Origin of the sequence: Streptomyces yangpuensis (assembly GCF_001005295.1) — a bacterium.
Classification (GTDB): Bacteria; Actinomycetota; Actinomycetes; order Streptomycetales; family Streptomycetaceae; genus Streptomyces; species Streptomyces yangpuensis.
This window is the reverse complement of the sequence record NZ_LBMK01000007.1, coordinates 1-115,343: the sequence shown is the minus strand read 5'-3', so window position 1 is coordinate 115,343 and position 115,343 is coordinate 1. Positions and strand designations below refer to the sequence as shown.

At 71.5% G+C, this 115,343-nt stretch carries 83 protein-coding genes, 3 pseudogenes and 1 riboswitch (1 of these 87 running past the window's edge); of the genes and pseudogenes, 39 read left to right on the top strand and 47 right to left on the bottom strand.

Translation table 11 applies throughout. The features are described 5' to 3' along the window. On the bottom strand, positions 1-1,005 hold the 5' portion of the coding sequence (locus AAT21_RS28265; protein ID WP_079026019.1) for a hydrogenase maturation protein. Its footprint begins 801 nt before the window's first position; 1,005 of the gene's 1,806 nt are visible here — the first part of the coding sequence; it begins with the start codon at positions 1,003-1,005; the stop codon falls past the left edge of the window. 500 nt (positions 1,006-1,505) lie between these two features. Between AAT21_RS28265 and AAT21_RS36195 the strand changes: the two genes are divergently transcribed. Then, positions 1,506-1,679 carry a winged helix-turn-helix domain-containing protein gene (locus tag AAT21_RS36195; protein WP_235439247.1) on the top strand — a complete coding sequence of 58 codons (174 nt, stop codon included), beginning with the start codon at positions 1,506-1,508 and terminating at the stop codon, positions 1,677-1,679. Positions 1,680-1,884: 205 nt separating this feature from the next. On the opposite strand, the gene AAT21_RS28260 is transcribed toward AAT21_RS36195, so the two are convergent. Beyond that, on the bottom strand, positions 1,885-2,220 hold the full coding sequence (locus AAT21_RS28260) for a hypothetical protein (RefSeq protein ID WP_046779781.1): 336 nt from the start codon (positions 2,218-2,220) through the stop codon (positions 1,885-1,887). A gap of 155 nt (positions 2,221-2,375) precedes the next feature. Beyond that, positions 2,376-3,572 carry a helix-turn-helix domain-containing protein gene (locus AAT21_RS28255; RefSeq protein ID WP_235439246.1) on the bottom strand — a complete coding sequence of 399 codons (1,197 nt, stop codon included), beginning with the start codon at positions 3,570-3,572 and terminating at the stop codon, positions 2,376-2,378. Positions 3,573-4,342: 770 nt separating this feature from the next. Here AAT21_RS28255 and AAT21_RS39765 point away from each other — a divergent pair. Both AAT21_RS39765 and AAT21_RS39760 read left to right on the top strand, forming a co-directional pair. Next, positions 4,343-5,242 (top strand): annotated as a pseudogene (locus AAT21_RS39765) (transposase); the annotation flags it as partial. Positions 5,243-5,381: 139 nt separating this feature from the next. Further along, positions 5,382-5,768 carry a transposase gene (locus AAT21_RS39760; protein ID WP_268768211.1) on the top strand — a complete coding sequence of 129 codons (387 nt, stop codon included), beginning with the start codon at positions 5,382-5,384 and terminating at the stop codon, positions 5,766-5,768. 359 nt (positions 5,769-6,127) lie between these two features. On the opposite strand, the gene AAT21_RS36190 is transcribed toward AAT21_RS39760, so the two are convergent. From AAT21_RS36190 to AAT21_RS36185, 3 genes are all read right to left on the bottom strand, one after another. Beyond that, entirely contained in the window at positions 6,128-6,700 is a 573-nt protein-coding gene (locus AAT21_RS36190; protein WP_079026018.1) for a suppressor of fused domain protein, read from the bottom strand. Positions 6,701-7,818: 1,118 nt separating this feature from the next. Continuing rightward, positions 7,819-8,049, bottom strand: coding sequence for a DUF7848 domain-containing protein (locus AAT21_RS28245; protein WP_046779779.1), 231 nt, complete (start codon positions 8,047-8,049; stop codon positions 7,819-7,821). Next, positions 8,046-8,243, bottom strand: a complete 198-nt coding sequence (locus tag AAT21_RS36185; protein ID WP_079026033.1) for a hypothetical protein — start codon at positions 8,241-8,243, stop codon at positions 8,046-8,048. Before AAT21_RS36185 ends, AAT21_RS28245 begins: the two co-directional genes overlap by 4 nt. Positions 8,244-8,399: 156 nt before the next feature. On the opposite strand from AAT21_RS36185, the gene AAT21_RS28240 reads away from it, so the two are divergent. Continuing rightward, positions 8,400-9,122 carry a GntR family transcriptional regulator gene (locus AAT21_RS28240; RefSeq protein WP_046779778.1) on the top strand — a complete coding sequence of 241 codons (723 nt, stop codon included), beginning with the start codon at positions 8,400-8,402 and terminating at the stop codon, positions 9,120-9,122. A 57-nt stretch (positions 9,123-9,179) separates the two neighbouring features. Here AAT21_RS28240 and AAT21_RS28235 read toward each other — a convergent pair whose 3' ends face one another. Next, on the bottom strand, positions 9,180-10,064 hold the full coding sequence (locus AAT21_RS28235) for a GntR family transcriptional regulator (protein WP_235439245.1): 885 nt from the start codon (positions 10,062-10,064) through the stop codon (positions 9,180-9,182). Positions 10,065-10,299: 235 nt separating this feature from the next. On the opposite strand from AAT21_RS28235, the gene AAT21_RS28230 reads away from it, so the two are divergent. The 5 genes from AAT21_RS28230 to AAT21_RS28210 all read left to right on the top strand — a co-directional run bounded on the left by AAT21_RS28230 (position 10,300) and on the right by AAT21_RS28210 (position 14,915). Continuing rightward, positions 10,300-10,626, top strand: a complete 327-nt coding sequence (locus tag AAT21_RS28230; RefSeq protein WP_235439262.1) for an SCO3933 family regulatory protein — start codon at positions 10,300-10,302, stop codon at positions 10,624-10,626. Beyond that, positions 10,626-11,954 (top strand): FtsK/SpoIIIE domain-containing protein, encoded by a 1,329-nt coding sequence (locus AAT21_RS34735; protein ID WP_052758020.1) that lies wholly within the window; start codon positions 10,626-10,628, stop codon positions 11,952-11,954. The genes AAT21_RS28230 and AAT21_RS34735 overlap by 1 nt, the downstream gene beginning before the upstream one ends. A gap of 171 nt (positions 11,955-12,125) precedes the next feature. After that, the gene (locus AAT21_RS28220) at positions 12,126-13,472 is read left to right on the top strand and encodes a replication initiator (RefSeq protein ID WP_052758019.1); all 1,347 of its coding nucleotides are present in this window, start codon (positions 12,126-12,128) and stop codon (positions 13,470-13,472) included. After that, positions 13,465-13,650: a helix-turn-helix domain-containing protein gene (locus tag AAT21_RS28215; protein ID WP_079026017.1), complete on the top strand. Its 186-nt coding sequence runs from the start codon at positions 13,465-13,467 to the stop codon at positions 13,648-13,650. The genes AAT21_RS28220 and AAT21_RS28215 overlap by 8 nt, the downstream gene beginning before the upstream one ends. After that, the gene (locus AAT21_RS28210; RefSeq protein WP_046779775.1) at positions 13,647-14,915 is read left to right on the top strand and encodes a tyrosine-type recombinase/integrase; all 1,269 of its coding nucleotides are present in this window, start codon (positions 13,647-13,649) and stop codon (positions 14,913-14,915) included. Before AAT21_RS28215 ends, AAT21_RS28210 begins: the two co-directional genes overlap by 4 nt. A gap of 158 nt (positions 14,916-15,073) precedes the next feature. On the opposite strand, the gene AAT21_RS37795 is transcribed toward AAT21_RS28210, so the two are convergent. Both AAT21_RS37795 and AAT21_RS28205 read right to left on the bottom strand, forming a co-directional pair. Beyond that, positions 15,074-15,541, bottom strand: a complete 468-nt coding sequence (locus AAT21_RS37795; protein ID WP_157879803.1) for an SUKH-3 domain-containing protein — start codon at positions 15,539-15,541, stop codon at positions 15,074-15,076. 5 nt (positions 15,542-15,546) lie between these two features. Beyond that, the gene (locus tag AAT21_RS28205; RefSeq protein WP_235439244.1) at positions 15,547-22,977 is read right to left on the bottom strand and encodes a ricin-type beta-trefoil lectin domain protein; all 7,431 of its coding nucleotides are present in this window, start codon (positions 22,975-22,977) and stop codon (positions 15,547-15,549) included. A 711-nt stretch (positions 22,978-23,688) separates the two neighbouring features. Here AAT21_RS28205 and AAT21_RS28200 point away from each other — a divergent pair. Both AAT21_RS28200 and AAT21_RS28195 read left to right on the top strand, forming a co-directional pair. Then, complete coding sequence (locus AAT21_RS28200; protein WP_046779774.1) at positions 23,689-26,691, top strand: DNRLRE domain-containing protein; 3,003 nt, start codon at positions 23,689-23,691, stop codon at positions 26,689-26,691. Between the two features lie 169 nt (positions 26,692-26,860). Next, positions 26,861-27,253: a hypothetical protein gene (locus AAT21_RS28195; RefSeq protein WP_052758017.1), complete on the top strand. Its 393-nt coding sequence runs from the start codon at positions 26,861-26,863 to the stop codon at positions 27,251-27,253. A 19-nt stretch (positions 27,254-27,272) separates the two neighbouring features. Here the strand turns inward: AAT21_RS28195 and AAT21_RS28190 are convergent, their stop codons facing one another. From AAT21_RS28190 to AAT21_RS28180, 3 genes are all read right to left on the bottom strand, one after another. Continuing rightward, entirely contained in the window at positions 27,273-28,289 is a 1,017-nt protein-coding gene (locus AAT21_RS28190; protein ID WP_046779773.1) for a TolB family protein, read from the bottom strand. An 8-nt stretch (positions 28,290-28,297) separates the two neighbouring features. Continuing rightward, positions 28,298-29,647 carry an MFS transporter gene (locus AAT21_RS28185; RefSeq protein WP_046779772.1) on the bottom strand — a complete coding sequence of 450 codons (1,350 nt, stop codon included), beginning with the start codon at positions 29,645-29,647 and terminating at the stop codon, positions 28,298-28,300. 122 nt (positions 29,648-29,769) lie between these two features. Further along, the gene (locus AAT21_RS28180) at positions 29,770-30,699 is read right to left on the bottom strand and encodes a glycosyltransferase family 2 protein (RefSeq protein WP_052758016.1); all 930 of its coding nucleotides are present in this window, start codon (positions 30,697-30,699) and stop codon (positions 29,770-29,772) included. Positions 30,700-31,071: 372 nt separating this feature from the next. Between AAT21_RS28180 and AAT21_RS28175 the strand changes: the two genes are divergently transcribed. The 7 genes from AAT21_RS28175 to AAT21_RS28145 all read left to right on the top strand — a co-directional run bounded on the left by AAT21_RS28175 (position 31,072) and on the right by AAT21_RS28145 (position 40,762). Beyond that, complete coding sequence (locus tag AAT21_RS28175) at positions 31,072-32,196, top strand: Gfo/Idh/MocA family protein (protein WP_235439243.1); 1,125 nt, start codon at positions 31,072-31,074, stop codon at positions 32,194-32,196. Between the two features lie 76 nt (positions 32,197-32,272). Beyond that, positions 32,273-33,268, top strand: a complete 996-nt coding sequence (locus AAT21_RS28170) for an SDR family NAD(P)-dependent oxidoreductase (RefSeq protein ID WP_046779771.1) — start codon at positions 32,273-32,275, stop codon at positions 33,266-33,268. Beyond that, positions 33,265-34,446, top strand: a complete 1,182-nt coding sequence (locus AAT21_RS28165; RefSeq protein ID WP_200904478.1) for a DegT/DnrJ/EryC1/StrS family aminotransferase — start codon at positions 33,265-33,267, stop codon at positions 34,444-34,446. The genes AAT21_RS28170 and AAT21_RS28165 overlap by 4 nt, the downstream gene beginning before the upstream one ends. Continuing rightward, positions 34,443-35,270: a NeuD/PglB/VioB family sugar acetyltransferase gene (locus tag AAT21_RS28160; protein WP_079026016.1), complete on the top strand. Its 828-nt coding sequence runs from the start codon at positions 34,443-34,445 to the stop codon at positions 35,268-35,270. The genes AAT21_RS28165 and AAT21_RS28160 overlap by 4 nt, the downstream gene beginning before the upstream one ends. Continuing rightward, complete coding sequence (locus AAT21_RS28155; RefSeq protein ID WP_046779770.1) at positions 35,267-36,382, top strand: DegT/DnrJ/EryC1/StrS family aminotransferase; 1,116 nt, start codon at positions 35,267-35,269, stop codon at positions 36,380-36,382. The genes AAT21_RS28160 and AAT21_RS28155 overlap by 4 nt, the downstream gene beginning before the upstream one ends. A gap of 31 nt (positions 36,383-36,413) precedes the next feature. Further along, positions 36,414-39,716, top strand: coding sequence for a DUF4082 domain-containing protein (locus AAT21_RS28150; protein WP_046779769.1), 3,303 nt, complete (start codon positions 36,414-36,416; stop codon positions 39,714-39,716). After that, a complete protein-coding gene (locus AAT21_RS28145; protein ID WP_046779768.1) occupies positions 39,713-40,762 on the top strand; it encodes a glycosyltransferase in 1,050 nt (349 codons plus the stop codon). The genes AAT21_RS28150 and AAT21_RS28145 overlap by 4 nt, the downstream gene beginning before the upstream one ends. On the opposite strand, the gene AAT21_RS28140 is transcribed toward AAT21_RS28145, so the two are convergent. Continuing rightward, positions 40,681-41,439: a hypothetical protein gene (locus tag AAT21_RS28140; RefSeq protein ID WP_200904477.1), complete on the bottom strand. Its 759-nt coding sequence runs from the start codon at positions 41,437-41,439 to the stop codon at positions 40,681-40,683. The two genes, AAT21_RS28145 and AAT21_RS28140, sit on opposite strands and share 82 nt — an antisense overlap. A gap of 80 nt (positions 41,440-41,519) precedes the next feature. On the opposite strand from AAT21_RS28140, the gene AAT21_RS28135 reads away from it, so the two are divergent. The 3 genes from AAT21_RS28135 to AAT21_RS28125 all read left to right on the top strand — a co-directional run bounded on the left by AAT21_RS28135 (position 41,520) and on the right by AAT21_RS28125 (position 45,473). Then, positions 41,520-43,562 carry an O-antigen ligase family protein gene (locus AAT21_RS28135; protein WP_079026032.1) on the top strand — a complete coding sequence of 681 codons (2,043 nt, stop codon included), beginning with the start codon at positions 41,520-41,522 and terminating at the stop codon, positions 43,560-43,562. Then, complete coding sequence (locus tag AAT21_RS28130; RefSeq protein WP_079026015.1) at positions 43,490-44,473, top strand: glycosyltransferase; 984 nt, start codon at positions 43,490-43,492, stop codon at positions 44,471-44,473. The genes AAT21_RS28135 and AAT21_RS28130 overlap by 73 nt, the downstream gene beginning before the upstream one ends. 94 nt (positions 44,474-44,567) lie before the next feature. Further along, positions 44,568-45,473 carry an RNA polymerase sigma-70 factor gene (locus AAT21_RS28125; RefSeq protein ID WP_046779767.1) on the top strand — a complete coding sequence of 302 codons (906 nt, stop codon included), beginning with the start codon at positions 44,568-44,570 and terminating at the stop codon, positions 45,471-45,473. 3 nt (positions 45,474-45,476) lie between these two features. Here AAT21_RS28125 and AAT21_RS28120 read toward each other — a convergent pair whose 3' ends face one another. The 9 genes from AAT21_RS28120 to AAT21_RS28080 all read right to left on the bottom strand — a co-directional run bounded on the left by AAT21_RS28120 (position 45,477) and on the right by AAT21_RS28080 (position 55,020). Next, positions 45,477-46,340, bottom strand: coding sequence for a glycosyltransferase family 2 protein (locus tag AAT21_RS28120; protein ID WP_079026014.1), 864 nt, complete (start codon positions 46,338-46,340; stop codon positions 45,477-45,479). A 27-nt stretch (positions 46,341-46,367) separates the two neighbouring features. After that, a complete protein-coding gene (locus tag AAT21_RS28115; protein ID WP_046779766.1) occupies positions 46,368-47,435 on the bottom strand; it encodes a hypothetical protein in 1,068 nt (355 codons plus the stop codon). A gap of 10 nt (positions 47,436-47,445) precedes the next feature. After that, entirely contained in the window at positions 47,446-48,894 is a 1,449-nt protein-coding gene (locus tag AAT21_RS28110; RefSeq protein WP_046779765.1) for an oligosaccharide flippase family protein, read from the bottom strand. Beyond that, positions 48,891-49,631 carry a YveK family protein gene (locus AAT21_RS36180; protein ID WP_079026013.1) on the bottom strand — a complete coding sequence of 247 codons (741 nt, stop codon included), beginning with the start codon at positions 49,629-49,631 and terminating at the stop codon, positions 48,891-48,893. Before AAT21_RS36180 ends, AAT21_RS28110 begins: the two co-directional genes overlap by 4 nt. 29 nt (positions 49,632-49,660) lie before the next feature. After that, entirely contained in the window at positions 49,661-50,791 is a 1,131-nt protein-coding gene (gene wecB / locus AAT21_RS28100) for a non-hydrolyzing UDP-N-acetylglucosamine 2-epimerase (RefSeq protein WP_046779764.1), read from the bottom strand. Between the two features lie 4 nt (positions 50,792-50,795). Then, positions 50,796-52,052: a nucleotide sugar dehydrogenase gene (locus AAT21_RS28095; RefSeq protein WP_046779763.1), complete on the bottom strand. Its 1,257-nt coding sequence runs from the start codon at positions 52,050-52,052 to the stop codon at positions 50,796-50,798. Next, entirely contained in the window at positions 52,052-52,822 is a 771-nt protein-coding gene (locus tag AAT21_RS28090) for a WecB/TagA/CpsF family glycosyltransferase (protein ID WP_046779762.1), read from the bottom strand. Before AAT21_RS28090 ends, AAT21_RS28095 begins: the two co-directional genes overlap by 1 nt. After that, complete coding sequence (locus tag AAT21_RS28085; RefSeq protein WP_046779761.1) at positions 52,819-53,988, bottom strand: hypothetical protein; 1,170 nt, start codon at positions 53,986-53,988, stop codon at positions 52,819-52,821. Before AAT21_RS28085 ends, AAT21_RS28090 begins: the two co-directional genes overlap by 4 nt. Positions 53,989-54,420: 432 nt before the next feature. Further along, complete coding sequence (locus AAT21_RS28080) at positions 54,421-55,020, bottom strand: acyltransferase (protein WP_046779760.1); 600 nt, start codon at positions 55,018-55,020, stop codon at positions 54,421-54,423. A gap of 342 nt (positions 55,021-55,362) precedes the next feature. Between AAT21_RS28080 and AAT21_RS28075 the strand changes: the two genes are divergently transcribed. Next, positions 55,363-56,271: an ion transporter gene (locus tag AAT21_RS28075; RefSeq protein ID WP_046779759.1), complete on the top strand. Its 909-nt coding sequence runs from the start codon at positions 55,363-55,365 to the stop codon at positions 56,269-56,271. A 19-nt stretch (positions 56,272-56,290) separates the two neighbouring features. Here AAT21_RS28075 and AAT21_RS28070 read toward each other — a convergent pair whose 3' ends face one another. The 5 genes and pseudogenes from AAT21_RS28070 to AAT21_RS39385 form a co-directional block, all read right to left on the bottom strand. Further along, positions 56,291-59,887 carry a pentapeptide repeat-containing protein gene (locus tag AAT21_RS28070; RefSeq protein WP_046779758.1) on the bottom strand — a complete coding sequence of 1,199 codons (3,597 nt, stop codon included), beginning with the start codon at positions 59,885-59,887 and terminating at the stop codon, positions 56,291-56,293. After that, a complete protein-coding gene (locus AAT21_RS28065) occupies positions 59,884-61,014 on the bottom strand; it encodes an AAA family ATPase (RefSeq protein WP_052758015.1) in 1,131 nt (376 codons plus the stop codon). The genes AAT21_RS28070 and AAT21_RS28065 overlap by 4 nt, the downstream gene beginning before the upstream one ends. Before the next feature lie 30 nt (positions 61,015-61,044). Next, positions 61,045-63,111: a VMAP-C domain-containing protein gene (locus AAT21_RS34730; RefSeq protein WP_052758014.1), complete on the bottom strand. Its 2,067-nt coding sequence runs from the start codon at positions 63,109-63,111 to the stop codon at positions 61,045-61,047. Beyond that, positions 63,108-64,385, bottom strand: coding sequence for a hypothetical protein (locus tag AAT21_RS28055; RefSeq protein ID WP_046779757.1), 1,278 nt, complete (start codon positions 64,383-64,385; stop codon positions 63,108-63,110). The genes AAT21_RS34730 and AAT21_RS28055 overlap by 4 nt, the downstream gene beginning before the upstream one ends. 90 nt (positions 64,386-64,475) lie before the next feature. Further along, positions 64,476-64,694: pseudogene (locus tag AAT21_RS39385) on the bottom strand (lipase); the annotation flags it as partial. 208 nt (positions 64,695-64,902) lie between these two features. Here AAT21_RS39385 and AAT21_RS28045 point away from each other — a divergent pair. From AAT21_RS28045 to AAT21_RS28030, 4 genes are all read left to right on the top strand, one after another. Continuing rightward, positions 64,903-65,862, top strand: a complete 960-nt coding sequence (locus AAT21_RS28045; protein WP_052758013.1) for a trypsin-like serine peptidase — start codon at positions 64,903-64,905, stop codon at positions 65,860-65,862. 376 nt (positions 65,863-66,238) lie between these two features. Continuing rightward, on the top strand, positions 66,239-67,528 hold the full coding sequence (locus tag AAT21_RS28040) for a bifunctional cobalt-precorrin-7 (C(5))-methyltransferase/cobalt-precorrin-6B (C(15))-methyltransferase (protein ID WP_046779755.1): 1,290 nt from the start codon (positions 66,239-66,241) through the stop codon (positions 67,526-67,528). After that, positions 67,525-68,274: a precorrin-4 C(11)-methyltransferase gene (gene cobM / locus AAT21_RS28035; RefSeq protein ID WP_046779754.1), complete on the top strand. Its 750-nt coding sequence runs from the start codon at positions 67,525-67,527 to the stop codon at positions 68,272-68,274. The genes AAT21_RS28040 and cobM overlap by 4 nt, the downstream gene beginning before the upstream one ends. Beyond that, entirely contained in the window at positions 68,264-69,022 is a 759-nt protein-coding gene (locus tag AAT21_RS28030) for a cobalt-precorrin-6A reductase (RefSeq protein WP_046779753.1), read from the top strand. The genes cobM and AAT21_RS28030 overlap by 11 nt, the downstream gene beginning before the upstream one ends. Before the next feature lie 60 nt (positions 69,023-69,082). Here AAT21_RS28030 and AAT21_RS28025 read toward each other — a convergent pair whose 3' ends face one another. The 3 genes from AAT21_RS28025 to AAT21_RS28015 are packed head-to-tail and all read right to left on the bottom strand — an operon-like array spanning position 69,083 to position 72,514. Next, positions 69,083-70,582: a precorrin-2 C(20)-methyltransferase gene (locus tag AAT21_RS28025; protein ID WP_046779752.1), complete on the bottom strand. Its 1,500-nt coding sequence runs from the start codon at positions 70,580-70,582 to the stop codon at positions 69,083-69,085. Next, positions 70,579-71,226 carry a precorrin-8X methylmutase gene (locus tag AAT21_RS28020; protein WP_046779751.1) on the bottom strand — a complete coding sequence of 216 codons (648 nt, stop codon included), beginning with the start codon at positions 71,224-71,226 and terminating at the stop codon, positions 70,579-70,581. The genes AAT21_RS28025 and AAT21_RS28020 overlap by 4 nt, the downstream gene beginning before the upstream one ends. Positions 71,227-71,230: 4 nt before the next feature. Further along, positions 71,231-72,514 (bottom strand): cobalamin biosynthesis protein CobG, encoded by a 1,284-nt coding sequence (locus tag AAT21_RS28015; protein WP_046779939.1) that lies wholly within the window; start codon positions 72,512-72,514, stop codon positions 71,231-71,233. Positions 72,515-72,933: 419 nt separating this feature from the next. Beyond that, positions 72,934-73,061: riboswitch (cobalamin riboswitch) on the top strand. A 40-nt stretch (positions 73,062-73,101) separates the two neighbouring features. Here AAT21_RS28015 and cobN point away from each other — a divergent pair. Beyond that, entirely contained in the window at positions 73,102-76,719 is a 3,618-nt protein-coding gene (gene cobN, locus AAT21_RS28010; protein WP_046779750.1) for a cobaltochelatase subunit CobN, read from the top strand. 139 nt (positions 76,720-76,858) lie between these two features. Here cobN and AAT21_RS28005 read toward each other — a convergent pair whose 3' ends face one another. From AAT21_RS28005 to AAT21_RS27995, 3 genes are all read right to left on the bottom strand, one after another. Further along, positions 76,859-77,080: a hypothetical protein gene (locus AAT21_RS28005; RefSeq protein WP_030966080.1), complete on the bottom strand. Its 222-nt coding sequence runs from the start codon at positions 77,078-77,080 to the stop codon at positions 76,859-76,861. Positions 77,081-77,175: 95 nt separating this feature from the next. Then, the gene (locus tag AAT21_RS28000) at positions 77,176-78,558 is read right to left on the bottom strand and encodes an immunity 49 family protein (protein WP_235439242.1); all 1,383 of its coding nucleotides are present in this window, start codon (positions 78,556-78,558) and stop codon (positions 77,176-77,178) included. A 1,586-nt stretch (positions 78,559-80,144) separates the two neighbouring features. Next, the gene (locus tag AAT21_RS27995; protein WP_052758012.1) at positions 80,145-84,932 is read right to left on the bottom strand and encodes a polymorphic toxin-type HINT domain-containing protein; all 4,788 of its coding nucleotides are present in this window, start codon (positions 84,930-84,932) and stop codon (positions 80,145-80,147) included. On the opposite strand from AAT21_RS27995, the gene AAT21_RS27990 reads away from it, so the two are divergent. Next, complete coding sequence (locus tag AAT21_RS27990) at positions 84,876-85,706, top strand: ATP-binding cassette domain-containing protein (RefSeq protein WP_412180353.1); 831 nt, start codon at positions 84,876-84,878, stop codon at positions 85,704-85,706. The genes AAT21_RS27995 and AAT21_RS27990 overlap by 57 nt on opposite strands. 110 nt (positions 85,707-85,816) lie before the next feature. Further along, positions 85,817-88,051: a terpene synthase family protein gene (locus tag AAT21_RS27985; protein ID WP_046779748.1), complete on the top strand. Its 2,235-nt coding sequence runs from the start codon at positions 85,817-85,819 to the stop codon at positions 88,049-88,051. Between the two features lie 57 nt (positions 88,052-88,108). Here AAT21_RS27985 and AAT21_RS27980 read toward each other — a convergent pair whose 3' ends face one another. The 7 genes from AAT21_RS27980 to AAT21_RS27950 all read right to left on the bottom strand — a co-directional run bounded on the left by AAT21_RS27980 (position 88,109) and on the right by AAT21_RS27950 (position 97,773). Beyond that, a complete protein-coding gene (locus tag AAT21_RS27980) occupies positions 88,109-89,341 on the bottom strand; it encodes a GNAT family N-acetyltransferase (protein ID WP_046779747.1) in 1,233 nt (410 codons plus the stop codon). Positions 89,342-89,422: 81 nt separating this feature from the next. Beyond that, complete coding sequence (locus AAT21_RS27975; protein ID WP_046779746.1) at positions 89,423-90,682, bottom strand: YncE family protein; 1,260 nt, start codon at positions 90,680-90,682, stop codon at positions 89,423-89,425. Between the two features lie 132 nt (positions 90,683-90,814). Then, a complete protein-coding gene (locus AAT21_RS27970; RefSeq protein WP_046779745.1) occupies positions 90,815-91,978 on the bottom strand; it encodes an XdhC family protein in 1,164 nt (387 codons plus the stop codon). Positions 91,979-92,085: 107 nt separating this feature from the next. Continuing rightward, a complete protein-coding gene (locus AAT21_RS27965; protein WP_046779744.1) occupies positions 92,086-93,549 on the bottom strand; it encodes an NCS2 family permease in 1,464 nt (487 codons plus the stop codon). 326 nt (positions 93,550-93,875) lie between these two features. Next, positions 93,876-96,272, bottom strand: a complete 2,397-nt coding sequence (gene pucD / locus AAT21_RS27960) for a xanthine dehydrogenase subunit D (RefSeq protein ID WP_046779743.1) — start codon at positions 96,270-96,272, stop codon at positions 93,876-93,878. Between the two features lie 2 nt (positions 96,273-96,274). Continuing rightward, the gene (locus tag AAT21_RS27955; RefSeq protein ID WP_046779742.1) at positions 96,275-96,877 is read right to left on the bottom strand and encodes a (2Fe-2S)-binding protein; all 603 of its coding nucleotides are present in this window, start codon (positions 96,875-96,877) and stop codon (positions 96,275-96,277) included. 2 nt (positions 96,878-96,879) lie between these two features. Continuing rightward, entirely contained in the window at positions 96,880-97,773 is an 894-nt protein-coding gene (locus tag AAT21_RS27950) for an FAD binding domain-containing protein (RefSeq protein WP_046779741.1), read from the bottom strand. Positions 97,774-98,027: 254 nt separating this feature from the next. On the opposite strand from AAT21_RS27950, the gene AAT21_RS27945 reads away from it, so the two are divergent. Both AAT21_RS27945 and AAT21_RS27940 read left to right on the top strand, forming a co-directional pair. Continuing rightward, positions 98,028-99,710 carry a PucR family transcriptional regulator gene (locus AAT21_RS27945; RefSeq protein WP_046779740.1) on the top strand — a complete coding sequence of 561 codons (1,683 nt, stop codon included), beginning with the start codon at positions 98,028-98,030 and terminating at the stop codon, positions 99,708-99,710. A gap of 180 nt (positions 99,711-99,890) precedes the next feature. Continuing rightward, entirely contained in the window at positions 99,891-100,673 is a 783-nt protein-coding gene (locus AAT21_RS27940) for a hypothetical protein (RefSeq protein WP_200904482.1), read from the top strand. A 196-nt stretch (positions 100,674-100,869) separates the two neighbouring features. Here AAT21_RS27940 and AAT21_RS27935 read toward each other — a convergent pair whose 3' ends face one another. After that, complete coding sequence (locus AAT21_RS27935) at positions 100,870-101,604, bottom strand: GntR family transcriptional regulator (protein ID WP_079026009.1); 735 nt, start codon at positions 101,602-101,604, stop codon at positions 100,870-100,872. 60 nt (positions 101,605-101,664) lie between these two features. On the opposite strand from AAT21_RS27935, the gene AAT21_RS27930 reads away from it, so the two are divergent. Both AAT21_RS27930 and AAT21_RS27925 read left to right on the top strand, forming a co-directional pair. Next, positions 101,665-102,525, top strand: coding sequence for a (2Fe-2S)-binding protein (locus tag AAT21_RS27930; protein ID WP_046779737.1), 861 nt, complete (start codon positions 101,665-101,667; stop codon positions 102,523-102,525). A gap of 263 nt (positions 102,526-102,788) precedes the next feature. Further along, complete coding sequence (locus AAT21_RS27925) at positions 102,789-103,847, top strand: DUF2637 domain-containing protein (RefSeq protein ID WP_046779736.1); 1,059 nt, start codon at positions 102,789-102,791, stop codon at positions 103,845-103,847. A gap of 39 nt (positions 103,848-103,886) precedes the next feature. On the opposite strand, the gene AAT21_RS27920 is transcribed toward AAT21_RS27925, so the two are convergent. Further along, positions 103,887-104,303 (bottom strand): ATP-binding protein, encoded by a 417-nt coding sequence (locus AAT21_RS27920; protein WP_046779936.1) that lies wholly within the window; start codon positions 104,301-104,303, stop codon positions 103,887-103,889. Between the two features lie 196 nt (positions 104,304-104,499). Next, positions 104,500-105,204, bottom strand: a pseudogene (locus AAT21_RS27915) (thiamine pyrophosphate-dependent enzyme); the annotation flags it as partial. Between the two features lie 176 nt (positions 105,205-105,380). Between AAT21_RS27915 and AAT21_RS27910 the strand changes: the two are divergent. Then, positions 105,381-105,590 (top strand): hypothetical protein, encoded by a 210-nt coding sequence (locus AAT21_RS27910; RefSeq protein ID WP_046779735.1) that lies wholly within the window; start codon positions 105,381-105,383, stop codon positions 105,588-105,590. Between the two features lie 188 nt (positions 105,591-105,778). Here AAT21_RS27910 and AAT21_RS40090 read toward each other — a convergent pair whose 3' ends face one another. Beyond that, positions 105,779-107,545 carry a protein phosphatase 2C domain-containing protein gene (locus tag AAT21_RS40090; protein WP_046779734.1) on the bottom strand — a complete coding sequence of 589 codons (1,767 nt, stop codon included), beginning with the start codon at positions 107,543-107,545 and terminating at the stop codon, positions 105,779-105,781. A gap of 397 nt (positions 107,546-107,942) precedes the next feature. On the opposite strand from AAT21_RS40090, the gene AAT21_RS27900 reads away from it, so the two are divergent. The 4 genes from AAT21_RS27900 to AAT21_RS27885 all read left to right on the top strand — a co-directional run bounded on the left by AAT21_RS27900 (position 107,943) and on the right by AAT21_RS27885 (position 110,458). Then, positions 107,943-108,920, top strand: a complete 978-nt coding sequence (locus tag AAT21_RS27900; RefSeq protein ID WP_046779733.1) for a helix-turn-helix domain-containing protein — start codon at positions 107,943-107,945, stop codon at positions 108,918-108,920. Between the two features lie 24 nt (positions 108,921-108,944). Continuing rightward, positions 108,945-109,427, top strand: a complete 483-nt coding sequence (locus AAT21_RS27895; RefSeq protein ID WP_046779732.1) for a DUF456 domain-containing protein — start codon at positions 108,945-108,947, stop codon at positions 109,425-109,427. Positions 109,428-109,520: 93 nt separating this feature from the next. Next, positions 109,521-110,138 carry a GNAT family N-acetyltransferase gene (locus tag AAT21_RS27890; RefSeq protein ID WP_046779731.1) on the top strand — a complete coding sequence of 206 codons (618 nt, stop codon included), beginning with the start codon at positions 109,521-109,523 and terminating at the stop codon, positions 110,136-110,138. A 110-nt stretch (positions 110,139-110,248) separates the two neighbouring features. After that, positions 110,249-110,458, top strand: a complete 210-nt coding sequence (locus AAT21_RS27885) for a hypothetical protein (RefSeq protein ID WP_046779730.1) — start codon at positions 110,249-110,251, stop codon at positions 110,456-110,458. A gap of 7 nt (positions 110,459-110,465) precedes the next feature. Here AAT21_RS27885 and AAT21_RS27880 read toward each other — a convergent pair whose 3' ends face one another. Beyond that, positions 110,466-111,026, bottom strand: a complete 561-nt coding sequence (locus tag AAT21_RS27880; RefSeq protein WP_052758010.1) for a hypothetical protein — start codon at positions 111,024-111,026, stop codon at positions 110,466-110,468. Positions 111,027-111,142: 116 nt separating this feature from the next. Further along, positions 111,143-112,309 carry a ribosome small subunit-dependent GTPase A gene (rsgA, locus tag AAT21_RS27875; protein WP_046779729.1) on the bottom strand — a complete coding sequence of 389 codons (1,167 nt, stop codon included), beginning with the start codon at positions 112,307-112,309 and terminating at the stop codon, positions 111,143-111,145. Between the two features lie 524 nt (positions 112,310-112,833). Between rsgA and AAT21_RS27870 the strand changes: the two genes are divergently transcribed. Then, a complete protein-coding gene (locus tag AAT21_RS27870) occupies positions 112,834-114,357 on the top strand; it encodes a hypothetical protein (protein WP_046779728.1) in 1,524 nt (507 codons plus the stop codon). Positions 114,358-114,540: 183 nt separating this feature from the next. Here the strand turns inward: AAT21_RS27870 and AAT21_RS27865 are convergent, their stop codons facing one another. After that, positions 114,541-115,014 (bottom strand): GNAT family N-acetyltransferase, encoded by a 474-nt coding sequence (locus AAT21_RS27865; protein WP_235439259.1) that lies wholly within the window; start codon positions 115,012-115,014, stop codon positions 114,541-114,543. Positions 115,015-115,343 lie beyond the last annotated feature (329 nt).

The window sequence follows — 115,343 nt, the reverse complement described above, 5'->3', positions numbered from 1 at the left end:
GGTGGTGGGGCGGGTGCAGGCGGTCCGGTACGCGTCCAGCAGGCGGCGGCAGTGCGCGGTGCTCATGGCGCCGCCGGGGAAGGAGAACGACAGGAAGCCCGTCCGCCCCTCCTCGTGGTAGCCGATGTCGGACCAGGCGGGCCGGTACGGCCCGGCGTCGGGCGGTGCGGGGAGTTCGGGCAGCGGCGGCAGCCGGTCGCCGAGGGCGAGCGTCGCGGGGAGCCGCGGGCCACCGGCCGGCCGTCCCGCTGCGCGGGGGGCGCGCAGCTCGGGGATCCAGACGGCCCCGTCGGCCGTGGCCCGGCAGACCGCGCCGGCCCGGGTGGCGAGCAGTTCGCCGGGGTGGCCGCGCAGGTCGTCCTCGCGGTGGCCGCCGTGCAGGTACCAGTCGGCGCCGAGCAGGTGGTCGCGTACGCCGGGCTGCGAGTCGGCGGCGCGCAGGACGCGCAGGACGCGTTCGGTGCCGTCGGCTGCCCAGTCGATGCGGCGGCCGTCCTGGCGCAGGAACGGGCGGGCCCGGCCGCCGGCCTGAGGCTGCGGAACGTACGTACCGGAGGCGAAGCGCTCCACGGCGAGCAGGACGGCCTCCAGCGCCGCGTCGGCGATCTCACCGCGGTAGAGGTCGCTCTTGCCGACGGGGGGCACGGGGCAGTCCGCCGCCGCCCAGACGTCCCCGGCGTCCATCTCGGCGTTGGCCTGCAGCACGGTGACGCCCCAGCGGGTCTCGCCGTCCTGGACCGCGTGGTCGAGGGAGGAGGGGCCGCGGTCGCCGACCGGACCCGGGTGGACGACGAGACAGGTGTACGCGGCCCAGACCTCCTCGGGGATGGCGGTGCGCAGCATCGGCGCGAGGACGAGGTCGGGGTCGTGGCGCCGTACGGTGTCGGCCAGGGGGACGTCGGGCAGGGCCAGTTCGACCGCCACCCGGTGGCCGTGGTCGCGCAGCTCGGCGTGGACCCGCTGGGTGAGGCTGTTGAACGCGCTCGCGACGAGCAGGACGTACACATGGTCTCCCGGCGGCGGCCCGGGGCCCACCGCGTCGCGGTGCCGGGCCTGATCGGCGGCTGGTGACCGGAGCGTGACCGGCCGCCTGCGATGCTCGTCCCCGCGGGGCGGGGGGTGGCCGAAGCGGAGCGGCGATGTCACCCGAAAGCGCGCCGGGGGGAGCCGCTCGGCTTACACGGGTCCCCTGCGGTGCCCCTGCGGGGTTGCTCGGCGGGTTTGCTTTGCGGGGCTCCGGCCAGGTCGTGTGGCGGGCCCCTGCGGGGTTGCTTTGCGGGAGTCCGGCCGGAGCGGTGGCCCCTGCGGGGCTGCTCGGCGGATTCCGGGCTTGCTTCGCGCGATTGGGATCGCCCTGCGCGGCGGGACACAGGCGTGGCGGGTCGGTCGGGGGGCCGGGCCCCTGCGGGGTCGCTCGGCAGGTTCCGGGGTTGCTTCGCGGTGTCGGGATCGCCCTGCGGGCCCCGGGTTGCGGGCACGGTGGAGCGGGGTCGGGGGGTCGGCGCGTGCTCCTTGTCCCGGCTGTACCCGGTGGTCGCGCCTCGTCCTGCGGGACCCTGCACCGGCTGGGCTGGTCACCCCAGGTCCCCGCGCACCGGGCCGTCGAGCGGGCCGAACAGGCCGTGGCCAAGTGGCGGCCGAAGCAGTGGTCACAGGTAAGAGGACTGCTCAGCGCCTGAGCGCGTGGCCAGTCTTCGAGGACGAGGCCGGCCAGGACCTGCGGCTCGGCCAAGATTTTCGTGATGCGGTGACGGAACGTCACACCGATCGTGTGCCGGCAGCCCTTTCCTCAGCTGCTTTTATGCAGGTGGGGAGGGGTTCTGCGGTCCACCGGAGTCCGTGGCTGTGCGTCGGACTCCGTGGTTGTTGCCGTCGCTCCTGCCGTCAGGGGCCTGGGGTCTCGGGCGGGTCAGGGATGCGGTTGCCGCGTGACTCGGCGACCCGGAGCGCGTCGGCCAGGGCTTCGGTCAGCCGGCAGGCAAGCCAGCGGTACTCGACGGCCGACAGCTCCTTGGCTCCGGGCGCCACGACCTGCCGGGCGTACTCCAGGAGTTCCTCGCCCATGTCGAGTTGTACTTCTTCGATGCTGTCGGCGAGTGAGGAGAGGTAGCCCCTGCCGTCGGTGCTGAGGTAGCAGGGGTTCCCGTCCTGAGTGGTCCATGGCAGTAAGCGGGGACCGGTCACGCCTGCTGCCGCGTCGTGCAGGTCTCTGCGGCGCATGCGGTCCGCGTCGGTCCTGGATGTGCTCACCGTGCACCCCCACCTGGGTCGCCGAATGGAATACGGCGACCGTAGGGGCCGACTGACCGTCACTCCATCCACGGGGCATGCCAGTTGGCAACGGAGGGTGCCGGAACTATCGCGTTGCGTGGCACCTATCCGACTACGGCCAGGTAGGCCGCCATGTCGCGCATCTCGGCGGTGAGGGTGCGCTTGCGCTTCTTCAGGATCTCCTGCATGGTCTCGGCGGCCATCCGCTGATGCCTCAGCCACTCCGGGGACGCGCGGCGGACTCCGGTCAGCTCGTCCATCGCTGCGGACAGGTCGTTGGTCCGAGCGTGGGCGCGGGCCACGTCCAGGCGGTGACGGTTCCAGTTTTCGCCGCTCGGCCGCCCGGCGCTCTTCCATGCCTTGGGTGACATGGCGTCCTCAGTGGATTTACGAACGACCGCGCGGGCGTCTCCAACGACCATGGCGTCTTCCACGCCCTTCATGCGGACGGTGAGCGGCCCGAAGGTCGTCCAGTGCCGGAAGAACGAGCCGGTGTACTCCCGTCCCACGGCGGATGCCGCCGTGTTCGCCACGCGATGGTACTGGCGGGCTTCCTGGGGCCGGTTATTGCGGCCTGCGGCAGCCGCGGCGCGCAGCGCCAGCCACCCCCATGCCGCGCACTCGTCCGGCGTCGCGCGGGACAGTCTCGGTTCGATCAGGTCGGCGGTCTGGGACGCGAGCTGTTCGGCCTCGTCCAGCCGGCCCTGGCGTAGGAGCAGCCAGCACATCCCGATCACGCCGGATGCCCCGGTGAGCGTGTCCCCGGCCTGGCGTGCGTCGGTGATCGCACCGGCTAGCGCGGTGTACGCGAGGTCGTACTGCCTTACCTGCGTCAGGTACCGCCCGGCCAGCTGCAATGCCTCGGCACGGGCCAGGAGCGCCTGGCTGTGCTCCTCGCCGCTGTCGAAGTACGCGACCGCGCTGTTCGCGTCACGCAAGAGCGCCGGCAATTGGGATGCGACGCTCTTGTAGCTGTCGGAGTGGTAGAGCACCACACCGTCATGAACGGTACGGCGGAAGCGGCGTAGATTCGGCTCCTCCTCCGCGCCCTCCCCGTCCGAGTCTGCGAGTCCCACGGGCGGGGTGAGGGCTGCGCGGAGCTGGATCAGGTTGACGCGGTTCGGGTCCTCCGAACGGCCCACGGGCTCCGGGGCGTCCGGCGCCAGAAGTGTTGCCGTGGTCACGCTCAGCGCGCGGGCGAGAGCGTGAAGCGTTTCCATGCGGACGGTGCCGCCCTGTTCCACCTTGCGTACCGTGCCCGGCGAGACGGCCGCGGCGTGGGCCAGTTCTTCCTGGCTCATCCCGGCCCGGCGCCGGTACTTACGGACGTTGTCCGCCAGTTCCGTAGTCATCAGCTATGCACCTCCAGCGCCACGGTACGCCGGTACGGCGAGTCAACCAGAGGCTATTTGGCAGATACCCGCCCAGGAACGGTTACGCACCGCCTGCTCACACTGCGGAATCGGTAGAGGCCGGTGCCCCGCCAGGATCAGGGCCTGATCGGGAGGGGCCCCTCGTCGGTCGGGCAGCTTCGCCATACCAGGGTTCTCCGGGGGCCGCCAAGGCTCACTCTGTGACGCGTGCGCTCGGCCTTGGCGGCCCCCGGGGGTTCCTGGTACGCCTCCGGTGACCGGGCGACGAGGGACCCCTCCCGCAACCCGACCACCCATCACCACGACGGGCCCGCACCCGCACTCGGCCTCCTCCCCCTCGGAGAGAGGGCCGGCCCCTGGGGCAGAGCCCCAGAACAGTCTGCTGTTGAGGGTTGTTGCGCGCCCGGACCGGCGGGGGCGCCGGCAAGCGGGGCGGAGACAGGAGCGGGCGGCGGCCCCGCCGGGCCGGAGCGCGCGGGNCCGGACCGGCGGGGGCGCCGGCAAGCGGGGCGGAGACAGGAGCGGGCGGCGGCCCCGCCGGGCCGGAGCGCGCGGGCCGCATCAGCAGGCCGCCTCCGACCCTGGGGTATTCAGCGGAATTGGGTGATCTGACGGCGCGGTAGCAGAAAGGGCCCGCTGGCCTGCAAGGATGCGAGTGTCTACGTCGTATCCGTTGCGAGAGTCAGGGCACCTTTCTGGTGAACGAGCCTACAGGGTGGGACCAGCGGCTGTCCGTGGCCGCCGACGGCAAAGGGCTGATCGGGGATTCCGGGGCGGCGCTGCTGCGGAGGCTGGCGGACCGTACCGGGCTGACCACCGCGTTGGCGCCGGTGCTGCCCGGGGCAGGCGGGCATGGCTGGCGCGATCGGGGTGTAGTGCTGGTGCAACTCGCCGTCGCGATCGTGCTGGGCGCCCGCAGCATGGCCGAGGCGGAGGCTGTGCAGGCCCACCACCAGGGGCTGTCCGGGCCGGCGGTGTCGGACTCCACGATGCGCCGCACGCTGGCTGACCTGGACGAGCAGGCGCTGGCCGCGCTCGCCCGGGTGCGGGCGGCAGTGCGCCGCCGGGTGTGGACACTTCTGTGCTTACGGCCGGGCGGCTTTCCGTGGCTGACCGTCGCCGGGAAGCGCCTGCACCACTGGATCGTGATCGACATGGATGCCACCATCATCACCGCCGCGTCGAAGAAGCATGGCGCCTCGGCGACCTGGAAGAAGACGTTCGGGTTTCATCCCCTCGCGGCGTGGTGCGCGAACACGCACGAATGTCTGGCGATGTGGCTGCGGACCGGCTCGGCCGGCGCCAACACGGTCGCCGACCACGTGCGGGTGCTGACCGCCGCTCTGGCCCAGGTGCCTGGCGTCTCCACCGCCAAGATCCTCGTCCGCGTCGACGGCGCCGGGGCCACCCATGGCCTGCACGAACACCTGCGGGACCTGAACACCCGCCGTCGCACGGTCCGCTTCACCACGGGCTGGACCATCACGGAAGAGGACGAGAAGGCCATCGCCAAGCTGCCCGAGGCCGCCTGGGAAACCTCCATCAGGCAGGACGGCCGCGTCCAGGAGGGCTACTTCGTGGCCGAGCTGACCGGCCTGAACCGCCGGGAGGGCTGGATCAAGGGCATGCGGCTGATCGTCCGCCGGGTCAAGCCGTCCGGCCGCCCTCAAGGACCTCACCGCGTTCGAGCGACGGACCGGGTTCAAGTACTCGATCACCGCGACGAACATCTCCAAGATGACCCGCATCCGCGGCTCGCACCAGATCCAGTGGCTGGACGCGCTGCACCGCCACCACGCCGTCGTCGAGGACCAGGTGAAGACGAACAAGGCGATGGGACTGCACAACCTGCCGTCGAAGTCCTGGCAGGTCAACGAAGCATGGATGCTCACCGCCAACCTCGCCGCCGACTTGGACGCCTGGCTGCGGCTGCTGACCCTGCACGACCAGGACGACCTCGCCGACGCCGAGCCCGACACGATGCGCCTTCGCCTCTACCACCTGCCCGCCCGCCTGGCGAAGCACGCCCGCCGCCGCTGGCTGCGGATCGAACGAACCTGGCCCGGGGCCGACGCCTTCATCCTGGCCTGGCAGCGACTCGCCAACCTCCCAGCGGTCACCTGACCGCCGGTACCCGCCCCGACGAAGACCAGGAAGGAGGGCGACCCGCACTACCCCGGGCCCGTGGAACCCCGGCGCAGCCGCAGCGACACGCGAAGACCCCGCCCGACACCGCCGGGAACAAACCGGGGTGAACCGATCACCTCACCGAGCAGCGATCACCGCTGACGGATCGAGGCCGAAACCAGGGCGAGGAAATACAAGAGCAGCAGCAGCGCAAAGAACATTCCTCGCGCTGCGTTGAATGATCACGTTCAGTTCACTCGGCGTTGATGATTCGGATGGGGCTCTAATCTCAATCGAGATTGGAATTAGAGCCCCATCCTCAAACCGCTCGAAGGTCTGAGCGGTTTGCTCACCACCTAGATGACTGAATGTCGATTCGGATCCAGGACATTCACCGCTTGCGCATCTAGCATGGACTCAAATTCTTCGAGCGACTCACGCTGGATGAATTCTGCCTCACTCTTGTGGATCGGTAGGAGCCACAAGAATCTGGCACTGCCAGCATCTATAGGGGCCCATTCGAGTTTAGGTCCGTACGGATATGGAAGGCTGACGAGAAGGTGATCCATGCGCGAATTAGGCATCCATGGCCGCCCGATGTCGACGACCGACCCAATGCTCAATTGGTGTACATCGAACGAATGGTAGTGGCTCACCATAGCCAGCGTTTCCGAATGGATAGAGGAGGCCGCCGGTGACATCACGAAGAACTCGATACCCTCGGCGTTGGGTGCATCGAGCGAACAGCCTAGCGTGACGTAAACCCACGCCTCCCCAGCGCGCTGGGGAAATACTTGATAGATGGAGAAGTGTGGCACTCGCTCCAGAATCGGGCCGCGATCCCAAGGTGCAGGTGCCAGAATGTGCCCATTCCAGAAACTCCGGACATGCACCTCGAGAGCATGTAGCCGTTTGTCGTCTTTGGTCATAGTCCCAGGTTTCTCTTAATTGCCTTGGAGACCTTCGTCATCGCAGCCCCTTGTGATCGCTGACACTTGCCACATGCTGAGCCGTCGATGCCTTCGTCCCTCGCATAGGCCCTTCTCTCAGCGTTCGTCATCTCTGAGCCTCCGCCTCGATAGTAGTGCAGAACCAGCGGCGGATTATGTTCGGGGACGGGGGAATGAGCCGTTCCAGCCCTCATCGTTGTACCGCATTCCGAGCACGGCTGTCCCTCGCCGGCAGCCCGGGCGGCCTGCCCGCTGGGACCGTTCGTCTGAGAGCCGCCGTAGTGCTTGGCGCGATTGTAAGGCTCAGTTGCAGTGACGGGATTTTCCAGGTCATTTGCAACACCGCTGGAATCAACCTCGAACCTCGGGGCGCCGCCACAGTTGTGAACGAGTACCGGAGTTGCACCCGCCAGCACATAGTACGTGTGCTGGCTGAGGTGCCGTCATCTGCGTTTCCGCAGGTCAGCGAAATTCGGCCAGTCCGTGGGTGTGCGTGTAAGTGCCCCCTTGTGCGCCCCTGTTGCCGTCGGCGTTGCCGTCAGACGGCTACGCGCGTGAGGGCGGCGGAGTGGGCTTTGGCCGGTGTCCTGTTCGGGTTGGGGTCGGGCATGGTCAGGGGGCCGTACGCTGGCCGGCAACTCGGGCAGGCTTTGATCCTGCCCGGAATTTGAACGAGTGGCCCCCTGGCCTTGCCCGACGCGGGCCCCGGGCCGAACAGGTGGGTAAAGCCCACGGAGCCGACCGATCCCGCCCACGAGCTGCGCACCAGCCGACTCCCCGACGCCGCCTCGCCGTCGGCCTCGCGCTCGTCGTGCGGACGCGTCCCAGCTTCTCCGCGCTTCCGGCACAACGCTGCGCTGTCTCTGCGCGGCCTGGTCGCTGGCCGGCCCGCGGTGGCGGAGCCGAGAGCGGGCCGGGTGGGCGGCCGTGCCGCGCGCGACCCGCGCCAGCGGGTCGCCTTGAAGACGTAGAGAAAGTTTGGACGCATCCCGCTTCGGCGGTACGCCGTGGCCGGTGGCTGTGCGCTCGGCTGGGCTGCTGGCCTGGTGCGATGGCCTGCGGGTTGTGAGGTCCCGTTCCGGCTGTCGGTGGTGGTTCTACTCGGCTCGGGTGACCTTGGCGTGGTCGGTGACGACGCGTCTGAAGAGGTCGTGGCCGGTGCGTCCGGTGTGGTGGAGTGCCCAGTCCTGTGCGGCTTGCTGTTCGTCGTGGGGGCCGGATTCGGCGTCGCAGCCGGCGGTGGCGCAGAACGTCTCGTAGGTGATGCTGCCTTCGGGGACGTGGCGGATGGTGTGGGCGATGTGCCGGTAGACGGCGCGGGGGCTCACTGGTGGCCCTCGGGGTGGCGTCGCATGTAGACGTTGCAGTCGGTGACGGTGGTCATGTCGCCGACCGCGCGGGCCCGGTCACGTACGTTTGCCAGTTCAGTACAGCCCGCACAGCCCTCGACGGGTCTCGGCTCCGGCTCTAGGCGCAAGGGGAGTTCGACCGGAGGGGTCGAGTACCTGGTCGGCTCCGTCACTTCGCATCGCCACCTCTCGAACGTCACATGGCCGACCCTTTGACAGGCCGGTGCTCTAGTTCAGTATTCGAGTGGCCGAAGCACTCCCGCTACGGTTCGTAGTGCACTAGTGTGCTGCCACTGACAGCACGTCAACTCCACGGAGGGGCACGCCTTATGCCCAGTCCCAAGACGTTCACGAAGATCGCGGATCACTTCCGGGAGCGCATCCTGGCGGGAGAGCTTGAGCCGGGCGCCAAGCTGCCGACCAACCGCGAGATCGCCGGGCAATGGCAGGCCGCGGCCGCCACGGTCTCGCGGGCCTTGCAGGCTCTCCAGGTGGAGAACTTCATCCGCACCACCCCGCGCGGCACCTACGTCGCCGATGACCCACGCTGGACGCTGTCGGCGCGGGACCGGCTGGCCAGGGTCCAGCGGGTGAAGTCGTTCCTGGCCGAGGGTGAGACAAGCCGGGTGACGGCGGCCGAGCTGATCGTCCCGCCGCTGTACGTGGCGGAGATCTTCGACCTGGAAGCCGGGGATCAGGTGGTCCGGCGAGAGTGGCTGGCCGGACGGGGCAAGACCCGGACCGTGTTCGCAGTGACCTGGTACCCGGCCCCGTTCGCCGCCCTCGTACCGGACCTGCTGAACACCGCCCCGGGCCGCAACCACGGACTGTCCGCCCGGGTCCTGGAAGCCACCGGGCGCACGATCACCCACGCCCGTGACGACATGCACGCCCGCCCTGCCGATGCCCGCGAGGCGAGCGCACTGGGGCTGCCGGTCGGCTCCCCGATCCTGGCTGGTGCTCACCGCTGGTCGGATGCGGAAGGAATCATCGAGTACGGGGAATGGTGTCTGCCGCCCCGGTTCACCATCGGCTACGAGTACCAGCCCTGACCGGTCAACGCGAAGCGTCCCTGAAAGCCAGCTGGCGGCCTTCGGGGACGCTGTCGTTCACACGCCCGTCTCAGGGCCGTCGCGACCTTCGAGACGTTCGACGCGCTCCTCCAGCTCCTCGATCCGCTCCAGGGCGCGTTCCAGCTTGTAGGCCAGATCTCCGACCCCGGCGGTTGGGAACTCCTTCACCGGGGTGTCGGGTGCTTCGGCCGACTCGTCCACCGGTTGCACGGTGACCGGTACTTCGGTTCCGAACTCGCCGCCCAGTACGACGTACGCGACTTCCCGATGCGATCCCCTGGTCTCGTGGATCTTCCTGACCCTGCCCTCCAGGGCGAGGAAGGTCAGGGCCTGATCGGCAGCTTCGGCGTCGCCTCCGATCGCATCGACTACTTCATCCACGGTCAGCGTGGCGCCCCTGGACAGTGAGCCGTCCCTGATCTTGCGAACCAGGCGACCGTGGATGAGCTGGGTGGCGAAGCCGTGGTCGTCCCAGTCGCGTACGTAGACCTCGTCACCGGGCAGCTCGCCCGGGAACCGCAGGAGGAAGTTGCCGGCCAGCAATGCGATGGCGTTGGTGACCACGTTGAGCGGCACCGCGTAGTGCTCAGCCAGCACCTCGCGGGCGGGAAGCCTGGCGCCGGGTGCCAGGGTGCCGGAGTAGATCTGCTGCTGGAGGTCACTGGCGACCTTCTCGAAGGCGTCCTCGAAGTCAGCCGAGCGCGTGACGAACGTGCCGCGCCCTTGGCGGGCGATGACCCAGCCTTCGTTCCGCAGGAGCCGGATGGCCTTCTGCACGGTCAAGCTCGACGCCTTGTAGGTCTGCATGAGCTGGGTCTGCGTCGGGAGCAACTGGCCTGGAAGCAGCTTGCCGTCCCGGATCTCCTGCCGCAGGTCGTCCGCGATGCGCTCGAACGTCAAACGCGCTTCGTCAGCAGGCATGTCCATCCCTGGTCCGGGTCCGATTCATCTCGCAGGGCTGCTCGCTGCTGCCGCATTTCACCAGCTCAGCCCATGGGGTCAGGGTAGCGGCCCTACGGATGGACCACCGCAGCAATGGATGGACTCGCTACGAAATGACTACGGATGGACTGAGGATTGATGTTACGGTGTGCGGCACGTGATCATCCACACGGGTGAATCGCATCCCTCTACCTGGAGGTTTGCCGTGAAGACCATGCCCATCGACCAGTCCCAGGCCCTGATGATCCTGGCCTCCGAGCCCCGGCCGCAGTTCAAGGACCGCGAGGGCCAGCAGCCCGCGATCGATCGGGGCACCGGCGCCCACCTGCACCTGGTGGACGTGATGTTCGCGTTCAACGGTCGCGCCGAAGTGATCGCAGTGAAGGTCCCGGAGCCGGGTCTCGGCAAGGGCCTGAAGGTCGGCCTGCCGGTGGTTTTCACCGGGCTTGTTGCCTCGGCCTGGGAAAACGAGATCAACGGCAAGGACCGGCACGGCGTCTCCGTTCGCGCTGACGCGATCACCGTCAAGGCAGGCGCCTGATGCCCGACAACTCCCTTGGGCTCGCGCTTCTGGTCGTCGCCGTGCTGGCCGCGTTCGGGCTGCTGGGCTGGTCCGGGTACTGCTTCGCACGCTGGTACCGGGCAGATGCCGAGACCCGGGTCAGTCTGCGGCAGGCGCGGCGGATGCGCTGGGGCTGGAAGCGGCTCGCGCCGATGCTCGGCTTGGCCGTCAAGGACGCCACCCCCACCGTGCTCCAGCAGTACGGGCCGCAGGAGCCGCCGACCAAGCCGCGCGTGCTGGTGCCCCGTCTTCACACCCGCGCCGACGCCTTCGGCGTCACCGTCACCGCCGACGCGTTGCCGCAGGTCGGGCTGAGCGCCTGGCAAGAAGCAGGCGAGGGTCTGTGCGACGCCTGGGGCATGCGCCGCATCCGGATCACCCAGCCGGAACCCGGAGTGATCGTCGCACGCGGCTTCCGGCGCGAGCCGCTGGAGGCAGTGATCCGCTCACCACTGCTCGGCGCAGACGGTTCCCCGGCCTGCCGACCGGGGCAGTTCGTCTCCACCGATGACGTGCTGCTCGGCTGGGACGAGGACGGCACCCCCGTCGTGCTGAACCTCGCCTACTCCGCCCACGCCCTCATCGCCGGCGCCACCCGCTCCGGCAAGTCGATCACCGTCAACACCCTGCTCACCTACGCCTCGCTCATGCGGGACGTGCGGCTGATCGTGATCGACCCCAACCTCGGTGCGGTCGCGCCCTGGTGGCGTACCGCGTACAAGGTCTCCGATGCCATCCATCCCGACGAGCCGACCGAGATCCTGCGCTGGGTGCGGGAGGAGATGCAGCGCCGGGAGCGGCTCTTCTGGTCCGGCCGTACCGACCGCATCACCGACTTCAGCCCGGATCTGCCGCTTCTGTTGGTGGTGATTGACGAGGTGGCGAACTACACCCGGCACCCGGACCGCAAGGCCCGCGAACGCTTCGAGGCCGAGCTGCTGGCCGTCGCCAGCCAGGGCGCCAAGTTCGGCATCCGGCTGTGGCTGCTCACCCAGAAGCCCTCCGCTGACGTGCTCACCACCGCCGTCCGCACCAACCTGTCCGCCCGGATCTGCCACCGAGTCGACACCGTCGAGGACTTCCTCCACCTCTTCCCCGACGGCCGGGACCTGGACATCACCGCCGCCGACCGCACCATGCCCCAGGGCGTGTCCATCGCCTCCGTCGGCGACATGCGCACCCCGGTACGGCTGCGCTCGGTCTACCTGCCCACCGAAGCCTGCTGGCAGATCAACGACCTCATGTGCACCGAAGGGCTGAAGGTCCGCGACTTGCCCGCCTCCATCGACCTGGACAAGGCCGCGTGACCCGCACCGGCCAGCCGCCCGAGCGGGCCAGCCCCGGCCCTGACCGAGTCCGTACCGCAGTGATCCCCGGCAAGGGCGTGTAGTCGCCAAACCCTCGCCCCTGCCGGGGCCTCCCTCCCATACCCGTCCACGGCACACGCGTGTGCCGCAGTGCAGAGAGGTCCCGCCAGCATGCCACCGCACCACCCGACCACCACAATCCCCCTCCCCGAACCGGCCACGGCCGCGCTGCCAACGTTCACCGGGTACCGGAACCTGTTCGGCCTGATACGACAGCTCTCCTCGCTCGGCGGCTGCTCCCAGCCCATCCGGCTCGAAGGCCAGCGCACCGAGATCGACACCTTCACCGGGGAGATCCTGCGCGAACTGAAGTCCAAAGAACTGCCCGCCAGACACCTCCTGGTGCGCTGCGGCAACCGCCGCACCACCCGGTGCCCCTCGTGCGCCGAGCTCTACCGAAAGGACACCTACCACCTCATCGCCGCCGGCCTGCGCGGCGGCAAGAGCATCCCCGACCAGGTCGCCACCCATCCCAGAGTGTTCGCCACGCTCACTGCGCCGTCGTACGGGCCGGTCCACGGGCGACGCGTCAACGGCTCCGCCCGCTGCCGCTGCGGACGCACCCACATCAAGGGCGACCCGCTCCTCGGCACCCCGCTCGACCCCGAACGGTACGACTACACAGGCGCCGTGCTGTGGAACGCTCACGCCCCGGGCCTGTGGGCGCGCTTCATGCTCCACCTGCGCCGCACCCTCGCCGCTGCAGCCGGATTCCCGCAGCGACTGCTCTCCAAGGTCGTCCGGGTCTCGTACGCCAAGGTCGCCGAGTACCAGCAGCGCGGGCTGATCCACTTCCACGCCGTGATCCGCCTCGACGGCCCCGCAGGCCCCTACACCCCACCGCCCGCCTGGGCCACCCCCGAACTCCTTGCCGACGCCATCCGGCTCGCGACCACCCGCGCCCGCATCGACGGGCCCAAAACCAACGGCCGTGCCCGCTCCTTCGCCTTCGGCAAGCAGATCGACACCAGGATCATTCGATCCACTGCCTTCCAGGGCGGGACCACGATCACCGAGGGCAAGGTCGCCGGCTACGTCGCCAAGTACGCCACCAAGGGCACCGAAGCCGCCACCGGCACCCTCGACCACCGGCTGAAGAGGATCACCGACCTCTGGTTCGAGTCCGTACCCGAGCACGCCGCCCGCATGATCCGCACCGCCTGGACCCTCGGTAACCGCGACGACCTCAAGCACCTGAACCTGCGCAAGTGGGCCCACATGCTCGGCTTCCGCGGCCACTTCTCCACCAAGACCCGCGCCTACTCCACCACCCTCGGCGCGCTCCGGGCCGCCCGAGCCGCCTGGCACCGCCGCCACACCCCTCCTCCTTCCCCGACCACCCTTGTCCTCGCCCACTGGGTCTACGACGGCACCGGCCTCACCCCCGACCTCGAACGCCTCGCCACCCTCATCGGCGGCGGTCCGACGCGCGAACAGGCGGTGACAACCAGTGCGTGACGACGAACTCCTCACCGTCCCCGAGGCCATGGCCCGCCTCAAGATCGGCCGCTCGGCCCTCTACGACCTGCTGCGCACCCGGCGCCTGGCCTCGCTGACCATCGGCCGCGCCCGCCGCATCCCCGCTCACGCCCTCACTGACTACGTTCAGCACCACCTGGAAGAGGCCGCCCGATGACCGCCCCCAAGCGCAACAAGGCCCGCGCCAACGGCGAAGGCACCATCTACCAGCGCAAAGACGGCCGCTGGGAAGCCGCCGGCTACGTCCTCGCCGCCGACGGCACCCGCAAACGTGTCCGCGTCTACGGCACCACCCGCAAGAACGCAGCCGACAAACTCACCGACAAGATCGCCAACAGCAACCGCGGCCTCCCCGTCGCCACCGCTGACAGCACCCTCGGCGACTACCTGACCTACTGGCTCAACAGCGTCGCTGTCCACCGGCTCCGCGAAAACACCCACACCCGCTACGCCACGTGCATCCGCCTCCACCTCATCCCCGGCCTCGGTACGAAGAAGATCGCCCGCCTCACCGCCAGGGACGTCCGCACCTTCCTCGACCGGCTCCGCACGACCTGCCAGTGCTGCACCCAGGGACTCGACGCCGAACGGAAGAGGTGCTGCGCGATCGGCGAGTGCTGCCAGAAGCGACTGTCTCCCTTGACCGTCACGTACGTGCACTCGGTCCTCAAGTCGTCGCTGGAACACGCCGTCCGCGAGGACGAACTGCCCCGCAACGTTGCTCGAAACGTTAAGACCGCGACGCTCCGACCGAAGCGATTCCGGCCCCTCACGGCGGCCGAGGCCCGTCAGTTCCTCGACGCTGCTCGGGCTGACCGGCTTCATGCGCTGTACGAACTCGCCCTGCGCACCGGCCTCCGCAAAGGCGAACTCCTCGGCCTCCACTGGGAGGACCTCGACCCCATCGCAGGCACCGTCACCATCCGCCGCTCACTCCAGCGCACCCGAACCGGCGGCCTCACCCACCTGCCCACCAAGACACGAGCTTCCGAACGCCGCATCGCTCTCCCCACCGAATGCGTCAACTCCCTCAAGAAGCACCAGGAGCAGCAGGAAAGGGAGCGGGAAGAAGCTGGCGCGAGCTGGAAGGGCATGGGCCTCGTTTTCAGTACCCCGACCGGCAGACCCCTCGACCCTGCCAACCTCACCCGCCGCTTCGGCGACTTCCTCGACCGGGTCCAACTCCGGCGCATCCGCTTTCACGACCTCCGACACTCAACCGCCACCCTGCTCCTGGAGCAGGGCGTTGACCTCGTCGTGATCAAGGAGCTGCTGGGTCACGCCCACATCGGCGTCACCGCCGGCGTCTACGCCCACGTACGACTCCGGCTCCAACGCCAAGCCATCGACTCCCTCGGCAACGCATTGGATGCAACCGACGACGAGGCTGGCGACCCACCCGCCACGGCGGTCATCCGCTGACGTTGCCGTCAGCGTTGCCGTCAAAGGCGCAGAGCCCTCATCGACATCACTGTCGATGAGGGCTCGTGCGTACTTTCTTCAGGGTTTTGCATCATCAGCCACCGAGGAGGCCTGAATGCAAATGAACCCAATTTCACCAAGGTGACGACGCATCGTCCCTACTGGAGCGTCCACTCACCCAATAGGATTGGACGGACTCCAGCCTTCATCATTGAGAACATTGCATTGCGATCTTCCCCATACCGAAAGACCGATGAATCGACCCCTGCATAGAACTTTCCGTCACTTCCCGAGTATACGGTCAGATGAAAGCTGTCCACTCCGACCGGGAACAGAGTGGTGCCAGCAACCTCTGCACATCGGCGAGCCACCTCCGAATCACGGGTGGTGCACACGGCAGACGGATCGAAATGTGTCCAGCTTGAGATCCTCTCTCCAGCGATATCTAGGGCTGGAAGGTGGTCGATCTTCAGGCCGAGGCATTCACCCAAGAAGCCGCTTGCCTCCTCATGAGAGGCAAAGCCGACACGCTCCAGACCTGCCACGATGGCATCCGTTTCACGACGTACCCCAGCCGCCTCCCAGCCGAACGAGCTGAGGAATTCCTCCAGCTCCGACTCGCGCATTCTTCTCATCTCGATAGGTCTGTCGCACCACGACGTACGAGGACACTCTGACAGGACAGGCATGCCGCTTCCGGAGCACCCGTTGAGCTGCGGACGGTCAAAAATTCAATGTCCGTCAACTGCAGGGGACGTTTCACTGCCGCTTCGAAATCGGCCCCGTGGATTGCGATCAGAGCATTGCAGGCCCGAATCTCTGCACAGTTGTCGGCACCTCGGCCAGCTATCTGACCGCCATCCGCGAGAGCAGAATCAATTTCAGGTTCATAAAATGCCGGACGAGACGAGTGACCAGAGTGGCCGGTTGCGATCAATTTGGTCCCCCGGAATCGGGCCGCTGCGCTCATCGTGGCATCTGCGGGTGCCGAATCTGCCGCGGATTTCGCCGCTTTTTCGATGCCTCCACAGTTGTGAACCAGCACCGGCGTAGCCCCCGCCAGCACATAGTACGTGTGCAGGTCGGAGACGGTGAGGTTGTGGACGGTCGTCTTCTGGGTCGCCCACTTCCTTACCGATGCGACCTGGACATGCGTGCCATTACCCGTGCGGAGCCACTGGCCTGGCTGAAGCTCAGCTGCATCCACCCATTTTGCGAGGCTGATAACCCAGAAGGGGTGCTTGTCCGTGGCCGTGATCAGGTCCGGTGCGGTGTCGGGGTCTCCGTCTGTATCGACCTTGATCTCGACGAGGTCCTTGGAGCCAGTGCCGAGAATGGTGGCCGTCACGTCTCGCGCGACGGTCTCGCCTGTCTCGGGGTCGGTGGCCAGAACCTGTTCGCCGATTTCGAGCTCTTCGATCGGCTTGCTCGTGCCATCAGCCATGAGGACGAACGTTCCAGTGGCGAAGCTATTGGCGATCGGACATGAGCCTCCACCGGGGCGGATCTTGCTTGCTGCAGCTCTCAAGGCGCCGCCCGCAGCTTTGAGGATGGGTGCTGCGGCTGCTCCTGCTGCGCCTCCCGCTGCGCCCCAGAGGGCGCCTTCGGCCATGTCGGAGAGGACGCCCATCGTGCTGTGGTCGGCCTTGTCGTCCATCATGTTCGCCACGGCGGCGCCTGCGGCTCCGGCGAGGGCGCCGCAGCCGACTGCGAGGGCGAATCCTGCTCCGCCGGTTGCGACGCCTGTGGCGGCTGCTGTGGCCACGCATGCAGTGCCGACTACAATTTCGGTGGTGATCGAGACGATCATCACCTTGTTCTCGTTCCAGAACTTGTTGACGCTCTTGACCGTCTTCTTCAAGTTGCACTTGGAGAAGATGCCGCAGTCTTTGCCCTTGTTCTTGGGACCTCCTCCGTTGCCCTTGGTGCTGCCGTATCCGCGGACGTACCTTTCCGCGGCTTGGACGACGTTCTGCGGGGAGGACTGGAAGCCCGGGTCGTCGTGGCCTGCGAAGTACTTGAGGCCGCTCGGGTCGGCGTTGGAGATCGGGTTGCCGTTGGAGTAGGTGTACCCGTTCATCTGGAGCGGGTCGGTGATGTCGATGACCGGGTCGACGGACATGAACCGACCCGTGGCCGGTTCGTACTCGCGGGCGCCGATGTGGGTCAGGGCCGTGGTGTTGTCGTCGTTTCCGGTTCCGAGGAAGGAGCGGCTGCCGGGCCAGTTGCCTGGCTGGGTGCCGCGGGGGTTTCCGTAGGGGTCGGACTTGCGGCGGGTGACCGTCTGGCCCGTTGCCTGTTCGACGCTGGTGGTCGCGGTGTTGTGGTGGTCGGTGAGCTGGGCGGAGAGGCTGTGGCCGGTGGTCTTGCCGTTGGTGCGGCGGACGGTGGTCGGGGCGCCGGGGCTGCTGTAGTAGCGGACGGCGTCCATGGCCTGGCCGGCCTTGTTGACGGTGATCTCGGCTTCGCCGAGGTAGAGGGTGCGGGAGCTGCCGGTTTCCTCGACGAGGCGGTTGCCGGATGCGTCGTAGAGGTACTGGGTGCCGGTGTTGGCGAAGGTCCACTGTTGGGCTGCGGCACCGGCGACGCAGGTGTAGATGTCGAGGTCGTTCCCCTCGGCGGGGTTGTCGTTGGGGACGGTGACGCAGGCCTGCGCCTTGGTGCTGTAGAGGGTCTTGTCGGCCCGGTGGGTGAACTTCTGGGCGTCGTCGGCGGGATCGCAGGGCTTCAGGACGGCTTCGCCGCCTTCAGCGGTGAGGCATTTCCCGAGGGCCTGGACGGTGCCGCCGGTCAGGCGCCACTGCTGGGCCTTGGACTCGTTGCAGGTCAGCAGCTGGACGGGGAGGGCGCCTGCCGCGTTGGGGGTGGCGGTGCTGTCGACGTCGAGGCACTTGCCGGCGAGTCCGGTGACGGCGACGGCTCCGATGCCCGGGCTGCTGGCTGAGGTGAGTTTGCTGCGGGGGTCCCAGGTCAGGGTTTGGGTGTCGCCGTCGATGCGGCGGGTCGTGGTGTTTCCGAGGGTGTCGTAGGCGTAGGTCGTGAGCGAGTTGACCGTCAGCCCGGGCTTGGTGGTGGTCTTCGCGGCCTGCGCGAGCGCGTGGGGCTGCTTCTTGTTCCCGCCACCGATGTCTATGCCGTAGGTGTAGGTCGTCTTCTCGCGAGTGGAGCCGTTGGAGGGGTCCTTGTCGAGAAGCTGGGTCCGGTTGCCGATCGCGTCGAACTGGTACTCCTGCCAGTAACCGTCACCATCGGGGCCTGCGGTGGCGTGCGTCGGATCCAGATCGGTGGGCTCCGTGCAGGTGCCCGTTTTGCCGGTCCAGGCCTTGACCAGCTGGCCCAGAGCGTCATAGGTGAAGCACTGGCGGTCGGGGTTCGGTGGCAGCTGCGCGTCCGCCCCGGGCCGGGTGTCGGTGATGGAGGTGGGATTGCCGACGGCGTCGTAGGTGTAGGTCGTGGCGGACAGGAGGTTCGGCGCGGTCTCGCGGTGGTTCTCGCTACTGCTGAGGCGGCCGGTGTTCGGGTTGAACGAGTTGGTGGTCCACACCCGGTTGGGGGCGCTGCCCGATGCGGTGCGCAGGACCTCGCCGAAGGGGCTGTAGATGGTTTCTGCGGTGTACCAGGCCAGGCCCGACATGGTCTGGGGCATGCCGTCGGCGTTGTACCGGGTGATCAGCTTCTCGGCGGCGAGCCCGCCTGGCGTTGCCGGGAGGGTCGTCGACTGGACCTTGCCCGTCGGGGTGTAGGTGGTGCTGTAGGTGTAGGTGCCGGCGAGTCCCTTGGTTCCGGGGAAGTCGGAGGTGCCGGTGATCTCCGGGATGGTGATCTTCGAACCGGTGGGCCGGTACTCGCTGTCGTAGCCGGTGACCTCGCTCGTGAGCGGGGTGTCGCCCACCCAGCGGATGGAGGCGACCGCCTGGCCCTTCGCGTTGGGCAGGGTGTCGTAGGTCCAGGTCGCGACCTTGGGACCGGCGATGGAGTTGTCGCGCAGTTCGGTCTTGCGGCCGAGTACGTCGTAGGTCGTGAACTGCGCCTGGCCGGCGGAGTTCGTGACGGAGGTCTGCTGGTCGAGGTTGTTGTAGGTGAAGGTCGTCCGGCCCGTGTCGGGGTCGTCGGACGCGGTCATGCGGCCACGTGCGTCGTAGGTGTACGACCAGGTGTTGATGTTGGTGGTGTCGGTGACCTTGGTCAGTTTGTTGCGCTGGTCGTAGGTGTAGCTGGTCTTGTTCGACGCGCCGTTGACATTGGTGGTGGTGTAGTGCTCGACCTGCGTGGTACGGCCGAGCGCGTCGGTGGTGGTCTTGACCGCGCGGCTGCCCTTGAGCGGAGTTGTGCCGTCGGGCGACATGCCGGTACGGGACCTGGTCCATTCACCGCCGTACTCGACGGTGCTGGAGTCCTTCGCGTCGCCTGCGTGGAAGGTGGTGGTGCGCAGCGTCCGGCCTGCGCCGTCGTAGGAGACCTTCGTGGAGTTGGGGACGGCGGTGTCGGACTCCGGGATGAAGATCTTCTTCTCGGGCTTGTTGTCCGCGAGGTAGCTGTTGTTCGTCCGGCGGACGGTGCCGTTGGCGTTGTAGAGGGTGTCGGTGATCAGGCGCCCGCCACCGAGGGCGTCGGTCTGGGTCTGACGGGGGCGCAGCAAGCCGTCGTAGATTTCGATCGACTGCTTGTAGGTGCCGTCGTCCTGCAGGGTGGCGGTGGTGATGGTCGGCGGGGTGTGTTCCTTGATCTCGTAGGCGAAGGTGTGGGCTGCGTCGTCAGTGCCCGGCTTCTGTGAGGGTGTCCAGACGGCCGTGGCCCGGCCGAGGGCGTCGTAGGCGGTGGTGACCTTCCGCCCGTTGGCGTCGGCCTCTTCCACCGGCACGCCGCGCCCGGGGTCGTTCTTGGTGGTGCTCGTGTGTCCCAGCGCGTTGGTACTGGTCACGGTGTACGCGGGCCCGGTGGGCGGGCTGTACACCGTCGTGACGGGGTTGTTGGCTGCGTCGGTGGCCTTGGTGGGACGGCCGAGCGTGTCGTACTCGGTGCGGGCAGTGGTGATCCAGCCAGTACCGGCCCCGTCGTTGGTGTCGGCCTGGTACAGGAGCCCCTTGCTGGGGGCGGCTCCGAACGCGTTGAGTGCGTCGTAGGAGTTACGGGTGTCCGAAATCAGCGCCCCAGTGGCCTTCTGGGAGCAGGCACCCGCAGTGGTCCTGACACCGGCGGCCAGTCCGATCACATGCGCCGTGGTGTTGTGGACGTAGGTCGTGCTGGCGCAGGTCTGGTCGCTGAGCTGCTCGCCGCCCGTGCCGTTGGGTGTTGCCACTTCGGACTGGACGGCCTGAATCAGCCCGTAGGACGTGTCGAACTGGGGGTCGTAGGTCTTGTCGAAGGTGTTGCGCTTACGGACGGTGCGGGTGGATCCGTTGCTGAGCCACTGGATCTGGTCCGTGCGCGCGGTGCCGGAGCGGTACGCGTACAGGGTGGTGTTCCCGGGGCGCGCCCGTTCGCCGCTCTTCTCGTGCCAGGGGTAGGTAACGGTGCGCGAGAGGGGGCTGCCGCCCGCCTTCGTGTATGTCGTGGTCTCCGCAGCGATCCCCTGGTACTGCGGGTAGTCCTCGGCGATGTCTGTGCCGTTGGAGTCCTTGACTGTGACCTTGGCGCGGCCGGCGTCGCCGGACATGCCGCGGAAGTACCGGGCCCGGCTTTGTGACTGCTGGGTCGCTTCGTATCCCGGTGTGGTGACGCCTCGCGTGGTGACCACGGAGGCGTAGCCGCGCCACTGGCTGTAGGTGCGCATCGTGGGCTTGGAGAACTCGTCGGTGTCCTTGGCCCAGGCTGCGCCGCCTTCGTAGTCGTACGTGGTGGTGACGTCGGGCTGGAGCGCGACCCGGTCCTTCTCGGTGACCTGGGTGACGACGTATTTGTTGAACCAGGCCAGCGGCGGGTTCTCCAGTGCCGAGTCCGGTGACCAGCGGACGGGGTAGCAGCGGCTGGTGTTGGCTTCGGGCTGCGGGCGAGGTTCCGTGGGCGAGCAGGGCTCGGAGTAGGTGACGTGGATGTCGCCGCCGGTTTCGGTGGCGATGTTCTCGATCCGCAGCCGGTCGAAGTCCGGCCTGGGGTCGCTCGCTCCGTCCTTGACGCGGTTCGGCATGTCCTTGCCGTTGGGGCGGAAGGACACCAGGGGAAGGGACTCACTCAGCTGCGCGCCGGCGGTGTTCTTCTCGGTGCTGTACCCCGTGCGCAGGATGGACTCCAGCCACAGCGGCGGGGAGGTGTCCGTGCGCTGCTCGGGGAAGTAGTGGGCCAGGCTCCACCTGTCGACGAACAGGAGGTCTGTGGAGCCTTCGGTGCGCTGGGCCTTGGTGGTGACGGCGGTCAGGCGCTTGCGGGTCCAGAACGTCGGGGAGCTGACGTAGCAGTCGCTTCCGGTCTTGCAGTGGAGTGTGGAGGGGGTGTCCCACCAGTACTGCTTGTCTCCGTAGTTCTTCGACTCGAACTTGGCGGGGGCGCAGGCGCCCTCCTTGAGGCACCGTTCGTCGACCGTGAACTCGATCTTCGCGGCGGGTGCGGCGGAGAGGTTGGTGTTGCGCAGGCCGTAGCTGATCTGGGTGGGGTAGCCCGCTCGGTGGTAGGTGACCGGTGCCTTGAACTTCTCGTTCTTGGCGTAGCGGCCGTCTTCCCTCGCCCAGTCGATGATCATGGCGTTGCCGTGGACGTCCTCGACGTAGTCGAGGTTCCACCGCCAGGCGGTCTGCTTGCTGCAGGAGGAATCGGCGAACGTCTGCGTGTAGCAGGGCTCGCCGGGGTGGTTGCCGTAGACGGGCACGGTCAGGACCGAGTCGGTGCCGGGGCGGCTGCCTGCGGATCCGTCGACGTCGTGGCGTCCGAAGAAGTAGCGGGTGCCGTCGCGGGTGGTGACGACCCAGTGCTCGCCACCTCGGGCTCCGTTGCTCTCGCCGGCATCCGTCTTGAGTTCGACGCGGGAGCCGTCGTCATTGGCCGGGATCCATTTGCCCGAGGCGTCGTGGACGAGCTCGGTGGTGGAGCCGCCGAGTGACATCACGACGTTGTCACCGGCCCAGCACAGGTCGCCCTTCTTCTTGTCCGTGGCGTTGTTGTTGTTCGCCCCGGTGGGGTTGGCCTCGACATCGTCGGAGCAGGAGCGGTAGCGCCGCTCGACGTAGCCCGGTTCGTAGTCCCAGCCGTCACCGATCCAGGAGGCCTGGCTGTTGGCCACAGAGGTCTTGCCATCGACCGCCTGAGAGGAGTAGGAGAAGGCGATCTTGGGTGTGGGCCCTGCGGGGGGCGCCGGAACGGTCAGCGGATACGTCCAGGAGAAGCCGCCGCCGCTGTTTCCTGCAGTCCAGGAACCGGAGGGCGAGAGCGAGCTCGCCTTGTAGCTGCCGGCCATCCCGGAGCCGCCGTCGGAGGCTGCCAGCACCACAGGGCCGCCACCACCGGTGACGGCCATGGTGCGCAGTCCCTGGCCGAAGGAGCTTCCAGGATCCACGGTCGCCTTGACGGTTCCCGTGGAGGGGTCGTTGGTGCTCGGTACATCCTTGGCGTCGGCGGGAGAGCATCCCTCCTGCACCGGCTTCTCCAGGAAGCATGTCGGCAGCTGCCGGAACTTCAGGCGCGACGCCCAGCCCGTGCCGTAAATGTCCTTGAACTTGGTGTAGTCAAGCTGAACATCGACCGGCGTGACAGCGGTGCCGTCGGCCGGCGGCGTGACCACGATGAGGGCACCATCGATGTCAGCAGCTTCGCTGGCCTCGCGCGAGTCCAGCGTCACCGTCCAGTTGCCCGACGGGTCAGATGACGCCCCGGTGCCCTTGCCGATCTTCACGGGCATGTTGGGGACCTGAACGAGCTCACTGCCGCTGAGTGGTACGGGTTCGGAGGCCGGGGTGGGTAGCGTCACCGCGTTGGGCTCGTACTTGGGCGGAAGAGCGACCGGTGTTGGCTCCCAGTCGTTCATCTGCGCCGCGGCCACCTGGTTGAGTTTGACCTTGAGGTCCTTCTGGAGGCCCGGCAAGGTGACGCCGCTGCGGTCGCCCGGTGGTGCCGCCCAGGCTTGAGATGGCAAGAGTGTCGCCACCAGCACCACGGAGAGCGTGATGCCGGCGCGCCCGGCCAGGCGCGCGCGTGCTGCGCGCGCCTTTCTGTTTCCGGGCAGGCGGAAATTGTTCGCCGAGAACGGCGACATGTAGACCCCCCACGGTCTGCCGCCGTGGCGATGGCACACGACCGGCAGTGAACTGACAATTAGCCAGCTGATTCTCAGCTGAGCTGGCTGGAAAAGCCATGGTTCCAATATTCGGTGTGCCGTTTATCACTGTGCCGCCCGCATACCTTGGGGCAATCGATATAAATCGCCCTGAAGCCCAGGTCAGGCCCTGGGCGGGGTGGTGACGATGTCGGACGGATGGTTCATGCTCGGCAGGCGAGTCATCTGCCTGGAGGACAGTCGAGCGGCCAACAAAGGAGCCCTCGCTGCCGGCTTGGTGACCGGAGTCAGTGTGAGTACCGAGGGCCGCTTAAGCCTGCCCGAGGGGGGAGAGGTACAGCTGTGTCTGTCAGTGAATCCGTGGACGAAAGACCGCCGAAAGCGGCCGGCGAACCAGCCGTCGGTGCGCCTGCCCGTCCGTGGTTCAGACGCCGTCGAGCCCTGGGCGGCCTCGCCGCCCTGTTGGCCGCAGCGGTCGCGATACCCGTCGGCGTCCACGTCACCGGCGGCGGGAAGACAGATTCCCGACCGGACAAAGACCTGCCCATCGCCGCGAACGAAGCGAGGCGTATGGCTCAGGAGACCGGCAAGGAGGTCGAGGCCACAGCGGAGCGCAGTGCGAACACCACGACCTTCGCCCGGCCTGACGGCACGTTCCGCAAGCAGATCTTCAGCTCTGCCGTGCGCGCCAAGGTCGATGGTGAGTGGAAGCCCATCGACACGACCCTGCAGCGCGTGAAGGACGGGTACGCGGCCAAGGCGGTCAACGGCCGCGTCGTCTTCAGCGCGGGCTCCCAGCAGGCAAACAACGGCGAACGTGCTTCACGCGCCGTGACCCGGGTTTCCCTGCGACAGGACATCCCTGCCGAAGTCTGGACGGACCTGGTCAGGCTGAACACCGATGGTCACGACCTGGTCGTCAGCTGGCCCGGCCCGCTCCCCCAGCCCGTCATCGACGGACCGCGCGCCCTCTACGAGAACGTCCGCCCCGGCATCGACCTGCTGATGACCGCACAGGACGGCGGCTACTCGCACCTCCTCGTCGTCAAGGACAAGCAGGCGGCGGCCGATCCCCTTCTTGGGCAGCTGAAGTACCGTCTCGCCTCGCCCGACCTCACCTTCCATCTGGATACCCAGTCCAGTGCGGTCAGCGCCCGGGACGGTGAGGGCGAGGAGATCGCCGGCTCGCCGACCCCGATGCTGTGGGACTCCAGCGGCAAGGTCACCACCACCGACAACGAACCGGCCTGGAAGCCTACCGAGACCGCGAAGCGGCACCCGACCCTCGCCCTGCCCGGCCTGGCCGGCGCGGAAGGCGCACGGCTGAAGCCCGCCACAGCGGCTCTCACCGACAACACCCTGTCCGTCACCCCTGATGCGTCCCTGCTGAACGCCGCGGAGACGGTGTACCCGGTGTTCATCGACCCCTCGTTCAAGGGGCGCAAGCACGCCTGGAGCCTGCTCTACAAGACGGCGGGCAACTCGAGCTTCTACAACGGGCAGAACTACAACGCCAGCGGCACCAACGAAGCCCGCGTCGGCTACGAATCCACGACCGGCGGCACCTCTCGCTCCATCTTCAACTTCGACTTCGGCAGCCAGCTGCACGGCGTCGGGATCGACTCGGCCGTCGTCCGGGCCCTGCAGACCTACTCGTGGTCCTGCAGCCAGAAGCAGATGGACATCTACTCCACTCCGTACGTCACCTCCTCCAGCACGTGGAACAACACCACCGGCTGGTGGACGTGGAAGGTCGCCACCGAGATGGCAGGCTACGGCTACAACAGCTCCTGCCCCGACAACTGGATCGCACCCGACATCAAGGGCCTCGTCACCCACGCCGCCAACAGTGGCTGGGGTGCGCTGTCCCTCGGGTTCGCGGCCCCGAACGAGTCGGACTCCTACTACTGGAAGAAATTCATCGCCAACGGCGAGACCGCCCCCTACATCGAGGTCACCTACCACACGCCGCCGGACGTCCCGCTCGCGACGAACATGCAGACCTTCCCCGGCGGCGCGTGCCTGACCAGCGGCGCAGGCACCGGTATCGGCAAGACGGACGTGACCTTCCAGGTCAAGGGCGTCGACCGTGACGACCTGCCCCAGCAGCAGAACCTCGCCGACGTCCAGATCGAGGTGTGGAACGCCGGAACCGGCGCACCGGTATACAACAAGTGGCTACCGGTCAACAGTGAAGGCGTCGTCACCGCGACCGTGCCCATGGGTGACTTCACCGACGGCCAGAAGTACTACTGGCTCGCCCGCGCCAGGGACAAAGACCAGCAGTACTCGGCCGGCAGCGGCCCGCTCGACTCCGGAGGCGGCGGCTGGTGCACCCTCACCGTCAGCCACACCATCCCGCCGAACCCCGCCGTCAGCTCCGCCGCGTTCCCTCCGCACGGTGACAACTACACCGAGTGGAGCGTCAATGAGGCCAGCACTCCGGGGCAGAAGATCGCCTTCAAGGCCAACGGTGCGAAGCCCGAGGACATCCGCGAGTACCAGTGGAGCCTGAACCGGCCGCTCTTCGACAAGAAGACCACCCCGAATGCGGCGGGTGAGGCGGAAGCCTCCCTCCAGGTCGACACCGCCGGCCCGAACGTCCTCTACGTCCGCACCGTCAGCGCATTCGGGAACATCTCCAACCCCACCCAGTACAAGTTCCTCGTCAAGCCCCAGCCGGGCCAGGACAAGCCGGGCGACGTCACCGGCGACGGGCACCCCGACATCCTCGCCATCGACGGAGAAGGCAACCTCCTCACCTACGCCGGCGACCAGATCGGCGATACCGACCACTACATGCTCGGCGCCGTCCAGAACGGTCTGCCCGTCAACGGATACTGGAAGACCCAGAACGGCGTGCCCGCCCTGATCGGTCACTCCACCGACTGGTTCCCCGGCGACGGACTGACCGACCTCATCGCCCGCATGCCGGACGGCAAGCTGTACATCTACCCTGGCCTCGGCAACAGCGCCGGCCAGTTCGACGTCGACCGCCGCATGGAAATCCTCCTGCCGACGGGTGCACCCAGCCCGGCCACCTTCCGGCAGATCGTCGTCAGCGAAGACGTCGACGGTGACAAGTTCGCCGACCTGTTCGCCATCGACGCCGCAGGCGGATTCTGGTTCTTCTCGGGCTACACCGGCGGCAGCTTCACCTCATACAAGAGGCTGGCCGACAAGGTCTGGGCACCGCGCGATCTCATCGGTGTTCGTGACGTCACCGGCGACAAGGTTCCCGACCTCCTGTTCCGGGACGACGCCAACGCCAACCGCGGCCTCCTCCTCCGTAAGGGCAAGCCCGGTCCCAATGGAGGTGTCGACCTGCAGTCCATCGCCGCCGCCGTAGACTCCGAAGGAGGCCAGGACTACACCTACGCCACCACGGGATGGGGACGGAACGTCATCCCCAAGATCCTCGGCACTGCCGACGCCACCGGCGACGGCATCCCCGACATCTGGGCCGTCGACGCCGGCGGCAAGCAGTGGCTCTACCAGGGGCGGGCAGGATCGATCGGCCCTGCCTCCGGTGTCGACGAGGACGCCTGGAACACCTTCCTCACCATCGGCTGACGATCACGTTCGCACAGCACGCGCTGACTCACCGGGCGTCCCGTCAGGGCATACTCCTGACAGGACGTCGCCGTGTCCAAGCTCCGCCCACGATGGAGATCCGAGTCCGCGCCTCGCGTCTTCCGACCTCAGGACGGTCAGACCCCTGCGCATGTGAGCCTGGTCGGCGATGACCGCGTTCCAGCTCGCGGCCGCGTTCTCCGCGGTGTACGGGTACTTCCCCGGTCGCCGCATCGGGGTCCTGGGCAACGACTCGGCGCAGGTCCTGCGGGACATGGCCACCCAGGTCCGGACGGGCCGCTACCAGGTGCCGTCCTCCGCGGTGGACTTCGAGCCGGCGCTGGCGAAGCTGGACCTGCCGGTCCTGGCCGTCGCCGTCAAGGGCGACGCCATGGCCCCGCCCGGCGGGGTACGGGGCCTCGCCGGGAAGCTGACGAGCGCCCGGGTGACGTACTGGGAGCTGGCGCTCGGCGAGGGCGCCCGGGGCAGCCGGCACTACGCCTGGATCAGGGACAGCGCGGCGCTCGTCGAGCGGGTCCGCGCCTTCGTGGACCAGGTCTGAGGCAACCTCTCCCCGGCCGTCAGCCCAGACGGGCCGGGGAGGAGGCCCCGGGGGTCAGCAGGCGGGGGCTGCCGGAGCCGTCCGCGGGCACGGTCCACAGGTCCGTGCGGTCGGCGGCGCCGTCGGAGGGCAGGGCGTAGGCCAGCGTGCGGTCGTCGAGCCAGGCGGCCTGGTCGTCCACGCTGCGCTTCTCCGCGAGCGGATGGTCCCGCAACGTCCCCAGGTCCATGACGTGTTCGCGCCACAGCGAGGCACCGGTCCGCACCCGCTTCTTGTACGCGATGCGTGTCTCGTCCGGGGACAGGGACGGACACTCGACGTTCTTGGCGAGGGTGGTGACGGAGCGCCGCGAGATCGAGCCCTTGACCAGGTGGGTCTCGCCGGCGGTGGCGAGGGTGGCGTAGAAGGTGTCGTCGTCCTTGGTGAAGGTGACGCCCCAGAAGTTCACGTCCTGGGCACGGTATTCCCGCCCGTCCATGGTGATCGCGAACTCCTCCAGGCTGGCGTCGAGCTTCCAGGTCCGGGTGTCCAGGATCGCGGTGCGCGTGGAGAAGAACGCGGAGCCGTAGGACTCCCCGGAGACGAACACCGTCCAGGCGGCGAAGCGGCCGCTGGGTGAGACGCGGGCCCGGCTGGGCGTGCCGGCCAGGGGGAAGCTGCGCACCTGGCGCAGCTCGGCGTCGACGATGACCGCCTTGTTGTCCTGGGCGAGCGCACCGGGGCTGGAGCGCAGGCAGACGCCGGTCCCGGCGGCGGCGTGGAAGCGCTGGCAGGTGAGGTCGGAGACCGTGCGGGTGCCGTCGGGCGCGTCGGCGGGCACGGAGGCCAGGGCCCCGCGCTGCGGGCCCTGCCCGCTGCCCAGGAAGGCCAGCGTGTCCTGTCCGGCCGTCAGCGTGACAGCGCCCGCGGTCGTCGCGGGGCCGCCCGTACGCGGCTGGTCGGCGCGGGAGGCGGCGCGCACCACCAGGGTGGCGCCGACGCCCCCGAGCAGGAGCAACGCCACCGCGAGGACGAGCAGGCGGCGTGAGCGTGTCATCGGGTTCCTCACGGGCGTCGGGCCGGGTCGGGTGCGGAGGGTGCGGGCGGCGTGGGAGGTACGGAGGGTGCGGGCGGCGTGGGCCGCAGCACGAAGCCGGCGACGGCCGCGCAGCAGAGCAGGCCGGCCGCGGCGGCGGCGAGCGCCGGGCCGGTGCCCCAGAGGGTCCACGCCCCGCCGAAGGCCAGCGAGCAGCCGAAGCGGGCCAGTGCCTGGCCGGTGCCGACCAGGGCCAGTCCGGTGGCGCGCAGCGACTCGGGGACGGTGGCGGCCACGGCGGCGGGCAGCACCCCGTCGGTGGCGGCGTAGAACATGCCGTGCAGGGCGAGGACGAGGTAGGGCAGCGCCGGCCAGTCGGGGGCCCAGAGCAGCAGCCCGTAGGCGGCGAGCAGGAGGGCGTGCCCGGTCAGGAAGACGGTGCGGCGCCCGATCCGGTCGGCGAGGGCGCCGGCCGGGACCGCCAGCAGCAGGAACACGGCGGCGGTGCCCAGCGGCAGCAGCGGGAACCACTGGTCGTCCATGCCGGTCCGGCGCTGGAGCAGCAGGTAGACGAAGGCGTCGCTGACGGTGGTGAGGCCGAGCAGCACCGCGCAGAGCGCCAGGGCGCGCAGCCGGGGCAGGCGCAGCAGGCCCGCCGCGTCGCGCAGCCGTACGGGGTTCGGGCGGGCGGTGGCGGGAGTGGCAGCCTCCCGGGGCGGGGTGTCGCCGGAGCCGGAGCCGAAGCCGGCACCGGAGGGGACGAACAGGATGAGCACGACGACGCCGAGTGCGGCGACGCAGGCGCTGACCCCGAAGACGGCGTCGTAGCCGTCGACGGCCACGCCGAGGATGAGGAAGGCGGCGAGCGGGCCGAGCAGCGCGCCGGTGGTGTCCATGGCCCGGTGCACGCCGAAGGCCCGCCCCTGTAACTCGTCCGGTGTGGACAGGGAGATCAGCGCGTCGCGCGGGGCGGTGCGCAGTCCCTTGCCGGTGCGTTCCAGGGCGAGGATCACGCTGATCGGGCCCAGGCTGTGAACGAGCAGCAGCAGGGGCTTGCACAGGGCGGACAGGCCGTAGCCGATGCCGGCGACCAGCTTGTGGTTGCGGACCCGGTCGGCGAGATGGCCGCCAGTGAGCTGCACCAGGGCGCTGACGCCGTTGTAGAGGCCGTCGAGCGCGCCGAAGCCGAGCGGGCTCAGGCCCAGCCCGGCGATCAGGTAGAGCGGCAGGACGGCCGTGACCATCTCGGAGGAGACGTCGGTGATCAGACTGACCGTGCCCAGGGCGAGGACGGTCGAGGCGACGGCCGGTGACCTGCCGGATCCCCGGCCCGGCGCGGCCTTCGCGCCCGCGGGTGCGGAGCGGTCCGCGAGGTACATGCTCTGGAGCTCCCCCGTGCAGACGATCTGAAGTCACGCGAACGTGCGAGTCGAACCCGAACCCTAATCCTTGTACGGGCCAACTGTGGTGCGTACGAGGGGATTCGGCCGTCCGTACCGGTTCACCCCTGTCGGCTGCTCTCGTCCCGCAGCCAGGTGGAGAAGTCCTGGTCCCGGATGGCCCTGCGGGCGCCCCGGCGGGCGGCGAGCGCTGCCGCCGCGAACACCGCCACCTCGGGGACCAGCGTCGGCCGGGCGCGCAGCAGGGCGCGCAGGTCGGCCGTACCGGTGCGCGCGGACGGCGCGGCGGGCGCGACCGGCCCGCCGGCCCGCCCATCGGCCCGCCCGGCGGAGGGCCCGGCGCCCGGCCACGCCTGCCCGGCCGGCTCCTGTGTGGCCTGGAAGCGCTCGAACTCGGCGGAGGAGGTCGCCGCGCGGACCTTGCGGCGGATCAGGTCGGCCCAGGTGCGCGGCGGGCGCACGACGACCCGGGCCGATTCGACCACGCGCCGCTCCCCCGGCCCGAAGGCGAGGGACGCGGCCAGGTCGTCGGCCATCAGCGGCGGCAGCGCCGCGATCCGCTGGTGCCCCTCCTCGGTGACGGCGATGACGCCCCGGCCGAACAGGCCCTCGCGGACGGCCGGCAGCAGCTGCCACACCCGGTAGTAGGCGCGGACCGGCCAGGCGCAGCCGGTCAGCGGGATGTCCCGGCCGGGCGCGGCGGCGAGCAGGCCCGGTTCCCGGCCGAGCGCGCCCGCGAGGGCCCGTACGTCGGCGGACCCGACGACGACGTCGGCGTCCACGTACAGCCGGGGAAAGCCGCGGGCGTGCTCGTCCCCGACCCTGAGTGCCGTGTGTTTGGAGGGGGTCGGGATCTCCACGACGCGTACGCGGTCGCCGCGCGCGCCCGCCACCCGGGCGGTGTCGTCCGTACAGCCGTTGCACACCACGACGATGTCGGGCCCGGACGAGGAGGTGTCGGCCAAGAGCGCGTCGAGGAGCCGGCCGATGACCCGGCCCTCGTTGTGGGCCGGTATCACGATGCTGGTCACCCGGGCAGTATGCACGCCCGAACACCCGCTCCCGGCGATTCCGCCAACTCTGCCCGGGGGTACGCCCGGTGGACTAGATTGAGCGGCGCCGACCGGATTCGGCGGGCTTCGGCACCGCCGGCGACGATCCGGAACCGGCGAGGGTGGTACGGCTTCGGCTGCTTGTGGGGAACAAGCCGTCGGGCCGGGGGGCGGCATACGCGATTCACGCGGAACATCGGTTGTGGGGGGCCATCACCGTTGAGCAGGGCACGCAGGAGACGCGCAGGCGTCCGGCGTGCCCCTCGGCGACGGCTTTCCCCTCCACCGCACGCGTCCCGGCCATGGGTTGTCGACACGCCAGCCGGCGTGCGCGGAAGGAAGGGGAACGCTGTGAAGGACACCTCGAAGGACGGCGCGCAGAGCGCCGAGCGGACGGTCGGGCAGAGTGCCGGAATCTCCGGCCGGGGGTCCGCGGCACCCTTAGGTGTCGCGGTGGTCGGTGCGGGCTACTGGGGCCCCAACCTGGTCCGCAACTTCCAGTCCACCTCGCAGTTCAGACTGCGGTGGCTGTGCGACCTGGACATCGAGCGGGCCCGGAAGGCGCTCGGCAGGTACTCCACGGTGCAGGCGACCGCGGACTACGCGGCGGTCCTGGCCGACCCGTCGGTCCAGGCGGTCGCCGTGGCCACTCCGGCCGGGACGCACCTGGACGTCGCGCTCGCGGCCCTGCGGGCCGGCAAGCACGTCCTCGTGGAGAAGCCGCTCGCCGCCACGTACGAGGACGGGAAGCGGCTGGTGGCGGAGGCCGAGAAGCGCGGCCTGACCCTGATGTGCGACCACACCTACTGCTACACCCCGGCCGTGCGCCGGATCCGGGAGATGGTCCGCTCCGGTGAACTCGGCGAGATCCACTTCGTCGACTCGGTACGGATCAACCTGGGGCTCGTCCAGAAGGACGTCGACGTCCTGTGGGACCTGGCCCCCCACGACCTGTCGGTCCTCGACTTCATCCTCCCCGACCACGTGCAGCCGGTGGCCGTCGCCGCGACCGGCGCCGATCCGATCGGGGCCGGCCAGTCCTGCGTGGCCTATCTGACCCTCCAGCTGAGCACCGGTGCCATCGCGCACGTGCACGTCAACTGGCTGTCCCCGACGAAGGTGCGCACCACCATGGTCGGCGGGTCCAAGCGCACCCTGGTCTGGGACGACCTCAACCCGACGCAGCGCGTCTCGGTGTTCGACCGGGGCGTGGAGCTGAGCACCCCGCAGGAGATCGGCGCCGACGAGCGTCGCGACATGCTCGTCTCCTACCGGAGCGGCGACATGGTGGCGCCCGCGATCGGTGAGAAGGAAGCGCTGCGCAGCATGGTCGAGGAGTTCGGCGACGCCATCCGGACGGGGCGTCGGCCGCTGACCGACGGCCGGGCGGGCCTGAAGGTGCTGGACATCCTCGAAGCGGCTTCCCGGAGCCTGGAGTTCCGCGGCGCGGTCGTCGGACTGCGCACCGGTCTCTGACCGCTCACGGTCCTCATCCGGACCCTTGGCACTCCGTCACACGCAGGACCACGACCGATTCGGTGGGAGCAGGGCGTTGAGCAGCAGCGTACGAGGCAAGAGGATTCTGGTCACCGGCGGGGCGGGCACCATCGGCTCGCACGTGGTGGACCAACTGGTGGACAACGGGGCACGCGAGATCGTGGTGCTCGACAACTTCGTGCGGGGACGGACCGCCAACCTGGCCCGCGCCCTGCCGAGCGGCGTCGTCGAGGTCGTCGAGGGCGACATCCGCGACGTGGCGGCCGTGCGCAAGGTGACGGAGGGCGCCGACCTGGTCTTCCACCTGGCCGCCATCCGCATCACCCAGTGCGCGGAGGAACCGCGGCTGGCGAACGAGGTGATGGTGGACGGCACGTTCAACGTGCTGGAGGCGGCGGCCGCGGCCGGGGTGGGCAAGGTGATCGCCTCGTCCTCGGCCTCGGTCTACGGGCTGGCGGAGCAGTTCCCGACCACCGAGCGCCACCACCCGTACAACAACGACACCTTCTACGGTGCGGCGAAGGCATTCAACGAGGGGATGCTGCGCAGCTTCCACTCGATGTACGGGCTGGACTACGTCGCGCTGCGCTACTTCAACGTGTACGGGCCGCGGATGGACATCCACGGGCTCTACACCGAGGTGCTGATCCGCTGGATGGAGCGCATAGCCTCGGGCGAACCGCCGCTGATCCTCGGCGACGGCCTGCAGACCATGGACTTCGTCGACGTGCGCGACATCGCGCGCGCCAATCTCCTGGCCGCCGAATCGGACCTGACCGACGAGGTGTTCAACGTCGCGAGCGGGACCGAGACCAGCCTGCTGGAGCTGGCGAACGGCCTGCTGGAGGCGATGGGCGCGGACGGCCTGGTGCCGGAGCACGGCCCGGCCCGCACCGTGAACGGCGTGACCCGGCGCCTCGCGGACACCGTGCGGGCCTCCGAGCGCCTCGGCTTCACGGCCGGGATCGACCTGCGCACCGGCCTGCGGGACCTGGTCGACTGGTGGCGGGCCGAGCGCGCCGCCGACGCGGCGGCGGAGGCGGGCCGATGAGCGCCCCGGACACGGCCCCGGAGGCGGCGGCACCCGCTGCCGGCCCGGCCCGGATCCCTGTGATGGTGCCCTGGCTGGGCGAGGAGGAGGCGAGGGCCGCGGCGGACGCGGTGCTCTCCGGCTGGGTCGCCCAGGGCCCCCGGGTCGCCGAGTTCGAGCGGGCTTTCGCGGAGCGGGTGGGCGCCGAGCACGGCATCGCCGTGAGCTCGTGCACCACCGCCCTGCACCTGGCCCTCGTCGCGCTGGACCTCGGGCCGGGCGACGAGGTGATCGTCCCCTCCCTGTCGTTCATCGCCACCGCCAACGCGGTGCGCTACGTGGGCGCCCGGCCGGTGTTCGCCGACGTCGAGGAGGACACCGGCAACCTGACCCCGGCCACGGTGGACGCCGTCCGTACCCCCCGCACGAAGGCGGTGCTCGCCGTCCACCAGGGCGGGGTGCCCGCGGACGTGCACGCGCTGCGCGCGGCGTGCGCCGAGTGGGACGTCGCGCTCGTGGAGGACGCCGCCTGCGGAATCGGCGCGACGGTCGGCGGGAAGTCCGTCGGCCACGGGGCGCTGCTCGCCGCCTGGTCCTTCCACCCCCGCAAGGTGATCACCACCGGTGAGGGCGGCATGGTGACCACCGACGACGCGCGGTGGGCGGAGCGGCTGCGCCGGCTGCGTGAGCACGGCATGAACGTGTCCGCCGCGCAGCGTCACGCGAGCAGCAAGCCGATCGTCGAGAGCTACCTGGAGGTCGGCTACAACTACCGGATGACCGACATCCAGGCCGCGGTCGGCCTGGTGCAGCTCGGCCGGCTGGACGAGATCGTGGCCCGGCGGCGCGCGCTCGCCGCCCGGTACACGGAGCTGCTGCGCGAGGTCCCCGGGCTGCGCCCGGTACGCGATCCCGCCCACGGGCAGGGCAACTTCCAGTCGTACTGGGTGCTGCTGGCCAAGGACTTCCCCGTGGGCCGGGACGAGCTGCTGGGAGTGCTCTCGGAGGCCGGGATCTCGGCCCGGCGCGGGATCATGGCCTCGCACCTGGAGCCGGCGTACGAGGGCCACGGCGCGGGCCCGCTGCCGGTGACCGAGCGGATCAGCCGCGACTCCCTGATCCTCCCGCTGTTCCACACCATGACCGCGGCCCAGCAGGACCGGGTGGTGGCGGTGCTGCGCGAGCAGGCGGGCGGATGAGCGCTCCGGTGACCGAGGACCTGCTGATCGTCGGCGCGGGCGGGTTCGCGCGGGAGACCGCGCAGGCGGTACGGGACGTGGCGGCGGCCGACGTGGCGGCCGGCCGGCCGCCCCGCTGGCGGCTCGCCGGGCACCTCGACGACGATCCGGCCCTGCACGGCCGGGAGGTCGAGGGGGTGCCGGTGCGGGGCGGCTGCGAGCTGGTCCACGAGCTGCCGGCCGCCCGGGTGGTGGTCTGCGTGGGCAGTCCGCGCGACTACGCCGTGCGGGCGCGTCTGGTGCGGCGCCTGGGGCTGCCCGGGGAGCGGTACGCGACGGTGGTCCACCCCACGGCGGCGGTGTCGGGTTCCTCGGCCGTGGGCCCGGGCTCGGTGCTGCTCGCGCACTGCGTGCTGACGGCCGGCGTCCGGGTCGGGTCCCATGTGGCGGTGATGCCGCAGGTGGTGCTGACCCACGAGGACGAGGTCGCGGACTTCGCCACCCTCGCCTCGGGCGTCCGCCTGGGCGGCGGGGTACGGGTGGGGCGTGGGGCGTACGTGGGGGCGGGGGCGCTGGTCCGGGAGTACGCCGCGATCGGCGCCTGGTCGCTGACCGGTATGGGCAGCACCGTCCTCGCGGACGTTCCGGCCGGGGAGGTGTGGGCCGGCGCTCCGGCCCGCCTCCTGCGGCCGGCGGGGACCGCCGCCCTCGCCGAACTGGCCCGTGACGCGCCGGTGCCCGCCGGGAGGGCGGCGCACGGCACGGAAGACGGCAGCGGCACGGAAGACGGCGCCGGCCCGGACGGCCGGCGGCCGCAGACACGGATGGGGAGTCCAGTCGCATGAACCAGATACCGCTCGTGGACCTGAAGGCGGCGCACGCCGAGGTCGCCGAGGAGTTAAGGGCCGGATTCGACCGTGTGCTGGCCGGTACGGCCTTCATCGGCGGCGCCGAGGTCGAGGCCTTCGAGCGCGAGTACGCCGAGTTCGCCGGGGTCCGGCACTGCGTGGGCGTCGCCAACGGCACCGACGCCCTCGAACTGGCCCTGCGGGCGAGCGGGGTCGGTGTCGGCGACGAGGTGGTGCTGCCCGCGAACACCTTCATCGCCACCGCGGGCGCCGTCGCCCGGATCGGTGCCCGGCCGGTGCTCGTCGACTGCCTTCCCGACACCCTGCTGATGGATCCGCAGGCCGCGCTGGACGCGGTCGGGAAGGCCACCCGCGCGGTGGTGCCCGTCCACCTGTACGGGCAGTGCGCGGCCGCCGCGGAGCTGGCGGAGCGGCTCCCGGCACATGTGAAGGTCGTCGAGGACGCGGCGCAGAGCCAGGGCGCGACCCGGGCGGGCCGCTCCCCCGGCAGCGGGACCATCGCGGCCACGAGTTTCTACCCGGGCAAGAACCTGGGCGCCTACGGGGACGCCGGCGCGGTGGTGACCGACGACCAGGAGCGCGCCGACCTGGTGCGGGCCATCGCCAACCACGGCGGCGTCGCCAAGTACCGGCACGACGTGCCCGGGTTCAACAGCCGGCTGGACGGTCTGCAGGCGGTGGTCCTGCGGGCGAAGCTGGCCCGGCTGGCCGAGGGGAACGCGGCCCGCCGGGCCGCCGCCGCCCGCTACGACGAGCTGCTCGGCGACCTGGCCGCGGCGGGCCGCGTCACGCTGCCGGTGACCGGTGAGGGCAACGTGCCCGTCTGGCACCTGTACGTGGTGCGGATCTCCGGCGCGGACCGCGACACCGTCGTCGGCAAGCTCAACGCGGAGGGGATCGGCGCGGGCGTGCACTACCCGGCCCCGGTCCACCTCACCGGGGCCTTCGGCCACCTCGGCCACGGTCGCGGGGACTTCCCGCACGCGGAGCAGGCAGCGGACCGCATGCTCTCCCTCCCCCTCTTCCCGCACATCACCGCCGCCCAGCAGCAGCGGGTGGCGGAAGCGTTCTCCGACGCCCTGCGCTGATCGGCGCCGGCGTGAAACCGATGAGGTCCACATGAAAAGACGGACAAGGTCGCTGCGCTACGGTCTGTTCACCGTGGCGGCGACCCTGATGGCCACGGTCCTTCCCCCGGCCGCGGTCGCCGGCGCGGCCGATCCCTGCGGCCCGACGACGAACGCGGTCGTCTGCGAGAACTCCAAGCCGGGCACCCCCATGGGGGAGTGGTTCGCGCCCAGCGCGTACGGCGACATCAAGGGCTTCCCGACCCAGGAGAGCGTCCAGGCCGGCGACACCCTGCAGTTCAAGATCCAGTCGCCGACGCCGTACAAGGTCTCGGTGTACCGCCTCGGCCACTACGGGGGCGCCGGGGCCCGCCTGATGTCGACCGCGGCCCAGGCCGCCCAGATCCACCCGGCGAACGTCGCGCCCGGCGGGACCCCGGCCGCCTGCACCACCAAGGCGTCCACCGGCCTGGTCGACTGCGGCAACTGGCCCACCACCGCGACGTGGACCGTGCCGGCCGACGCCGTGTCGGGCCTCTACGTCGCCAACTTCGACCAGGCGGACGGCAACGGCGTGATGCCCTACCCGTTCGTGGTCCGCAAGGACTCCAGCACCTCCGACATCGTCGTGCAGACCAGCGACCAGACCTGGCAGGCGTACAACAACTACGGCGGCCAGGACCTCTACGACGGCGGCGGGCCCGCGCCCGACGGACGGGCGTACGAGGTCAGTTACAACCGGCCCATGGACATCGGCGGGGACAACGGGATCTACGGTTCCGAGTTCCAGATGGTCGCGTGGCTGGAGCGCAACGGCTACGACGTGAGCTACATGTCCGGGATCGACATGTCGGTGCGCGGTGCGACGCTGTTGCAGAACCACAAGGTGTTCATGTCCTCGGGGCACGACGAGTACTGGACCCAGGACCAGTTCACCAACGCCCTGAACGCGCGCCGCGCCGGGCAGCACCAGACGTACTTCGCCGGCAACGAGATCTTCTGGAAGACCCGGCTCGCCCCGAGCATCGACGGGACGAACACCGCCAACAGGACGCTGGTCTCGTACAAGGAGACCAAGCTGTCCTTCCCGCAGCCGAACGGTATCCCCGACCCGAGCGGGATCTGGACGGGCACCTTCATGGACCCGGCCAGCGCCACGAACGGGCGGCCCTTCCAGCCCCAGAACCAGCTGACCGGCTCGATGTTCAGCGTCAACGGCTACCGCAGCGACGCGATCACCGTGCCGGGCACCTTCGCCAAGCAGCGGCTGTGGCGCAACACCTCCGTGGCGAACCTGACCCCCTCGCAGACCGCCACGTTCCCGCAGGGGACGCTCGGCTACGAGTGGGACAGCGACGTGGAGAACGCCAGCCGGCCGCCCGGGCAGATCCAGATGTCGTCCACGACGGTCGACATCGACGACGGCAAGCTGCTGAAGGACTACGGCAACGTCTACGGCAACGGCACCGCGACCCACAGCCTGGTGGCCTTCCGCGACCAGACCTCGAACGCGCTGGTGTTCGGCGCGGGCACGGTGCAGTGGTCCTGGGGCCTGACCAACATGCCCACCTCCAACCCGGACGACACCGTGGTCACCGCCGACAAGCGGATGCAGCAGGCCACGGTGAACGTTTTCGCCGACATGGGCGTCCAGCCCAAGTCCCTCCAGAGCGACCTGATCGCCTCGACCGCCTCCACGGACACCGTGGGCCCCGGCATCACCGTGACCAGCCCGGCGGCGGGCGCCACCGTACCGGCCCTGCGGCCGGTGACCGTCACCGGTACGGCGACCGACACCGGCGGCGGCGTGGTGGCCCGGGTCGAGGTGTCCACCGACGGCGGGACCACCTGGAAGGCGGCGACGGGCCTGGCCGGCTGGAGCTACACGTGGACCCCGACCGCCCCCGGCCCCGTGCAGATCAAGGTGCGCGCGGTCGACGACAGCGTCAACATCGGCGCGACCACCACGGTCGCGCTGACCGTCGGGCCCCAGCAGTGCCCGTGCACCGTGTGGCCCGCCGCGGCCGTCCCGACCAAGGTCAACGCCGGTGACGGCAGCGCCGTCGAACTCGGCGTGAAGATCCGCGCGTCGGTGCCCGGCTCCATCACCGGCGTCCGGTTCTACAAGTCGCCCGCCAACACCGGGACCCACACCGGCAGCCTGTGGAGCAGCACCGGCCAGCGCCTGGCCACCGGCACCTTCACCAACGAGACCGCCTCCGGCTGGCAGCAGCTGAACTTCTCCAGCCCGGTGCCGGTCAAGCCCAACACCACCTACATCGCCTCCTACTTCGCACCGAACGGCGGCTACTCCTTCGACAACACCTTCGCCTCCGGCGACGCGGGCCTGGCCCCGCTCACCGCGCTGAAGAGCGGCACCGACGGCGGCAACGGCGTCTACCGCTACAGCGGCACGGGCGGCTTCCCGAACAAGGCCTCGTCCGGCAGCAACTACTGGGTGGACGCGGTCCTGGACACCTCGGGCGCCAGCACGACCCCGCCCACCGTCACCGGGACCTCGCCGCAGTCCGCCGCGACCGGCACCCAGATCACGGCGGCGGTGACGGCCACCTTCAGCACGGCCGTCGACGCGGACACGCTCACCTTCACCGTGAAGGACGCGGGCGGTGCCACCGTCCCGGGCGCCAAGGTCCTCGGTGCGTCGAACAGCGCCACCTTCACCCCGTCCTCCGAACTGGCCCTGAACACCACGTACACGGCGTCCGTGCAGGCGTCCGACCTGTGGGGCAACGCCATGACCGCGCCGGTCACGTGGAACTTCACGACCAGTGCGAGCCCGCCGGCCGTGAACTGCCCCTGCACCCTGTGGAGCGGCAGCGCCACCCCGAGCACCGCCAACATGGGCTCCGACACCAACTCGGTGGAGCTGGGCACCCGCTTCCAGTCGGCGGTGAACGGCTACATCACCGGTGTCACCTTCTACAAGGGCCCCGGCAACACGGGCACCCACACGGGCAGCCTGTGGTCCGCCTCCGGCACCCTGCTGGCCACCGGCACCTTCGGCAGCGAGACCCTGACCGGCTGGCAGCAGCTGCAGTTCGCGACGCCCGTGCCGATCACGGCGGGGACCACGTACGTGGCCTCCTACCACGCCCCGAACGGCAACTACGCTGTGGACGGCGGGTACTTCAGCGGCGCCCACCGCTCCTACCCGCTGGTGGCCCCGGCCGACGCACCGGGCAGCGCCAACGGGCTCTACAAGTACGGCTCCGCGACGGCGTTCCCGTCGAACACCTTCGGATCCGTGAACTACTGGGTCGGCCCGATCTTCACCACGACCCCGCCGAACACGCTCCAGTCCTCGGACGGATCCACGGAGGTGTCCGGCCAGTGAGCACCGTCAGCGTGGTGATCCCCTGCTACAAGTACGGCCACTTCCTGGCCGACTGCGTCAGAAGCGCCCTGGACGAGCAGGAAGGCGTGGACGTCCGGGTGCTGATCATCGACGACGCCTCGCCCGACGACTCCGCGGACGTGGCGCGGGCGCTGGCGGCGGCCGACCCGCGGATCGAGGTCCGGGTCCACGAGCGCAACCAGGGGCACATCGCGACCTACAACGAGGGGCTGCTGGAGTGGGCCGACGGGGACTACGTCGCCCTGCTCTCGGCCGACGACCGGCTGGTTCCGGGTGCCCTGGTGCGCGCGGCGGCCCTGCTGGACGCGCACCCGGAGGCGGGTTTCGCGTACGGCAGGCCGCTGCGCTTCCAGCACGGCGGTCCGCTCCCGGCGGCCCGCACCCGGTCCACCGGGTCGGTGGTCTACCCCGGGCGGTGGTGGCTGGAGCGGCGGTTCGGGGAGGGGACCGGCTGCATCACCTCGCCCGAGGTGGTCGTCCGTACCAGCCTCCAGCGCAAGGTCGGCGGCTACGATCCGGAGCTGCCGCACGCAGGTGACATCGAGATGTGGATGCGGCTCGCGGCGCACGCCGACGTGGGCTACGTCCAGGGGGCCGACCAGGCCTTCTACCGCGTCCACGGGGACAACATGTCCACCACGGACTTCGGCGGGCAGCTCGACGACCTGCGCCAGCGCCTGATCGCCTTCGACTCGGTGCTGGTCAAGTGCGGCGACCTGCTCCCGGAGTCCGGCCGGCTGGCACGGGCGGCGCGCACCCGGCTCGCCCGGTACGCGCTGCGGCGCGCCTACCGGGCGTACGACCGGGGGCGGACCGCTGTGGTGCCGGTCGGTGAACTCGTGGAGTTCGCGGCCGAGTGCCTGCCCGACGGCTACACCTCGCTGGCCGAGTACCGGGCGCTGCAGCGGCGCCGGCGGATCGGTCCGCGGGTGATGCCCTACCTTCAGCCGCTCGTGCTGTCGGCTGTCGCCGACCGGGGGCGCGAGTGGCTGTGGTGGCGGTCCTGGAAGCGCCGAGGGATCTGATGCCCCGTCTCCACCGGTTCTCCCGGCGGGTCCTCGGGACCGGCGTCGGCGCTCTCGCGCCGGCGCCGGTTCCGGCGTGTGAGGAGCCGGTCGGTCCACAGGGCCGCGGCCACCGCGGTGACCACGGTCAGCAGGGCCGTTCCGGCGAGGCCCCTGACCCGGTCACCGGTCCGCGCGACGGCGTGCGGCTGGACCAGCAGGTCCACGCTCATCCGCGCCGCGTCCGGGATGCCCTGCTGCGTCTGGAGGTCCGCGAGGTGCCGGGTGTAGACCTCGATGATCTTCCGTACGGACGCGTCGGCCACGTCGGGGTCGGCGTGCTCGACCTGGATCTGGAGCGAGGGGATCAGGTGCCGGGGGGTGACGCTGGTGCCGCTGTTGCGCGGTGTCATCCGGTACGTGCCCGCGACTCCCGCCGCCTTGAGCTCGGCCGCCCCCGCGGGCGAGTCCAGCTGCTGCACCACCGAGTACGAGACGGCAGCGAGCGGCGGCTGCAGGTTCGCGAGCTGGTTCGGCTGCCGGCTGGTCACCGGCGGTTTGAGGACCACGATCGCGGAGCTGAGGTGCACCGGTTCGGGCCGCAGCACCGCCGCCGCTCCGGCGGCCGCCAGCAGCACCGCCACGACCAGGACGTACCAGCGCCGACGCAGCGCACGGACCAACTCACCAGGCGACACGGGGATCCTTTCCTTCGGGTCCGATCCTTGCAGGCCCCGGGTAGGTCCGCCATCAAATCCGTTACCCGGCAGGGGTGTTCGTGAGCATTCGGGAAATGGCCGCAGTGCTGCGCCGGCGCTGGTACGTGATCGCGCCGGTGGTCCTGCTCAGCCTGCTGGCGGCGCTGCACCTGTACCGGTCGGTGCCGGTGGCGTACCAGTCGCAGAGCTCGGTGGCCCTGCTGGACTCCTCGGCGGCCTCCAAGCTGCCGCCCGCCTTCGGCAATCCGATCTCCAACGCGGGCGGCGCCCTCGTGGTGACCGCGGACGTGCTGATCAGGACGCTGTCGGGGGCGGACGCCGCCCGCGAACTGCACAGCCTGGGCGTGACCGACCCCTACACCGTCGGGTTCGCCGCGAACACCTCGGGCCCGCTGCTGACGCTCACGGTCACGGGCACCGACCGGGCGAAGGTGCTGGAGGAGACGAACACCCTGACGGCCTTCGCCGGGGAGCAGCTCAACGCGCTCCAGGCGGCCGCCAAGGTACAGCCCGCGTACATGGTGCAGACCGCGCCGGTGGTGCTGCCGCAGACCCCGGTCCCACAGCTCAAAAGCCGCTACCAGCAGGTGCTGGGGGTTCTCATCCTCGGCGTCGGCGCCGGGTTCGTCCTCTCCTTCGTCGCGGACGCGCCGGCGGCCGCCCGGCGGCGCAGGCGCGAGCGTTCCGCCGGGGAGTCGGGCGGGCCGGGCCGGGCGGGCCGCCGCAGGTCGAGGGGCCGCCATGTGGACGCCACGGCGCTGCTCACCGGCTATCTGGCGCTGGCCTTCTTCATCCCGTCGAACCTGACACTGCCGGGGCTGGGCGGGGTGGGGACACCGGCCAACGTGTTCGCCCTGCTGGCCCTGTTCTGGTATCTGGCGACCTGGCTGACGGGCCGGATCCGGCCGGCGCCCGGGACCCGGCTGCCCCGGGTGGCGATGTGGCTGCTGGCGGTTTCGGTGCTGGTCTCCTACGTCGCGAACGCGGGCCGCGGGAGCGTGCGCAAGGAACTGCTGGGTGCGGACCGTGGCCTGATCGCCCTGCTGGTGTGGGTGTCGCTGGTGGTGCTGGTCTCCGCCGGGATCCAGGACCGGGCGCGCCTGGACGTACTGCTGCGCCGGGCCGTGGTGATGGGGACGATCGTGGCGGCCGTCGGCTTCTACGACTTCTTCACCGCGACCAACATCGCCGACAGCATCAGCATCCCGGGGCTGTCCTCCAGCGTCCCCCAGATCACGACCCTCGACCGCGGGGCGTTCACCCGGCCCCGCTCGACGACGGCGCAGCCGCTGGAGTTCGGCGGGATGCTGGCGCTGCTGCTGCCCTTCGCCGTGCAGCAGGCCTTCGATCCGGCACGCAGGCACCTGCGCGCCTGGCGCCGCTGGGCGCCGGTGGCGCTGATGGGCGGGGCCCTGCCGCTGACGGTGTCGCGCACCTCGATCATCGGGGCGCTGATCGTGATCCTGGTGATGGTGCCGCGCTGGAAGCCGCAGCGGCGGTGGACCGCGATCGGTGTGCTGGTGGGTGCGGTCGCCTGCTTCAAGGTGATCATTCCGGGGCTGATCGGCACCATCACCGCGCTGTTCGCGTCGTTCCTGACGAACTCCGACAGCAGTACCCAGGCCCGTACGGTCAAGTACAGCGCGATCGTCCCCTATCTGGACGAGCGCCCCCTGGCCGGGCGGGGTCTGGGCACGTTCATTCCCGAGCTCTACTTCTTCACCGACAACCAGTACATGCTGACCCTCGCCGAGACGGGGTTCCTGGGGCTGGTCGCTCTGCTGTTCCTCTTCCTCGCCGGGATCCACCAGGGCGGGGCGATCCGCCGGCTGGCGGCCGGCGAGTCCGACCGGGAGCTGGGGCAGGCGTTCTTCGCCTCGGCCCTCGTCGCCCTGGTCGTCAGTGCCACGTTCGACGCACTCAGCTTCCCGATGTTCGCCGGGATGTTCTTCCTGACGATCGCCGCCGGAGGCAGTTACCTCGGCTTCATCCGGCGCGCGGCGCCGAAGCCCCGATCCGTGGAGTTCCCATGTCTTCCCGCCGGTCAGCAAGCCCCGAGTCCCTCCCCGCGCCCCTCGCCGGCTCCGGCTCCGGTCCGGTAGCGGTCCTCGTCGTCACCTGGAACAGCGCGGAGGTGCTGCCGGGGTTCCTGGCCTCGCTGCCGGAGGGGATGGCCGGGCTCGACTGGCGTCTCGTCGTCGCCGACAACGATTCCGCGGACGACACGGTGGAGGTGGTCCGTTCCCTGGCCCCGGAGGCGACGGTCGTCCGGACCGGCCGCAACGCCGGGTACGCGGCCGGGGTGAACGCGGCGCTGGCGGCGGCCGCCGGGTGGGAGGGCGGCTTCCGGGCCGCCCTGGTGTGCAATCCGGACATCCGGATGCGGCGGGGCTGCGCCGCACTGCTGATGGACGCGCTCGGCGCCCCGCAGCCCGGCGGCGGCCGGGTCGGGATCAGCGTCCCGCTGCTGTACGAGGAGGACGGCCGGACGCTCCTGCACTCGCTGCGCCGCGAGTCCAGCGTCACCCGGGCGCTGGGCGAGGCGGTGATCGGCAACCGCCGGGCGGGGCGCTTCCCGCGCTGGAGCGAGCTGGTCACCGACCCGGCCGCGTACGAGCGGGAGACGGTGGCGGACTGGGCGACGGGGGCGCTGATGGCGCTGTCCGGGGAGTGCCTGGCGGCGTGCGGCCCGTGGGACGAGTCGTTCTTCCTGTACTCGGAGGAGACCGAGTACTGTCTGCGGGCCCGGGACCTCGGCTTCGTGACCCGGCTGGAGCCTTCGGCCTCGGCCACGCATCTCGGTGGGGACTCCCAGGTGTCGCCGCGGTTGTGGACCCTGCTGACGCTCAACCGGGTCCGGCTGTACCGGCGCCGTCACGGACTGGCGGCGACCACCGCCTTCCGGGCGGCCGTCCTGTTGCGGGAGTCCTCCCGCGCCGCCCTCGGCCGCCCGGCGAGCCTGGCGGCCGCCCGCGCCCTGGCAGGTCCGTCGGCGCCGCACGGTGCCCCGTAGACGGCGGCAACGGACGGGAGGACCCGCGGGTGGTGTCACAGATGCGGATCGGCCGGTGTCCTGTGGCCGCACCCCTGGAACCGGAGGAGGGACCATGACCGAGGACGGCGCCGGTGAGGCGACCGAGAGCTTCGTCGCACACCGCAATCTGCTGTTCACCGTCGCCTACGAGATGCTCGGATCGGCGGCCGACGCGGAGGACGTCCTGCAGGAGACCTGGCTGCGCTGGGTCGAGGTCGACCTGGAGCAGGTGCGCGACCGGCGGGCGTACCTGGTCCGGATCACGACGCGGCAGTCGCTGAACCGGCTGCGGTCGATGAGCCGCCGCAAGGAGGCGTACGTCGGCTCCTGGCTGCCGGAGCCGCTCCTCACGGCCCCGGACGTGGCCGAGGACGCGGTGCTCGCGGAGAGCGTGTCGATGGCGCTGATGCTCGTCCTGGAGACGCTGTCGCCGACCGAGCGCGCCGTCTTCGTGCTGCGCGAAGTCTTCGACGTCGGCTACGAGGAGATCGCGGCGGCGGTCGGCAAGAGTTCCGCGGCCGTCCGGCAGATCGCCCACCGGGCCCGCCGGCACGTCGACGCGCGGCGCCCCCGGCAGGCGGTGTCGGCGGCGCAGACGCGGGCGGCGCTGGAGTCCTTCCGGGGGGCGCTGGAGTCCGGTGACCCGCAGGACCTGCTCGCCGTACTCGCCCCCGACGTCGTCTTCGTGGCGGACGGCGGCGGTATCAAGCAGGCGGCGCTGCGGCCGGTCGCAGGTGCCGAGAAGGTGGCCCGGTTCATGGTGGGCGGGCTCGGCAGGAAGAACCGGAGGAACATCTCCGTCTCCCTCACGCCGACCGTGGTCAACGGCAGCCCGGCGCTCGTCGTCCGGCTGGACGGGGAGTTCGACGGGGTCATGGCGGTCCGGGTCGAGGACTCCCGCATCAGCGGCCTCTACTACGTGCGCAACCCGGAGAAGCTGTCCCGCCTCGGGGCGGAGACCCCGCTGGCGGTGCGCTGACCCCTACGGGGTGTCCGGCCGGTCAGGGCCGGGCCCGGGCCCGCCGGACACCCCCTGACGCCCCGCCCCTCGCGGCTGTCCCTCCCACGCGGTGTAGAAGCTGCCGGGGTTGACCAGGTAGCGGACGGTGGGGCGGGGCAGGTGGCGCACCCGGTGGCGGCGGGCGTAGCGGCGGATGAGTTCCCAGTCCTCGCGGGGCAGTACCTCAGGGGTGCGGCGCAGCCGGCTGAAGTGCAGGGCCCGGCTGCGGCGGGCCACGAAGGCGTTGGTGTCGAGGAAGGCCTCGTGGGCGGCGCGGCGGCGGTCGAAGGGCACCGACAGGATGTCGCGTTCGGTGCCGTCGGGCAGCACCCTGCGCAGTGCGGTGTAGACGGCGTCGGGTCCGTCGGCGGCGTCGAGTGCCGTGAGGGCCTGCTCCAGGTGGTCGGGCTCCCAGAGGTTGTCGTCGTCGAGGAAGGCCACGTACCGGGAGCGGGTGAGCCGGATACCGACGTTGCGCACGACGCCGGCGGTCGCCGTGTTGCGGGCGAGGGAGACCGCGAACAGGCGTGGGTCCGAGGGGAGTTCGGGCAGGCCGGCGCCGTCGTCGACGACGATGACCACCTGGTCGGCAACGGTCTGCGCGAGGGCGGAGCGGACCGCGGCGCGCAGCGCGTCGGGGCGCCGGTGGGTGGCGATCACGGTGGCGACCCGGGCGTACGGCGGCCGGCCCAGCACGGCGGCGAGGCGGGTGGTCTCGGCGTCCTCGAAGCGTCTCAGCCGTACGCCCGAGGGCAGGAGCAGCAGCTTGTTGCGGGCCTCGAAGAGCACCAGCCAGCCGAAGGCCCGCTTGAGCAGTTCCCAGGGGGCCCGGGCGATACGGCGCATGTCGCTGTCTCCGTGGTGGGGCGGTTGTCAGGGGGCGGGTTCGACCGGGCGGCCGTCGGACATGCGGTTGTTCTTCCACACGTTTCCGGCGCCGCCCGCGTTCCAGGCGGTGACCGGGCCGTAGGCGCCGCTCGCCGGGTGGTACTGGGTGGAGAAGACGTTGCCGGTGACCTGGATACCGGTGGCGCCCGGGCCGCCGCCGTAGAGCGCGTACGCGCCGCCGGCGAGCCAGTTGTCCTCGACGACGACGGAGGAGACGACTCCGGTGTCGGCGAAGAGGCCGACGGCGGCGGTGGCTCCCTTGTCCACGGGGGTGGAGTTGAGCAGGGTGTTGTGCCGGACGGTCAGCCGGCCCTTGTTGCCGCCGCCGCTGATGACGGCGTCGGTGTGCTGCCATTCGCCGCCCTGGTTGCGGAAGGCGACGAGGTCGTGGACGTAGTTGTCGTGCAGGTCGCCCTGGCCCATGGACAGGGCGTTGCCGAAGACCGAGATGTCGCACCAGCCGACCTCGATGGAACTGCCGCCCATGTTGGAGACGGCGTAGTTGACCCCTCCGTTGTCGGGGCCCTTGCCGGGGACGGCGGTGATGGTGGTGTGCAGGACCTTCAGGCCGCTGTAGCCGGGGCGCAGGTTGATCCCCCACCAGTTGGTGGAGGTGATCCTGCTGTCGATGACCGTGACGTCGTTGGCGTAGATGTCGAGGGAGCCGCGGATGTCCCAGCCCTTGATGACCGTGCCGTCCTTCTTGACCGACATGTTGCCGGTGTCGTGCCGTTCGAGGGCGATCCGCGGGCCGGTGCTGTCCGCGTCGGGGTATCCGCAGGCGCCGGGCGAGGTGCAGGGGGTGGCGGAGGCGGTGGGTGACGGTTCGCCGGTGCCCGGCGGGGCCGGCGGGGAGGGGGTGGCCGACGGGCTCGGCGCGGCGGTGGTGGGGGCGGGTGCCGCCGTCCCGGGGAGGGTGGCCGAAGGGGTCGTGGGGGGCGCGGCCTTCGGATCGCCGACCCCGGTGCGGTCGGCGTCGTACAGGACGAGGACGACGACCAGCACCACCGCGGCGAGCAGCCACGCCCCCAGGCGCCTTCGGTTCCGTAACATGGCCGGTCGCCTATCCTCGGAGCGTCGTTCGGGCGGGCAGGAGGCACACGGCGTACGCCAGGGTGCCGGCGGTCGCGGTGGCCAGGAGCGCGGGCACGGAGTCGCCGAGGTACCGCTCCAGCAGCAGGAGCACCGCGGTCATCACGGCCCCGCCGAGCAGCGGCCAGGCGCAGGCCCGGGCGACGGTGCCCAGGGGGATGCCGCCGCGGTGCAGGGCGAGGAGGAAGACGGGGACGACGACCGCACCGGCGATCACGACGTGTCCCTGGGCCACGCCGACGATGCCGCCGCCGCGGGCGCCGGTCACGAGGGCCGGGATCAGCAGGACGAGCCACAGGCCCTGGACGGCGATGAGGGAGCGGCGCCGGCCGATGGCGACCAGGCAGTCGTAGGCGAGTTCGCAGCCGATGCGGACCAGGCCGAGTGCCATCAGCCAGGGCAGGGCGCCGGCCGCGGGGAGCCAGCGTTCGCCGTAGACGAGTGCGATGACGGGTGCGGCGAGGGCGGCCAGCAGGACGCAGAGCGGGACGGTGGCCGCCGTCACCACGCCGAGGGCGCGGGCGAAGCCGGCGGCGAGTGCCTGTGGCGAGTCGGCCAGTCGGGAGAAGCCGGCGAAGGAGACCCGGCGGGCCGCTTCGGAGATGATGCGGACGGGCCAGCCGGAGATGTTGAAGGCGAGGACGTAGAAGCCGAGGGCGAGGGGGTCCAGGGTGGAGCCGACGACCATGGTGTCCACGTTGACCACGCCGAGGGCGAGCATGCTCGCTCCGGCGAGCGGGAGGCCGAACTTCAGGAGGGCGCGGGCCTGTTCGCGGTCCCAGCCGAACTTCAGGGTGCCGGGGGCGGCGAGGCAGCAGCCGATGAGGGCGGCGACGTTGCCGACGACGGATCCCCAGGCGAAGCTCATCGCACCCCAGCCCTGGACGGCCAGCAGCAGGGTGACGGCGGTGCTGAGGACGAAGTTGAGCGCGTCGACGGCCATCCGCCGGCCCTGGGCGAACTCCCGGGTGAGGAAGCCGGCGGGCACCTGGGACAGCCCGTCGAGGACCACGCACAGGCACATGACGCGCAGGACCCCGGAGGCCTCGGGCGAGCCGAGCACGTCCGCGACGGCCGGGGCGGTCGCGAACAGCACGGCGTACAGCAGGCAGCTGGAGACCGCGCTGAGGGTGAGGACGGTGGGGGCGAACCGGCGCGGGTCGCCCTCCCAGCGGACGATGGCGAGGGAGACGCCGAGTTCGTTCGCGGAGAGCAGGACGAGCAGGACGGTCTGGGCGATGCCGTACACGCCCCAGGCCTCGGGCCCGAGGAAGTAGCGGGCGAGGATGATGCCGGTCGCGAAGTTGCCGAGGCGCATGACGACCGTGTTGATCAGGCTCCACTTGGCCGCGGAGCCGACCTTGCGCCCGAGGGAGGGCGCCGCCGGGGTGGTCTGCGTGCTCGTGCCGGTGTCGGTCACGGTGATCCCGCCCCGCTCGGGCCGACGGTGCGCAGGGCCATGGTTTCGTCGGCCGCGCCGGGCGTCGCGGCGGCGGGCGTCCCGGCGGGGGTGTCCGTGGCGGGCGTCCCGGCTGGGGTCCGGCGGTTCTTGCCGCGCGGGGTGCGCCTGCGGGCCTCCACGAAGAAGACGGCGACCAGGCTGAGGACGAAGCCGAGCGCGCCCACCATGACGATGTACTGGATCCGGGTCTTGGTCTGTGCCTCCGGCTTCTGCGGGGGCACGATGGTCGCCATCCGGATCATGGCCTCGGGGGCCACGGACTGCTGGGTCTGGAACTCCTTGAGCCGTTTGTCGGCGTAGCCGGCGAGGAGTTCGCCGGACTTGAGGACGGCGGCCGGGTCGGTGCCGGTGACGGTCAGCCACATGAAGGGGCCCTGGGCGTTGTCGGCGATCTTCACTTCGTGCTTGCCGGTGACGCCGAGGGCCTTGAGGTCCGCTTTGGCCCCGTCCGAGTTGAGGTTGCGGGCGAGGCCGTCGGCCATGCCGGTCAGCGAGGCCTGGGTGCTGAGGAAGGGGTTTCCGTCGAAGGCCTCGGTGGCCTTCGACGAGTTGAGCAGCGTCACGGTGCTCTGCGACTGGTACTCCACCGGGATCAGCAGGTGCACGGCGGTGGTGAGTGCCGCCGTCAGCAGCAGTCCGGGCAGCAGCACGTACCAGCGCCTGCGCATGACCCGCCATATCTCGGCGAGATCCATGGTCTTCCCCCTTGTTGCGGATGGTTCGGTTACTGCGGTCCGGGTCCGGCGGCCGGCACGAGGTCGGTGGGTCTGGGCCGGGTGCGGGCGGTCCCGCCGTCGAGGAGGACGGCGGCGATGCGCTCGCCGGCGCGGCCGTCCCACAGGGCGGGGCAGCGGGGTGCGGGCGGAGCGTCGAGGACCTTGTCGGCGGTGGCGACGATCCGGTCCGGGTCCGTGCCGGCCAGGACGTTGGTGCCCTCCTCGATGGTGATGGGGCGCTCGGTGTTCTCCCGCAGGGTCACGCAGGGCACACCCAGTGCGGTGGTCTCCTCCTGGACGCCGCCGGAGTCGGTGAGCACCAGGCGGGCGGCATCCTGCAGGGCGATGAAGTCGAGGTACCCGGCGGCCGGTACGAGCCGGATGCCGTCGGGGACGCCGAGTGCGGCGAGCCGGTCGGCGGCCCGCGGGTGCACGGGCAGCAGCAGCGGGCAGCGGCCGGCGATCTCGCCGAGGGCCTTGAGCAGGCCTCGCAGTGCCCCGGGGTCGTCCACATTGGCCGGCCGGTGCAGGGTGACCAGGCCGTATCCGCCGCGGGTGAGCCCGTGGCGGTCCAGGACGTCGGACTGCCGGGCCCGGTCGAGGTTGGCGAGGAGGGTGTCGATCATGACGTTGCCGACGACGTGGATCTGGTCCTCGCGGTAGCCCTCCGCGCGGAGGTTCGCGGCGGCGTCGGGCGAGGGGGCCAGCAGGTAGTCGCTGACCCGGTCGGTGGCGACCCGGTTGACCTCCTCGGGCATGCTCCAGTCGCGGCTGCGCAGCCCGGCCTCGACGTGGGCCAGCAGGGGGCCGGCCTTCGCGGTGACCAGGGAGCAGGCAAGGGTGGAGTTGATGTCCCCGACGACCACCACGGCGTCCGGGGCCAGTTCGTCGAGCAGCGGCTCGAAGGCGGCCATCACCCGCCCGGTCTGCTGGGCGTGGCTGCCGGAGCCGGCGCCGAGGTAGCGGTCGGGTGTCCGGATGCCGAGGTCGCGGAAGAAGACGTCGTTCATGGACTCGTCGTAGTGCTGTCCGGTGTGGACGAGGACCACGTCGGCGCCGCGGCGCTCCAGTGCGTCCATCACCGGTTTGATCTTCATGTAGTTGGGGCGTGCCCCGGCGACGCAGACGATCCTGGTCATGGGTTCAGAGCACCTCCACCTTCGGTCCGGTCATGCGGTTGCGGGTGTCGAGCACGAAGGAGGCGTGCTCGGTGATCATCTGGTAGTCGAAGGAGTCGTGGTCGGTGAGCAGGACCACGACATCGGCGGCGGCCAGCTCCTTGCGGGTGGCCTCGACCCGGGCGAGGCGCGCGTCGACCTTCACGCTCTCGACCACATGGGGGTCGACGGCGCGGACCTTGGCCCCCATGTCGAGGAGCAGTTGGGCGATGCGTACGGCGGGCGACTCGCGCGCGTCGCCGGTGTTCTTCTTGTACGCGAGGCCGAGCAGCAGGACCCGGGAGCCGTTGACGGAGCGGCGCCTGGCGTTAAGGGCGTCGATCACCCGGCGTGTCACGTACTCGGGCATGTGGTTGTTGATGTCGTTGGCGAGTTCGACGAAGCGGAAGTTCTGGCCGAGTTCGCGCTGCACCCGCCAGTTCAGGTAGGACGGGTCGATGGGCAGGCAGTGCCCTCCGACGCCCGGGCCCGGGGTGAACTTCATGAAGCCGAAGGGCTTGCTGGAGGCGGCTTCGATGGACTGCCAGACGTCGATGTCGAGGTGACGGGCGAACATGGCGATCTCGTTGACGAGGGCGATGTTCACGTGCCGGAAGGTGTTCTCCAGGAGTTTCGCCAGCTCGGCCTCCTTGGGCGAGCGCACGGGCACGGTGGTGTCGACGAGCTGCCCGTAGAAGGCCTCGACGGCCTTCAGGGAGGCGGCGTCGACCCCGGAGACGACCTTGGGTGTCTGCTGGAAGCCCCAGACGGTGTTGCCCGGGTCGATGCGCTCGGGGCTGTATCCCAGGTGGAAGTCGGCGCCGGCGGTGAGCCCGGACCCGTCCTCCAGGATCGGGGCGAACAGTTCCTCGGTGGTGCCCGGATAGGTGGTGGACTCCAGGATCACGGTGGCGCCCGGGCGCAGGAAGCGGGCCAGGGTGTGGGCGGATTCCTCGATGTAGCGCAGGTCGGGTGCCCCGTCCTGCAAGGGGGTGGGGACGGTGACGACGGCGACGTCGAAACCGCCGCAGTCCCGGGCGAGTTCGCTGGGCCGGTAGGTGCCGCGCTCCAGGGCGCGGGCGAGGCGTTCGCAGGAGACGTCCTCCACGTACGACTCTCCGGCGGCGAGGCTCTTGACCCGCCGTGCGTCGACGTCGTATCCGATCACCTGGTGGCCGACTTCGGCGGCCCTGATGGCCAGTGGAAGGCCGACGTACCCCTGTCCCACGACGACGACGCGCATCAGCAGTGACTCCTGTTCGCGGAACCGGCGGACGGTGTGCGGTGGATGAGCTCGCGGACCGTCATGGCGAGGAAGGCGGCATTGGTGGTGAGGTAGCGCTTGCCGAGACGGCGCGGTTCCTGGAGGGTCCGGTAGAACCATTCGAGGCCCATCCGCTGCCAGACGAGCGGGGCCCGCTTGGTGATGCCGGCGAGGATGTCGAAGGAGCCTCCGACGCCGTGCACGACGTGGGCGCCGGTGCGTTTGCCGTAGCCGGCGGTGAAGATCTCCTTCTTGGGGGAGGTCATGCCGAGGAACAGCAGGCGGGCGCCGCTGTCGGCGACGGCGTCGGCGATTGCCTCCTGCTCAAAGTCGCCGAAGTAGCCGTTGCGGCTGCCCGCGACCCGCAGCTCCGGGAAGCGTTCGCCGATCTGCGCGATCATCATCTCCAGTACCTGCTGCTGGGCGCCGAGCAGGTAGACGGGGATGTCCGCGACCTCGGCCGCGGCGAGCAGGCGCATGAACAGGTCGATGCCCGCGACGCGTTCGGGCAGCCGGACGCCCAGGACGCGGCCGGCCCAGACCACGGCCTGGCCGTCGGCCAGGACGAGGTCGCAGCCGGCGACGGCCTCGGCGAGGGCCGGGTCACGCCGCATGTTGACCAGCTTGGCGGCGTTGACCATGCCGATCTCGATCTGCTCCCCGCGCCGTACGGCGTCGAGGCAGCGCTGCACGGTCTCGTCCATGGTCAGGGGGTCGAGTGCGACCCCGAAGAGGGTGTGACGGGTCATCTCTGCGGCCCCCCGAACCAGGCGAACAGCATCCAGCCGAACTCGTACGGGCGGCACTCCCGGTCCACCGCGCGGGGGCGGAAGAGCAGGTCCAGGGGTGCGAGCCGGGCGTTCGGGACGACGCGGGTGGTGAGCCCGCGGGCGGCCCGGACGGCCTTCTTCGGGTCGCCGCGGTAGACCTTGCGCCAGGTGACGCCGAGGTCCTCGCGGATCATCGGCTCGCGCGGGGTCCCGGTGGGCCCGGCGAGTTCGGGCACCTCGGTCATCCAGCGCAGTCCCCGGCGGATCGCCGCGCCGAAGTCCGTGCCGCCCGCCTCGGCGAGGTCGGACAGGGCGGTCGGTGCCATCGCGTGCTGGTGCACGCTGTAGACGGGGAAGCCCTCGATCACGCCGCCCTCGCGGGCGTCGTAGTGCCACCACCACTGTCCGCCGTCGCCCTGGAGGGCGACGATGCGGGCGGCGCAGGCGTCGGCTGCCGCGAGGGCCTCCGGGTCGTCGCCGCTCGCGTGCAGCCGGGCGAGCGCCTGCAACGGATAGGTCTGGTCGGCGAAGCAGGCCACGTGCGCGCGGTAGCCGGGCACCAGGCCGGGGCCGGTGGCGTGCGGGAACAGTGGACCGCTGCCGGTCCTGGCCGCCAGCAGGCGGTCGCGGGCGGCCGCGAGGCGGTCCTCCACGTCCATCACGGCACGGGCCGCCGCGAGGGCGGAGAGCACCCAGGCCGCCTCGACCGTGTACTGCGGCCGCCCGGGCGGGTCCAGGGCGGCGACCCGGTCCAGGGCGTCGGACAGTTTCGGATGGCCGGTCTCGGCGGCGGCCCAGGCGATGAGCGCCGCGTCGCCGAGGTTGACCACCCCGGGCAGCCGTTCCACGAGGACCCCGGTGAACTCCTCGGCGGAGCGCCCGCCGAACAGGGCGCGCTGGCGGTCCTCGGGCAGGAACCGGGCGCCGAGCGCGGTGATGGCCGCGTACCGGGTGCTGGTCCCCCGCAGTTCCAGGCGGCGGGTGCCCTCGGGCGAGACCGCTGCGGCCCGGGTGAAGGCGAAGGTCTCCGTCGCGGGCAGGTACATCGCGGGCAGACCCGCCTCGGCCAGCCCGAGCAGCCGTTGCGCCAGTGCGTGCAGCTCCGGGTCGGCTTCGGCCAGTGCCGCTAATCGTGTGGTGGTCATCGGGTCCCCACCCCGGCTCCCCGGGTGCCGCTCGCACCCCGCATGTCCGAGCTCTTCGGCTCCAACACACCTACCCCCTCTGTTCGCTCCTCGGACGGACCTGGCGGTCGTCATGCCGCGGAGGGGGACTGCGCGTGACGGCGCCCGTGCCCGCGGCGCCAGGCGCGCCGCGGGCACGAGCCGTCCGAAGGCTGCCGTCTGGATCCCCCCAGCGATGCCTCGGACCGGGACACGCGCGCACGGCAGGGTCGGCGGGCGCGGTGGACCCGCGCTCCGCCGGGCGCTGCCCGCGGTGCCTCGTCGTACACAACCCCCCACTGAGCAAGGCCTGTTGCCTGCTCAGATCCCGTGTGCAGGGACACGTTATGCCCACGGATGTTCATTGATTGTGGTTTTGAGGAAATGCTTGTGACCTAAATTGCCGACATTCCGTCAGTTTCGCTCGACGAGCGTGCCGTCCTTCTCGTCGTGCAGCACCCCGGTGCGCGGACACTCCCAGACGCCCGGCCGGTCCTCGGTCTCCACCAGCCGGACCCCGGCCCGGCCCACCCAGCCGATCCGGCGGGCCGGCACCCCGGCCACGAGCGCGAAGTCCGGAACGTCCTTGGAGACCACCGCTCCGGCCGCGACGAGGGCCCAGCGCCCGACCCGCACCCCGGCCACGCACACCGAGCGGGCCCCCAGCGAGGCGCCCTCGGCCACGACGACCCCGGCGGCCTCCCAGTCCCCGTCACGCTTGAGCCGGCCGTCGGGGTCGACAGCACGCGGGTAGAAGTCGTTGGTGAGGACGGCGGCCGGGCCGATGAACACACCGTCGCCGAGCACGGCCGGCTCGTAGACGAGTGCGTAGTTCTGGAGCTTCACGTGGTCGCCGATCCGGACCCCCGGCCCGACGTACGCGCCCCGGCCCACGATGCACCCGCGCCCGAGGCGGGCCTCCTCGCGTATCTGCGCCAGATCCCAGATCGTGGTCCCCTCGCCCAGCTCGGCGCTCTCGTCGACCTGCGAGGAGGGTTGAATGCGGACACTCACGGCGCTGTCCCCTAACGGTTCGTGAGACGTACGGCGCACGGGCGTGCGAAGGCACGGATGTGCGGGTGTTCAGATGTGCCCGTGGTCACACGTACGGAGGCACCCGCCGAGCATATGCGCCGCGGGGCCGTTCCACCGGCGGATCAACCGACTGTTCACGCAACGCACTTGAGCGGACGGAGCGACGGTGGAGCCGTGCGCCCCCGCCGCTGTTCGGACGGTGGGGGCGCACGCCTCGGCGCGTTGGGGCGCGCGCAGTGGTGAAACCCGATCGGCTGTGGGGCGTTAGGGAAGGCGGGCCGCTTGTTCGCCCGTGGTGCACGCGAGAGTACGAGGAGCACGATGACAGACCCGAGGCAGTCCGGACGCGGTCGGATGAAACTGGCGGCCCGGTGCCGGGTGGCCACCGAGGCCCCCGCCTTCGGGGCGGTCGTCTTCTGCCTGATCCTCCTCAACGCCGCGCTGATGGGCGCCGAGACGTACAGCGGGCTGGCCGCCGAGTACCAGCAGCTGCTGCGGACCGCCGAACAGTGCTGCCTGGCCCTGTTCAGCCTGGAGATGCTGCTCCGCATCGGCGCCTTCGCGGACCGGCCGAAAGCATTCTTCCGCGACCCGTGGAACCTCTTCGACCTCGCGGTCGTCGCCTCCGCCTTCGTCCCGTTCGTCCGCGAGAACACCACCCTGCTGCGGCTGCTGCGGCTGGCCCGGGTGCTGCGCACGGCCCGTTTCCTCCCGCACCTGCGCATCCTGCTGATCGCGGTCGGCCGCAGCCTGCCCGGCACCGCCAGCTTCCTGTTCGTCGGCGGACTGGTGCTGTACGTGTACGCCATGGTCGGCTGGGTCTGCTTCGCCGAGTCCGACCCCGGGCACTACGGTTCCGTGGGCCGCGCCATGCTCACGCTCTTCCTGCTGACCACCCTGGACGGCCTCACCGACGCCGTCCGGGCGGGCCTGCAGATCTCCCGCCTCAGCATCCTCTACTACGCCTCCTACGCGCTGCTCGCCTCGTTCGTCCTGGTCAACGTCCTGATCGGGGTGGTCCTCAACTCCCTCGACGAGGCACGCGAGATCGAGGACGCGGCCAACCGGGAACGCAAGCAACCGGGGCCGCCGCCGGTCCCGGCCGGCCCCGACACCGACGTCCGGGACCGCATCGCGACCGCCCGCCGTGCCCTGGACGAGATCGAGGCGAGCCTCCCCGCCCAGGACGGCCGCCCCCGCCGCCTGGAGGCCTCCCACAGCGGCTCCTGACCGGGCCGGGGACCGGCCCCTACTCCTCCCGCTCTCCGTCGATCAAGCTGATCTCCCACGACCCGTCCGGGTGACCCCGGACGGCCCAGCGGTCCGGCTCGTCCCGGAAGGGCACCCCGGAGGAGGGGAAGGTCACGTCCTCGAACCGGACCTGGCCCCGGAAGGTCGCGCCGTCGAAGGTGACGGGGCCGCCGAACGCGGTGCCGGTGGCGAGCAGGCCGCGCTCCCACGCCGTACGCGCGAACACGGCAGCGCCGGCGAAGCGGGCCTCGCTCAGTCCGAGGACGTCCCGGAAGACCGCGCCGGTGAAGTCGGCCGTCTCCTCGACGAAGACCCCGTTCAGGTCCACCACCTCGTCGAAGACGGTGCGGCCGAAGTCGAGCAGGCGTCCGAAGGTGGCGTTCGTGAACCCCACCGTGTCGCGGAAGACCGCCCGCCGGAACGAGGCGGCGGCGTGGAAGTCGCTGCGGTCGAAGGCGGCGAAGCGCTCGAACACGGCGCTGTCGAAGAACGCGGGCCCGGCGAAGTCGGCCCGGTTGAACAGCGCCCGCCCGGAGAACACGGCACGGCGGAAGGAGACTCCTTCCGTGAACACCGTCTCCGCGTTCCAGGGGTCGACGAAGTGCGCGCGGTCGAAGGACGACCGGCCCATCCGGGCCGCTCCCCCGCCCCCGACGGCCCGGAAGACCTGCCCGAGCAGGCCCTGGTCGAAGGTGGTGCCGCGCAGGTCCACCGGCGCCTCCGGCCCGAGCGTCGCGAGGTGGGCCACCCGTTCCTCGCTGTCCGCGTGTGCCAGGCACCGCCGGCCTCCGGGAAGCCGGATGCCGATGCAGCGCGACACGTCGTTGCCACGCATCGTATGGAATCCGCAGGTCGGCCAGTCGATGTCATTGCCCCGGAGTTCACCGGCCTCCGCCAGAGCGTCACCCAGCTCGACGGGATCACCCGTGCACATCCAGCCTTCCCCGTCGAGGCCGAGGGGCGCGAGTGTGTGGAGCGCACCGGGCCCCAGCTGCGCGCCCAGTTCCTCGTGCAGGGTCTGGGAGAGGGCCAGGACGAGGGGGCCGGACGGCCGTCGGCGCCGGTCCACCGTCCCGAGGTGCCGGACGATCCGGTCGGCCTCCGACACGGCACGTAGCCAGGCGTCCGGGGCCGCCTCCTGCGAGGGCCCCGCGGCGAGGCCCACTTCGAGCGAGGGGTGCCGGCCGTACGCTCTGCGGTATGCGAACAGGGCCATGGCCCTGGGTAACCCTGCCAGCAGCCGGCCGGCCTTGCCGAGGGCGTCGGGTGCCTCCAGCCGCAGGGACACCGGGACGCTCGCATCGCCGCTGCTCAACTGCCCGGGCACGTCCGTGTCCGCCATCAGCTGGGCCATCAGGTCCCTCAGCTCCGCGTGCGCCGGGCGCCCCGCCGGATACACCCCGTCGTCCCCGGGCCGTACCGCCAGGCACACCACGGCGGCGCTGTCTGCCTCCTCCGGCGGGTCCGTCGTGGCGTGCTCCGCCAGCACCACGCGGAAGCCGGGCTGTTCCAGCAGGGCGCGGCCCGACAGGAACACCATGCGGTCCGGCCAGACGCCGTGGACGACGCCGATCAGCGCGCCGTCCCGGGAGACCGGGCCGCCCCGGTAGTGGGTCCAGGCCTCCGGTTCCGCGGAGAGCCGGACCAGTTCCCCGTTGCGCGCGCCCTCGTACGGGACCACCTCGCCCGTCAGCGCGACGGGGTCGCCCTGGTCGGTACGGCCGTCGACCCGTACCCGGGCGAAGTGGTGGTCCGCGGTCAGCCAGGGCAGCGGCTCCGCGCAGACGGCCGGGTCCGCCAGGTCCTCGTCGGCCAGCAGCAGCGACACCCGGGGAAGTGCGTCGTCCCACCACACCGGACGGCAGGGAACCTCACGGTCACCGGCCCGCACCCAGGCGGTGGTGCTCCAGGCCGGCGGGGCGTCGCCGACGGTGAGGACCAGGCGCGGCGTCAGCAGGACGCCGACCTCCTGCGGCTCCGGCATGGGCTCGTGGCGGACCCGTACGACCCGGTCGGCGAGGCCCGGGTCCCGCGGCGGCTGCGTGGCGAACGGCAGGGTCGCCTCGGCCACCCGGCGGCGGCCCTCGTGGCCGTCGGTGACGCGGGTCGCGGAGAAGTCCGGCCCGGTGCCCCGGCGGCGGGACATGTACTCCCACACCCGGCGGCGGACCAGTTCCCGGACGGCGGCCACGTCCCCGCGCAGCTGGGAGCCGAGCAGGGCCTCCCGTACGCCGGGCAGGAACTGGAACTCCACCTCCTCGGGGTCCCGTTCGTGGTCCCAGGGCGCGAACAGCCCGCCGAGGGCGACCTCCGCGAGGTGGCCGTGCTCGGAGTCCCGCAGCAGGGAGCGCCGCACCAGGTTCATCACCGGCAGGGTCAGCGGTACGGCGGCCAGGTGCGCGGCGAGCTGCTGGGCGGTCGGGGAGGCGCTCGCACGGAACCGTTCCACCACGTCCAGCGCGCTGCGGACGACGTCGCCCGCCGGGGCGGCCGCGCGGGCGGGCGTCTGCCCCGGCTCCGCGTCCAGCCGCAGACAGGCCAGGCGCCGCCAGCGGCCGTCGCCGGAGACCACCCGCACCAGCCGGGCCAGGCTGCCCGGGGTGACACCGACCACGGGGACGACGTCGGCCGCGTGCCGGCGTCCGGCACGGGAGCGGCGGGCGGTCGCCGCCCGCTGCCAGGAGCGGGTGGCGGTCGCGGGCCGGTCGGCGCGGACGGCGAAGGGGACGGGCCGGACGGCGCCGCGCGTCCAGAGCCGTTCGGGCAGGACGTTCAGCACGGCCACGGCGTTGTGCGTGCACCAGTGCCGGAGCACGCCCTGTACGGAGGCCTCGCGCCAGCCGCCCGCCACGGTGTCGGTGAGGACGAGGATCAGCCTGCGGCCGGCGGGGTCGGCCAGTTCCAGCGGGTTGCGCGGGGCGCCGGACCGGCCCCGGGTGAGCATCGGGGTGGCGCCGGCGCCGGTGCCCGTCAGCCGCCAGGTCCGTACGTCGCGGAAGACCCCGCTGCGGGTCAGCACGCGGCGCAGCTCGTCCACGAGGTCCGCCCAGAGCAGCATCGAGTGGTGGGTGTCCACGACGAGCGCCAGGTCCAGCCAGCGGGTCTCGGCCGGCCGCAGCACGGGCGTCGGCACCATCCGCTCGATGCTGCGCTCGACGGTGAGCTGCTCGTCCAGCTCTTCCCCGGGGCCGCCGATGGAGCGCCGGCCGACGGGGCGCAGGGCGCGCATCAGGGCGAGCGGGTCGTCGAGGGAAGCGGCCCGGGGCAGCCGCAGGGCCGTGCCGCGGCGGCCGGCGCCGTCGTCGGCCGGTTTCCCGGCCGGGTCGGGTACGGAGGCGGGGAAGAGCGTGACGGCCGGCTGCCCGTCAGCCGGGCGTGCGACGGTCGTCGGGTCCTCGGGGGCCGACGGGTCGGTGTCCGGTGGCCGCTCGCCCGGGAGGTCGCCGGGCGTCACGGCGGGCGCGCGGGGCCCGGCGCCGTCCACGCGGGCGGCCAGCCACAGAATGTCGGCGATCTCCTCCGAGCCGACGCCGGGACGCGGGCCCGCCGCGTCGTGGGCGCCGTCGGCGAGGGCGGCGAGCAGTTCCTCGATCACGCCGTGGGCCCGGTGAGGTGCTGCATGACGGTCTTCAGGAAGCGGTCGCGGTCGCCGGGGGCGGACCAGGCTCCGGCGAGGCGGAGCTGGATGGCGTTGAGGAGCTGGTCGGTGGCGAGGTCGCCGTCCCCGGCGCGGTCGATGAAGTCCCGGACGAGCTCCTGGTACTCCCCGCCCGCCTCGACGTCGATGCCGAGCCTGCGGCGCACGATGAGGGCGAGTTTCTCCTCGCCGGGCGGTTCCAGGTGCAGGCGGACGCAGCGGCGCAGGAAGGCGGGCGGGAAGTCGCGTTCGCCGTTGCTGGTGAGGACGACGACGGGGAAGTACCGGCACTGCACGCGGCCCTGGGCGACGCGGACGGCGGCGTCCGGGTCGTCGTCGGTGCCGATGGCGACGGTGGGGTCCTCCTGGGCGAGGCGGGCCAGTTCGGGGATGACGAAGCCGCCGTCCTCGAAGACGGTGAGGAGGTCGCCGGGGAGGTCGATGTCGCTTTTGTCGATCTCGTCGACGAGCAGGACGCGGGGCCGGTCCTGCGGCAGCAGGGCGGTCCCGAGCGGCCCGAGGCGCAGGTAGCGGGAGATCGAGGGCGCGGCGGCGGGCTCGGGTCCGGCCGCGGACAGGACCGCGGCCGTGCCCGTGTCCGTGTTCGTGGTGTCCGGGGCCGTCGTCGCCCGGCCCACCGGGGCGGCGGGCCTGCGCAGTTGCTCCAGCCCGGCCTCCTGGAGCCGGCCGATGGCGTCGTACAGGTACAGGCCGTCGCGCAGGACCGTGCGGCTGGTGATGGGCCAGTGCAGTACGGGCCCCAGGCCGAGGTCCGAGGCGATGCTGTAGGCGAGGGTGGACTTGCCGACGCCGGGCTTGCCGGTGATCAGCAGCGGCCTGCGCAGGTGCAGGGCCGTGTTGACGACGTCCTTCTCCTGTTCGTCGGGGACATAGCCCTCGCCGCGCCGCCGGGTGCGTTCCCAGGCCGGCCCCTCGCACCCGGGGGGTGCGTACCCGGGGTCGGGGGTGCCGGTGAAGTCCCGCCAGGGTGGCGGCGATCCGGCTTCGAGGCGGGCCCGCCGGTCCGTGCCCTGGCCGGTCCCGTGGTACAGCCACCAGTCCTTCACCACTGCCTCTGCCTCCATCGTCGTGTCGCCGTCTGTCAGTGGTCGGGGTCAGGCCAGGGACCGGAAGCCCGGTATGTCGTCGGGATCGTCCCACAGGAGCACCAACTGGTCTTCCCCTGAGGGCTGTTGGGTGGTGCGTGCGGCGCCCGCGGCGGCGCCCGCGGCCGCCCGGCGCACCTCCCGCATACGCGCGGGCAGGGTGAGTACGTCCAGTGCGCCGGGGTCCGGGCGGCCGTCGGGCCCGGCCGGTGCGAGCAGGTCGAGGAGCGGCGGCTGCGGTGTTCCGCCGCCGCGCCGCCATACGGCGACCGGGACGCCGCCTTCGAGTACGGCTTCCAGCAGCCCTGCGTGCGGGGCGGCGGCGGTGTGCGACAGGACGCAGGCGGGTGCCGGGCGCTCGGCCAGTTCCATCCCCAGCACGTCCGTGACCTCTGCCTCCTCCACGACCCGGACGGCCTCGGGGTGCCGGCCTCCCCTGGTGCACAGCCAGCGCCAGCTGCCGTGCCACTCGGCCCGGGTGTCGGCGCGTTCCTGCGGGCAGCGCACCACGACCTGGTGGAGCAGGCCGAGGGCGCGGTGCCGGCCGGCCGGACCACGGGGCACCGGCCACTGGTCGAAGTCGGTGTCGAGCAGCTCGTACGGGACGTGGAACTCGATGCGGTCGACGCCGCCCCGGCTCCGGGATCCGGCCTCGGCGCCGTCGGCGGGGGCCGCGCCGCCGATGAGGGCGAGCTGCCGTACGAGTTCCCCCCGTACCGCGTCCAGGCGTACGGGCGGGCCCTGCGACTCCCAGATGTGCTCGGCGCGTTCGCCGTGCAGCCATATCCGGGCCCGGAAGCCGGGCCCGCCGTCGGGGGGCGGCTCCAGCCCGACGTGCACGACCGTGGTGCGCGCCGGGGGCGGCGGCGGGGGCAGCACCGGCAGGGCGAGCCGCTCGCGGGTGGTGTCGACCCAGTCCTTCAGCCGTCCCGCCCACGCCGTGTCGCCCGCCGCGGCGGCCCGGTCCGCGAGGAACCGTACGAAGGGCACGGGCAGGGGCATGCCGCCGCGTCCGCCGTGGCGTTCGTCGAGGTCCTGGACCACGTCCAGGAGGCTGTCGCCGGGCAGGCCGCCGCCGACCGGGGTGGTGCAGCCGGTCGCCTTGAACGCCCAGGCGTAGGCCTCGTAGGCGCAGCGCGGTGGTTCGCGGCCCTCGAAGAGCGCGCCGAGTCCGTCCCAGGCCTGCTGGTCGAGGCGGGCGGCCCGGGGCGGCGCCGGAGCGGTGGGGTCGTCGTCGAGGAAGGAGCAGGCGTCCCAGTCGCGGTCCACGAGGAACTGCGGGAGCTGCCAGCCCTCGCCGCGTTCGCGCAGTTCCTGGAAGGAGCGGTGGATGCTGCGGGCGGCGACGGGGAGCCCGCTGACGCTGTCCCGTACGGAGGCGCCGCCGAGTTCGGTGAGGAGGGCCTCGGTGAAGCGTCCGGCGCCGCGCTCGGCGTCGTTCTGCGCGGCCTCGCCCTCGCGGGAGGCGTAGAGCCGGAACTGCCGGCGTCCGGGGACCGAGTTGCCGCCGCCGTAGTCGGTGCTGCCGAAGTTGAACCGGGCGTCGCGGGGTGCGTCGACCCGGCAGGAGTCCACGAGTGCGGCCTGGAGCGGGAAGCTGCGGTGTTTGACGAGGTCGGTGCGCCACCAGCGGAGCGCCGAGTCGAGGTTGAGGTGGCGGATCTGGCTGGGGCGGGCGTCGGCGCAGGGCAGCATCAGCTCCTGGCGCGGCCCGAGGTAGCCGTGGCCGGCCCAGAAGATCCACAGCAGGTCGCCGTCGCACTGCGGGAGTTCGTCGAGGAGGGCCGCCTTCACGTTCTCCTCGGTCGCCGGCCGGTACGCGGTCCGCAGGGCGGTCATGGCCGGGGAGTCGGGCCAGTCGAGGGCGTCGGGTGCGTCGAGCGGGGACAGCAGGAGCCTGAGGTTGCCGGGCGGCACCTGGGCGGGGCCGGTCAGCCAGTGGGCGAAGCGCAGGGCGTCGCGGGCCGGGCCGCGCAGGTTCCAGCGGTGGCTGATGTCGTAGCGCTCGACGCCGGCGACGAGCGCGAAGGTGCGCTGCGGGCCGAGTGCCGGGGGCAGGAGGCCGGTGGGGATCACCCGATCTCCGCTTCGGCCACCGCCTGTTCGATCCGTTCGTAGAGGGAGTCCTGTTTCCAGTAGGCGCTGTGGCAGGCGGGGAAGGGCTGGCGGCTGCCGATCTCGTGGTCGGTGATGCGGGGGTCGCCGGGGAAAACCGGTCCGGCGAGGTAGGACAGCACGTCCTGGCGGTCGTAGACGTTGAGCCAGCGCGGGAAGCCGTACGGGAGTTTCCCGCCGGGTTCGAGGGCGGCCAGGGCACCGAGCTCGTGCAGGAAGGCGGCCTGGGAGCCGACGGTGACGAGCAGTTCCGCGCCGGGGACGGCTTCGCCGCGGGCGGCGGCGAGGGCGAGGAGGTCCACGAGGGCGATCCCGCCGAGACTGTGGCCGATGAGTACGGTCGGCCCGGGTGCGGCGGTGATCCGGGCGTGCAGGAACGCGCGCAGGTCGTGGCCCCGGGCCTGGTAGCGCAGGATGTCGCCGAGGGCGGGGGTGGCCCCGGCGGTGAGGGAGCCGCGCCAGGCGTTGAGCAGCGGCTGGGTGGTGACCCGCATCGCGAGCCGGCCGAGGACGGCGGCCGCGCGGGCGCCGGGGACCCGGGCGTCACCGCCGAGGCGGGTAGTGAGCAGTTCGACGAGGCGGTCGCGTTCGGCGCCGGTGCAGTCGGCCTCGGCTCCGGCGGCGGCGAGCGCGCCGGCGGTCACGGCCCGGGCGAGGGCGGTGGCCAGCTCCCGGGCCTGCGGTTCGGCGGTGGCACGCTCGGCGGCGCGGGCCGCCTCGGCGGAGCGGGCGGCGGTGTCCAGGGCGGCGGGGAAGTCCGCGGCGAGCCCGGTGCCGTGCAGCAGGGCGCCGAGTTCGTCCCCGGGGTGGGGCGGCGCGGGCGGTAAGCCGGCGAGCAGCGCGAGCACCCCTGCCCCGGCGGGCTGTACGCCGGGCATCGCGAAGGCGTCGTCGTCCGGGTACGGGCTCCCGTCCTCGCCGTCGGGGCCGACGGCGCCCGGGCCGGGCCAGCCGGCCTCGGCGAGGACCCGTACCTCGCACAGCGGGTCGGCGAGCAGCAGGGTCCATTCGGCCGTCTCCGCGTCGACGGGGTCGGGCGCGGATCCGGCGGCGGGCTTCAGCCCGGGCACGGAGCGGCCGCCGGCGCCGAGGGTGGCGCCGAAGCGGTCGCCCCAGTAGCAGGAGTCGACGGCGGCGCCGGGGAATCTGGCCGTCAGCCGTTCGCGGACCAGGGCGAAGAGCCGGTCGTGCCGCTCGCGCCGTACTCCCGTGCCGTGGACAAAGAGAAATCGCATCGCCGCCCCGCCCCCTCGTGCCGTCGCCCCTCCGCCCCGGCACGATAGCGCCGAGCGCTCGGCAGGGGGTAGGGAACGCCCGGTTCGGCGTCAGCGGGCCCGGGCGGAGCCGAACGCACGGGCGGGGCGTTCGCCGATGCGGCGGTGGCCGGCGGCGTCCGGGTGGAGGCCGTCGGGCAGCGGGAACTCGGCGAAGTCGGCCTCCCCGTACAGGGCGCGCCCGTCGAGGTGGTGCAGGTGGGGGTCGTCGGCGGCGCGCGCGGCGGTGATGCGGGCGGGTTCGTCGCGGACGACGCGCAGGGTCAGCCTTCAACCGGGCGCGGTTCCCGCACCCGGTTTCAGGGCCGGGGCGTGTCCCGGGCGGGAGGCGGCCGGACGGTGTCCGCAGGCCGTCGCATGGCATGCACACGCCGGTACGATCGGCTGTGAGGACGGACACGTCCCGACCTCGGAACCCGGGCCGGGCTCCCCCCATTTAACCGAGAGTCGGACGCGTACGCGGGGCGGAAGGGGCCATATGACCAGCAGGGTTCAGGGACGGGAGCGGGAACGGACCGCGGCACGGGGCCGCGTGGCCGTCGGCCTCGTGTGCGCCCTGGTCCTCGCGGGGGCCGGGTACGCCGCCTGGGAGCTGCGCGGCATCGTCACCACCCGCGCCGACGGCGATCCGGAGCGGGGCGTCTACCAGCAGGACCCCGAGCGTGCCGACCGTACGGCGTCGGCCGTCCTCGACGGGATCGTCCGTGAGGACCCCGAACCGGCCACGGACGGCAAGGTCTTCGCCGGGGACGGTGCGGTGGACTGGCGCTCCGGGGGGTGGCAGCCCTCCGATCCGCTGGTGGCGAGGCCCGCCCCCGCCGAGCCGGCGATCGGCGCGCTCTTCTCCCCCGGCAACGACGGCGACCCCGACCACCACTGCTCGGGCGTCGTGGTCCACTCCCCCGCCGGTGACCTGATCGCCACCGCCGCCCACTGTGTGTACGGCGGCGGCTTCCGCACCAACCTCGCCTTCGCCCCCGGCTACCGGGACGGCATCGCACCGTACGGCGTCTGGGTGCCCACCCGGATCGACGTGGACCCCCGCTGGACCGCGCGGCAGGACCCCGACCACGACGTCGCCTTCCTCCGGCTGCGCCGGCCCGGGTACCCCGGCCAGCGGCTGGAGGACGTCACCGGCGCCAAGACGATCGCCTTCGGCACCGCGCTGCCCGCGCCCGCACGGCTCGTGGGCTATCCGAACGCCGCCGAGCAGCCGCTGGACTGCCGTACCACCGCCCACCCGGCCGGCCCGACGCAGCTGCGGCTGGACTGCGCGGACGTACCCAACGGGACGAGCGGGGGCCCGGTGCTGACAGACGGTCACACCCTGATCGGGGTGATCGGCGGCCGCGACGGCGGCGGCGACGACAAGACCTCCTACAGCGTCCACTTCGACGACGGCATCCGCGCCCTCCACGAACGCGCCACCCGGCCCTGACCCGGCCCGGCGGTGTCACGGGTGACGGGGTGTGGGTGGTTGTCCGTAGCGTCGTCGTCCATGGTTTCGAGTCTGCTCGCACGGGCGGGCGCGGGACAGGCATGCGGTGGGGCGGACGGAAGCGTCGCGGGGGCGGGCGGGAGCGCGGCCGGGGCGGGGTGGGCTCCGGTCACGACGGCGGCGTCCGGCCGCTCCGGGCGGGGATGTTCACGGCCTTCCGGTCCGGCATGGCGGCTCCCCCGACCGGGTGGGTCACCGAGGGTGGGACCCGGGGGGTGTCTCGGGACTCACACGGGTGGGCGCGGATACGGCAGCCGCAGGCCAGTAGGCTGCGGGTCCGCCCTCTTTTCCCCTTCCCGCCCCGAGGTACCGCGCAGTGAGTTCCGCACCGCCCCCCATACCCGTGACGGTCGTCGGCCTCGGCGCCGACGGGTGGGCCGGGCTCACCGCCGCCGCGCGGTCGTCGCTGTCCCGCGCCGAGGTCCTGATCGGCGGGCCCCGCCAGCTGGACCTGCTGCCGGCCGCCGAGTGCCCCGGGCAGCGGGTGGCGTGGCCGAGCCCGCTGCGGCCGGCCGTGCCGAAGCTCATGACCGAGCACGCCGGGCGCCGGATCGCGGTCCTGGCCAGCGGCGACCCGATGTTCTACGGGATCGGCCGCGCCCTCGCCGAGGAGCTCGGACCGCGGTCCCTGCGGGTCCACCCGCACCCCTCGTCCGTCTCCTACGCCTGCGCCCGCCTCGGCTGGCCGGTGGAGGACACCGAGGTGGTCACCGTGGTGGGCCGCCCGGTGGCCCGGCTCACGGCCGCGCTGCACGACGGGCGGCGGGTGATCGTGCTCAGCGCCGGCGCCTCCTCCCCCGGCGAGATCGCCGCTCTGCTGCGTGAACGCGGCTTCGGCCCGAGCCGGATGCGGGTGCTGGAGCAGCTCGGCTCCGAGCGCGAGGACGTGTACGAGGGCACGGCCGACGGCTGGGACCACGCGCCGGGCGACCCCCTGAACGTGGTGGCCGTCGACTGCCGCCGGGACCCGGCCCACGCCGGGCCGCGCCTCGGCGCCACCCCCGGCCTGCCCGACGCCGCCTACGAGCACGACGGCCAGCTCACCAAGCGCCACGTCCGCGCCGCGACCCTGTGCGCGCTCGCCCCGGCCCCCGGCGAGCTGCTGTGGGACATCGGCGGCGGCTCCGGCTCCATCGGCATCGAGTGGATGCGTACGCACCCCTCGTGCCGGGCGGTGGCCGTGGAGCGCGTCCCGGAGCGGGCGGCGCGGATCACCCGTAACGCGGCGGCGCTCGGCGTGCCCGGCCTGCGTGTGGTCGTCGGGGCGGCGCCGGAGGCGCTCGCCGGGCTCCCGGCCCCCGACGCGGTGTTCATCGGCGGCGGGCTGACCGCACCGGGCCTGCTCGACGCGGTGTGGGCGGCGCTGGCCCCCGGCGGCCGGCTGGTGGTCAACACGGTCACGCTGGAGTCGGAGGCGGTCCTCGCCGAGCGCCACCGGCGCCACGGCGGTGACCTGGTGAAACTGGCCGTCGCGCACGCCGTGCCGGTGGGCGGCTTCACCGGCTGGCGGCAGGCCATGGCGGTCACCCAGTGGTCGGTGACGAAGCCGGCGACCGCGCCGCGGACGGCGGAGCGGACGGCAACGAAGGAGAAGGATCAGACATGACCGTGTACTTCATCGGTGCGGGCCCCGGCGCCGCCGATCTGATCACGGTGCGCGGTGCCCGGACCCTGGCCGCCGCCCCCGTCTGCCTGTACGCGGGCAGCCTGGTGCCGCGCGAGCTGCTCGCCGAGTGCCCGGCGGACGCCCGCCTCGTGGACACCTCGCAGCTGAACCTGGACGAGATCGTCGCCGAGTGCGTGACCGCCCACGAGGCGGGCCAGGACGTGGCACGGCTGCACTCCGGCGACCCGTCGATCTTCAGCGCGGTCGCCGAGCAGATGCGCCGGCTGGACGCGGCCGGTATCCCCTACGAGGTCGTCCCGGGCGTGCCGGCCTTCGCCGCCGCGGCCGCCGCCCTGAAGCGGGAGCTGACGGTGCCCACCGTCGGGCAGACCGTGATCCTCACCCGGATCGCCCAGCAGGCGACCCCCATGCCGCCCGGCGAGGACCTGGCCACCCTGGGCCGCAGCGGGGCGCTGCTGGTCCTGCACCTGGCCACCCGCTACGTGGACCGCGTCGTCGACGAACTGCTGCCGCACTACGGGGCCGGGTGCCCGGTGGCGGTGGTGGCGATGGCCAGCCGTCCCGACGAGCTGATCCTGCGCGGCACCCTGGCCGACATCGCCGGACAGGTGAAGGAGGCGGGCCTGGTCCGCACGGCCGTCATCGTGGTGGGCCGCACCCTCGGGGCGGAGCAGTTCCGCGACAGCCACCTGTACTCCCCCGAGCGCGACCGGCATGTCTGCTGACGCGGCTGCGCACCACGTCCTGATCCTGGGCGGCACCACGGAGGCCCGCCGCCTCGCGGAGGCGCTGGCGCGGGAGTCCTCGTACCGGGTGACGACCTCGCTGGCGGGGCGGGTCGCCGCGCCCGTGCTGCCGCCGGGCGGGACCCGGATCGGGGGCTTCGGCGGGCCCGCCGGGCTGGCGGCCTGGATCGGCGCACACGGGGTCACCCGCGTGGTCGACGCCACCCACCCCTTCGCGGAACGCATGAGCTTCAACGCGGCGGAGGCGTCCCGGCTCTCGGGCGTACCGCTGCTCGCCCTGCGCCGCCCCGGCTGGCAGCCCGGCCCCGGTGACGCGTGGACCTTCGCGGACTCCCTGGCCGGGGCCGCGGGCCTGCTGCCGGGCCTCGGCGGCCGGGTGTTCCTGACCACCGGCCGGATGGGCCTGCACACCTTCGCGGACCTCGACGGCCTGTGGTTCCTGGTGCGTTCGGTGGACCCGCCGACGGGGCCGGTCCCGGCCCGCCTCGAAGTCCTGCTGGACCGGGGCCCGTTCACCCTGGAGGACGAGCGGGAGCTGCTGGCCCGGCACCGGATCGACGTCCTGGTGACGAAGGACAGCGGCGGCTCGGCCACCGCCCCCAAGCTGACGGCCGCCCGCGAGGCGGGCATCCCCGTCCTCGTCGTACGCCGCCCCCCGGTCCCGGAGGGCGTGGCGGAGGCGGATTCGGTGGCCGCGGTACTCGACCGGCTGCGGCAGCAGGCGTGAAAAGGCCGGGCCCGGGGTGAGGAAAGCACCCCGGGACCGGCTTGCGGTCAGGCTACCCGGTCACGGGTAGCGGCGCGGCGTCCAGGTGATCCGCGACCCGTCGGGCCGCTCGGTGACCTGCGTCTGCGAGGAGCCGATCAGCAGGATCGTGCGCATGTCGACCTCGGACGGCTCCAGTTCGCCGAGCGTGACGATCCGCACCGACTGCTCGGGGCCGCCCACGTCGCGGGCGACGACCACCGGGGTCTGCGGGGAGCGCAGTTCCAGCAGCAGTTCGCGGGCCTGGGCGACCTGCCAGGTCCGGCTGCGCGAACCGGGGTTGTAGAGGGCGAGCACCAGGTCGGCCGCGGCGGCCGCGCGCAGCCGCTCCGCGATGACCTCCCAGGGCTTGAGCCGGTCGGACAGCGAGATCGTGGCGTAGTCGTGGCCGAGCGGGGCGCCGGCCGCGGCGGCCGCCGCGTTGGCCGCGGTCACCCCGGGCAGGACCCGTACGGGCACGTCCTTGTACTCCGGCTGGCCGGCGACCTCCAGGACCGCCGTGGCCATGGCGAAGACACCCGGGTCGCCGCCGGAGACCACGGCCACCCGCTTGCCACGGCGCGCGAGGTCGAGGGCGAACTCGGCGCGCTCCGACTCCACCTTGTTGTCGGAGCCGTGCCGGACCTGACCCGGCTTGACGGGCACCCGGTCCAGGTACGTCGTGTAGCCGACCAGCACCTCGGCGTCCGCGAGGGCGCGCCGGGTCTGCGGGGTGAGCCACAGCGGGCCGGCCGGGCCGGTGCCGACGACGGCGACCTCGCCGGGGCCGGACGGCACGCTGCCCGGGTTGCCGATCCGGCTGGGCACGACGGCGACGGCGAAGTACGGCACGCTGTCGGGGTCGGTGTCGGCGAGGACTCCGGTGCGTTCGCCCTCCATCGTGGCGCGTTCGACATAGCGGGCCTCGGCGAGCCGGCCGCTGTTCTCCATCGCGCCGCGCACGGCGGGGAAGGTCCGGCCGAGCTTCATCACGACCGCCGAGTCGGTCGCGGCGAGGCGGGCGGTCAGTTCCTCCTCGGGCAGCGTGCCGGGGAGGATGGTCAGGACCTCCTCGCCCTCCACGAGGGGGGTGCCGAGGCGGGCGGCGGCGGCACTGACCGAGGTGACGCCGGGGACGACCTCGGTCTCGTACCGGCCGGCGAGCCGCTTGTGCATGTGCATGTACGAGCTGTAGAAGAGCGGGTCGCCCTCCGCGAGCACGGCCACGGTCCGGCCGGCGTCCAGGTGGGCGGCCAGCCGGGCGGCGGCGGCCTCGTAGAACTCCTCCATCGCGCCCTGGTAGCCGCCGGGGTGGTCGGTGGTCTCGGTGGTGACCGGGTAGACCAGCGGCTCCTCGATGTGGCTCTCGCGCAGGTGCTTCGCGGCGATCGATCGGGCGATGGACCGGCCGTGACGGGCGCTGTGGTAGGCGACGACGTCCGCCTCGCCGATCACCTCGACGGCTCGCAGGGTCATCAGGTTCGGGTCGCCGGGGCCGAGTCCGACCCCGTACAGGCGGCCCTTGGGCTGCGCGTCGCTCATTCGGCCACGCTCGCGATGGCGTTGAGGGCGGCCGCGGCGATGGCGCTGCCGCCGCGGCGGCCGCGCACGACGAGGTGGTCCAGGCCGCAGGGGTGGGCGGCGAGGGCGTCCTTGGACTCGGCGGCGCCGATGAAGCCGACAGGCACGCCGATGACGGCGGCCGGGCGCGGGGCGCCCTCCTCGATCATCTCCAGCAGCCGGAACAGCGCGGTCGGCGCGTTGCCGACCGCGACCACGGAGCCCTCCAACAGGCCGCGGTCGCGCCACACTTCGAGGGCTGCGGCGCTGCGCGTGGTGCCCATCTTCGCGGCGAGCTCCGGGACGGCGGGGTCGGAGAGGGTGCAGATCACGTCGTTGTCGGCGGGCAGCCGCTTGCGGGTGACGCCGCTGGCGACCATCTGGACGTCGCACAGGATGGGCGCGCCCGCCTCCAGCGCGGCGCGGGCGCGCAGCACCACCTCGGGGGTGTACCCCAGATCCTGGGGGAGGTCGGTCATCCCGCAGGCGTGAATCATGCGCACCGCGACCTGGGCGACCGAGGCGGGCAGCCCGGAGAGGTCCGCCTCGGCGCGGATCGTGGCAAAGGACTGGCGGTAGATCGCGGCGCCGTCCTTCTCGTACTCGAACACGGTGTACTCGCTCATTTCTTCACTGCGGCTTCGGACTCTGGGGTGATGAGGTGGTCTCGCGGGCGGCGGTGAGGGCGGCCGCCAGGTCCGGCCGGTGCGGCAGGGGCCGCCCGTGCACGGAGAGCCGGTATCCGTCGGCGGTGGCGAGCGCGTCGACCCAATGCGTTCCCCGCGGGTGGCCGCACCGGCGCTCGCAGCCGGACCAGTGCACGGGCAGCGGCCCCCGCGCCCGTTCCACGAGGGCGCGCGCGTCGGCGCGTACGTCCGCCAGGGATTTCGCACAACCGGGGCGCCCGGTACAGGCGGTGACGGACTGCCAGGGACTGTCGGCGGCGACGACCAGGCCCGCTTCCTCCAGCAGGGCGGGCCCGTCGACCGGCCCGCGGAGGGGGGCGTCGGGGAGGACGACGGTACGCCAGGGGGTGATCCGCAGCCCGTCGCCGTGCCGGGCGACCTCCGCCAGGGTCCGCCACTGGCCGGTGGTCATCCGGCCCAGCGGGGGCAGGACGCACAGGTCGCCGCGCGGACCCGGGCCGCGTCCCCACGGCCGGGGCGGTGCGGCGTACGGCCAGTCCACCTCGGCCTCGCGGACGGCGCCGATGCCGGCGGCGGCCAGCCGGGCCGCGAACTCCGCGTCGTCCAGGGCGTGTCCGGCGGGCAGTTCGGCCACGCGCCAGGCGCGGGTACCGGCCGCGTCCACGGCGTCGAGGAAGTACTCGGCGGCGAGCAGCGCGGCCAGCGGGGCGTCCTCGCCGGCGACGGCGACGGCTCCGGCGGCCGCCCCGAGGCGGACCAGCGCCCGGTCGCCGGAACGCCCGAGCACGGTGATGTCCGGCTCCAGGGCGGCCACGTCGCCGCGGCCGTCGTCGAGGGCGAAGAGGAAGCGGCCGGACAGGGCGGTGACGCGGGTGTTCGCGCACAGCAGCCGGTCCAGCTCGCGCACCCAGGGCAGGACGTCCTGCGAGGTCGGGGTGGCCACGATGTTGCGTACGCGTTCGTGCGTCGGCGCGGGCAGCAGTCCGGCGGCATCCAGCACGGCGGCGAGTCCGGTGCCGCAGCCCTCGGCGAGGCCGCGCAGCTGCACGTTGCCGCGGGAGGTGAGTTCGAGGTGCCCGTCGCCGAACCGGTCGGCGGCGGCCGCGAGGTGCGCGGCCTGCGCGGCGGTCAGCGCGCCGCCGGGGATCCGGACGCGCGCGAGGTACCCGTCGTCCGCCGCGTGCAGCCTGAGCGCACCGGGGCAGGCGTCACCGCGGTCCCGTATGACGGGTTCGTCCCGCGATACGGCGGAGGGGGGCTGGGGCATGGCGGCGAGCATACCCACGATTCCCCTCCCCGGAACTGTGTCCACCGCCACCCTCCGTCACCCACCGCACCCCCAGCGCCATCCCGGCCCCGCCGCACACTCCCGGCCCCGCCGCACACTTCCAGCCCCGCCGCACACTTCCAGCCCCGCCGGCGTTTGAGGCGCGGGGGCCCGGGGGCAGAGCCCCCGCAACGATGCCGCACCCGCACACCCACCCGCCTCACCCGGCGGAGCCACCCGCAGAGCCCCCGCAACGGCGCCGCACCGACACACCCACCGGCCCGACCGCCGGAACCACCCGCAACGGCGCCGCACCGACGCACCGACCCCGCCCCAGTCGGCGGAGCCACCCGCGGAGCCATCGGCCACCCCCACTCCCGACCACCGCAAACGCCACCTAGGATGACCTTCCGGCGGCCCATACGGTCCGCCGTCGCCGAGGACGGCGACATGGGAGGAAGCCCGGTGCGAATCCGGCGCGGTCCCGCCACTGTGAACCCGGCAGAGCCACACGGCCGGGTGAGTCAGGAACTCCCGCTGTCCTCACTGCCCGGGGCGCGGAAACCCCGAGGAAGGCCTGCCGCCGCATGATCCTGCTGCTGTCGACGTCCGACACCGATCTGCTCAGCGCCCGCGCAGCGAACACGGCGGACGCCCCCGTCCCGTACCGGTTCGCGAACCCCTCCCGCCTTCCCCTCGACGACCTCCCCGGCCTCCTCGACGGGGCCGACCTGGTCGTCGTACGCCTCCTCGGCGGCCTGCGCGCCTGGCAGGACGGCCTGGACCTGCTGCTGGCCCCCGACCAGACCCGCCCGGTCGTGGTCCTGACCGGCGAACAGGCTCCGGACGCCCAGCTGATGGAGGCCTCCACGGTGCCGATCGGCATCGCGGCCGAGGCGCACGCCTACCTCGCGCACGGCGGCCCGGCCAACCTCGGACAGCTGGCCCGGTTCCTCTCCGACACCGTCCTGCTCACCGGCCACGGATTCGAGCCGCCCGCAGCCGCCCCCACCTGGGGCCCGCTGGAGCGCACCACGCAGCGGACGGACGGCCCCGAGGTCGCCGTGCTCTACTACCGCGCCCACCAGATGAGCGGCAACACCGGCTTCGTGCACACGCTCTGCGAGGCCATCGAGGCCCAGGGCGCCCGGCCGGTCCCCCTGTACGTCTCCTCCCTGCGCACGCCGGAGCCGGAACTCGTCGCGGCCCTCGGGTCCGCGGACGCGGTCGTCACCACCGTCCTCGCGGCCGGCGGCACCAAGCCCGCCACCGCCTCGGCGGGCGGGGACGACGAGTCCTGGGACGCGGGCGCGCTCGCCGCGCTCGGCGTTCCGATCCTCCAGGCCCTGTGCCTGACCGGCTCCCGCGCCGCCTGGGAGGAGAACGACGAGGGTCTCTCCCCGCTGGACGCCGCGACGCAGGTCGCCGTGCCCGAGTTCGACGGCCGTCTGATCACCGTCCCGTTCTCCTTCAAGGAGCTCGACGAGGACGGTCTGCCCGCCTACGTGGCCGACCCCGAGCGGGCCGCCCGGGTCGCGGGCATCGCCGTACGCCACGCGCGCCTGCGCCACATCGAGCGCCGTGACAAGAAGATCGCTCTCGTCCTCTCCGCGTACCCGACCAAGCACTCCCGCATCGGCAACGCGGTCGGCCTGGACACCCCGGCGAGCGCGGTGGAACTGCTGCGCACCCTCATCGCCGAGGGCTACGACTTCGGCCCGGTCACCGAGATCCCCGGCCTGGTCTCGGGCGACGGCGACGAGCTGATCCGCGCCCTGATCGAGGCCGGCGGCCACGACCAGGACTGGCTCACCGAGGAGCAGCTGGCCCGCAACCCGGTCCGCATCCCCGCCGCCGACTACAAGCGCTGGTTCGCCGAGCTCCCGGCCGAGCTGCGCGACAGCGTCGAGGAGCACTGGGGCGAGGCCCCGGGCAACATGTTCGTGGACCGTTCGGCGAACCCCGAGGGCGACATCGTCCTGGCCGCCCTGCGCCGCGGGAACCTCCTAATCCTCATCCAGCCGCCGCGCGGCTTCGGCGAGAACCCGATCGCGATCTACCACGACCCCGATCTGCCGCCGTCGCACCACTACCTGGCCGCGTACCGGTGGATCCAGGCGCGCGCGGAGGACGGCGGCTTCGGCGCCGACGCGATGATCCACCTGGGCAAGCACGGCAACCTGGAGTGGCTGCCCGGCAAGAACGCGGGCCTGTCCGCTGCCTGCGCGCCGGACGCCGCGCTCGGCGACCTCCCGCTGGTCTACCCGTTCCTGGTCAACGACCCGGGCGAGGGCACCCAGGCCAAGCGCCGCGTCCACGCCACCCTGGTCGACCACCTGGTGCCGCCGATGGCGCGCGCGGAGTCGTACGGCGACATCGCGCGCCTGGAGCAGCACCTGGACGAGTACGCCCAGATCTCCGCGATGGACCCGGCGAAGCTGCCGGCCATCCGCGCGCAGATCTGGACGCTGATCCAGGCGGCGAAGCTCGACCACGACCTGGGGCTGGAGGAGCGTCCGGACGACGACGGCTTCGACGACTTCCTGCTGCACGTCGACGGCTGGCTGTGCGAGGTCAAGGACGCCCAGATCCGGGACGGTCTGCACGTCCTGGGCGGTGCGCCGACGGGTGAGGCGCGGGTCAACCTGGTCCTCGCAATCCTGCGCGCCCGCCAGATCTGGGGCGGTACGACGGCCCTGCCCGGGCTGCGCGAGGCCCTCGGCCTCGACGAGTCCAAGGCCACCCGTACGTCCGCGGACGACATCGAGGAGCAGGCCCGCGCCCTGGTCCAGGCGATGGAGGACGCCGGCTGGGCGCCCGACGCCGTCGCCTCGGTCGCGGCGGACCGGCCTGCGGACGTCGCGGCGGTCCTGTCCTTCGCGGCCCGCGAGGTGGTCCCGCGGCTGGCCGGCACGACGGACGAGATCGCCCATGTGGTCGCGGCCCTGGACGGCCGGTTCGTCCCGGCGGGCCCCTCGGGCTCCCCGCTGCGCGGCCTGGTCAACGTCCTTCCGACGGGCCGCAACTTCTACTCGGTCGACCCCAAGGCCGTTCCGTCCCGCCTCGCGTGGGAGACGGGCCAGGCCCTGGCCGACTCCCTGCTCACCCGCTACCGCACCGACAACGGCGAGTGGCCGGCCTCGGTGGGCCTGTCGCTGTGGGGCACGAGCGCGATGCGCACGGCGGGCGACGACGTGGCCGAGGCCATGGCACTGCTCGGCATCCGGCCGGTGTGGGACGAGGCCTCGCGGCGCGTGACCGGGCTGGAGCCGATCCCGCTCGCGGAGCTGGGCCGGCCGCGCATCGATGTGACGCTGCGCATCTCGGGCTTCTTCCGTGACGCGTTCCCGCACGTGATCGGCCTGCTCGACGACGCTGTCCGGCTCGCGGCCTCGCTGGAGGAGCCCGCCGACCAGAACTTCGTCCGCGCGCACGCCCAGGCGGACCTGGCCCTGCACGGTGACGAGCGCCGCGCGACGACCCGTATCTTCGGCTCACGGCCGGGTACGTACGGGGCGGGCATCCTGCAGCTGATCGACTCCCGCGACTGGCGTACGGACGCCGACCTGGCGGAGGTCTACACGGTCTGGGGCGGCTACGCCTACGGCCGCGGCCTCGAAGGACGGCCCGCCCGGGACGAGATGGAGACGGCCTACAAGCGGATCACGGTCGCGGCGAAGAACACGGACACCCGCGAGCACGACATCGCGGACTCGGACGACTACTTCCAGTACCACGGCGGCATGGTGGCCACGGTCCGCGCCCTGCGCGGCACGGCCCCGGAGGCGTACATCGGCGACTCCACCCGGCCGGAGACGGTCAAGACCCGCACCCTGGTCGAGGAGACCTCGCGCGTCTTCCGGGCCCGTGTCGTGAACCCGAAGTGGATCGAGGCGATGCGCCGCCACGGCTACAAGGGCGCCTTCGAGCTCGCGGCGACGGTGGACTACCTCTTCGGCTACGACGCCACGACGGGCGTGGTCGCGGACTGGATGTACGACAAGCTCACCGAGACGTACGTCCTGGACCCGGTGAACCGCGCCTTCCTGGAGGAGGCCAACCCGTGGGCCCTGCACGGCATCGCGGAGCGCCTGCTGGAGGCGGAGTCCCGCGGTATGTGGGAGAAGCCGGACGCCCGGATCCTGGAAGCCCTGCGCCAGGTCTACCTGGACACCGAGGGCAACCTGGAGGGTGAGGCGGAGTAGCCCGCCGGCCGCCCCCGTACCCGGCGAAGGCCGTCCTCCCCACCCGTCAGCGGGTGCGGGGGGACGGCCTTCTCGCGGTCGCCCTTCGCCGGCCGGATCCGCGTACCCCGAGTACGCGCACCGCCGGAGGGAAGGGCTGCTACGCCTTGACGGTCTGGTTCAGCGCCACGAGCGCCTGCGCCCACCGTACGTACTTCAACTGCCCGAAGTCGGCGACGGTCCTGACGCCGAACGCCTCGTGCAGCAGCTCGCCGTCCTTCTCGCTGACGCCCTTCAGCGCGGCCACGGGAGCGGCCAGCACATCGGCCAGCGGCTTGTCGGCCCACGCCTTGTCGAGCACCTTGTCCAGATCGATCGCCATGAGTGTCCCTCCGGGAACATCGGCACGCACCACATACACGGGCAAACCTAACTCAATCGGACAATCAGCTCGTGCTGCGGCACGCCGCCGGTGTGTCAGGAGATGTCCTCGACGCGCTTGCCGTCGACGAGGTACCGGGGCAGGTGCGGCAGCCGCTCCGGATCCATCGGGAAGCCCTGGTCGTGGGCGAGGCAGGCCATGGCGAGCGGACCGAGCGCCACCCGTGCGCGCGGCACCCCGGAATCCCCCCAGTAGCCGCCGTGTTCGGCGAGGGCTTCGGTGAGCGCCCCGCGGAAGGCCTCGTGGTCCCCGGTGAAGAGGCGGTGGAAGAGCGCGACCGGCTGGTAGTCGACGCGGTTGACGAACTCGTCCGGGGAATGCGTCAGCATCTCGGGCAGGGACGCCTGCATGGTGGCGAGCAGCTTCTCCACGACCGCGTCTCCGGTGCCGCCGGAAAGGTACGTCCGCAGGGTGTCGGCCCAGTGCAGGACGTAGGCGTCGACGCTGTCGTCCTGCCGCAGCGTCTCCAGCGGGACCCGGCACAGCCGGGCCACCTGGTCGTGCGCGCGGCAGGCGAGCGCGAGGTAGACGGCGTCGAGCCAGGCACGGGCGTCCGGGGGCGGGGCCGCGGGCGTGGCGGGCAGCCGCAGGGTGTTCGCCTCACCCAGAAACCACTGCTCCGGCCCGGAGCCGGCGAACAGCGCGGTACCGAGCCGCACGGCCGTGGCCCACGCGTCCCACGTGTCGAGCTCGGACACGACGGGATCGGCGGTACACCGGACGTGGGCCAGCGCCAGGGCCGAGGCGAAGGCGTCACCGAGCCCCGACGGATCCTCCGCGAGCCGCGCCACGGACTCGATGGTCGTACGGGTCAGCTCGGCCGGATCGGGGGCGTCTCGACCCGCGAGGATCCGGCCGGCGCCGTCGAGCCGGACCAGCCCCTTCATCAGGGCCACCAGCTCCTGCGGCGGCTTGAGCGACAGCGTCCGCGTCTCCTCGTCGACGACCGTCAGCGAGGTCAGGCCGCCCCGGTACCACCAGTACACGCGCGGCGACAGGCTCCCGGGCCCGTCCTCGTAGGCGCCCAGGGCGTACATGGCCAGGTCGTTGAGGGCGTCCACCACCGAGCCGTCGGCTATCGGATGGAAGGCCAGCAGGTGCCGGGTCGGGACGACCACGAGCGCGCCGGCGGAGGGCAGCGACTTGCCGGTGACCTGCCGCGCGAGTTCCCCGAGGTACAGCGCCTTGGAGGCCACGAAGTGCGAGTCGCCGAAGACGGAGTGCAGCGTGGCCCGCCCCTCCAGGGTGATCTCCTCGTACCCGACGGGCACCCGCATCAGGTTGGCGTACGCCGCCTGCCCCAACTCCTCGATCCCGACGCGCTCCACGTCGCCGTCGGTGAGGGAACGCACGCTGGTGGGCCCGTCGAAGGCGTAGGCGAACACCAGCTCGTCGGCCACGACCCGGGCATACCGCATCCCCCCGGCCACCTCGGGCGTCACCAACCCGACGGGCAACAGCCGCGCGTGCACCCCCCGCAACAGCTCCTCGGCGCTCTCGCCGCCACGACCGCCACTGGATTCAGCTGAGTTGTCTCGATTCACCCCCGAACCCTACGAGAAACCCCCGACCATCACGGCACCCAGGCCCTGGGAGCCTCCGCTCCCGCTCAGAAGCCGCCGTCAGGCTCCGAGCCGCTACGGGCCGACGGACACACAACGCACGAAGCTGTATGGCCCCGTTCCGTCCGAGAGGACGAACATCCGGCCCGGCACACCGCCGACGCCGGAATCCGAACCGGCCTCCGAAGCTATCCGGCAGATACCCGTCCGGGGCGGTAGCTCAACGCTGCGGGCGGTATTGAGCCCGCGGCCAGCCAGCATCGCGCAGGGCCAGGCTCCGGCAGGGTCGGGGCCTGAGTGGGAGGGGTCCCACGCTGGTCGGGCAGCTTCGCCGTACCAGGGTTCTCCAGGGGCCGCCTAGGCTCACCAGGTGACGCTTGCGCTTGGCCTTGGCGGCCCCCGGGGGTTCCTGGTACGCCTCCGGTGACCGGCCAGCGAGGGACCCCTCCCGCGACCCGACCACCCATCGCCAAGACAAATCCGCAGCCGTATTTTCGGCCTCCTCGCCCTCAGAGGGGGCCGGGGCCTGGGGCAGAGCCCCAGAACAGTTCCCGCTGGAGGCTGTTGCCCGCCCGGACCAGCGGGACGCCGGCAAGCGGGGGGGGAGACAGGAGCGGGCGGCGGCCCCGAAGGGCCGGAGTGCGCGCGGGCCGCGTCAGCGGGCCACCTTGATCAAGTAAAGTCACGGCCAGCCCAATTGGACCAGCGCCCCTGGGGGTACGCGTACGCCCCGTTGCCGCAGCGTCAGCAACTGCCGTCACGGCGGCCAAGGGGCCCCGCCGGAAGAAATTCCGGCGGGCTCCTCTAGCCGTTCGAACCGCCTGCTTGCTTCCGTTCAGGGGTGACTGTCGATCACATGCACTTGAACACGGTGCAAGCTCTTCAGTCATCCAGCAAATGGTTGCAACGCTCCCTCGGCTTCTCGAATTTGCGCAGCTCTTAGAGCTGCCTGCGCCTCCCCTTCGACCTCCCGGCGACAGCCGAGCGGAAGTATTCAAATCGCACAGAATCTGAATCTGTGAATTCCAAGATATCCAGCGCCGTCTCACTGTCTCCTGATGCCGCCTCCTTGTAGATCGACCAGATCCCTTCCCCCACTGCAGATCGGCATTCCATTTCTAGATCTGGACGACCTACTTCCACCTCTGTCGCGTGAGATTCCCCTGTCACCAAATACCAGAGGATGTTCATAAAATGAGACCTGATGAAAGGCGGCAAATCCTCGGTCAGGGCTGCGAGAATAACGAAAGTTGCGTGAGGGGCCACCTGGAACAACATGGACTCTCGCTCCAAATGACCATCGAGTGTATACCCGATGGTTTCCTCTACGGTGCGAGCCTCGAGGAGAGCGGTGAACGAAGATGGGATATGAGCGCCCGAATTTCCACATCCACATCTAAGCGAAGCCCAGTCGTGGCGCTCCAGCTCGATACTAGCTACCCTCACCCTGCCCCCAACATCCAAGATCCGGCGGGGTCATACAGGACGCCCGAGACAAAGTTATCGGGTCCATAATTCCCCTGACAAACAGTACATATTTCCTTCTCCTGAAGGATCTTCCCCAAACCGTCACCGATATCCTCCCTTCTCATGGCTCGAGTGAAGATCACATCATTCGCTGCCCACCCAGTCGCATTCAGGATGTTCGGTTCCGCGCAGCTTCCGTTCCCGGAACAGCTGACAGCGATATCACCTGTCCTCCTGTGCACTGCTGCCGTGAAAGTGCGCGCCTTCGCCGCCCCCGTCGCCGCTTCAGCGACTTTGTCACGGAGAGCGCTGGCATCCGAGATCCGCGCCTCCATGTCCCAGTTTCCCTGAGCGCGATCCACTACCAGTGCGGGCTTGAACTTTCCTTGCGGGCCTCGGGTTCCAGAAGGACAGTTGTGAACCAGGACCGGAGTGGCCCCTGCCAGCACATAGTACGTGTGGAAGTCGTCGACCGTGAGGTTGTGCGTGGTGACGGCGAACGGGTAGTTGCGGGTGCTCTGAACCGTGAGGGTGGTGCCGTCGGGCTGGCGGAGTTGTTCACCCGGGAGGAATTCGCCGGCGTCGAGCCACTGGCGGCGGGTTTCGTTCCAGTGCGGGTGGTGGGAGGTGGAGGTGAGGGTGGCCGGCGGGCCGCGGGGGTTGGCGTCGTCGGTGAGGGTGAGGTCGGTGAACTCCTTGTCGTCCGGGGTGAGGATGGTCGCGGTGACCGTCTTGGGTGCGGTGTCGCCGCTCTGGGGGTCCGTGGCCAGGACCTTGTCGCCCACCTTGACGTCCTCGATGGCCTTGCTCGTTCCGTCGGCCATGCGGACGCGGGTGCCCGTGGGGAAGCTGTTCGTCTTGACATTGACGGAGCATGAGGATCCGGATGAGGACTCGGCGGAGCGTGCGTCCGCTCCACCCCCGCCCGATTCGGCGTCGGCGTCGCCTCTGTCCGCCTTGGACTGCGTGCCGGCGCTGTCGCTGGCGGTATCCGTAGATGCTTTCTCGTCCGCCGACTTGCGTGCTTGAGCTGCAGCGGCGGTTGCTTCGTCCTCGGCCTTCTTGGCCTTGGTCACCGCCGCCATCGCCCTGGATACCTTGCTCTCCGCGGCGTCGACGGCTGCGTAGGCCTTGTTCAGCTCCTTGTAGATCTTGAAGGCTTGAATGCCGATCTTGATGGCCTTGGCCACCTTGCCCCAGGGGACGGCGTTGAGGGCGGTGTTGATGCAGGCCATGACGTCGCCCTTGGTGAAGCAGTCGCGGGCGTCGTTGTAGCCGATGAGGTCCATGACCAGGTCGATGACGGCGTGCTTGAGGGCGTCACGGCGCTTCTTGGCCTTGTTCAGCTCACCGTTGGCCCTGTTCAGCTCCTTCGTGGGCCCGTCCGAGCCGCTGCCTCCGTTGGCCGACGTGGAAGCGTTGACGTTGCTGGTCGTTCCGGTCTTGGTGTTGTGGGAGCAGGAGCTGAAGTTGTCGCAGAAGACCTTCAAGCCGGTCGCGTCCGACTTGTTGATGGGGTCATTGTTGGAGTAAGCGTAGGCGTTCCACTGCTGCGGGTCGCCCGGGTCGATGATCGGGTCTGGGCTGATGAACCGGCCGGTGGTGGGGTCGTATTCGCGGGCGCCGAGGAGGGTGAAGCCGGTGGCCTGTTCCTTGGTGCCGCCGACGAAGCCCTTGTCGCCCGCCCAGGAACCCGGGGCGGGCTGGGTCCCCCGCTCGTTGCCGAAGGGATCGGCGGGGCGGCGGATGTGATTCAGGTCGGTGGCGTCGAACTGGACGCCGTTCGTCCCGTGGTGGTCCGACGACTGGTAGGAGAGGGTCGACTTCCCGGCGGTCGTCGTGCGGGTGATGGACAGGCCGCCGGGGGCGCCGTAGGTGCGGACGTTGGAGACCTTGCCGGTGGCGGTGTCCAGGGTGATCTGGTCGGTGCCGAGGTTGAGGGTGGTCTTGCCCGGGTCGCGGCGGATGAGCTGGTTGCCGCCAGTGTCGTAGACGTAGCTGGTGCCGGCGCTCTCGCCGGTCCCGGTGATCTTGTCGAGCTTGCCCTGGTCGTTCCAGGTCAGGGTCTTGGTGCCCGGAGTGCTGGTGATCGAGGCGGTGTTTCCGCCCGCGTCGTAGGTGTACGAGGTGACCTTTGTGCCGGAGGCGCTGGTCTCGGTGGACTTCATCAGGGCGTGCGGGCCGCCGGTGCCGCCGCCGGTCTTCGGGTCCGAGGACGGGGTGTTGGGGCCGGTGCCGAAGGTCTGGGTGACCGTCGTGTCCTTGGCCGGGTTGCCGGTGACGTCCTTCCTGACCAGCTTGGTGCGGTTGCCGATCTTGTCGTACTCGTACTGCTGCCAGTACGGGGCCGGTCCGCCCACGCTCGGCTTGCCCGTGCCGTCGACCGCGGGTGCGGTGCTGTTGGTGCAGCCGCCGATGCCGCGGACGCTGGGCTGCGGCGCCGTCGTCGTGGTACCGCTGTCGGTCCACGCCTGAGTCAGGCGGCCCAGGTAGTCGTGGGTGAAGCACTGCAGGTCCCGGGCTGCCCCATCCTGCGTGTTACTGATGGAGGTCAGCTGCCCGACCCGGTTGTAGGTGTAGTCGAGGACATCGACGCTGGCCGTGGCCGCTGTCTGCTTGTCCAGGGTGGACCGGACGGGCCGGCCTGTGGCCTGGTCATAGTCGACGGTGGAGACGACCTGCATGCCGGTCTCACCGACCGTGGTACGGATGGCCCGGCCGTGCGGGTCGTTGAGGACGTCCACGACGTAGGGAGTAAGGACGTCCCCGATGGTGCCGGCGATCGACGACAGCTTACCGACGTCGTCGATACCGAAGGCGAGCCTCTCCGAGTCCAGGCCGGCGGCCGCGATGGCGGGCAGGTCCGTGGCCCTGAGCTGACCGTGCTTGTCGTAGGTGTTCTTGGTTTCGTACGTGCCCGCCAGCTGCTTCTCGGCCGCGGGAATGGTGACCTTGGTGCCGAGGGGCCGGTATCCGCTGTCATAGCCGGTGACCTCGGTCTTGTAGGCGGTGCCGGACTCACCGCCCACGTAGCGGGTGCTGGTCGCCGGCTTGCCGAGGGCCTTGGGCAGGGTGTCGTAGGTGAAGGCGCCGACCTGCTTGGCCGGGTCGACGGCCTTGCCCTCGTACGTCGCGACCGTGCGGCCCAGGAGATCGCCGACCGTGGTGGCGCTCTTGCCGCGGGCATCGGTGACGGTGACGAGGTTGTTGGCGTCGTCGTAGGCCGTGGTGGTGATTCCCGAGTCGGGGTCGGTCGTCTTCACCGTACGGCCGAGGAGGTCGTACTCGAACGTCCACTCGTTGCCCGCGGAGTCCTTGCGCCGCAGCTCCTGGCCCTGGCTGTTGACCTCGTAGAGCGTCTCGTCGTAAGCACCGGTCGGGGTGTTGCTCTTGTACTGGCGCAGGAGCGAGGTGGTGCCGTTGGAGATGCGCGTCGTGGCATAGCCGCCTGCGGGAGGAATCGAGCGGACCTCGTCGGCTCCCGGGTACTCGGTCTTCGAGCGCCACTGCTCGACGCCGTAGGACTGGAAGACGGAGGCGGTGGCACGGCCGAGGCCGTCGAAGACCGAGACGGTCTGCGCCGGAATCTGGCTGTCGGGGTTCACACCGCCGTTGGGCAGGAAGAGCGCGCCCGAAGGTTCCTTCTCGTCGTTGTAGTAGGGGGCGCTCGTCTTGACCTGTCGGCCGTGGGAGTCGAAGAGAGCGTCGGTGATCATCCGACCACCCGCCCCGGAGGGTGTGTGGGCCTGGGTCTGGCGAACGCGGCCGAGGCCGTCGTAGATGGTGTAGCTGTTGATGTACGTCTGCTTGTTGGCCATGAGCGTCTGGCTCAGAACAGTCGTCGGCGCCTTCGTGCCCTTCATGGCGTACGAGAATTTGCGGACCGGCGGATCGGTCGTCCGGTCCTGGCCCGGCTGCCAGACAGCGGTGACCCGGCCGAGGGCGTCGTAGCCGCGTTCGGCGACGTGACCGTTCTCGTCGGTGGTCTTCATCGGCAGCGCGCGGCCGGTGTCGAGGGTGGTGGTGGTCTTCCAGCCGAGGGGGTTGGTGTGGGTGACCTCGTATGGCAGCGCGTTGGGAAGGGACTTGTACTCGGTCTTGGTGACGGCGCCGTCGGGGTGGGTGGCGTCCTTGCGGAGCTTGTTGGTGCTGGTCGACAGGCGGCCGTAGACGTCGTAGGTAGAGGTGATGTTCAGCCGGTAGACCGGCTGGCCCGCGGCGTCGTACTTCTCCAGGACCTCGGTGCCGGTCTGGTCGGCGGTCGCGGCCGCCTGGCCGAGGGGCTTGCTGTCGAAGTAGGCGCGGGTGTCACCGACCGTGTTCGCAGCCGTGGGCGTCTGCGCGCACCCGCCGGCACCCTTGAGAACCAGGGTGCGGGAAGCGAGCTCCGTCAGTGCGCTGCCCGGCCCGGCAGCGTACGTGAAGGCGGTGCACAGGCGCTGGTCGGGGCGGGACAGGTCGCTCTTGTCGTCGACCTGGACCGGCCTTGAAAAGGCGGTGTCGTCGTAGGTGGAGGTGCGTTCGCTGACGCGCCAGGAGGTACCGTCGGCGAGTTTGGCGCGGCTGGTGACCTTGCCGGTGTTCATCACGCGCGCGGTGATGGCGGGCATGCCGCCCGACTGGGCGCGGGTGGCGGTGGGCTTGTCGCGGGTCCAGGGGGTGGAGACCTCGTCGGCGATGACGGTGCCGCCGTCGCGGTCGTAGGTCTGGGTCTGGCGGACGAATCCGGAGAGGCCCTCGTCAAACTGCTCGCAGGCCTGCACCTGCCCGACTCCGGGTCTCTGACCTGGGACGGGGTCGAGGTGCGGGACGCCGACCGGGAGCAGGTCTTCGACCGGGTCGCGCTCCTCACCCAGGACTTCGAGCGCTGGCCGGTGACGGCCCGTACCAACATCGCCATCGGGCGGCCCGGGACGGAGGGGGCCGAGGAGGCGGTGGAGCAGGCGGCGGACGTGGTCGCGGCGGCCCGGTACGCGGGTGCCGACCGCATCGTCGAGAAGCTGCCGGGCGGCTACGAGACGCTGCTGGCACGGGTGTTCAGGGGAGCTTCGGAGCTGTCCGGGGGCCAGTGGCAGAAGTTCGGGCTGGCCCGGACGCGCTTCCGGGACGCCCGCGTCATCGTCGTGGACGAGCCGACCTCGGCGCTGGACCCGGAGGCGGAGATCGCCGCCTTCGACAGCATCCGGGGGCTCGTGGGGCCGCAGCGCGCCGTGGTCCTCGTCACGCACCGGATGTCCGGCGTGCGGTTCGCCGACGTCATCTACGTGCTCCACGAGGGACGGCTCGTCGAACAGGGCGGCCATGAGGAGCTGTTGGCACTCGGCGGCCGGTACGCGTCGATGTTCCGGATGCAGGCCGAGCAGTTCGACCGGCAGCCCTCCCCCTCCCCCTCCCCCTCTCCCCCTCCCCCTCCCTCCCCGTCCCCGTCCCCGTCCCCCTCTCCGTCCTCATCCCCGTCGCCGTCCGGGTCGCGTTCCGGAGCCTCCCCTATCCCCCGGCAGGCCGGCGCGTCGCCCAATGACTCCCCCGTCACCTGATGCGGTGAACTCCGCCTTGGCCCGCGGACAGCACGGGTAGAGCGCTGCTGATCTCTTGCGGGGGCCGGGCCACCGGCCCCCGCACCTTTGGACGAAGGGCCCACCTCACCGTGACGCAGCCGTTCCGACTGCCGGACTTCTATGTGCCGTATCCGGCGCGACTCAACCCCCACCTGGAGGTGGCGAGGGCCCACACCAAGCAGTGGGCGCGCGACTTCGCGATGCTGGAGGGTTCCGGCGTCTGGGAGGAGAGCGATCTCGACAGCCACGACTACGCGCTGCTCTGCTCCTACACCCACCCCGACTGTGACGCCGAGGCGCTGTCGCTGGTCACCGACTGGTACGTGTGGGTGTTCTTCTTCGACGACCACTTCCTGGAGACCTTCAAGCGCTCGCAGGACCGCACCGGCGCCAAGGCGTACCTCGACCGGCTGGCCGCCTTCATGCCGATGGATCTGGCCGACGGCTTCCCCGAGCCCACCAACCCCGTGGAGGCGGGTCTCGCCGATCTGTGGCGGCGCACCGTGCCGTCGATGTCCGCCGACTGGCGGGAACGGTTCTCCTTGTCCACGAAGAACCTCCTCGACGAATCGATGTGGGAGCTGGCCAACATCGGCATCGGGCGGGTGGCCAACCCCCTCGAATACATCGAGATGCGCCGCAAGGTGGGTGGCGCCCCCTGGTCGGCCGGTCTGGTCGAGTACGTCGCCGCCGAGGTCCCGGCGCGCGTCGCGCACGCGCGCCCGCTGGGCGTACTGCGGGACGCCTTCTCGGACGCCGTCCACATCAGGAACGACCTCTTCTCCTACGAGCGGGAGGTCACCGACGAGGGCGAGCTCTCCAACGCCGTGCTGGTCCTGGAGACGTTCCTCGGCTGCACCACCCAGGAGGCGGCGGAGGTCGCGGGCGACCTGCTGACCTCCCGCCTCCAGCAGTTCGAGCAGACCGCCCTGGCCGAACTCCCGCAGCTCTTCGTCGACTCAGCACTGGATCCGGCCGAGATCGCGGCCGTCCTCGCCTACACCAAGGGGCTTCAGGACTGGCAGTCCGGCGGCCACGAATGGCACATGGTCTCCAGCCGCTACATGAACAAGGAGGCCCGGGCGACCGCCCCGATCACCCTGCCCTTCATGCCGACCGGGCCGGGCACCAGCGCCCTCGACCTGCGGTCCGTTTTCAACCGGCGTTCGATGGAGCTGCGCCGCCGCTCCTTCACCCACGTCCCCTACGAGCGCACCGGGCCCTCCGTGATCCCCGAGATCTACATGCCGCACCGGCTGTCCCTGAGCCCCCATCTGGCCCACGCCCGCGAGGAGTCGGTGGCGTGGGCGCGCCGGACGGGCCTGCTGGAGCCGCAGCCGGGTGATCCCGGTTCCGTGATCTGGACCGAGGAGAAGCTGCGCGGCTACGACTTCGCGCTCTGCTCGGCCGGAATCGACCCGGACGCCACACCCGACGAGCTCGCACTCAACGCCTGCTGGCTGACCTGGGGCACCTACGCCGACGACTACTACCCGGTGGTCTTCGCGGGGGCCAAGGACCTGGCGGGGGCCAAGGCGGCCACGGCCCGGCTGATCGCCATGATGCCCGTCGACCAGGCCGCGCAGCCGCAGCCGCAGCCGCAGCCGCAGCCGGCCACCGCGATGGAGCGCGGCCTCGCCGACCTGTGGGTGCGTACCAGCGCCGCCATGCCGTCGGAGCAGCGCTCCGAGTTCCGGGCGACGGTGGTGGAGATGCTGGAGAGCTGGCTCTGGGAGGTGGACAACGCGGTCCACCACCGCATCCCGGACCCGGTGGACTACGCGGAGATGCGACGGCGCACCTTCGGCAGCCGGCTCACCATGTACCTGTGCCGGCTCGGGCACCGGGGGCGGGGCATTCCCGAGGAGATCTACGCCTCGGGGACCATCCGCTCACTGGAGAACGCGGTCGCCGACGCGGCCTGCCTGATCAACGACGTCTACTCCTACCAGAAGGAGGTGGAGTTCGAGGGCGAGGTCCACAACCACATCCTGGTCACGCGGAACTTCTTCGACATCGGCTACCCGGAGGCGCTGCACATCTGCCACTCGTTGATGACACAGCGCACCGAGGAGTTCGAGCACATCGTGGCGAACCAGCTGCCGCTGCTCTACGACGACTTCAAGCTCGGGGCCGAGGCGCGGACCGCCCTGGACACGTACGTGCAGGAGCTGCGGGACTGGCACGCCGGTGTCCTCAACTGGCATGCGCAGTGCCGTCGTTACCGGCCCGAGGATCTGCACCGGCCGGACGGCGGGCTGGCCGCCGCGGTCCACGGACCCGGTTTCGCGATGGCGGCCGCCAGGCTCTCCCTGCCCGCGTGAACCGGGCGGTGGGGGCGGACCGGCCCCGCCCCCACCCCCACCCCCGCCTGACGCGGGCTAGAACTCGTCGCCCGTGTGCGGCAGTACGGGCGTGTGCAGGGCGGCGTCCAGGGCGTCCGCCGCCCCGGGCGTGTGCTCCTGGACCAGCCCGGCCGCGACGAGGTCGGCGACCCGGGTCCCGCCGAGGTAGCAGGCGGCCAGCTCGCGGACGTCGAGGGCGAGGTCGGCGGCGCCGTCGGCATGGTCGTACGTCGCCCCGTGCGGGCCCGCCTTGAGGCGGAAGCGCCCGGCATTGTCGGGGAGCCGGGCGTCGTGGACCTCCAGCACCAGTTCCACCGGCGCGGCCCAGGACCGCGCGGTCAGCGCCGCGCGTACGTCGACCAGGCGCAGCCAGAGCGCCGGGAACTGGGCGGTGACCCGCACCTGGTCCCGGTCGGCGGCGAAGTGCAGCAGCGGGTCGTCGGCCGGGCGGCCCCAGGCGGAGACCTTGCCGGTGAGGTCGAGGGCGGCCACGTACTCCCAGAGGGCGGCGGCGACCGCCGGGGTGTCCGCCTCCAGCTCGGCGACGCGGACCAGGCCCGGGGTGCGGGCGGCCGCGCCGTCGTCCTCCGGCTTGGTGCGGTAGATCACGTACCCGGCGACGGGCTCGCCCGGGTCGCCCAGGACGATGATCCGGGGCGGGCTCAGCTCCTCGTCCTCCTCGTCCTGTTCGGTGAGCCACTCCTCGCGCCAGCGCTCGGGGCTGCGGCTGGGGCGGCCGGGGCGGCCCGCGCGGGCGGCCTCGTGGAAGGGGCCGATGACGTCGACGGCGTCCTCGGGGTCGACGAGCCGCAGCGGCCGCCGGTCGGGGTCGATGCGCAGGGCCAGCGGCCGGGTGGAGTCGATCTCGACGGTGGCGCCGGTGGTGGCGGCGCCGTAGCCGAAGCGTCCGTAGATGGCGGCCTCGGAGGCCCAGAGGGCGGCGATGGGGCGGCCGGAGTCGGCGGCGCGGCGCATCATCCGTGCCATCAGAGCGGTGAGCACGCCGCGGCGCCGGTGCGTGGGCGCGACGCAGACGAAGGTGAGCCCGGGGCAGGGCAGGTCCGTCCCGGGCACCGAGAGCCGGAAGTCGTGCGCGGCCATGAAGCCGACCAGGGTGTCGCCGTCGTAGGCGCCGATCCGGTCGCAGCGCGCGAGCAGCGCGTGGTGCCGCTCGCGCGCCTCCTTCTCGGGCCGGTCATGGAAGACCAGGTAGGCGAGCTCCAGGGCGCGGTCGATGTCGGCCTCGGGTACCTCACGGATGTCCACCATGATCGCGAGACTAATCGGTCATCGGGGACCAGTCACACCATATTGGCTTGATCAGCAGGTTCGGCCGGTTTCCGCACCTTCCTACCGGCCGGCCGGACCGGTCCAGGAGGCCGGGACATGGCCGAGGCGGATGCGCTGGGGGTGGTCGCCGACGGGCACGGACACCCGCTTGGCACCGGTGGCGAAGTCGATGGCCGTCACCCGGTCGGTGCCGCTCTCGGAGATCACGCAGGCCGTCCCGTCGCCGGAGACCGTGGCCCAGTACGGCTTGGCAGCGGCCACGAGCGGCCCCTCGGTGAGGGTGGCGCGGTCCACGACGGTCGCGTAGTCGTCCATGGTGCCCGCGATGCAGAGCTTCGCCCCGTCGGGACTCATCGACATGCCGTGGTGGCGGGAGTCGTTGACCCAGCTGGTCCGGTCGGTGCTGGTGGCCGGGTTGGCGGGGAGGTCCTTGAGGCGGGTGATCCGGTCGGTGGCCACGTCGTACTCCAGGAAGCCGCCGAAGAAGGACACCTGGAAGTAGAGCTTCGACTCGTCGGGGCTGAAGGACACCGGGCGCACGGAGTCGGACAGGTCCCTGCGGCCGAAGGCGTCCAGCCGCTCCCGCATGTCGATCACGCGGACCGTGCGGAAGGTCTGCGTGTCGACGACGGTGATCTTCCGGTCGCCCTTCGTCCAGTCCAGCCAGGGCGCGTCGAGGGCCGTGTTCACCTCGCCGATGGAGCTGTTCCACAGGTAGCGGCCGTCACGGGTGAAGGTGTTCTCGTGCGGCTTGTCACCGGTGCGGAAGGAGCCGGTCTGGCGCCCGGTGGCGATATCCAGGACGTGCACGGTGTTGGAGGTGGAGGCCGAGACGGCGATGCGGGTCCCGTCCGGGGAGACCGCCATGTGGTCGGATCGGTAACCGGAGACCGGGAAACGCCAGTTGATCCGCCCGGAGGCCAGGTCGATGGAGACGACGTCGGCGAAGCTGGGACGGGAGACGACGACCGCGGAGCCGTCCGGGGTGGTGAACATGTCGTCGGCGAACTGGTCGTGACCCTCGCCCGCGCTCTCCCGGATACCGAGGAAGAAGGCGAGCTTGACGGGGTTGAGGTAGATCTCGCGGAGCCGCTCCGCCTTGTCGGGGATCACGTCGATCCGGCCGACCTTGGCGAGGTCGCCGGTGGAGGCGAGGACGTCGGCCGTCCCCTCCCAGTTGTTCCCCACGAAAAGCACCTCGCGCAGCCCGCCGGCCGGCGCGGCGGAGGCGGCGGGCGCGGCCGGGGCCGGAGCCGGCGTGAAGGCGGTCAGCAGGGCGGCCGCAGCCAGCACGCCCAGGGTTCGCACGGTACGCAACATCCGCTCAACTCCGTTGTGAGGAAGGGCTGGAGAGGGTGATCCTCCGATTACCGGCGGGTAAGATAGGGGGAACACCAGAAGGGCGCAACCCCCACGGGGCGCGCCCTTTCCTCACCTTTCGCCGTCACTCCTTCAAGCGACGGATCCGATCCTGTCGATCACCGTGGTCGCGACGTCCGGGTGGATCGGGATGTGCGCGCCGGTGAGGGCCGCGCCGCTGCCGCCGCGGCGGTTCGCGACGATCTCCGCGGCGATGGACAGCGCGGTCTCCTCCGGGGAGCGGGCGCCGAGGTCCAGGCCGATCGGGGAGCGCAGCCGCGCCAGTTCGAGCTCGGTGACGCCGACGTCGCGCAGCCGCTTGTTGCGGTCCTCGTGGGTACGGCGGGAGCCCATGGCCCCGACGTAGGCGACGGGCAGCCGGAGGGCCAGCTCCAGGAGCGGGACGTCGAACTTGGCGTCGTGGGTGAGCACACACAGGACGGTCCGGCCGTCCACCGAGCCCTCCGAGGACTGCGCCTCCAGGTAGCGGTGCGGCCAGTCCACGACGATCTCGTCGGCCTCGGGGAAACGGTTCTTCGTCGCGAAGACGGGCCGCGCGTCGCAGACGGTGACCCGGTAGCCGAGGAATGTGCCGATCCGCACCAGCGCGGAGGCGAAGTCGATGGCCCCGAAGACGATCATCCGCGGCGGCGGGACGCTGGACTCGACCAGCACCTTCAGCGGTTCTCCGCAGAGCCTGCCGTCGGCGCCGATCTCCAGCACGCCGGTCCGGCCGGCGTCCAGCATGGCGCGGGCCTCCTCGGCGACGGTGCGGTCCAGCTCCGGGTGTCCGCCGAGGCCACCCGCGTAGGGCCCCTCCGTACGGACCAGCACGGCGCGGCCCATCAGCTCGTCCGGCCCCTCGGCGATCCGGGCCAGCGCGGCGGCCTCGCCCCGGGAGGCGGCGGCCAGCGCGGCCTCGAACACCGCGCGTGCGGCGGAGCCGACGGGGACCGGGGTGACGAGGATGTCGATGATCCCGCCGCAGGTCAGGCCCACCGCGAAGGCGTCGTCGTCGCTGTAGCCGAAGCGCTCCGTGACGGTCCGGCCGTCCTCCAGCGCCTGCCGGCACAGCTCGTACACCGCACCCTCCACGCATCCGCCGGAGACCGATCCGATGGCCGTGCCCTCGCTGTCGACGGCGAGCGCGGCACCGGGCTGCCGGGGTGCGCTGCCGCCCACCGCCACGACCGTGGCGACGGCGAAGTCACGTCCCTGCTCGACCCACCGGTTCAGCTCTTCGGCGATGTCCAGCATGTGCGGCCTCCTCGGAGGATTCGGTTTCCAGTATGGGACAGGTGGAGGGTGCGGGTCTTACTGCGGGTGACCGGCACCACCGCGGTGCCCGGCCGGTACTACGGGGGTCAGCCGACCCCGAGCCAGCCCTCGATCGGGTGGAGCGCGAAGAAGACCAGGAAGATTCCGGTCAGCGCCCACATGAAGCCGCCGATCTCACGGGCCTTGCCCTGAGCGATCTTGATGGCGACGTAGGAGATGACGCCCGCGGCGACACCGGCGGTGATCGAGTAGGTGAACGGCATGATCACAACGGTCAGGAAGACCGGGATCGAGGTGGAGGTGTCCGCCCAGTCCACGTGGCGGGCGTTCTGCATCATCATCGCGCCGATGACGACCAGGGCCGCGGAGGCGACCTCACCCGGGACGATCTGCGTGATCGGGGTGAAGAAGAGGCAGGCGGCGAAGAACAGGCCGGTGACGACGGAGGCGAGACCCGTGCGGGCACCCTCACCGACGCCGGTGGCGGACTCGACGAAGACGGTCTGGCCGGAACCACCCGTGACGCCACCGATGGCGCCACCGGCGCCGTCGATGAACAGGGCCTTGGACAGACCCGGCATGCGGCCCTTGTCGTCGGCGAGCTTGGCCTCGGTGCCGACGCCGATGATGGTGGCCATCGCGTCGAAGAAGCCGGCGAGCACGAGGGTGAAGACGATCATGCCGACGGTCATGTAGCCGACGTCGCCCCAGCCGCCGAAGGAGACGTCGCCGAAGAGCGAGAAGTCCGGCATCGAGACCGCGGAGCCGTCCAGCTCCGGCGGGCCGTTCTTCCAGGCCTTCGGGTCGATGTCCACGATGGCGTTGAGGATCGCGGCCAGGACGGTACCGCCGACGATGCCGATCAGGATCGCGCCGGGCACCCTGCGGGCCTGGAGCATGAAAATGGCGATCAGGGTGATCGCGAAGAGCAGGACGGGCCAGCCGGACAGCTCACCGGTCGCGCCGAGCTGGACGGGGGGCATGAACTCCCCGCCGTTGCCGACGAAGCCCGCCTTCACGAAGCCGATCAGGGCGACGAAGAGGCCGATGCCCATGGTGATGGCGTGCTTGAGCGCGAGCGGGATCGCGTTCATGATCATCTCTCGGAGGCCGGTGACGACCAGGAGACAGATCACGACACCGTAGAGCACACACATGCCCATGGCCTGCGGCCAGGTCATCTGAGGGGCCACCTGCGAGGCGAGGACACCGGACACGGAGAGTCCGGCGGCCAGCGCCAGCGGAACCTTGCCGACGAAGCCCATGAGAAGCGTCGTCACGGCGGCGGCGAAAGCCGTGGCGGTGATGATCGCGGAACCGTCCATCGTGGTTCCGGCGACGTCCTTGCCCGAGAGGAGCAGGGGGTTGAGCAGGAGGATGTACGCCATGGCCATGAAGGTCGTGATACCGCCACGAACCTCGTTGCCGACGTTGGATCCTCTGTGGGTTATATGAAAGTAGCGGTCGAGCCAAGAGCGCCCGGCGGGATTGCGGGAGCCGTCTCCGGCTTCCTCCGCGGTGGTCTTGGACTCCACTGACGACTGGGTCATGGTGCCTAACTCCCAAGGTTCAAAGGGGCACCCGCTTGGGGATTGGAGATTGCGGGATTTGGGATGCTGCGTTTGGCTGCACGACCCGGGGTGACGGCCCGAGGCGACGCGAAGGTGCACTGCGTGTACTGCGGGTAGTGCGGGGTGACCGCTGGTACTACATGGGGGTTTTCGCAGGGGTACTGCCGGCTGAAGGGACCGCGAGCGGTGCGGTGCTTCGTATGTACTCCGGGCGGTGCGGCAGTGAAGTGTGACGTTCCCGAGTCACACCGCCCGGAGAGTCCGAAGGGGTCCGGGGGCCTCGCGGCCCCCGGACCGGGTCCGTCCTAGAGGGTCCCGGTGAGGGCTTCCGGACGGATCGGGGTCTTGTTGAGCTCCAGCCCGGTCGCCTGCCGGATCGCCGCGAGGACGGCCGGGGTGGACGACAGGGTCGGGGCCTCGCCCAGACCGCGGAGCCCGTAAGGGGCGTTCGGGTCGGCGAGCTCCAGGACGTCGACCGGGATGGTCGGGGTGTCGAGGATGGTCGGGATCAGGTAGTCCGTGAAGGAGGGGTTGCGCACCTTCGCGGTCTTCGGGTCCACGATGATCTCCTCCATGACCGCCACGCCGAGACCCTGGGTGGTACCACCCTGGATCTGGCCGACCACGGAGAGCATGTTGAGGGCCTTGCCCACATCCTGGGCGGTCGCCAGCTCGACGACCTTGACCAGGCCGAGCTCGGTGTCCACCTCGACGACCGCGCGGTGCGCGGCGAAGGTGTACTGGACGTGGCCGTCGCCCTGGCCGGTCTTCAGGTCGAAGGCGGCCGTCGGACGGTGACGGAACTCGAGTTCGAGGTCGATCGCCTCGTTCTCCAGGATGTCGGCGATGTCCGCGAGGACCTCGCCGCCGTCGGTGACGATCTTGCCGCCCTCCAGGAGGAGCTCGGCGTGGGCCCAGGCCGGGTGGTAGGAGCCGTTCTTGCGGCGGCCCATCTCCAGCAGCGCCTCGCGCACGGCCTCACAGGTGTTCTTCACGGCGCCACCGGTCATGTACGTCTGCCGCGAGGCGGACGTGGAACCGGCGGAGCCGACCTGCGTGTCCGCCGGGTGGATGGTCACCTGCGTGACACCCAGCTCGGTACGGGCGATCTGCGCGTGGACGGTGACACCGCCCTGGCCGACCTCCGCCATGGCCGTGTGGACCATCGCGACGGGCTCGCCGTTGATGACCTCCAGGCGCACCCGGGCGGTGGAGTAGTCGTCGAAGCCCTCGGAGAAGCCGACGTTCTTGATGCCGACCGCGTAGCCGACGCCGCGGACGACGCCCTCGCCGTGGGTGGTGTTCGACAGACCGCCCGGCAGCGCGCGGACGTCCGCGCCCTCGCCGGCCGTCTCCCACTGGCGCTCCGGCGGCAGCGGGCGGGCCTTGACCCGGCGCAGCAGCTCGGCGACCGGCGCCGGGGAGTCCACGACCTGGCCGGTGGGCATGATCGTGCCCATCTCCATGGCGTTCAGCTGGCGGAACTCGACCGGGTCCATGCCCAGCTTCGCCGCGAGCTTGTCCATCTGGGCCTCGTACGCGAAGCAGGCCTGGACGGCGCCGAAGCCGCGCATCGCGCCGCAGGGCGGGTTGTTCGTGTAGAGCGCGATCGCCTCGATGTCGACGTCGTCGACGACGTACGGGCCGACGGAGAGGGAGGACGCGTTGCCGACGACGGCCGGGGAGGCCGAGGCGTAGGCACCGCCGTCGAGCACGATCCTGCACTTCATGTGCGTGATCTTGCCGTCCTTGGTGGCGCCGTGCTCGTACCAGAGCTTCGCCGGGTGGCGGTGCACGTGGCCGAAGAAGGACTCGAACCGGTTGTAGACGATCTTGACCGGCTTGTTGGTCGCGAGGGCCAGCAGGCAGGCGTGGATCTGCATCGAGATGTCCTCGCGGCCGCCGAAGGCACCGCCGACGCCGGAGAGCGTCATGCGGACCTTCTCCTCGGGCAGGCCGAGGACGGGGGCGATCTGCTTGAGGTCCGAGTGCAGCCACTGCGTGGCGACGTAGAGGTCGACACCGCCGTCCTCGGACGGCACGGCGAGACCGGACTCCGGGCCGAGGAAGGCCTGGTCCTGCATGCCGAAGGTGTACTCGCCCTCGACGATCACGTCGGCGCGCTTGCGGGCCTCCTCCACGTTGCCGCGGATGATCGGCTGGCGGTGCACGATGTTCGGGTGCGGGACGTGACCGGAGTGGTGGTCGTCGCGGCCCGGGTGGATCAGCGGCGCGTCGGCGGCGAGGGCGGAGGCCTCGTCCGTGACGAGCGGCAGCTCCCGGTAGTCGATCTTGATCTTGGCGGCCGCGCGGCGGGCGGTCTCCGGGTGGTCGGCGGCCACGAGGGCGACCGGCTCACCGTGGTGGCGTACCCGGCCGTTGGCGAGGACCGGGGTGTCCTGGATCTCCAGGCCGTAGTTCTTCATCTCGGCCGGCAGGTCGTCGTACGTCAGGACCGAGTAGACGCCCGGCATGGCCAGCGCCTCGGAGATGTCGATGGAGACGATCTCGGCGTGGGCGACGGTGGACCGCAGGGTCTGGCCCCACAGCATGTCCTCGTGCCACATGTCCGAGGAGTAAGCGAACTCACCGGTGACCTTGAGGGTGCCGTCCGGGCGGAGCGTGGACTCGCCGATGCCGCCCTTGTTGTGCTTCTGGGTGACATTCGTCGGCGTACCCACGGTGCGGGTGTTCTGAGCCATGATCAGACCGCCTCTCCCTGACGGGCGGCCGCGAGGCGGACCGCGTCGAGGATCTTCTCGTAGCCCGTGCAGCGGCAGAGGTTGCCGGACAGGGCCTCACGGATGTCCTGGTCGGACGGGTCGGCGTTCTGCTCCAGGAGAGCGTCGGCCTGCACGAGCAGACCCGGGGTGCAGAAACCGCACTGGACCGCGCCCGCGTCGATGAACGCCTGCTGGATGCCGGAGAGCTCGACTCCCTCACCGGTCTGCGAGTCGGTGCCCTGGGCGGACCACTGCTTGGCCTCGTCCGTGGACACGCCCTTGCCGCCGCCGCCGCACGCGCCGCTGCCGCAGCCGTGGCCGTGCTCCTCGCGCTGCTTGGCGAAGTCGGCCAGACCCTCGACGGTCACCACGTCACGGCCCTCGACCTGACCGGCGGCCACCAGACAGGAACAGACCGGCACGCCGTCGAGACGGACCGTGCAGGAACCGCACTCGCCCTGCTCGCACGCGTTCTTGGAGCCGGGCAGCCCCAGGCGCTCACGCAGCACGTAGAGAAGGGACTCGCCCTCCCAGACGTCGTCGGCTTCCTGCGGACGACCGTTGACGGTGAAATTGACGCGCATGATTACGCAGCCCCTTCAAGCGAGCGGCCGTTCGTGCCGCGGTACTGCTCCCAGGTCCAGACGAGCTGGCGGCGAGCGAGGATGCCAACCGCGTGACGGCGGTACTTCGCCGTGCCACGGACGTCGTCGATCGGGTTGCAGGCGGCGGAGGCGAGCTCACCGAACTGCTTGGCGATCGACGGGGTGATGACCTTGCCGTTGTCCCAGAAGCCGCCCTCTTCGAGCGCGGCGTTCAGGAACTCCTCGGCGGCCTTGGCCCGGACCGGGGTCGGGGCGGCCGAACCGATACCCGTACGCACGGTGCGGGTGTCGGGGTGCAGGGCGAGGCCGAAACCGCACACCGCGATGACCATCGCGTTGCGGGTGCCGACCTTCGAGTACTGCTGGGGGCCGGTGGCGTTCTTGATGTGGACCGACTTGATCAGCTCGTCGGCGGCCAGCGCGTTGCGCTTCACACCGGTGTAGAACTCGTCGATCGGGATCATGCGCGAGCCGCGTACGGACTCCACCTCGACCTCGCAGCCGGCGGCCAGCAGGGCGGGGTGGGAGTCACCGGCGGGCGAGGCGCAGCCGAGGTTGCCGCCGACACCGCCGCGGTTGCGGATCTGCGGGGACGCCACCGTGTGCGAGGCGAGCGCGAGACCCGGCAGCGTGGCGCGCAGGTTCTCCATGATCTGGGTGTACGGGACGGAGGCGCCGAGCTTGGTGACCTCCTCGCCTACCTCCCACTCCCGCAGCAGCTCGATGCGGCCCAGGTCAAGGAGGTAATCCGGACGGCGGTGGTCGAAGTTGATCTCGACCATGATGTCGGTGCCACCCGCAATCGGCACAGCTGTGGGGTACTCGGCCTTAGCGGCGAGCGCCTCCTCCCAGCTGGCGGGGCGAAGGAAGTCCATGTGCGGCTCTCTTCTTCTTCATCGTGTCGTTCACTTCAAGCCAGGAGGCCAAAGGGCCCTCGACTGGTCGTTCACGTGCTGTTAACGCGGTGTGGACTCAGTACACAAGCCGCCCGTCCCTCGGGTGCAGTCACCGAAACCATGAAGGAGTTGGCTGACGGCCTCCCTCGTCTTGTAGATTCGTATGAAAGGCAGGATGCGACGACCTGCCCGATTTCCAACGGCAACATTCGAGACAGATCGGCGGCGACATCATGCGGCTGCGCGCACTGCTGGAGACCGAGGCGCTGGGGCTGCGGCTGCTCGGCGGCGGGGACGAACTCGACCGTACGGTCCGCGGGGTCATGACGACCGACCTGCGTGATCCCAGCCGGTACCTGTCCGGAGGCGAACTCGTCCTCACTGGCCTGGCATGGAGGCGAAATTCAGCCGACTCCGAGCCGTTCGTACGAATCCTCGCGAGCGCCGGCGTCGCGGGGCTCGCCGCGGGCGAGGCGGAGCTGGGCGACATCCCCGACGATCTCGTGTCGGCCTGTGTGCGCAACCGGCTGCCGCTGTTCGCGGTGAACGAGGACGTTGCATTCGCCACGATCACCGAATACGTCGTGCGGCAGGTCTCGGGCGAGCGCGCCGGGGACCTGGCGGCCGTCGTGGACCGGCACCGCCGCCTGATGACATCGGGTCCGGCGGGGGGCGGCCCCGACGTGGTGCTGGATCTGCTCACCACCGACCTCGACCTCCGGGCCTGGGTGCTGTCCCCCACCGGCCGGCAGATCGCCGGGGCAGGAGAGCCGCTGGCGCCGGGCATCTGCGCAGCGCTGGCGAGCGAGCACCTCGCGGCGGTCCGGACGGGCCGCAGAGGACCGCACCGGATCTCCATCCAGGGTATTACCTACTCGCTCTTCCCGATCAGGGGACACGGTCGCGGTGCGGGCGGCCCGGCCGCCGCCCGCGACATGCGCGAGACCGTGCTGTCCGACTGGCTGCTCGCCGTCGAGGCGGACGCCGGCGACTGGCCCGCCGAGCGCCTGGACCTGCTCCAGGGCGTCACCCAGCTGATCGCCGTGGAGCGCGACCGGCGCGACGCGGCCCGCACCGTGCGCCGCCGCCTCGCGCAGGAGGTCCTGGAACTGGTCCAGACGGGCGCCCCGCCCGCCGAGATCGCGGCCCGTCTGCGGGTGGCGGCCCCGGTCCTGCTGCCCGGACTGGGCGCCGCCCCGCACTGGCAGGTCGTGGTGGCCCGGGTGGACTGGGAGAACGGGGACATCCCCGGCGGCCCGGTGGCCCAGTCGCTGCTGGAGGAGATCCTCGTCGACCCGTCGGTCTCGGGACCGGAGCCGTCCGACCGGATCGCCGTGGCCCATACGGGTGACGAGGCCATCGCGCTGGTCCCGCTGCCCTCGCTGTCCGGGGACGCCGGGGAAGACAAGGGCCCCGACTCGGCCCTGCACGCCGACGAACTGCTGGCGACCGTACGGGATCCGCTGGCGGCCGGCCTGGCCGACGACGGCCGGCTCACGCTCGGCGTCAGCGCGGCCGTGCACTCCGCCGAGGGGCTGCGCGGGGCGCTGGAGGAGGCCCGGCACGCCCGGCGCGTCGCGGCGGCCCGCCCGGGCCGGGTCTGCGCGGCGGGCCACCACGAGCTGGCCTCGCACGTGCTGCTGCTGCCGTTCGTCCCGGACGACGTGCGCCGCGCCTTCACCGCCCGGCTGCTGGACCCGCTGCGGGACTACGACCGGCGCCACCGGGCGGAGCTCATCCCGACCCTGGAGGCGTTCCTGGACTGTGACGGCTCCTGGACCCGCTGCGCGACCCGGCTGCACCTGCACGTCAACACCCTGCGCTACCGGGTCGGGCGAATCGAGCAGTTGACGGCACGGGACCTGTCCCGGCTGGAGGACAAGCTCGATTTCTTCCTCGCACTGCGCATGAGCTGAGGAGATCCCTGGCACCACCTGCCACGGCGTGACCGGCGGCGCTGATGATCCGTCCGGACTTTGTGAAAGAGTTCACCCGACCCCTTGGCCGGAGCCGCCGATCCGTGCTCTCATTTCGCCCCAGGGCTCAACCATGTGCTGCTTGATTGCTTCGGGGAGGGCAATGTGGCGGATACCGCCATGTCGGGTGCCGGTTCCACCGGGGGAGACGACCCCCTCCAGCGGGCGATATGGCGGCTGCGCTCGCGCGGCTGTTGGACCGACGCGGCGGCCCTGCTGACGCCCCACGTCGGCAGGGCCGGTCAGGCCACCGCCGCGGTGCAGCGGACCGCGCTGCTGGTCGAACGGTGTCTGTTCACCGGCCAGGGCTGGGCCGAGGCCGAGGACGCGCTGCGCGTCGCCGAGGCGGTCGCCCAGGACGACGACGACCGGGGCGCGGCGGCGTGCGAACGGGGCCAGCTGGCCTACGCCGCGACCGTACTGGGCGTACGCGACCGGGCCGACGAGGCCCGCTCCGCGCTGGGCCGGGCCGCGGCCCTGCTGTCCCCGGGCTCCCGGACCCGTCCGCTGCTGGACTTCCGCAGGGGCCTGGTGGCCGAGCACCTGGCGGACGCCCCGCAGTCGGCGCGCCCCGCGTACCACCGCGCCCACGCGGGCGCGGAGGCGCACGGCGACACCCTGCTGCTGTCCTTCACCTGGCGGCACCTGGCGGCGCTGGCCCTGCGGGACGGCGAGGTCGCCGAGGCCCGCAAGGGCTTCGCGGAGTCGCTGCGGATCCGGGAGGACCTGGGGTTCCTGATCGGCACGGCCCCGGCGCTGGCGGCCCTGGCCGAAGCCGAGCCGGAACCGGAAGCCGCCCGCCTCCGCGCGGAGGCCCGCCGCCTGTTCCACCTCCTGGGCGGCATCCCGACCTGGCTGGCGGACCAACTCCACGCCACCCCGGCCCCCACCCCCGCAGCCTGACCCCGCCCACACACGCCCCGAACCTCGAAGCCCGGCCCGGCCCCCACCCTCGCCGGCGTTTGATGCACGGGGCTCGCCAACCCAGCCTCGCCGGCGTTTGATGCGCGGGGTCCGGGGCGGAGCCCCGGCACCTCAGCCCGTCCGGCGCTTGAGGACAGGGTCCGGGCGGAGCCCGGTTCCCCCGACACCGGAGGGGTCAGCCCCCGGAGCCGGCGAAGTGTTCGCGGACCAGGGCCTCGACCACCGGGAGGTCCCGCGCGATCAGGGCTTCCAGCAGCGCCGAGTGCTCCGCCGCGTCGGCGACGAGATCGGCCCGGCGGACCCGCGCAGCGCCCGGCAGCGGCCACTGGGCGCGGCGGTGGAGTTCCTCCGCCACCTGGACCAGCTGGTCGTTGCCGGCCAGCCGCAGCACCGCCCGGTGGAAGGCCCGGTCGGCCTCCGCGTAGCCCGGCAGGTCACCCGCGGCGGCCGCCTCGGCAGTGGCGGCCGCGGCCGGGCGCAGGGCCTGCCAGGAGGCTCCGGGCACGGTGCGGGCCAGTCGCAGCATGACGGGGACTTCGAGCAGGGCGCGGACCTCGGCCAGCTCGGCGAGCTCCCGCGGGGTGCGTGACAGGACGCGGAAGCCCCGGTTGGGGAGGCATTCCACCGCGCCCTCGACGGCCAGCTGCTGCATCGCCTCGCGCACGGGGGTCGCGGAGACCCCGAAGCGCTCCCCCAGCGCCGGGCCGGAGTAGATCTCCCCGGGTACGAGCTCGCCGTCGACCAGGGCCGCGCGCAGGGCGTCGAGGATCTGCCCGCGCACCGAATGGCGCAGTACCTTCCGCTTTTGTTCCGGTACCCGGGCGTGGGCCGTTTCGTGCACTCGGTCCTCCTCCGGGTCGCGACCTGTCCCGAGAATAGGTGACGCGTCGCGCGCGCGGTGGGTGCGGATCGACCGAAATCGAGTAAGGTAAGGCTAACCTGTTAACGATCGTGCGATCGGTGGTCCGTCATGGCCGTCTCGACCCTCCCGGCGCTCGCCCCCGCCCCGCCCGGCTCCGCGGTGGCGGATGCGTACGCCCGGCTGGCCGACGTGTACGGCGGGCTGCGGGTCGTCGAGCGAGCCGCGCACGAACCCTCCCCCCGCGGCGCGGGGTGGGTGGGCGCGGACGAGCTGGCGGCCGGCGGGGCCGCCCTCGACGCCTTCCTCGCCTGGGACAACGCCCAGGTCCTGAGGGATTACGGCACCCAGGCGCGGCCCGATGTGATCGCGAGCTTCGGGCTCCACCGGTACGCGTGGCCCGCCTGCCTGCTGATCACGCTCCCGTGGTTCCTCCACCGGCGGGTCCCCCGGCTCCCCGTCGCCGAGGTCGCCTTCCACCGGACCCTCGGCCGGATGGCCGTCCACGTCGAGAGCTTCGCCTGCCTGCCGGACGATCCGGCGGCCGGCCTCCCCGGGGCCCACGTCGTGCCCGACGAGGAGGCGCTGCGCGCAGAGGTGCGGGCTGCGGTGGCCCAGCACCTCGAACCCGTGCTGGAAGGTTTCGCCCCGCGCATGCGGCGCGGCCGCCGCGCCCTGTGGGGCATGGTGACCGACGAGGTCGTCGAGAGCCTCTGGTACGTCGGCCACCTGCTCGGCGAGGAGCACCGGACGATGGCCGAACTGGAGGCCCTGCTGCCGGGCTCGACGGCCCCGTACACCGGCGGTGCCGGCTTCCGCACCCTCTCCGGCCCCGACGGCCGCGAACTGCCCACCCGCGACCGGGCCAGCTGCTGCTTCTTCTACACGATCCGCCCGGAGGACACCTGCGTGACCTGCCCCCGCACCTGCGACGCGGACCGCATCACCCGCCTCACGGCGGAAGCCGCCTGACCCCCCGGCAGGAACGCCCGCACGCGGACACCGACCTGCGGACCGTTCCCGGCGGCCGACTCTAAGCCACCCCTGGAGGTGGCGGTATTCGAACGCAACTCTGGCCACACGGGCACCAGTTCGAGATACAACACCCTATCCGGCGGGGCCCGCACCCCGATGGCGTCCACTTGCCCCGAAACCCGCGTGCACGGCGCACCGGCTGCGCCACTATGGCGCCCGGAAAGCCGCACAGCCGCATACGCGAGGCAAGGGACATCCGCATGAGACTGACCGACATATCGCTGGACTGGCTGCTGCCCGGCAGCCTGCTGATCCTGGGCGTACTTGCGGCGGTTGCGGTACTGGCACGGGGCAAGCGCGAGAGCGAGAAGGCCGCGGCCGACGACAGCTGGGAACGCAGCGAGGAGCGGCGGCGGCGCAAGGAGGCCGTCTACGGGACGGCCTCGTACGTCCTGCTCTTCTGCTGCGCGGCGGTGGCCGCCGCGCTCTCCTTCCACGGGCTGGTCGGCTTCGGCCGGCAGAACCTCAACCTCTCCGGAGGCTGGGAGTACCTGGTGCCCTTCGGCCTCGACGGCGCCGCCATGTTCTGCTCGGTGCTCGCCGTCCGCGAGGCCAGCCACGGCGACGCGGCCCTCGGGTCGCGCATGCTGGTCTGGCTGTTCGCGGGAGCGGCCGCCTGGTTCAACTGGGTGCACGCCCCGCGCGGTCTGGGCCATGACGGCGCTCCGCAGTTCTTCGCGGGTATGTCGCTCTCGGCCGCCGTCCTCTTCGACCGCGCCCTCAAGCAGACCCGCCGGGCGGCCCTGCGCGAACAGGGCCTCATCCCGAGGCCGCTGCCGCAGATCCGGATGGTCCGCTGGCTGCGGGCGCCCCGGGAGACCTTCGGCGCATGGTCCCTCATGCTGCTGGAGGGGGTCCGCACCCTCGACGAGGCCGTGGACGAGGTGCGTGAGGACAAGAAGCAGAGGGAGCAGGACCGGCACCGCAGGCGCGACCAGAACCGGCTCGACCGGGCGCGCATCAAGGCGCTGGGCCGGCAGAACCGGGCGTTCGGACGGTCTCGCGGCCGTCAGGTCGAACTCCCGGAGCTGACGCAGGGAGCTGGCTCCGCGCCGGTCGGCGCGGAGCCGGCCATACCGGAAGCGGGACAGCTGCCGCTACGCCGCCGGCCCTCCCTGCAGGCCGTGGGCCACACCGAATTCACTGACGTGACCGGCACCCGGACGGTGGACCTCACCGCCGAGGACGACACCCAGACCATTCCCCGGCTGGACTCGCTGGAGCGCAAACTCAAGGACCTGGAGCAGCAGTTCGGCTGACAGGTCCGGACCAGGGGACACCCCGCAGGGCCCGCCCGTTCAGGCGGGCCCTGCGGCGTACGGGGCCTGGGCCGGAGCCGGGGCGGGGCCGTCGCGGCGGCCGTCCAGCTCGAACCACACCACCTTGCCGCCGCCCAGGGCGAGCGCGTCCACGCCCCAGTCGTCGGCCAGCGCCTCCACCAGCACGAGTCCCCGGCCGTGCGTACCGTCGTCGGCGGTCGGTACGTACGGCCGGGGACGGCGTGCCGTATGGTCCCTGACCTCCACCCGTAACCGTGCGGCCGTGAGGCTGACGGACACCTCCGCGCCGCGGTCGGTGTGGACGAGAGCGTTCGTGACGAGCTCCGTGATCAGCAGTTCGGCCACGTCGGTGGCCTCGGTCCTGCACCGGTGGCGCATCATCTCCCTGAGGGCCCGGCGGACCTCGCCCACCGCCTTCAGGTCCGCGCGGCGCACGCTCCGGCTGATGCGCAGCGTCTCCGCCGCTGCCCCGTCCTCGACGCCGGACGGCTCGCGCGGTACCGGCGCGCCTCTCCTCCACAGCTTCCCCGTCTTCGCCCCCACCCGCACGGCGGTGTCCCTCCCGTGTCCGTCGCTCTCGAACAGGTCTACGGGATGCATGCCCCCGGGGTGGATCCGCACTCCTGCGGGCTTACGTACGGGGCACGTTGCGGAGGTTGGATCGAGCCATCCGGATCATCCGCCCCACCCCTCCGTCGAGCACGATCTTGCTGGCGGACCGTGCGAATCCGGTCACCGTTTCGGCGCTGGTCTTCGGAGGAACCGACAGGGCGCTGGGGGCGGTCACCACATCCACCAGAGCGGGTCCGCGATGCCGGAAAGCGTCCTGCAAAGCCCCGCTGAGCTGCCTGGGCTTGTCCACACGGACCCCGTGCGCACCCGCCGCGCGGGCGGTCGCGGCGAAGTCCGGGTTCTTGTTCTCCGTCCCGCAGGAAGGAAGGCCGGAAACCGGCATCTCCCACTCGACCATGCCGAGGGACGAGTTGTTGAAGAGGACCACTTTGACGGGGAGGTCGTACTGCACCAGTGTGAGGAAATCTCCCATCAGCAGGGAGAAACCGCCATCGCCGGACATCGACACCACTTGACGGCCGCGATCGGTGAACTGTGCGCCGATGGTCTGCGGGAGGGCGTTGGCCATCGAGCCGTGGCTGAAGGAGCCGATGATGCGCCGCTTGCCGTTCGGGGAAAGATAGCGCGCCGCCCCCACATTGCACATGCCCGTGCCGACCGTGAGCACCGGCTCCATGCCGGCTGGTTCGTCGAGGACCGAGGCCATGCACCCGGGATGGATCGGCGTGTGGTTCTCCACCGTGTGCGTGTACGTCGTCACGACCGCACCTTCAGGGCGAGCACGGCCCTCCGGGCCTCGCAAGCAGGCAGGCAGGTGGGTGGATGGGCGGATGGGCGGGCGTCACTCGAATGGAGTAATCCAGCGCGCCACCCGAACGGGTGAAGATCAAGCTGAGTAGTGGCATGCCCAACCGAGACAATCCGTGAAAGGGAAACCACATGCGCATTCGACGAACTCTCGCCGCCGTCATCGCCACGGCAGCCCTCGCCGGACTCGGCCTCGCCGGTGCCGCCACCGCCACCGCTGCCCCCACCGCCACTGTCGCCGGAAGCCTCACCCCGGGTGAGTGCGAGAAGGGCGGCGGAACGGTCGACTGGGCGACCAACACCTGCAAGGGTGGCACGGGCGACGGGCAGATGGTCGACTGACACCACCTGGACGCCCCGCAGCCACGCGCCGCGGGGCGCTCCCGCGCGTGTACCGCACCCTCACGGTCCCGGCACGCCTTGCGCGTATCCCGGTCCCGACGGGAGCCCTGACCCGGCCGGCGCACTTCGTCACCCAGGCGTGCGCCCCGGCCGTGCCGCTGCCGCCCGGCCGGCCATGCCCGCGCCGGTTACGCCTCCCAGACCGCGGCGGCCGTACGGTCGTCGGCGTACCCCTTGAGGCGGAGCTGGGTGTCAGCGAGGAAGGCGGCGAGGCCGGGCGGCTCCGGCTCGGACCAGCGGGCGGCGAGCTCGGCCTGGAGGGCGGCCTCCTCCCGCATCGGCTCCGCGAGGCCGCCCGAGCACAGGAGCAGGGTGTCCCCGGGCCTGGCCACGGAGGCCCGGAACCGGAAGGCGCTCCCGGGCTCGCCGGCCGTGTCGGCGGTGCCGGCCGGTCCGGCGGTGTCGGCGTCGGGCTGCGCCGCGGGCCCGGGGGTCCCGGCGGCTCCGGGGGTCCCGGCGGCTCCGGGGGATTCCAGGTCGTGCCATTGGCCCGAACGGAGCCGGAAGAGTCCGCCCGCGCCGGCGCCGAAGGACACCCGGGTGCGGCATTCCGGGTCCACCGGCAGCAGCAGCCCGCGCAGCCCGGCCGTGTACTGCTCCTCAGCGAGCCCCAGCTCGGCGGCACGGGCCCGCAGGCGTCCGTAGCCGCGGTCGGTGAGCCGCTGGAGGCCGGAGCGCAGGGCATCGCGGCGCCCGGCCCTGATGTCGTCGGCCAGCCGGCCCTGGCTCCGGCCGACGGCCGCGGCGACCGTGCGGCACAGGTCGGCGGCGGCTTCGGCGGCACCGGGGGCGGCCCGGTCGCCGCCGGCGAGGGCGACGAGGACCAGGGCGTCGTCGCCGGTGCCGAAGCGGGCGGTGAGCAGGAAGTCCCGGCGGTTCTCCCCGCGGTAGCGGGCGGAGTCGCCGCGCAGGGAGGCGGCGCGGAGGGTGTAGCCGCCGTAACGGGCTCCCTCCAGGACGGTGTCCGGGACCAGCGCGTCGAGGGCGGCCGGGTCGGCGGGCGGGAGCGGGCCCGGTTCGGCGGCGTAGGTGGGCGCGCGGTCGCCGAGGTGGTGCACTTCGGGCCGCGGTTGCGGCGCGGCGGGGGCGGGGGCGGGGGCGGGCTGGGGCACCTCCTCGGTGCGGTCCTCCGGGCGTGGGGCCTGCGCCCGCCGGGCGGGCGGCACGTCGACGCCCCCGAGGACGTAACCGGTGGCACCGCCGGTCCGCGGATCACGCGGCTGCGCCCCGTGCCAGGGCGGCGCCGAATCGGGCGCCGGCCCGAACCGCTCCCCGGCTGGCTGCCCGGAAGCCGGCAGCGGGGACCAGTACCCGGCACCTGCCGAGCCCCCGTCCGCAGCCGACGGCCCACCCGGCCGGCCGGGGTCGAGCCGCAACGCCGAAGCCGCCGACGCGGCCTGGTCGTCCGGCGGAGCCGGTGGGACGGAACGTTCGCCGGGTCCAGCACCCGGTGCCGACGGTGGGGCGTACCGCTCGCCGGGCCCAGCACCCGGCGCCGACGGCGGCGCGTACCGCTCGCCGGGCGGCGCAGCCGCTCCCGCGTTGGGCGGCGCGGACGGCGGAGCCGGTGGGAGGTGCCGCTCGCCGGGCGGTGCAGAACCTGCCCCGGTGGACGGCGGTGCCGGCGGTGGGGCGGGCCACTCGCGGGGCGGCACGGCCGGAGCCGGGGGCGCAGACGCTTCGGGGGACGGGCGCGGGGGTGGGACCGGGGTCGTCGGCGGGGGCCCGGCGGTCGGCTCCGGGCGCGGGGTCGGCAGCGGCCCGGCCGGGTCACCCGTCACGCCCGCCGCCGACCGGAAGCGGTTGTCGAGGGTGTCCCCCGGGTCGGGTGCCGGCCCCGCGTCCGGATCCTCGTAGAGCTTCTGCCACCAGTCGTCCGCGCCCTGCTGACTCATGCCCTCATTCTCGGCTGCCGGTGGGGACGGAAAACGCCGAATGCACGAAAAGAGTCCAGGTCGCACGGATCATCGGACGTCGCACATCCGCGCGACCGCCAGGGTGACCGTCGCACCCTTCGCCCCGGCCGGTTCCACTCTCCGCGAGGACGGCCGCTGCAGCCGCGCCGATCGCCGTGCGCGATATCGGGCGCATCGCTCTCCCCGGGTGAATTACGGCCAACTGCTGCATTGCACGGCAAAGATGCCGCCCAAATGACGGCCGGCCGACGGATGTTGGTGCTGCGGCGGCGCAACCTTGGCAGAGGGGCGGGGGGTACGGCGATGATGTCGGCGGCGGGTTCGCGCCGTGGCCGCTTCCCGCCAGGCGGTGTTGTGTCGAAAGGTGGTGGACGGGTTGCTGGGTGCCATAGGCCTGGACGAGGGCCAGGAGTCCGCGTACCGCGCCCTGGTGGCGCTGGGCGCGGCCGAGGTCCCCGACCTGGCGCACCGGCTGACCCTGCCGGTGCCGCAGACCGAACGGACCCTGCGCCACCTGGAGCGGCACGGGCTGGCGGCGCAGTCCTCGGCCCGGCCGGGGCGCTGGGTGGCGGCTCCACCGGGTGTCGCGCTCGGGGCCCTGCTGACCCGGCAGCGGCACGAGCTGGAGCAGGCGGAACTGGCGGCGGCGCTGCTGGCGGAGGAGTACCGGGCGGAGGCGGCCGAACCGGCGGTGCACGACCTCGTGGAGGTGGTGCAGGGCGCGAGCGCGGTGGCGCACCGCTTCCACCAGCTGCGGCTGGGCGCGCAGAAAGAGGTGTGCGCCCTGGTCAGCGGCCGCCCGCAGGTGGTGACGGGCACCGACAACGAGGCGGAGGACCGGGCCCCGGTGCGCGGCGTCGATCACCGGGTGGTGATCGAGCGGGAGGTGCTGACCCTGCCGAGCGGGATCCGGGAGGCCTCCTCGGCGCTGGCCCGGGGCGAGCAGGTCCGGGTGACGTCGGAGGTCCCGACGCAGCTGGTGATCGCGGACCGGACCCTGGCCATGGTCCTGCTGACGGCGCACGGCGCGCAGCCGGCGGCGCTGGTGGTGCACGCGTCCGGGCTGCTGGAGTCGCTGACGGGCCTGTTCGAGGCGGTGTGGCGGGAGTCGGTTCCGCTGCGGCTGGGCGCGGCCGGGTCGGCGGAGGAGTCGGGGGGCGTCCCGGACGCCACGGACCTGGAGATCCTGTCGCTGCTGCTGGCGGGCATGACGGACGCGAGCGTGGCCAAGCACCTGGAGCTGGGCCTGCGGACGGTGCAGCGGCGGGTCAAGGGCCTGATGGAGCTGTCGGGGGTGACGACCCGGCTGCAGCTGGGCTGGCACGCGTACGAACGCGGCTGGGTGGCCCGGTAGCCACCGGTCGGGCACGCTGAGCGGGTGGACGTGCCGCAGCTGCTCCTGGTGGGTCTGGTGCTGCTGCTCGGGCTGGTCGGGGTACTGGTTCCCGGCGTGCCGGGGACCTGGCTGGTGTGGGCGGGGCTGCTGTGGTGGGGGCTGCACGAGCGGTCGACGCCGGCGTGGTCGCTGCTGGTCGCGGCGACGGCCCTGCTGCTGGTGGTCCAGGTGGTGAAGTGGCAGCTGCCGCCCCGGCGTACCCGCGGCCTCCCGGCCACCCCCCGGACGGCGGCCTTCGCGGGCGCGGGTGCGGTACTGGGCTTCGTACTGGTCCCGGTGGTGGGGGCGGTCCCGGGCTTCGTGGGCGGCATCTACCTCTGCGAGCGGCTCCGGCTGGGCGGGCACGGCGAGGCCTGGGCGGCGACGCGGGTGGTGATGCGGGCGGTGGGCACGAGCGTGCTGGTGGAACTGTTCGCGTGTCTGCTGGTGGTGGGGGCGTGGGTGGGCGCGGTGGCCGCGGGCTGACCCCGGTGCCCGCTCAGATCGCGGCCCTGGAGCGTCCGGGCGGGCCGGCGCCGACGGGGCCCGCCTGCCGCTCAAGATCATCAGGGGGGCAGAATGACACGTATGCCCATGACGAACGCTCCGAAGACGGCCACGGTCGACGATGCCCGTATGGTCGGCCGCACCCTGGCCGCCGCCTTCGACGACGACCCGATGATGCGCTGGTTCTTCCCCGACGACTCCTCTCGCGAGGCCGGGCTGATCCGCTACTTCACCACGCTGTTCACCCGGCAGTACGTCCACCACGGTGTGTGCGAGCGCACCGACGCCGCGGCCTCCTTCTGGGTGTCGCCGGCGGGCCGGGACAAGGCCGTACCCGACGCGGAGACCGTCCGCGAGCTCCAGGACATCCTCGGCGACCGCGCCGAGCTGTTCCGCGAAGCCGTCGAGGAGGCCGCCAAGCACTCCCCGGCCGAGCCCCACTGGTACCTGGCTGTGATAGGCGCCAACCCGGCCGCCCGGGGCCAGGGGCACGGGGCGGCTCTGCTGCGCTCGGGCCTGGCCCAGGCCGACGCGGCGGGCCTGCCGGTCTACCTGGAGTCGTCCAAGCCCGACAACCTGCCCTTCTACGAGCACTTCGGCTTCACCGTGCTCGGGGAGGCCCGGCTTCCCGGGGGCGGCCCCGCCCTGTGGGCGATGCGCCGCGCTCCGCGCACCCCGGCCGGAGCCTGACACCGCCGCCGCGGCCGGAGGGGTTCGACGGTGAACCCCCTCCGGCCCGGCGGGATACCCTCGCGGTCTCCGAGGCGGTGCCACCGCCTCCACCCGGCCGGGGAGCCGCCGTGGACACGCCCGTACCGGACCCGCCCGTACCGGACCCGCGCGTACCCGGCCCGCCCGTTCCCGGCCCGCCCGCCGAACCGTCGGACGCCGGCGAGCCGGCCTGCCTGCTCCACCTGGTCTGCGACGCCTGCGGCCGCCTCGACACCGACCGCGCCCACGACGCCCGCCACTGCCCCGCCTGCGGCGCCCCGTTCCCGGACACCCCGTAGGGGCGGCTCAGGTCTGTCGGACCTGTCCGGTCCTCGGGTAGAGGGGGCCGGTCCAGTGGGTGCCGTCGTACGTGACGACGTCCGGTACGACCTCCAGGTCGAGCTGGTCGACGCCGGCCTTCGGGATGTCGAACACGTACGTCACGGTCGCGGACCGGCCGGGGCTGATGCTGCCCTCGAAGCCGGCCCCGATGCCCTTCGCGCTGTCGAAGACCCGCTCGGCCTGCTCGCCCGCCTTCCCGTACTTCGCGTACACGGCGACCAGCGCCGTCGCGAAGGCCTCGGTGGTCGAGTTCTTCAGCGTGACCTTCCAGGCCACCGCCTGGTTGCCCGCCCGGTGGCCCGCGGAGGTGCCGCTCGGGGTGAAGGCGGTGGGCCGGGCGACGGTGACGGCCAGGCCGTCGCTGTAGGTCCTGGTCTGCCCCCAGGTAAGGGTCGACGGGCCGGCGACGTGCTGCACGGCACCGGCGTTCGTCGCGAACCCGAGCGTCAACACGCTCGCCATGCCCACGTACGCGGCCAGACGCCTGCCCGCACGGGCCGCTCTCGGGCGGTGGATGGTGTCCATGCGTCCAGCATCGGTCCTGCCGCCACGGCTCGCGCGGCAGGCGCCCGCCCTCTCCTCGGCGCGGTCCGTCCGCCGTCCGCCCCCCGGACCGGGGTCCGGGGGGCGGACGGCCCGGGTCAGACCCGGCCGCCGCGCTTGGCGGAGTAGTTGGCCCGGCCCACCGCCGACTTCAGCCGCCAGTCACGACGGATCTCCGACCGCAGCCGGGCGTCCGTCTTCGCGACGATCCGCTGGTTCTCCCGCAGCAGCTTGCGGTAGCTCTCCAGGCGCCGCTCCGGCAGGGCCCCCGATTCCAGCGCCGCGAGCACCGCGCAGCCCGGCTCCGCCTCGTGGGCGCAGTCGTGGAAGCGGCATTCGGCGGCGTAGTCCTCGATCTCGGAGAAGACCTGTCCGACCCCCGCCTCCGCGTCGAACAGCCCGACGCCGCGCAGGCCCGGGGTGTCGATGAGGACCCCTCCGCCCGGCAGGACGAGGAGGTTGCGGGTGGTCGTGGTGTGCCGCCCCTTGCCGTCGACGTCACGGGTGGCCTGGACCTCCATGGCGTCAGCGCCGAGCAGCGCGTTCGCCAGGGTGGACTTGCCCGCGCCGGAGACGCCGAGCAGGACGCTGGTGCCGTCGGCGACGATCGCGCCGAGGACGTCGGTGCCCTCCCCGGTGTGCGAGGAGACCGTGAGGACCTGGACGCCCGGGGCGGTGGTCTCCACGTCCTGAACCAGGTGGCCGAGGGTGACCGGGTCCGCGACCAGGTCCGCCTTGGTGAGGACGACCAGCGGCTGCGCACCCGACTCCCAGGAGTCCGCCGGCGTACGCAGCAGTGCCTCGCCGCTCGAACTGGACATCGCGAGCGCGAGGAACCGTTCGATCCGCCCGAGGTCGAGTTCGACCGCGAGCGACACACAGATGACGATGTGATCGATGTTGGTGGCCAGCACCTGGCCCTCGGACCGCTTGGACGACGTCGACCGCACGAAGGCGGTCCGCCGAGGCAGGATCGTCTGCGCGTACCGAGGATCACTGCCCTCGGGGTCGACGGCGACCCAGTCCCCCGTGCACACGACCTTCATCGGGTCACGGGGAACGACGAACGCGGTGTCGGCACGGACGACGCCGTCAGGGGTGACCACATCACACTGACCACGATCGACCCGGACGACCCTCCCAGGGAGGAGCCCCTGAGCGGCGTGCGGGGCGAACTCGGCCTCCCAGCCCTCGTCCCAGCCGTAGAGGGCGAGCGGGTGCTGGATCGCGGAAGCGGAAAACGGGTGGAGCGGAGCGTTGGACAAGGGGAACCCTTCGAAGGGTGGCCCCGGCGGCGCGCTCCGAGCGCGCGGATCGAGTGGGTGTCAGCCGGAGACCACAGGGGTGGGAACGATGAACTCCTGAATGCGGGCAGAGCCCGTCACCGTGACAGTCATCAATGTCCTCACCCCCTGCTTCTTCTCAACGAACCGACACCGTGCCCTCGGCAACGACACAGCCGCGCCTCGGGACGAGCAGAACCATAGCCCCACCCCAGGACACGGCACCACCGATTAGATTCCGGGCCTCCCCCGGAGACGTCGACAGCGGGTCTGTCAATCGAACGATTCACGGTCCTGAGGGCGGCGCCTCGGCCCAGGTGGCTGGTCGTCCTCCTACGGGGCCCTGCTCCCCGAAATCGCCCCACCTCCCGCAGTGGTGGCCACGTCGGCACCCACACCATCAGCACCGCGCAGCCGCCCACGACGGTGTTCCGGATGAGTGAGGTCAGGTGGTGATTGCGGCGTGGTGGCCAAGGCGCGAGACGCGGGCCGGATAGGGGTCTGGCATGACGACGTTTCCCCTGCGCCGGCGTCCGGCTCTCCTCGGCCTGGCCGCCGCCGTGCTCCTGGCCGCACCGACCGCGATGGCAGCCACGCCACCAGCCCCCTCCCGCGGCGCCCTCGCGGAATCCCTGGCCTCGGCCCACGGGAAAGCCTCTCCGTCGACCGACACCGACCGGCAGGTCGAGAGGTTCAAGCACCAACTGGCCAAATCCGGCTACGTCTCGCAGTCGGGAACCGAGGCCGTCTTCGACCTGAACAAGAGGTACTGCGAGGGCGCCGTATTCAGCGCGATGTGGCCCAATCCCCAGTCGCCCTACATCGTCACCGGCATGCCGGAGGTCCCGGGCCAGGCACCCAACACCAACCCACCCGCGACGTGGCGCCTGCGGCAGGACGAGGCCATCGTCCTGATCGGCACCACGCCGCCGCCGGAGGAGTACTTCTCCTTCGACCTCACCATGCTGAAAGGCTCCCTGCCCACCGGACCGCTCCTGTGGACCTCCGTGGGCGACCCGGTCAACAACAGGACCGTGCGCACACAGGGTCGGACACCGTACGACCGGCCGTTCGCCCTGGTGATCACCGGTAACGGGCGCACCCGGGCGGAGGTGAACAGGATGCTGGACGCCTCCGGACTGGCGCACGCGACGAACAACATGACGATCCCGCCGGCCATGTACCGGCTCGGTCTCGACCAGGATGCCGATCAGTTCCTGCTCGGCATCCGCACGGCCGTGGCCGAGCCCGGCTTCGAGAAGGCGCTCGACGACTACCGCGCCACACCTCCGCTCCAGGTCTTCCGGGTACGCCCGCAGAGCAACTCCGGGAACGAGGCGACGCCGGTGTACGGACCCGATCCGCTGCCCGTCCCCCATCTGCGTGTCTCCGGGACCGGGGCCACCGAACTCGACCTCAACCCCACCCTGCAACTGCTGCGCCAGCGAATCATCGACGCCCACCCGGGCTATGAGGCGCGCGACGAAGTGGTCGAGCGCGGCTTCGAGGAGTCGAACCCGGGACTGCAGGACAACCTGGTGATCGATCCGCCCATCACGGGGGTGGGCGCCCTCTCCAACGACGCCGACGACCCGATCACCCGGAACTTCAGCCTGCCGGACGGCTCCTTCGTGGTCGCGTACGGCACGAACCATGCGGCCACCGGCCAGGCGACCTACTCGAGCGCCACCCTCTACGCCGACGCCAAGGCCGCCGTGGCCCTGACTGCCAAGAACAACCGCGAACTGCAAGGCAGCGCAGACGACTTCATCCCCGACCAGCCGCACGCGGACAAGCTCTACGCCTGGACCTTCAGCCGCGCCGGCGACACCGGACCGGCCGGACCGCACGTCACCACACTCCCGCCCACCAGCACCGACTTCTGCGCGCAGCACGGCACCGACCGGCCCGTCGACATGAGCACACTCCGGTTCGTAGCACGCGCCTACATGCAGCCCGACACCCTCACCCGCCCCGCCCTCTCCTCGCTGCTCCTCGACCGGCTGCTCGTCTTCACACCGAAGAAGTAGGGCGCCGGCAGGGCGAGCAACGGTCCGCCGTCAGGGGTTCCCGTCGTTCCGCTCTCGAACGGTGCCGGTCGAACGGGAGTCCCGATCGGATGATCACGGTCGGTGCCGGGCAGGAGAACGGGGCGTTTCCTCCGGGAGGCGCCGGCACCCCTGAGCGTCGCGGCCATTTCTTTTTCCGCGCCGTCAGCCGGCGGCTCCGGCGAGCCGTCGTGCCAGCACCTGTCCCGGCCAGTCGCCGGAAAGGAAGCGGTCCGTCGGGGCGAAGCCGTTGCGCTCGTAGAACGCAACCAGTTCACCCCCGCCGCCCGCCCAGCAGTCGACACGCAGGAGGGTGACACCGGCTCGCCGGGTCTCCTCGGCGGCGTGCTCCAGCAGCGCCGCCCCAATGCCCCGGCCCGCGTGCCGCCGGTCGGAGACCAGCAGCCGCACGTACCGCTCGGGTTCCGCAGCCGGTGCGATCGGCAGCTGCGGACTCGGCCCGGAATCCAGCACCAGGGCGCCGACGGGCACCCCGTCCGACTCCGCGATGTACGGGGTGTTCTCGGTCGTGTACCGCTCGACCCGCTCGGCGCCGCCGGGCCGCTGCGAGTACGGCGTCGTGCCCCACTGCTCCGTGTTGCCGCGGGCGTTCATCCAGGCCACGGCGGAGTCGAGCATGTCCAGCAGGGCCGGTGCGTCCGCCGGGCCGCCCGGCCGGATCCGTATCTCGTTCACGCCCGAAGCCTAATGCGGGGCCCCTGCGGGGTTGCTCGGCGGAGCACCGGCACGGTGCGGGTCGGTCGGGAGGCCGGGCAGGGGTATCTCCTCGGCTCGGCGCGTGCGACCCTGGCCCGGCCAGACGGCTTTGTCGCGCCTCGTCCTGCGGGGACACCCCTCCCCGTCCCCCCTCCAGCAGCGCGAGCCGGCTTCGGGAGCGGGGGTGTTGTCCGGCCGGAGCCGTGCCGCGGGGCGGGGTACCGGCACGGTGCGGGTCGGTCGGGGGGCCG

Excerpts from the sequence above, each read along its gene's own strand:
- AAT21_RS28115 (WP_046779766.1), bottom strand. The coding sequence starts at position 47,435 with ATGTTACGGAACCGAAGGCGCCTGGGGGCGTGGCTGCTCGCCGCGGTG.
- AAT21_RS28015 (WP_046779939.1), bottom strand. The coding sequence starts at position 72,514 with ATGCCCCAGCCCCCCTCCGCCGTATCGCGGGACGAACCCGTCATACGG.
- AAT21_RS27910 (WP_046779735.1), top strand. The coding sequence starts at position 105,381 with ATGCGCATTCGACGAACTCTCGCCGCCGTCATCGCCACGGCAGCCCTC.
- AAT21_RS28210 (WP_046779775.1), top strand. The coding sequence starts at position 13,647 with ATGACCGCCCCCAAGCGCAACAAGGCCCGCGCCAACGGCGAAGGCACC.
- AAT21_RS28005 (WP_030966080.1), bottom strand. The coding sequence starts at position 77,080 with ATGGCGATCGATCTGGACAAGGTGCTCGACAAGGCGTGGGCCGACAAG.
- AAT21_RS27980 (WP_046779747.1), bottom strand. The coding sequence starts at position 89,341 with ATGGTGGACATCCGTGAGGTACCCGAGGCCGACATCGACCGCGCCCTG.
- AAT21_RS28255 (WP_235439246.1), bottom strand. The coding sequence starts at position 3,572 with ATGAGCCAGGAAGAACTGGCCCACGCCGCGGCCGTCTCGCCGGGCACG.
- AAT21_RS28220 (WP_052758019.1), top strand. The coding sequence starts at position 12,126 with ATGCCACCGCACCACCCGACCACCACAATCCCCCTCCCCGAACCGGCC.
- AAT21_RS37795 (WP_157879803.1), bottom strand. The coding sequence starts at position 15,541 with ATGCGCGAGTCGGAGCTGGAGGAATTCCTCAGCTCGTTCGGCTGGGAG.
- AAT21_RS28095 (WP_046779763.1), bottom strand. The coding sequence starts at position 52,052 with ATGCGCGTCGTCGTCGTGGGACAGGGGTACGTCGGCCTTCCACTGGCC.
- AAT21_RS27965 (WP_046779744.1), bottom strand. The coding sequence starts at position 93,549 with ATGACCCAGTCGTCAGTGGAGTCCAAGACCACCGCGGAGGAAGCCGGA.
- AAT21_RS27975 (WP_046779746.1), bottom strand. The coding sequence starts at position 90,682 with ATGTTGCGTACCGTGCGAACCCTGGGCGTGCTGGCTGCGGCCGCCCTG.
- AAT21_RS28130 (WP_079026015.1), top strand. The coding sequence starts at position 43,490 with ATGTCTTCCCGCCGGTCAGCAAGCCCCGAGTCCCTCCCCGCGCCCCTC.
- wecB (WP_046779764.1), bottom strand. The coding sequence starts at position 50,791 with ATGACCAGGATCGTCTGCGTCGCCGGGGCACGCCCCAACTACATGAAG.
- AAT21_RS27955 (WP_046779742.1), bottom strand. The coding sequence starts at position 96,877 with ATGCGCGTCAATTTCACCGTCAACGGTCGTCCGCAGGAAGCCGACGAC.
- AAT21_RS36190 (WP_079026018.1), bottom strand. The coding sequence starts at position 6,700 with ATGACCAAAGACGACAAACGGCTACATGCTCTCGAGGTGCATGTCCGG.
- AAT21_RS27880 (WP_052758010.1), bottom strand. The coding sequence starts at position 111,026 with ATGGACACCATCCACCGCCCGAGAGCGGCCCGTGCGGGCAGGCGTCTG.
- AAT21_RS28085 (WP_046779761.1), bottom strand. The coding sequence starts at position 53,988 with ATGACCACCACACGATTAGCGGCACTGGCCGAAGCCGACCCGGAGCTG.
- AAT21_RS27870 (WP_046779728.1), top strand. The coding sequence starts at position 112,834 with ATGACGACGTTTCCCCTGCGCCGGCGTCCGGCTCTCCTCGGCCTGGCC.
- pucD (WP_046779743.1), bottom strand. The coding sequence starts at position 96,272 with ATGGCTCAGAACACCCGCACCGTGGGTACGCCGACGAATGTCACCCAG.
- AAT21_RS28065 (WP_052758015.1), bottom strand. The coding sequence starts at position 61,014 with ATGGAGGCAGAGGCAGTGGTGAAGGACTGGTGGCTGTACCACGGGACC.
- AAT21_RS28230 (WP_235439262.1), top strand. The coding sequence starts at position 10,300 with ATGCCCATCGACCAGTCCCAGGCCCTGATGATCCTGGCCTCCGAGCCC.
- AAT21_RS28090 (WP_046779762.1), bottom strand. The coding sequence starts at position 52,822 with ATGACCCGTCACACCCTCTTCGGGGTCGCACTCGACCCCCTGACCATG.
- AAT21_RS27930 (WP_046779737.1), top strand. The coding sequence starts at position 101,665 with ATGGCCGTCTCGACCCTCCCGGCGCTCGCCCCCGCCCCGCCCGGCTCC.
- AAT21_RS27950 (WP_046779741.1), bottom strand. The coding sequence starts at position 97,773 with ATGGACTTCCTTCGCCCCGCCAGCTGGGAGGAGGCGCTCGCCGCTAAG.
- AAT21_RS28200 (WP_046779774.1), top strand. The coding sequence starts at position 23,689 with ATGGCTCAGGAGACCGGCAAGGAGGTCGAGGCCACAGCGGAGCGCAGT.
- AAT21_RS27970 (WP_046779745.1), bottom strand. The coding sequence starts at position 91,978 with ATGCTGGACATCGCCGAAGAGCTGAACCGGTGGGTCGAGCAGGGACGT.
- AAT21_RS27890 (WP_046779731.1), top strand. The coding sequence starts at position 109,521 with ATGACACGTATGCCCATGACGAACGCTCCGAAGACGGCCACGGTCGAC.
- AAT21_RS28030 (WP_046779753.1), top strand. The coding sequence starts at position 68,264 with ATGTCTGCTGACGCGGCTGCGCACCACGTCCTGATCCTGGGCGGCACC.
- AAT21_RS27940 (WP_200904482.1), top strand. The coding sequence starts at position 99,891 with ATGTCGGGTGCCGGTTCCACCGGGGGAGACGACCCCCTCCAGCGGGCG.
- AAT21_RS28020 (WP_046779751.1), bottom strand. The coding sequence starts at position 71,226 with ATGAGCGAGTACACCGTGTTCGAGTACGAGAAGGACGGCGCCGCGATC.
- AAT21_RS28240 (WP_046779778.1), top strand. The coding sequence starts at position 8,400 with ATGCCCAGTCCCAAGACGTTCACGAAGATCGCGGATCACTTCCGGGAG.
- AAT21_RS28045 (WP_052758013.1), top strand. The coding sequence starts at position 64,903 with ATGACCAGCAGGGTTCAGGGACGGGAGCGGGAACGGACCGCGGCACGG.
- AAT21_RS36180 (WP_079026013.1), bottom strand. The coding sequence starts at position 49,631 with ATGGATCTCGCCGAGATATGGCGGGTCATGCGCAGGCGCTGGTACGTG.
- AAT21_RS28155 (WP_046779770.1), top strand. The coding sequence starts at position 35,267 with ATGAACCAGATACCGCTCGTGGACCTGAAGGCGGCGCACGCCGAGGTC.
- AAT21_RS28120 (WP_079026014.1), bottom strand. The coding sequence starts at position 46,340 with ATGCGCCGTATCGCCCGGGCCCCCTGGGAACTGCTCAAGCGGGCCTTC.
- AAT21_RS28185 (WP_046779772.1), bottom strand. The coding sequence starts at position 29,647 with ATGTACCTCGCGGACCGCTCCGCACCCGCGGGCGCGAAGGCCGCGCCG.
- AAT21_RS27865 (WP_235439259.1), bottom strand. The coding sequence starts at position 115,014 with ATGCTCGACTCCGCCGTGGCCTGGATGAACGCCCGCGGCAACACGGAG.
- AAT21_RS28190 (WP_046779773.1), bottom strand. The coding sequence starts at position 28,289 with ATGACACGCTCACGCCGCCTGCTCGTCCTCGCGGTGGCGTTGCTCCTG.
- AAT21_RS28260 (WP_046779781.1), bottom strand. The coding sequence starts at position 2,220 with ATGCGCCGCAGAGACCTGCACGACGCGGCAGCAGGCGTGACCGGTCCC.
- AAT21_RS27925 (WP_046779736.1), top strand. The coding sequence starts at position 102,789 with ATGAGACTGACCGACATATCGCTGGACTGGCTGCTGCCCGGCAGCCTG.
- AAT21_RS28160 (WP_079026016.1), top strand. The coding sequence starts at position 34,443 with ATGAGCGCTCCGGTGACCGAGGACCTGCTGATCGTCGGCGCGGGCGGG.
- AAT21_RS28150 (WP_046779769.1), top strand. The coding sequence starts at position 36,414 with ATGAAAAGACGGACAAGGTCGCTGCGCTACGGTCTGTTCACCGTGGCG.
- AAT21_RS28055 (WP_046779757.1), bottom strand. The coding sequence starts at position 64,385 with ATGCGATTTCTCTTTGTCCACGGCACGGGAGTACGGCGCGAGCGGCAC.
- AAT21_RS39760 (WP_268768211.1), top strand. The coding sequence starts at position 5,382 with ATGACCCGCATCCGCGGCTCGCACCAGATCCAGTGGCTGGACGCGCTG.
- AAT21_RS28125 (WP_046779767.1), top strand. The coding sequence starts at position 44,568 with ATGACCGAGGACGGCGCCGGTGAGGCGACCGAGAGCTTCGTCGCACAC.
- AAT21_RS28025 (WP_046779752.1), bottom strand. The coding sequence starts at position 70,582 with ATGAGCGACGCGCAGCCCAAGGGCCGCCTGTACGGGGTCGGACTCGGC.
- AAT21_RS27945 (WP_046779740.1), top strand. The coding sequence starts at position 98,028 with ATGCGGCTGCGCGCACTGCTGGAGACCGAGGCGCTGGGGCTGCGGCTG.
- AAT21_RS40090 (WP_046779734.1), bottom strand. The coding sequence starts at position 107,545 with ATGAGTCAGCAGGGCGCGGACGACTGGTGGCAGAAGCTCTACGAGGAT.
- AAT21_RS28000 (WP_235439242.1), bottom strand. The coding sequence starts at position 78,558 with ATGCGGTATGCCCGGGTCGTGGCCGACGAGCTGGTGTTCGCCTACGCC.
- AAT21_RS28235 (WP_235439245.1), bottom strand. The coding sequence starts at position 10,064 with ATGCCTGCTGACGAAGCGCGTTTGACGTTCGAGCGCATCGCGGACGAC.
- AAT21_RS28075 (WP_046779759.1), top strand. The coding sequence starts at position 55,363 with ATGACAGACCCGAGGCAGTCCGGACGCGGTCGGATGAAACTGGCGGCC.
- cobM (WP_046779754.1), top strand. The coding sequence starts at position 67,525 with ATGACCGTGTACTTCATCGGTGCGGGCCCCGGCGCCGCCGATCTGATC.
- AAT21_RS28195 (WP_052758017.1), top strand. The coding sequence starts at position 26,861 with ATGACCGCGTTCCAGCTCGCGGCCGCGTTCTCCGCGGTGTACGGGTAC.
- AAT21_RS28165 (WP_200904478.1), top strand. The coding sequence starts at position 33,265 with ATGAGCGCCCCGGACACGGCCCCGGAGGCGGCGGCACCCGCTGCCGGC.
- cobN (WP_046779750.1), top strand. The coding sequence starts at position 73,102 with ATGATCCTGCTGCTGTCGACGTCCGACACCGATCTGCTCAGCGCCCGC.
- AAT21_RS34735 (WP_052758020.1), top strand. The coding sequence starts at position 10,626 with ATGCCCGACAACTCCCTTGGGCTCGCGCTTCTGGTCGTCGCCGTGCTG.